This is a genomic window from Finegoldia sp. P1-F-LS, from assembly GCF_052932205.1.
Genome location: NZ_JBRFJH010000002.1, coordinates 57,672 through 173,014 on the forward strand (window position 1 = coordinate 57,672; position 115,343 = coordinate 173,014).

At 34.9% G+C, this 115,343-nt stretch carries 104 protein-coding genes and 2 pseudogenes (1 of these 106 only partly in view); 80 read left to right on the top strand and 26 right to left on the bottom strand.

The window, feature by feature from the left end; genetic code table 11:
- Nucleotides 1-86 precede the first annotated feature (86 nt).
- Nucleotides 87-827, bottom strand: a complete 741-nt coding sequence (locus ACU68Y_RS02395; RefSeq protein WP_002840104.1) for an IclR family transcriptional regulator — start codon at nucleotides 825-827, stop codon at nucleotides 87-89.
- Nucleotides 828-1,008: 181 nt separating this feature from the next.
- Between ACU68Y_RS02395 and ACU68Y_RS02400 the strand changes: the two genes are divergently transcribed.
- The 18 genes and pseudogenes from ACU68Y_RS02400 (at nucleotide 1,009) to ACU68Y_RS02485 (ending at nucleotide 15,097) form a co-directional block, all read left to right on the top strand.
- The gene (locus ACU68Y_RS02400) at nucleotides 1,009-1,908 is read left to right on the top strand and encodes a dihydrodipicolinate synthase family protein (protein WP_002840145.1); all 900 of its coding nucleotides are present in this window, start codon (nucleotides 1,009-1,011) and stop codon (nucleotides 1,906-1,908) included.
- Nucleotides 1,901-2,197, top strand: a complete 297-nt coding sequence (locus ACU68Y_RS02405) for a UxaA family hydrolase (protein WP_002840098.1) — start codon at nucleotides 1,901-1,903, stop codon at nucleotides 2,195-2,197. The genes ACU68Y_RS02400 and ACU68Y_RS02405 overlap by 8 nt, the downstream gene beginning before the upstream one ends.
- 3 nt (nucleotides 2,198-2,200) lie before the next feature.
- A complete protein-coding gene (locus tag ACU68Y_RS02410; RefSeq protein WP_002840123.1) occupies nucleotides 2,201-3,370 on the top strand; it encodes a UxaA family hydrolase in 1,170 nt (389 codons plus the stop codon).
- A 26-nt stretch (nucleotides 3,371-3,396) separates the two neighbouring features.
- Nucleotides 3,397-4,188, top strand: coding sequence for an SDR family oxidoreductase (locus ACU68Y_RS02415; protein ID WP_002840126.1), 792 nt, complete (start codon nucleotides 3,397-3,399; stop codon nucleotides 4,186-4,188).
- A 15-nt stretch (nucleotides 4,189-4,203) separates the two neighbouring features.
- Nucleotides 4,204-5,466: an MFS transporter gene (locus ACU68Y_RS02420; RefSeq protein ID WP_002840130.1), complete on the top strand. Its 1,263-nt coding sequence runs from the start codon at nucleotides 4,204-4,206 to the stop codon at nucleotides 5,464-5,466.
- A gap of 13 nt (nucleotides 5,467-5,479) precedes the next feature.
- The gene (locus ACU68Y_RS02425; protein ID WP_002840149.1) at nucleotides 5,480-6,283 is read left to right on the top strand and encodes an amidohydrolase family protein; all 804 of its coding nucleotides are present in this window, start codon (nucleotides 5,480-5,482) and stop codon (nucleotides 6,281-6,283) included.
- 141 nt (nucleotides 6,284-6,424) lie between these two features.
- Nucleotides 6,425-6,775, top strand: coding sequence for a GrdX family protein (locus ACU68Y_RS02430; protein ID WP_002838759.1), 351 nt, complete (start codon nucleotides 6,425-6,427; stop codon nucleotides 6,773-6,775).
- Nucleotides 6,776-6,791: 16 nt separating this feature from the next.
- Nucleotides 6,792-8,078, top strand: a complete 1,287-nt coding sequence (locus tag ACU68Y_RS02435; protein WP_002840109.1) for a glycine/sarcosine/betaine reductase component B subunit — start codon at nucleotides 6,792-6,794, stop codon at nucleotides 8,076-8,078.
- A 9-nt stretch (nucleotides 8,079-8,087) separates the two neighbouring features.
- Nucleotides 8,088-9,377, top strand: a complete 1,290-nt coding sequence (locus tag ACU68Y_RS02440) for a glycine/betaine/sarcosine/D-proline family reductase selenoprotein B (RefSeq protein WP_446755439.1) — start codon at nucleotides 8,088-8,090, stop codon at nucleotides 9,375-9,377.
- A gap of 13 nt (nucleotides 9,378-9,390) precedes the next feature.
- A complete protein-coding gene (locus ACU68Y_RS02445; RefSeq protein WP_446755440.1) occupies nucleotides 9,391-10,734 on the top strand; it encodes a sodium-dependent transporter in 1,344 nt (447 codons plus the stop codon).
- Nucleotides 10,735-10,878: 144 nt separating this feature from the next.
- A complete protein-coding gene (locus ACU68Y_RS02450; RefSeq protein WP_446755441.1) occupies nucleotides 10,879-11,529 on the top strand; it encodes a Crp/Fnr family transcriptional regulator in 651 nt (216 codons plus the stop codon).
- Nucleotides 11,530-11,602: 73 nt separating this feature from the next.
- Nucleotides 11,603-12,154 carry a hypothetical protein gene (locus ACU68Y_RS02455; RefSeq protein WP_316057989.1) on the top strand — a complete coding sequence of 184 codons (552 nt, stop codon included), beginning with the start codon at nucleotides 11,603-11,605 and terminating at the stop codon, nucleotides 12,152-12,154.
- Nucleotides 12,144-12,632 (top strand): prepilin-type N-terminal cleavage/methylation domain-containing protein, encoded by a 489-nt coding sequence (locus ACU68Y_RS02460; protein WP_316057990.1) that lies wholly within the window; start codon nucleotides 12,144-12,146, stop codon nucleotides 12,630-12,632. Before ACU68Y_RS02455 ends, ACU68Y_RS02460 begins: the two co-directional genes overlap by 11 nt.
- Entirely contained in the window at nucleotides 12,616-12,939 is a 324-nt protein-coding gene (locus tag ACU68Y_RS02465; RefSeq protein ID WP_316057991.1) for a prepilin-type N-terminal cleavage/methylation domain-containing protein, read from the top strand. Before ACU68Y_RS02460 ends, ACU68Y_RS02465 begins: the two co-directional genes overlap by 17 nt.
- Nucleotides 12,914-12,997, top strand: a pseudogene (locus ACU68Y_RS02470) (PulJ/GspJ family protein); the annotation flags it as partial. The gene ACU68Y_RS02465 and the pseudogene ACU68Y_RS02470, both read left to right, overlap by 26 nt.
- 36 nt (nucleotides 12,998-13,033) lie before the next feature.
- On the top strand, nucleotides 13,034-13,429 hold the full coding sequence (locus ACU68Y_RS02475; protein WP_446755563.1) for a prepilin-type cleavage/methylation domain-containing protein: 396 nt from the start codon (nucleotides 13,034-13,036) through the stop codon (nucleotides 13,427-13,429).
- Complete coding sequence (locus tag ACU68Y_RS02480; protein ID WP_446755444.1) at nucleotides 13,426-14,403, top strand: hypothetical protein; 978 nt, start codon at nucleotides 13,426-13,428, stop codon at nucleotides 14,401-14,403. The genes ACU68Y_RS02475 and ACU68Y_RS02480 overlap by 4 nt, the downstream gene beginning before the upstream one ends.
- A 76-nt stretch (nucleotides 14,404-14,479) precedes the next feature.
- A complete protein-coding gene (locus ACU68Y_RS02485; protein WP_316448897.1) occupies nucleotides 14,480-15,097 on the top strand; it encodes a hypothetical protein in 618 nt (205 codons plus the stop codon).
- 112 nt (nucleotides 15,098-15,209) lie between these two features.
- On the opposite strand, the gene ACU68Y_RS02490 is transcribed toward ACU68Y_RS02485, so the two are convergent.
- Nucleotides 15,210-15,935 carry a YdjY domain-containing protein gene (locus ACU68Y_RS02490; RefSeq protein WP_012291221.1) on the bottom strand — a complete coding sequence of 242 codons (726 nt, stop codon included), beginning with the start codon at nucleotides 15,933-15,935 and terminating at the stop codon, nucleotides 15,210-15,212.
- A 165-nt stretch (nucleotides 15,936-16,100) separates the two neighbouring features.
- Here ACU68Y_RS02490 and ACU68Y_RS02495 point away from each other — a divergent pair, with 165 nt between their 5' ends.
- The 3 genes from ACU68Y_RS02495 (at nucleotide 16,101) to ACU68Y_RS02505 (ending at nucleotide 18,141) form a co-directional block, all read left to right on the top strand.
- The gene (locus ACU68Y_RS02495) at nucleotides 16,101-16,361 is read left to right on the top strand and encodes a G5 domain-containing protein (RefSeq protein ID WP_316448899.1); all 261 of its coding nucleotides are present in this window, start codon (nucleotides 16,101-16,103) and stop codon (nucleotides 16,359-16,361) included.
- Between the two features lie 82 nt (nucleotides 16,362-16,443).
- A complete protein-coding gene (gene rbr / locus ACU68Y_RS02500) occupies nucleotides 16,444-17,028 on the top strand; it encodes a rubrerythrin (RefSeq protein ID WP_002838770.1) in 585 nt (194 codons plus the stop codon).
- A gap of 459 nt (nucleotides 17,029-17,487) precedes the next feature.
- Nucleotides 17,488-18,141, top strand: coding sequence for a YitT family protein (locus ACU68Y_RS02505; RefSeq protein WP_446755445.1), 654 nt, complete (start codon nucleotides 17,488-17,490; stop codon nucleotides 18,139-18,141).
- Between the two features lie 27 nt (nucleotides 18,142-18,168).
- On the opposite strand, the gene ACU68Y_RS02510 is transcribed toward ACU68Y_RS02505, so the two are convergent.
- The gene (locus ACU68Y_RS02510) at nucleotides 18,169-18,360 is read right to left on the bottom strand and encodes a DUF4177 domain-containing protein (protein WP_060790737.1); all 192 of its coding nucleotides are present in this window, start codon (nucleotides 18,358-18,360) and stop codon (nucleotides 18,169-18,171) included.
- A gap of 139 nt (nucleotides 18,361-18,499) precedes the next feature.
- Between ACU68Y_RS02510 and ACU68Y_RS02515 the strand changes: the two genes are divergently transcribed.
- The 8 genes from ACU68Y_RS02515 to ACU68Y_RS02550 all read left to right on the top strand — a co-directional run bounded on the left by ACU68Y_RS02515 (nucleotide 18,500) and on the right by ACU68Y_RS02550 (nucleotide 25,470).
- On the top strand, nucleotides 18,500-19,528 hold the full coding sequence (locus ACU68Y_RS02515) for an FtsX-like permease family protein (RefSeq protein WP_446755446.1): 1,029 nt from the start codon (nucleotides 18,500-18,502) through the stop codon (nucleotides 19,526-19,528).
- Nucleotides 19,515-20,558 carry a hypothetical protein gene (locus tag ACU68Y_RS02520; RefSeq protein WP_446755447.1) on the top strand — a complete coding sequence of 348 codons (1,044 nt, stop codon included), beginning with the start codon at nucleotides 19,515-19,517 and terminating at the stop codon, nucleotides 20,556-20,558. Before ACU68Y_RS02515 ends, ACU68Y_RS02520 begins: the two co-directional genes overlap by 14 nt.
- A 2-nt stretch (nucleotides 20,559-20,560) precedes the next feature.
- Nucleotides 20,561-21,247 (top strand): ABC transporter ATP-binding protein, encoded by a 687-nt coding sequence (locus tag ACU68Y_RS02525; RefSeq protein ID WP_446755448.1) that lies wholly within the window; start codon nucleotides 20,561-20,563, stop codon nucleotides 21,245-21,247.
- Nucleotides 21,248-21,328: 81 nt separating this feature from the next.
- Complete coding sequence (locus tag ACU68Y_RS02530; RefSeq protein WP_316531668.1) at nucleotides 21,329-22,207, top strand: CPBP family intramembrane glutamic endopeptidase; 879 nt, start codon at nucleotides 21,329-21,331, stop codon at nucleotides 22,205-22,207.
- A gap of 123 nt (nucleotides 22,208-22,330) precedes the next feature.
- The gene (locus tag ACU68Y_RS02535; RefSeq protein ID WP_316531669.1) at nucleotides 22,331-23,419 is read left to right on the top strand and encodes a cysteine desulfurase family protein; all 1,089 of its coding nucleotides are present in this window, start codon (nucleotides 22,331-22,333) and stop codon (nucleotides 23,417-23,419) included.
- The gene (mnmA, locus tag ACU68Y_RS02540) at nucleotides 23,412-24,512 is read left to right on the top strand and encodes a tRNA 2-thiouridine(34) synthase MnmA (RefSeq protein ID WP_316531670.1); all 1,101 of its coding nucleotides are present in this window, start codon (nucleotides 23,412-23,414) and stop codon (nucleotides 24,510-24,512) included. Before ACU68Y_RS02535 ends, mnmA begins: the two co-directional genes overlap by 8 nt.
- A gap of 118 nt (nucleotides 24,513-24,630) precedes the next feature.
- Complete coding sequence (locus ACU68Y_RS02545) at nucleotides 24,631-25,053, top strand: hypothetical protein (RefSeq protein WP_316531671.1); 423 nt, start codon at nucleotides 24,631-24,633, stop codon at nucleotides 25,051-25,053.
- A 60-nt stretch (nucleotides 25,054-25,113) separates the two neighbouring features.
- On the top strand, nucleotides 25,114-25,470 hold the full coding sequence (locus tag ACU68Y_RS02550; RefSeq protein WP_316531672.1) for a hypothetical protein: 357 nt from the start codon (nucleotides 25,114-25,116) through the stop codon (nucleotides 25,468-25,470).
- Nucleotides 25,471-25,500: 30 nt separating this feature from the next.
- Here ACU68Y_RS02550 and ACU68Y_RS02555 read toward each other — a convergent pair whose 3' ends face one another.
- A complete protein-coding gene (locus tag ACU68Y_RS02555; protein WP_316531673.1) occupies nucleotides 25,501-26,022 on the bottom strand; it encodes a cysteine hydrolase family protein in 522 nt (173 codons plus the stop codon).
- 164 nt (nucleotides 26,023-26,186) lie between these two features.
- On the opposite strand from ACU68Y_RS02555, the gene ACU68Y_RS02560 reads away from it, so the two are divergent.
- The 6 genes from ACU68Y_RS02560 (at nucleotide 26,187) to ACU68Y_RS02585 (ending at nucleotide 30,916) form a co-directional block, all read left to right on the top strand.
- Nucleotides 26,187-27,836, top strand: a complete 1,650-nt coding sequence (locus ACU68Y_RS02560) for a putative manganese-dependent inorganic diphosphatase (protein WP_002838702.1) — start codon at nucleotides 26,187-26,189, stop codon at nucleotides 27,834-27,836.
- 19 nt (nucleotides 27,837-27,855) lie between these two features.
- Nucleotides 27,856-28,803: a ketopantoate reductase family protein gene (locus ACU68Y_RS02565; protein WP_316531674.1), complete on the top strand. Its 948-nt coding sequence runs from the start codon at nucleotides 27,856-27,858 to the stop codon at nucleotides 28,801-28,803.
- Between the two features lie 168 nt (nucleotides 28,804-28,971).
- On the top strand, nucleotides 28,972-29,235 hold the full coding sequence (locus ACU68Y_RS02570; RefSeq protein WP_446755449.1) for a hypothetical protein: 264 nt from the start codon (nucleotides 28,972-28,974) through the stop codon (nucleotides 29,233-29,235).
- A 30-nt stretch (nucleotides 29,236-29,265) separates the two neighbouring features.
- On the top strand, nucleotides 29,266-29,541 hold the full coding sequence (locus ACU68Y_RS02575) for a DUF2599 domain-containing protein (RefSeq protein WP_316531974.1): 276 nt from the start codon (nucleotides 29,266-29,268) through the stop codon (nucleotides 29,539-29,541).
- A 322-nt stretch (nucleotides 29,542-29,863) separates the two neighbouring features.
- Nucleotides 29,864-30,337 (top strand): thiol reductase thioredoxin, encoded by a 474-nt coding sequence (locus tag ACU68Y_RS02580; RefSeq protein WP_316531975.1) that lies wholly within the window; start codon nucleotides 29,864-29,866, stop codon nucleotides 30,335-30,337.
- 72 nt (nucleotides 30,338-30,409) lie between these two features.
- The gene (locus ACU68Y_RS02585; RefSeq protein ID WP_316531976.1) at nucleotides 30,410-30,916 is read left to right on the top strand and encodes a DUF6568 family protein; all 507 of its coding nucleotides are present in this window, start codon (nucleotides 30,410-30,412) and stop codon (nucleotides 30,914-30,916) included.
- A 16-nt stretch (nucleotides 30,917-30,932) separates the two neighbouring features.
- On the opposite strand, the gene ACU68Y_RS02590 is transcribed toward ACU68Y_RS02585, so the two are convergent.
- Nucleotides 30,933-31,340 carry a DUF3139 domain-containing protein gene (locus ACU68Y_RS02590; protein WP_154273483.1) on the bottom strand — a complete coding sequence of 136 codons (408 nt, stop codon included), beginning with the start codon at nucleotides 31,338-31,340 and terminating at the stop codon, nucleotides 30,933-30,935.
- A gap of 103 nt (nucleotides 31,341-31,443) precedes the next feature.
- The gene (locus ACU68Y_RS02595; protein ID WP_446755450.1) at nucleotides 31,444-31,686 is read right to left on the bottom strand and encodes an AbrB/MazE/SpoVT family DNA-binding domain-containing protein; all 243 of its coding nucleotides are present in this window, start codon (nucleotides 31,684-31,686) and stop codon (nucleotides 31,444-31,446) included.
- A gap of 130 nt (nucleotides 31,687-31,816) precedes the next feature.
- Between ACU68Y_RS02595 and ACU68Y_RS02600 the strand changes: the two genes are divergently transcribed.
- Entirely contained in the window at nucleotides 31,817-32,221 is a 405-nt protein-coding gene (locus ACU68Y_RS02600) for a DUF3139 domain-containing protein (RefSeq protein WP_060790751.1), read from the top strand.
- A 36-nt stretch (nucleotides 32,222-32,257) separates the two neighbouring features.
- Here the strand turns inward: ACU68Y_RS02600 and ACU68Y_RS02605 are convergent, their stop codons facing one another.
- A complete protein-coding gene (locus ACU68Y_RS02605) occupies nucleotides 32,258-35,677 on the bottom strand; it encodes a pyruvate carboxylase (protein WP_446755451.1) in 3,420 nt (1,139 codons plus the stop codon).
- Between the two features lie 11 nt (nucleotides 35,678-35,688).
- On the bottom strand, nucleotides 35,689-36,108 hold the full coding sequence (locus ACU68Y_RS02610) for a deoxycytidylate deaminase (RefSeq protein WP_012291196.1): 420 nt from the start codon (nucleotides 36,106-36,108) through the stop codon (nucleotides 35,689-35,691).
- Nucleotides 36,109-36,306: 198 nt separating this feature from the next.
- Between ACU68Y_RS02610 and relB the strand changes: the two genes are divergently transcribed.
- Together relB and ACU68Y_RS02620 are read left to right on the top strand one after the other, a co-directional pair.
- The gene (gene relB, locus ACU68Y_RS02615; RefSeq protein WP_002838701.1) at nucleotides 36,307-36,525 is read left to right on the top strand and encodes a type II toxin-antitoxin system RelB family antitoxin; all 219 of its coding nucleotides are present in this window, start codon (nucleotides 36,307-36,309) and stop codon (nucleotides 36,523-36,525) included.
- The gene (locus tag ACU68Y_RS02620) at nucleotides 36,522-36,782 is read left to right on the top strand and encodes a type II toxin-antitoxin system RelE family toxin (protein ID WP_002838725.1); all 261 of its coding nucleotides are present in this window, start codon (nucleotides 36,522-36,524) and stop codon (nucleotides 36,780-36,782) included. The genes relB and ACU68Y_RS02620 overlap by 4 nt, the downstream gene beginning before the upstream one ends.
- Nucleotides 36,783-36,894: 112 nt before the next feature.
- Here the strand turns inward: ACU68Y_RS02620 and ACU68Y_RS02625 are convergent, their stop codons facing one another.
- From ACU68Y_RS02625 to ybaK, 3 genes are read right to left on the bottom strand one after another with little or no spacing between them, the layout of a single operon-like run.
- Nucleotides 36,895-38,205, bottom strand: a complete 1,311-nt coding sequence (locus tag ACU68Y_RS02625) for a glutathionylspermidine synthase (protein ID WP_446755452.1) — start codon at nucleotides 38,203-38,205, stop codon at nucleotides 36,895-36,897.
- Nucleotides 38,198-39,502 carry a glutamate--cysteine ligase gene (locus ACU68Y_RS02630; protein WP_446755453.1) on the bottom strand — a complete coding sequence of 435 codons (1,305 nt, stop codon included), beginning with the start codon at nucleotides 39,500-39,502 and terminating at the stop codon, nucleotides 38,198-38,200. The genes ACU68Y_RS02625 and ACU68Y_RS02630 overlap by 8 nt, the downstream gene beginning before the upstream one ends.
- A 2-nt stretch (nucleotides 39,503-39,504) precedes the next feature.
- Nucleotides 39,505-39,975 (bottom strand): Cys-tRNA(Pro) deacylase, encoded by a 471-nt coding sequence (ybaK, locus tag ACU68Y_RS02635; protein ID WP_002840798.1) that lies wholly within the window; start codon nucleotides 39,973-39,975, stop codon nucleotides 39,505-39,507.
- A gap of 126 nt (nucleotides 39,976-40,101) precedes the next feature.
- Here ybaK and ACU68Y_RS02640 point away from each other — a divergent pair, with 126 nt between their 5' ends.
- Together ACU68Y_RS02640 and ACU68Y_RS02645 are read left to right on the top strand one after the other, a co-directional pair.
- Nucleotides 40,102-40,860, top strand: a complete 759-nt coding sequence (locus tag ACU68Y_RS02640; RefSeq protein ID WP_446755454.1) for an MBL fold metallo-hydrolase — start codon at nucleotides 40,102-40,104, stop codon at nucleotides 40,858-40,860.
- Between the two features lie 171 nt (nucleotides 40,861-41,031).
- Nucleotides 41,032-43,719: a calcium-translocating P-type ATPase, SERCA-type gene (locus tag ACU68Y_RS02645; RefSeq protein ID WP_446755455.1), complete on the top strand. Its 2,688-nt coding sequence runs from the start codon at nucleotides 41,032-41,034 to the stop codon at nucleotides 43,717-43,719.
- Between the two features lie 693 nt (nucleotides 43,720-44,412).
- Here the strand turns inward: ACU68Y_RS02645 and ACU68Y_RS02650 are convergent.
- Nucleotides 44,413-44,940 (bottom strand): hypothetical protein, encoded by a 528-nt coding sequence (locus ACU68Y_RS02650; RefSeq protein ID WP_446755456.1) that lies wholly within the window; start codon nucleotides 44,938-44,940, stop codon nucleotides 44,413-44,415.
- A gap of 173 nt (nucleotides 44,941-45,113) precedes the next feature.
- Here ACU68Y_RS02650 and ACU68Y_RS02655 point away from each other — a divergent pair, with 173 nt between their 5' ends.
- Entirely contained in the window at nucleotides 45,114-45,941 is an 828-nt protein-coding gene (locus ACU68Y_RS02655) for a hypothetical protein (protein WP_446755457.1), read from the top strand.
- 68 nt (nucleotides 45,942-46,009) lie between these two features.
- Here ACU68Y_RS02655 and ACU68Y_RS02660 read toward each other — a convergent pair whose 3' ends face one another.
- The gene (locus ACU68Y_RS02660; protein ID WP_446755458.1) at nucleotides 46,010-47,440 is read right to left on the bottom strand and encodes a cell wall-binding repeat-containing protein; all 1,431 of its coding nucleotides are present in this window, start codon (nucleotides 47,438-47,440) and stop codon (nucleotides 46,010-46,012) included.
- Nucleotides 47,441-47,484: 44 nt separating this feature from the next.
- Nucleotides 47,485-48,033: a hypothetical protein gene (locus ACU68Y_RS02665; protein ID WP_316530452.1), complete on the bottom strand. Its 549-nt coding sequence runs from the start codon at nucleotides 48,031-48,033 to the stop codon at nucleotides 47,485-47,487.
- A 420-nt stretch (nucleotides 48,034-48,453) separates the two neighbouring features.
- Between ACU68Y_RS02665 and ACU68Y_RS02670 the strand changes: the two genes are divergently transcribed.
- Nucleotides 48,454-54,111 carry a G5 domain-containing protein gene (locus tag ACU68Y_RS02670; protein ID WP_446755459.1) on the top strand — a complete coding sequence of 1,886 codons (5,658 nt, stop codon included), beginning with the start codon at nucleotides 48,454-48,456 and terminating at the stop codon, nucleotides 54,109-54,111.
- Nucleotides 54,112-54,225: 114 nt separating this feature from the next.
- Here the strand turns inward: ACU68Y_RS02670 and ACU68Y_RS02675 are convergent, their stop codons facing one another.
- Nucleotides 54,226-55,068, bottom strand: a complete 843-nt coding sequence (locus tag ACU68Y_RS02675; RefSeq protein ID WP_446755460.1) for a hypothetical protein — start codon at nucleotides 55,066-55,068, stop codon at nucleotides 54,226-54,228.
- Between the two features lie 275 nt (nucleotides 55,069-55,343).
- Here ACU68Y_RS02675 and ACU68Y_RS02680 point away from each other — a divergent pair, with 275 nt between their 5' ends.
- The 5 genes and pseudogenes from ACU68Y_RS02680 (at nucleotide 55,344) to ACU68Y_RS02700 (ending at nucleotide 64,545) form a co-directional block, all read left to right on the top strand.
- Complete coding sequence (locus tag ACU68Y_RS02680) at nucleotides 55,344-59,723, top strand: leucine-rich repeat protein (RefSeq protein ID WP_446755461.1); 4,380 nt, start codon at nucleotides 55,344-55,346, stop codon at nucleotides 59,721-59,723.
- A 146-nt stretch (nucleotides 59,724-59,869) separates the two neighbouring features.
- Entirely contained in the window at nucleotides 59,870-60,748 is an 879-nt protein-coding gene (gene rbsK, locus ACU68Y_RS02685) for a ribokinase (protein WP_446755462.1), read from the top strand.
- Between the two features lie 345 nt (nucleotides 60,749-61,093).
- Entirely contained in the window at nucleotides 61,094-62,749 is a 1,656-nt protein-coding gene (locus ACU68Y_RS02690) for a cell wall-binding repeat-containing protein (RefSeq protein WP_446755463.1), read from the top strand.
- A 557-nt stretch (nucleotides 62,750-63,306) separates the two neighbouring features.
- Nucleotides 63,307-64,074, top strand: a pseudogene (gene ltrA, locus ACU68Y_RS02695) (group II intron reverse transcriptase/maturase); the annotation flags it as partial.
- 48 nt (nucleotides 64,075-64,122) lie between these two features.
- Nucleotides 64,123-64,545, top strand: coding sequence for a group II intron maturase-specific domain-containing protein (locus tag ACU68Y_RS02700; protein ID WP_446755559.1), 423 nt, complete (start codon nucleotides 64,123-64,125; stop codon nucleotides 64,543-64,545).
- A gap of 172 nt (nucleotides 64,546-64,717) precedes the next feature.
- Here ACU68Y_RS02700 and ACU68Y_RS02705 read toward each other — a convergent pair whose 3' ends face one another.
- On the bottom strand, nucleotides 64,718-65,704 hold the full coding sequence (locus ACU68Y_RS02705; RefSeq protein WP_446755464.1) for an LLM class flavin-dependent oxidoreductase: 987 nt from the start codon (nucleotides 65,702-65,704) through the stop codon (nucleotides 64,718-64,720).
- 197 nt (nucleotides 65,705-65,901) lie between these two features.
- Between ACU68Y_RS02705 and ACU68Y_RS02710 the strand changes: the two genes are divergently transcribed.
- Both ACU68Y_RS02710 and ACU68Y_RS02715 read left to right on the top strand, forming a co-directional pair.
- Nucleotides 65,902-66,762: a polyphosphate kinase 2 family protein gene (locus tag ACU68Y_RS02710; protein ID WP_446755465.1), complete on the top strand. Its 861-nt coding sequence runs from the start codon at nucleotides 65,902-65,904 to the stop codon at nucleotides 66,760-66,762.
- A 12-nt stretch (nucleotides 66,763-66,774) separates the two neighbouring features.
- Nucleotides 66,775-67,629, top strand: a complete 855-nt coding sequence (locus tag ACU68Y_RS02715; RefSeq protein WP_446755466.1) for a beta-carotene 15,15'-monooxygenase — start codon at nucleotides 66,775-66,777, stop codon at nucleotides 67,627-67,629.
- Between the two features lie 72 nt (nucleotides 67,630-67,701).
- Here the strand turns inward: ACU68Y_RS02715 and ACU68Y_RS02720 are convergent, their stop codons facing one another.
- A complete protein-coding gene (locus ACU68Y_RS02720) occupies nucleotides 67,702-68,583 on the bottom strand; it encodes an Abi family protein (protein ID WP_316517977.1) in 882 nt (293 codons plus the stop codon).
- 220 nt (nucleotides 68,584-68,803) lie between these two features.
- On the opposite strand from ACU68Y_RS02720, the gene ACU68Y_RS02725 reads away from it, so the two are divergent.
- The 8 genes from ACU68Y_RS02725 to ACU68Y_RS02760 all read left to right on the top strand — a co-directional run bounded on the left by ACU68Y_RS02725 (nucleotide 68,804) and on the right by ACU68Y_RS02760 (nucleotide 77,845).
- Complete coding sequence (locus ACU68Y_RS02725; protein ID WP_446755467.1) at nucleotides 68,804-70,237, top strand: UDP-N-acetylmuramoyl-L-alanyl-D-glutamate--2,6-diaminopimelate ligase; 1,434 nt, start codon at nucleotides 68,804-68,806, stop codon at nucleotides 70,235-70,237.
- 549 nt (nucleotides 70,238-70,786) lie between these two features.
- Complete coding sequence (locus ACU68Y_RS02730) at nucleotides 70,787-71,932, top strand: double-cubane-cluster-containing anaerobic reductase (protein ID WP_316449587.1); 1,146 nt, start codon at nucleotides 70,787-70,789, stop codon at nucleotides 71,930-71,932.
- Between the two features lie 190 nt (nucleotides 71,933-72,122).
- Nucleotides 72,123-73,583, top strand: a complete 1,461-nt coding sequence (locus ACU68Y_RS02735) for a flippase (protein WP_446755468.1) — start codon at nucleotides 72,123-72,125, stop codon at nucleotides 73,581-73,583.
- Nucleotides 73,584-73,959: 376 nt separating this feature from the next.
- Nucleotides 73,960-74,877, top strand: coding sequence for an AEC family transporter (locus ACU68Y_RS02740; RefSeq protein WP_446755469.1), 918 nt, complete (start codon nucleotides 73,960-73,962; stop codon nucleotides 74,875-74,877).
- A gap of 107 nt (nucleotides 74,878-74,984) precedes the next feature.
- Nucleotides 74,985-75,455, top strand: coding sequence for a PTS sugar transporter subunit IIA (locus ACU68Y_RS02745; RefSeq protein WP_002840433.1), 471 nt, complete (start codon nucleotides 74,985-74,987; stop codon nucleotides 75,453-75,455).
- Nucleotides 75,448-75,723 carry a PTS sugar transporter subunit IIB gene (locus ACU68Y_RS02750; protein WP_316517988.1) on the top strand — a complete coding sequence of 92 codons (276 nt, stop codon included), beginning with the start codon at nucleotides 75,448-75,450 and terminating at the stop codon, nucleotides 75,721-75,723. The genes ACU68Y_RS02745 and ACU68Y_RS02750 overlap by 8 nt, the downstream gene beginning before the upstream one ends.
- Nucleotides 75,724-75,748: 25 nt before the next feature.
- Nucleotides 75,749-77,107 carry a PTS ascorbate transporter subunit IIC gene (locus ACU68Y_RS02755; RefSeq protein WP_446755470.1) on the top strand — a complete coding sequence of 453 codons (1,359 nt, stop codon included), beginning with the start codon at nucleotides 75,749-75,751 and terminating at the stop codon, nucleotides 77,105-77,107.
- A gap of 27 nt (nucleotides 77,108-77,134) precedes the next feature.
- The gene (locus tag ACU68Y_RS02760) at nucleotides 77,135-77,845 is read left to right on the top strand and encodes a transaldolase (protein WP_316449590.1); all 711 of its coding nucleotides are present in this window, start codon (nucleotides 77,135-77,137) and stop codon (nucleotides 77,843-77,845) included.
- Nucleotides 77,846-78,091: 246 nt separating this feature from the next.
- On the opposite strand, the gene ACU68Y_RS02765 is transcribed toward ACU68Y_RS02760, so the two are convergent.
- The 6 genes from ACU68Y_RS02765 to ACU68Y_RS02790 all read right to left on the bottom strand — a co-directional run bounded on the left by ACU68Y_RS02765 (nucleotide 78,092) and on the right by ACU68Y_RS02790 (nucleotide 86,198).
- Nucleotides 78,092-78,400, bottom strand: coding sequence for a type II toxin-antitoxin system RelB/DinJ family antitoxin (locus tag ACU68Y_RS02765; protein ID WP_446755471.1), 309 nt, complete (start codon nucleotides 78,398-78,400; stop codon nucleotides 78,092-78,094).
- A 444-nt stretch (nucleotides 78,401-78,844) separates the two neighbouring features.
- The gene (locus tag ACU68Y_RS02770) at nucleotides 78,845-79,870 is read right to left on the bottom strand and encodes an ATP-binding protein (RefSeq protein WP_012291164.1); all 1,026 of its coding nucleotides are present in this window, start codon (nucleotides 79,868-79,870) and stop codon (nucleotides 78,845-78,847) included.
- Nucleotides 79,871-79,883: 13 nt separating this feature from the next.
- Nucleotides 79,884-83,120, bottom strand: a complete 3,237-nt coding sequence (locus ACU68Y_RS02775; RefSeq protein WP_446755472.1) for a type I restriction endonuclease subunit R — start codon at nucleotides 83,118-83,120, stop codon at nucleotides 79,884-79,886.
- Between the two features lie 12 nt (nucleotides 83,121-83,132).
- Entirely contained in the window at nucleotides 83,133-84,215 is a 1,083-nt protein-coding gene (locus tag ACU68Y_RS02780) for a restriction endonuclease subunit S (protein WP_446755473.1), read from the bottom strand.
- Nucleotide 84,216: 1 nt separating this feature from the next.
- The gene (locus ACU68Y_RS02785; RefSeq protein ID WP_446755474.1) at nucleotides 84,217-85,956 is read right to left on the bottom strand and encodes a type I restriction-modification system subunit M; all 1,740 of its coding nucleotides are present in this window, start codon (nucleotides 85,954-85,956) and stop codon (nucleotides 84,217-84,219) included.
- 14 nt (nucleotides 85,957-85,970) lie between these two features.
- Entirely contained in the window at nucleotides 85,971-86,198 is a 228-nt protein-coding gene (locus tag ACU68Y_RS02790; RefSeq protein ID WP_002841002.1) for a helix-turn-helix domain-containing protein, read from the bottom strand.
- 336 nt (nucleotides 86,199-86,534) lie between these two features.
- Here ACU68Y_RS02790 and secA point away from each other — a divergent pair, with 336 nt between their 5' ends.
- The 12 genes from secA to ACU68Y_RS02850 all read left to right on the top strand — a co-directional run bounded on the left by secA (nucleotide 86,535) and on the right by ACU68Y_RS02850 (nucleotide 98,780).
- Nucleotides 86,535-89,264, top strand: a complete 2,730-nt coding sequence (gene secA / locus ACU68Y_RS02795; protein WP_154274081.1) for a preprotein translocase subunit SecA — start codon at nucleotides 86,535-86,537, stop codon at nucleotides 89,262-89,264.
- Nucleotides 89,265-89,602: 338 nt separating this feature from the next.
- A protein-coding gene (gene prfB / locus ACU68Y_RS02800; protein ID WP_396336575.1) for a peptide chain release factor 2 occupies nucleotides 89,603-90,698 on the top strand; the annotation gives its coding sequence in 2 pieces (ribosomal slippage) (nucleotides 89,603-89,674 and nucleotides 89,676-90,698; 1,095 coding nt in all).
- A 62-nt stretch (nucleotides 90,699-90,760) separates the two neighbouring features.
- Entirely contained in the window at nucleotides 90,761-92,152 is a 1,392-nt protein-coding gene (gene pepD / locus ACU68Y_RS02805; protein ID WP_446755475.1) for a beta-Ala-His dipeptidase, read from the top strand.
- A gap of 12 nt (nucleotides 92,153-92,164) precedes the next feature.
- Nucleotides 92,165-92,476, top strand: coding sequence for a DUF1292 domain-containing protein (locus ACU68Y_RS02810; RefSeq protein WP_446755476.1), 312 nt, complete (start codon nucleotides 92,165-92,167; stop codon nucleotides 92,474-92,476).
- Nucleotides 92,466-93,302, top strand: a complete 837-nt coding sequence (locus tag ACU68Y_RS02815) for a Cof-type HAD-IIB family hydrolase (RefSeq protein WP_446755477.1) — start codon at nucleotides 92,466-92,468, stop codon at nucleotides 93,300-93,302. The genes ACU68Y_RS02810 and ACU68Y_RS02815 overlap by 11 nt, the downstream gene beginning before the upstream one ends.
- Complete coding sequence (locus ACU68Y_RS02820; protein WP_002837087.1) at nucleotides 93,295-93,735, top strand: peroxiredoxin; 441 nt, start codon at nucleotides 93,295-93,297, stop codon at nucleotides 93,733-93,735. Before ACU68Y_RS02815 ends, ACU68Y_RS02820 begins: the two co-directional genes overlap by 8 nt.
- The gene (locus ACU68Y_RS02825) at nucleotides 93,728-94,663 is read left to right on the top strand and encodes a TIGR01212 family radical SAM protein (RefSeq protein WP_446755478.1); all 936 of its coding nucleotides are present in this window, start codon (nucleotides 93,728-93,730) and stop codon (nucleotides 94,661-94,663) included. The genes ACU68Y_RS02820 and ACU68Y_RS02825 overlap by 8 nt, the downstream gene beginning before the upstream one ends.
- 44 nt (nucleotides 94,664-94,707) lie before the next feature.
- The gene (locus ACU68Y_RS02830) at nucleotides 94,708-95,130 is read left to right on the top strand and encodes an ATP-binding protein (RefSeq protein ID WP_002837093.1); all 423 of its coding nucleotides are present in this window, start codon (nucleotides 94,708-94,710) and stop codon (nucleotides 95,128-95,130) included.
- A gap of 204 nt (nucleotides 95,131-95,334) precedes the next feature.
- On the top strand, nucleotides 95,335-95,475 hold the full coding sequence (locus ACU68Y_RS02835; protein ID WP_316533587.1) for a hypothetical protein: 141 nt from the start codon (nucleotides 95,335-95,337) through the stop codon (nucleotides 95,473-95,475).
- A gap of 524 nt (nucleotides 95,476-95,999) precedes the next feature.
- Nucleotides 96,000-97,058: a DUF5633 domain-containing protein gene (locus tag ACU68Y_RS02840; RefSeq protein ID WP_446755479.1), complete on the top strand. Its 1,059-nt coding sequence runs from the start codon at nucleotides 96,000-96,002 to the stop codon at nucleotides 97,056-97,058.
- Nucleotides 97,059-97,776: 718 nt separating this feature from the next.
- Entirely contained in the window at nucleotides 97,777-98,250 is a 474-nt protein-coding gene (locus ACU68Y_RS02845; RefSeq protein ID WP_316518189.1) for a site-2 protease family protein, read from the top strand.
- Between the two features lie 32 nt (nucleotides 98,251-98,282).
- On the top strand, nucleotides 98,283-98,780 hold the full coding sequence (locus ACU68Y_RS02850; protein WP_446755480.1) for a M50 family metallopeptidase: 498 nt from the start codon (nucleotides 98,283-98,285) through the stop codon (nucleotides 98,778-98,780).
- Between the two features lie 78 nt (nucleotides 98,781-98,858).
- Here the strand turns inward: ACU68Y_RS02850 and ACU68Y_RS02855 are convergent, their stop codons facing one another.
- The 3 genes from ACU68Y_RS02855 to ACU68Y_RS02865 all read right to left on the bottom strand — a co-directional run bounded on the left by ACU68Y_RS02855 (nucleotide 98,859) and on the right by ACU68Y_RS02865 (nucleotide 100,910).
- Nucleotides 98,859-99,980 carry an MFS transporter gene (locus ACU68Y_RS02855; protein WP_446765321.1) on the bottom strand — a complete coding sequence of 374 codons (1,122 nt, stop codon included), beginning with the start codon at nucleotides 99,978-99,980 and terminating at the stop codon, nucleotides 98,859-98,861.
- Between the two features lie 106 nt (nucleotides 99,981-100,086).
- Complete coding sequence (locus ACU68Y_RS02860) at nucleotides 100,087-100,299, bottom strand: hypothetical protein (RefSeq protein ID WP_002840029.1); 213 nt, start codon at nucleotides 100,297-100,299, stop codon at nucleotides 100,087-100,089.
- A 59-nt stretch (nucleotides 100,300-100,358) separates the two neighbouring features.
- A complete protein-coding gene (locus tag ACU68Y_RS02865) occupies nucleotides 100,359-100,910 on the bottom strand; it encodes a hypothetical protein (RefSeq protein ID WP_446755482.1) in 552 nt (183 codons plus the stop codon).
- Between the two features lie 102 nt (nucleotides 100,911-101,012).
- Here ACU68Y_RS02865 and ACU68Y_RS02870 point away from each other — a divergent pair, with 102 nt between their 5' ends.
- The 11 genes from ACU68Y_RS02870 to ACU68Y_RS02920 form a co-directional block, all read left to right on the top strand.
- Nucleotides 101,013-101,678: a nitroreductase family protein gene (locus ACU68Y_RS02870; RefSeq protein ID WP_446755483.1), complete on the top strand. Its 666-nt coding sequence runs from the start codon at nucleotides 101,013-101,015 to the stop codon at nucleotides 101,676-101,678.
- Between the two features lie 179 nt (nucleotides 101,679-101,857).
- Nucleotides 101,858-102,802 carry a DnaJ domain-containing protein gene (locus tag ACU68Y_RS02875; protein ID WP_002840017.1) on the top strand — a complete coding sequence of 315 codons (945 nt, stop codon included), beginning with the start codon at nucleotides 101,858-101,860 and terminating at the stop codon, nucleotides 102,800-102,802.
- A gap of 18 nt (nucleotides 102,803-102,820) precedes the next feature.
- Entirely contained in the window at nucleotides 102,821-105,406 is a 2,586-nt protein-coding gene (gene clpB, locus ACU68Y_RS02880; protein WP_446755484.1) for an ATP-dependent chaperone ClpB, read from the top strand.
- A 745-nt stretch (nucleotides 105,407-106,151) separates the two neighbouring features.
- A complete protein-coding gene (gene galU, locus ACU68Y_RS02885) occupies nucleotides 106,152-107,015 on the top strand; it encodes a UTP--glucose-1-phosphate uridylyltransferase GalU (RefSeq protein ID WP_304140116.1) in 864 nt (287 codons plus the stop codon).
- A gap of 82 nt (nucleotides 107,016-107,097) precedes the next feature.
- A complete protein-coding gene (locus ACU68Y_RS02890; protein WP_446755485.1) occupies nucleotides 107,098-107,793 on the top strand; it encodes a LytR/AlgR family response regulator transcription factor in 696 nt (231 codons plus the stop codon).
- A gap of 7 nt (nucleotides 107,794-107,800) precedes the next feature.
- The gene (locus ACU68Y_RS02895; RefSeq protein ID WP_094204424.1) at nucleotides 107,801-108,466 is read left to right on the top strand and encodes a sensor histidine kinase; all 666 of its coding nucleotides are present in this window, start codon (nucleotides 107,801-107,803) and stop codon (nucleotides 108,464-108,466) included.
- 79 nt (nucleotides 108,467-108,545) lie between these two features.
- Nucleotides 108,546-110,348 (top strand): ABC transporter ATP-binding protein, encoded by a 1,803-nt coding sequence (locus tag ACU68Y_RS02900; protein WP_094225174.1) that lies wholly within the window; start codon nucleotides 108,546-108,548, stop codon nucleotides 110,346-110,348.
- Entirely contained in the window at nucleotides 110,332-112,167 is a 1,836-nt protein-coding gene (locus ACU68Y_RS02905; RefSeq protein ID WP_446755486.1) for an ABC transporter ATP-binding protein, read from the top strand. Before ACU68Y_RS02900 ends, ACU68Y_RS02905 begins: the two co-directional genes overlap by 17 nt.
- A gap of 52 nt (nucleotides 112,168-112,219) precedes the next feature.
- Complete coding sequence (locus ACU68Y_RS02910) at nucleotides 112,220-112,993, top strand: cell wall-binding repeat-containing protein (protein ID WP_446755487.1); 774 nt, start codon at nucleotides 112,220-112,222, stop codon at nucleotides 112,991-112,993.
- A complete protein-coding gene (locus ACU68Y_RS02915) occupies nucleotides 112,990-114,252 on the top strand; it encodes a cell wall-binding repeat-containing protein (protein WP_446755488.1) in 1,263 nt (420 codons plus the stop codon). Before ACU68Y_RS02910 ends, ACU68Y_RS02915 begins: the two co-directional genes overlap by 4 nt.
- 270 nt (nucleotides 114,253-114,522) lie before the next feature.
- Nucleotides 114,523-115,343: the 5' portion of a cell wall-binding repeat-containing protein gene (locus ACU68Y_RS02920; RefSeq protein ID WP_446755489.1), read on the top strand. Its footprint extends 736 nt past the window's final position; 821 of the gene's 1,557 nt are visible here — the first part of the coding sequence; the start codon lies at nucleotides 114,523-114,525; its stop codon lies off the right edge, out of view.

The following is a 115,343-nucleotide window of genomic DNA, read 5'->3' on the forward strand; positions in this document are numbered from 1 at the left end:
TTGAGTATACTGTATGATACAATAATTTGAACAAATTTGCAATATTTTCGCGTAAAAAAATAGTTCAAAGCAAATACCACTTTGAACTACTCAAATTTATTTATTATTTCATTGATTTCTTCTTTTTTTTGCAACAAACATTTTATTATTTTTTCTTTTTTAGATTTTGTCGCCCTGTATTTTGGAATCGAAACGCTAATAGCGTATTTTACCTTGTCTTTTTGCTTCAAAGGCACAGCAAAGCATATTATATCTCGCATTGATTCTTCTACTTCGTAGGAATATCCGTCTTTTCTAATGTCTTCTATTTGCTTGTACAATACATCAATATCAGTGATTGTATTTTCGGTCAAAGCTGTGAGACCATTCGGATAAATATTTTTCAATTCATCGTAATTTAGGTTAGAAAGCAGAGATTTTCCAAGGGATGTTGCGTATGCTGGAATCATCTTTCCTACAGATGAAATCAACTGAACTGGTTGTTTGGGGTTTACTTTTTCGATGTAGGTTGTGTATTGACCAGTCAGAATACTCAACTGGCAAATCTCATTGACTTCCGTCACAATTTCTTGCATTTTTTCTTTGATTATTTCCAATATAGCTGAACTTTTTGAGAAGTTTTGCCCGATGCACCACATCATTATTCCTATTTTGTAGTAGTTATCTTCACACATCAAAAACCTGTTTTCTTCTAATGTTTTTAAAATTGGAAACAGAGTTGATTTGGGAATAGATGTTTCATTCGAAATCTCCGTTTGAGTGGCACCTTTCGGTTTTGTTTCTAAAAAATTAAGTATATCGATAACTCTTTGTGTTGGTTTATGCATATTAATACTCTTTCTATTGTGTTTTTTTAGTTAAATTAATATAAACAAGTATACCACATTTTTCATAAATTAAAATGTTGACAGACTTTATTGTCGGTGTTAATATGTAATTAAAGAATTGTAAATACAAACCTAGTTCGTATATACGAAGTTCGAAAATTAAAAAAGTAAGGAGATTAATATGAAATACGAGATTATAACTCCTCTATTAACTAGCATCAACGACGATGGAAGTGTCGATATTGACGGTACTTTGAATCTTGTTGAATACGTTATAGATGGCGGAGTTGACGGAATTCTACCACTTGGTAGTGCAGGAGAATTCACAGCATTTACTTTTGAACAAAAAAGAGATTTACTAAAGGCGATTATCAAAAAAGTTGGTAAGAGAATCAAAGTTTTGGCAGGAACAACTTCATTAGTACCACAAGAAACTGTTGAGTTGTCAAATGAAGTTATAAAATGTGGAGCTGATGGTGTGGTTATTCTTCCTCAATTTTATTTTGGATTGAGCGATGATGAAGCTTTTGAATATTTCTCATATATGGCAGAAAATATCGACGGAGATATCTACATTTACAACTATCCTGCAAGAACTGGATACAATATTTCGATTGATGTTGTGTTGAAATTGATCGAAAAATATCCAAACATCGTTGGATTAAAAGATACCATTGCAGAAACAGGCCACACTCAAGAGTTGATTTCAAAATCTAGATTAGTCAGAGATGATTTCAGAGTTTATTCTGGTTTCGACAATCAATTCACAGCAAACATTGCCGCTGGTGGAAGTGGTTGTATATCAGGATTTTCAAATATAAGACCAAGATTGTGGGCAGATTGGGTAAAGGCTGCAAACGATAATAATCTTGATGAAATTCACAAATACCAAAAAATCATCAACAAAATGATGGACATCTATGCTATTCAAACAAACTTCTCAAATGTATGCAAGAATGTTTTGAAAAGAGAAGGTATGAAGATTAATACGAAATGTATGTTACCTTACGATAATATATCAGAAGATCAAATCGATAGGGCTTTTAAAATATTAGAAGATTCGGAGAAGATTAATGGTTAAGGCATTATTAATTCATAAAGATGACAACGTAGCTGTTGTGATTAGTCAAGTCAAGGAAAATGACGAGGTTGTTTATGTTGACAAGGACAACAAATCTCACAAAATCATTGCAAATGGAAGCATTCCACAATATCACAAGATAGCTATCAAAGACATCAAGGAAAATGATTATGTAATTAAATACGGAGAACATATCGGGCTTGCAAGTTGTGATATCAAAGCAGGAGATTATGTTCATACGCACAATGTAAAAGATAACAGAGAAGACAACAAATTAAAGGAGAAATAGTTAATGAAGACATTTATGGGATATAGAAGGCCGGATGGAAGAGTCGGCATTAGAAACAAGGTGTTGATACTACCTTGCTCTATGTGCGCATCTGATACAACTAGAATGGTTTCTCAAAAAGTTGAAGGAACTACAACTTTTAATTTACAAACAGGTTGCTCACAAGTAGGTAGTGATTTGGATATGACTATCGAAACTATTGCAGGACTAGCAGCTAACCCTAACATTTACGGTACGATTGCTATTTCACTTGGTTGCGAAGATGCACAAATCACTAAAGTAATGGCAGAAATCAACAGACGTACCAACAAACCTCTTGAATCACTTGTAATTCAAAACGAAGGTGGCACTATTAAAACAATCAAAAAAGCGACAGAGCTTGCCAAGAAAATGGTCGAAGAAGCAAACAAACAACAACGTGTAGAAGTGCCTGTTTCTGAATTGATTTTCGGAACAAACTGCGGTGGCTCTGATACGACAAGTGGACTTGTTTCCAATCCTCTTGTAGGAGCAGTCAGCGATTATTTGGTAGAACAAAAAGCTACTACAGTAATTTGCGAAACAACAGAATTCATAGGGGCGGAACATATTTTAGCAAAAAGAGCTTCCAACGAAGAAACTCGTGAAAAAATCTACGATATAGTAAAAACTTACGAAGATAATATCAGACAAATGACAGGAAAAGATGTCAGAGAAGGTAACCCTTCACCAGGAAATATCCATGGTGGATTAACAACATTGGAAGAAAAATCACTTGGATGCATCCACAAAGGTGGAACATCACCTATAAATAAGATTTATGATTACGCACAACCAATGGAAACTGGCCAAGGACTTGTAATCATGGACACTCCAAGTAACGATTCGGCATCTGTAACAGGATTGATCGCAGGAGGAGCACAAATCGTGGTATTTACAACAGGAAGAGGAACACCTACGGGAAATCCTATAGCTCCAGTTGTTAAGATAACTGCTAACAGAGAAACTTACCAAAAAATGTCAGACAACATTGACTTTGACGCTAGTGGAGTTTTGTTTGATGAAGTTAGCATGGAAGAATTAAGAGACAAGCTAATCGACAGAGTAATAGATTATTGTAACGGCGAAGAAACAAAAGCAGAAGAACTTGGATTTACAGAATTAGCAATACAACGTACAGCTGTATTTGTATAATAAAATAATTATTAAGGAGAAGAAACATGGATTTAGGTTTAAAAGACAAAGTAATTTTTGTAACAGGCGGATTTAAGGGAATAGGACGTGCAATTGCACTTCAAGTGGCAAGAGAAGGTGCCATTCCAGTTGTATTGAACAGAAAAAACGATCAATACGAACCATTTAAGAAAGAATTGGAAGAAATCACAGACAAATATGAAATTTACTTCATTGATTTGAACAACACTGAAGAAATCGAAGCAATCGTAAAAGATGTTGTGAAGAAATACGGTCGCATCGATGGTGTTGTAAACAACGCTGGACGTAACGACAACAAAGCTATTGAAGAAACTTCTTGGCAAGATTTCGAAAAATCAATTCACTCAAATCTTACTCACTACTACGAATTAGTAAGACAAGCACTACCAGAATTAAAGAAAAACAAAGGATCAATCGTAAACATTACATCAAAGACAGCTCTTACTGGACAAGGAAAAACATCTGCATACGCAGCAGCAAAAGGAGCTATTCTTGGATTAACAAGAGAATGGGCAGCAGCATTTATTAAAGATAGTGTAAGAGTTAATGCAATAGTTGTTGCAGAAGCGTGGACTCCATTGTATCAAGAATGGATTAAAACATTTGGTGATGAAAAAGCACAACAAGAACGTCTAAGCTTAATCACTGACAGAATTCCACTAGAACACAGAATGACAGAACCATCAGAAATAGCTAACACAGCAGCATTCTTGTTATCTAACAAATCATCTCATACAACAGGACAATGGGTATTTGTAGATGGTGGATACGTACATTTGGATCGTGCACTTGACTAATAATAGGTGATAATTATGACAGAAAATAAAAACAATAAACAATTGACTGGAGGAAAGGCAAAGCTTGCGATAATACTTGTTACATCACTATTCTTCGTATGGGGATTAACAATGAACTTGGTAAACGCTTTGAAAACTCCAATGGAAAACTACATGCAATTAAGTGGTACAGAATCTGCACTACTTCAAGTTGCATATTTCGGAGCATATTTCTTCATATCAATTCCAGCAGCAAACTTAGCTAGAAAAAAAGGATACAAAGCGGGAATATTGCTAGGACTTTTCCTATTTATCGTAGGATCATTCTTGACAGTACCAGCCACAATCTCTACAAACTATCCACTATTCTTGTTGGCAATGTTTGTAATAGCAGCAGGTGCAACATCACTAGAAACAAACTGTAACCCTTACATCACAAAACTTGGTGATCCTGAAAATGAATCCACAAGAATAAACCTTGCCCAAAGCTTCAACGGCGTGGGAAACATCGTAGGACCACTTATTCTTGGTGGAATCGTAGGAGCTACAGTAAAACCAGGAGATGTTGGATTTGACCAAGCGAAACTAAGCTTTTTATCAAGCACTAAAAATATATACCTAATCATAGCTGTAGTATTGATAGCTGTATTTGCAACATTTATCTTCGTAAAATTACCAACACCTCCAGGAGATGTTGAAGAAGAAAACAGTGTTCAAGAACCAACAAAAGTTATCATCAAAAGACTTATGAACAAACCACATTTCGTATTGGGACTTGTAGCAGAATTCATATTCATCGGATTACAAGTTGCAGGAATGTCCTTGTTCTCAGCTTACGCTGTTGGACAATGGCAAGGATTAACAGAAGGACAAGCTACACAATATCTAGGAATATTGTCACTATTATTCACAGTTGGCCGTTTCGTAACAACACCACTTATGAATAAATTCAAAGCTGGCAAAATATTGGGAGTATACATGCTATTATCTGCAATTATATTTGCAGCAGTTGGCTTGGGATTGGGCAAAGTTTCCGTAATAGGATTCATAATATCATACCTATTCATCTCAATAGGGTTCCCAACAATTTACTCATTAGCATTACATGATATTCAAGGATCAGAAGCAAAAGTTGCAGCAAGTATGCTAACAATGAGCATCGTCGGAGCAGCACTAATTCCTCTATTAATGAGCGCAATTGGAGATGCATCTAACCTACAAATTGCATTGGCACTAGCAGTACCAGGATTTTTATATTGCTCATGGTACGGATTTAAAGGATCAGTAAAAACTAAATAGAGAGGCAAACAAAATGGCAAACAAACTTAAAGTAATCGACACACATTTTCATATTTGGGATCTTGAAAAACAAGATTTACCTTGGTTAGCGGGAGTTCCTGAAACCATCAAAAAAACATTCACAATTCAACAATACATTGAAAACTACGAAAAAATTAAAGACATTGATTTTTTAGGTGGAATATACGTTGAAGTAGATGGAAAAGATCCTATACAAGAAGATGAAATCATCTATGATATCAAGAAAAATAATAAAAAATTATTAGCTACACTACTTCGAAGCAAAGTATCTCCAACAATGAGAGTACCTGCACAATCAGTAGGAATCAGAGAACCTCTTCACACTGATGACAATCCAAAGGGACGTTGCCTTGAAGAATCATTCATCGAAGGATTAAAAGAGTTAGCTGATAGAGGACTAATCTTTGAATCATGCAACAGAGTAGAAGAATTAGATGATTTGTACCAAGCATTAAAACAAGTTCCAGAATTAAAAGTAGTATTGAATCACTTGGGAAATCCAGTTGAATTATCAGAAAAATACAAAAAAGACATGAAAAACTTAGCAAGCCTACCAAACTTGTATGTAAAAGTTTCTGGATTTGCAACAGAAGATGAAAAATTTGTCCAAGAACTACTTCAATTCACAAAAGAAACATTCGACAAAGACAAGCTAATCTACGCATCCAACTGGCCAGTAGTAGAATTGTACTCTACATTTGACAAGCACTTGCAAATAGTTAGAGATTTCTTCAACGATGATGAAGACATATTCTACAACAATGCAATTAAATGTTACAACTTGAAAATAAAATAATATTTCATAAGAAAAACTGACTTTTATTAGTCGGTTTTTCTATTTTGTGTTAGCATACTAACAATTACTTTAATTAGTGTTAGTGTGCTAACTTTTTTTTATCAAGAAATATGGTTTAATAATAGTACAAGGAGGATGGTTATGGAAAAGGATATAGTAATTGTTACTAATAATAGTTACGTAATTAACGAATACGACAACACTATTAATATCGAAGGAGAATATTTGGATGTGCTTTATAAGGTAAGAGATCTCACACATTTGGGGTATTCTTTGGTGACTCATCCTCTAGCTGCATCGATTAGGATGTTTTATTCGCCGGTTAGAAGTGTAGTGATGAAAAAAGGTTTTTCTGAAAGGTCAATTGAAATTATTGAAAATTCTATCGAAAAATATATCAACACTATGGGAGTTCGAAAGCCAGATTACAGAAATGGTGAAGATTATTGTACTCTCGATGCGGTTCTTCTAAAAGAAGGTATAGAGAATTAATGAAGGAGTTGGGGTTATGAAATTAGAATATCAAAATTGTCTGATTGAAGATGTTAAGTTTTCTGATACTACTAAGGTAGAAAACAAGACTCTTTTTATCAACAAAGATGAAATGATCGATTTTTTAAAGGATGTCGATTTTGTAACAGAAATTAGCATTGACTTGGCGAAACCTGGCGAAAAAACTAGGATTATACCAGTTAAAGACTGTATCGAACCTAGATTTAGAGTTGGTAGAACGAATAAGTTCCCAGGTGTTACAGGTGAAATCGAACAACTTGGAGACGGTATCACTAAGATTATGAAAAATGTAGCTGTTGTTACTGTTGGTGATGTTGTTGGTTTCCAAGAAGGAATTATAGATATGTGGGGAGAAGGAGCAGACTACACTCCATTTTCCAAGACTTTGAATGTAGTTGTAGATATTAAAGTTCAAAAAGATATCGAACCTCACGAACACGAAACTTGTGCTAGACTTGTAGGTTTGAAGTCTGCTGAATATTTGGGATATGCTCTTGAAAATGTAGAGTGCGATAATTCAGAAATCTTCGAAATTCAAGATATTAAAACAGAAGCAGAAAGACTCAAAGATCTTCCAAGAGTCGTATATGCACAAATGATGATTGCACAAGGTTTGCTTCACGATGTGTACATTTACGGTGTAGATGTTAAAAAGATATTACCTACACTTCTTCATCCTAATGAAGAGTTGGACGGCGCTGTTGTAAGTGGTAACTGTGTAGCTGCTTGCGATAAGATCACAACTTATCAACATCAAAACAACTCCGTAATCAAGGAATTGTACAAGGAACATGGCAAGACTATTAATTTTGTCGGTGAAATTATGGTTCCAGAGCTTACTACTTTGGATGGTAAATTTAGAACTTGCGATTACACTGTTAAGCTATGCAAGATGTTAGCTGCAGATGGCGTTGTAATTTCTGAAGAAGGTTACGGTAATCCAGACTCAGACTTGGTAATGATTTCTGCTGGTTTGGAAAAAGCCGGAATAAAATCGGTACTTATTACTGACGAATGTGCTGGATGGGCAGGAGATTCTCAACCTTTGGCAGATGCCAAGAAGGAAGCGTGTGCTGTAGTATCTACAGGAAATGTATCTCATCTTGTACATTTGGATAAGCCGGACAAAATTATTGGTAATGTAGAAGCCATTAAGAACTTAGCTGGTGGTTGGGATGGATGTTTGGATGAAGAAAAAGGAACTATTGTATGCGAACTTAACGCTGTTACTGGTTCTACATCTGAAATAGGATTCCACAATCTTACAGTTAAGCTTTATTAGGAGGTTTTTATGAAAAAAATATTATACTACGTAAATCAGTTTTTTGGACAAATAGGTGGAGAAGACAAAGCTGATTATAAGCCTCATTTTGAAGACAAACCGATCGGTTGTGCACAAGCTTTTGATAAGGCTTTGGTAGATGGTCAAGTTGTTGGAACTGTAGTTTGTGGTGACAACTATTATAACGAACATAAAGAAGAATCAGACAAATTTATATTAGATGTATTTGAAAAAGTAAATCCTGACATTGTCGTAGCAGGACCTGCATTTAACGCTGGTAGATACGGTATGGCTTGTTCTGGAGTTATCAATTTATTAAAAGATAAAAACATTCCACTTGTAACTGGAATGTACATTGAAAACCCAGCTGTTGATATGTGTAGACTTCACAGCTACATTATTGAAACTGCAGACTCTGCAGCAAAAATGAGACAAGCTATAAAAGAAATGGCTACTTTGACAAATAAAATTATCGAAGGAAAGAAACTTTCTCCAAAAGAAGACAATTACCTTGCACAAGGTAGACGTGTGACAGAATTTTCTGACAAAATCGGAGCACGTCGTGCAGTTGAAATGCTTCTTAAGAGATTTAACGATGAAGAATTTGAAACAGAACTTCCAATGCCAGAATTTGACGAAGTTGAACCAGCAGCTCCAATAGCTGACATGAGCAAGGCTACAATAGCACTTATCACAACTGGTGGTGTTGTTCCTGAAGGAAACCCTGACAAGGTTCAATCAGCATCAGCTCAAAAATGGGCAAAATACGATGTAAGTGATTTGGATGAATTAAAAGGCAAATTCATTACAATCCACGGTGGATTTGACCCTGTTTATTGTAATGCAAAAGCAGACAGAGTTGCACCTTTGGATCAACTTACAAGACTTAAAAAGATGCGCGTAATAGGAAATGTGTTCAAATATTTCTACACTACAACAGGAACTGGAACATCTGTAGCCAACTCTAAGAGATTTGGTAAGGAAATTGGTAAAGAATTGAAAGATGCCAAAGTTGACGGCGTTATAATGACTAGTACCTGAGGTACTTGTACACGTTGCGGTGCAACGATAGTAAAAGAAATCGAAAGATATGGTATCCCTATAGTTCATATGGCTACTATAACTACAATTTCACAATCAGTAGGAGCAAACAGAATTGTACCTACAGTCGCAATTCCATACCCAGTTGGTAACCCAGAATTGAAATCTCGTGAAGATGGCTTAAGAGAAGAATTGGTTGAACGTGCAATCAAAGCATTAGAAACAAAAGTCGACAAACCGACTATATTTAAGTCTTAATGGAGGTGTAATTATGAGCGACAATAGAGGTAATTGGAATAGTAGATTTGGATATATAATGGCGGCAGCAGGATTTTCCATTGGATTGGGAAATGTGTGGAGATTTCCATATCTAGTTGGTACAAATGGAGGGGGAGCATTCGTATTAGTTTATCTATTAATATGCGTGTTCATTGGGATACCTCTATTCTACATGGAAGTTACACTTGGTAGAAAAGCGCAAGCAAGTCCAATTTTAGGTATGAGAAAGCTAACTAAAAAAGGCAGTCCTTGGGTAAGTTTCGGTTGGCTTGGCGTATTGAGTGCGTTTTTCATTCTAACTTATTACATTCAAATAATGGGTTGGATATTAAATTATCTTGTAAAGATGCTTACAGGAGAAATGACAGGATTTACAGCAACACAGTACACTGAAAACTTCGCAAAAATGTTGGATTCTCCAATGACACTTTTAATATTTACATTGATTTGTACAATCATAATTGGTGTCATTTCAGCTAAAAACTTAAACGACGGATTGGAAAAAGCTTGTAAATTTATGATGCCAGCATTATTCATAATGCTAATAGCAGTTGTAGTTAGATCAATCACTCTTCCAAATGCAATGGAAGGTGTTAAATGGTATATGAACGTTGATTTCTCGAAAATCAATGCAGAATCTATACTAGCAGCACTAGGACAATGCTTCTTCTCAGTAGGAATCGCAAGTGGTGGTGCATTTGTATATGGATCATATCTTCACAAAGATTCAGACATACCTTCAGACGGATTAATGGTTATAGGATTTGATACACTAGCAGCACTTATCGCTGGATTTGCAATATTCCCAGCAGTATTTGCACTAGGATTACAACCAGATTCTGGATCAAACTTATTATTCGTAACAATGAGTAACGTATTTATGAATTTACCATTCGGAAGATTTTTCGGAGTATTGTTCTTCTTATTGATGTTCTTTGCAGCATTATCATCTGCATTAGGATATTTGGAACCAGTAAGTTCATCATTTACTGAATTACTTAAAATTGACAGAAAAAAAGGCGTAATCTACGCATTAACATCTATATTTGTTGTAGGATTGTTAACAATATTCGGACATAACATACTAAAAACAGTCACAGTAATGGGCAGAAACTTGTTCGATTTTGCAGACTTCCTATCAGGAAATATCATGATGCCACTTGGCGCAATTGCGTTGATACTTTACACATTATTCAAATGGAAATTTGATGTATTCAGAGAAGATGTAAACAACGGTGCAAATTCTATAAAAGTGCCTAAGGTTTTGAAATATGTATCATATTTATTACCTTTTGTTTTAATAATTATATTCCTTAAAGGATTGGGAATATTCTAATAAAACAATTTCATATCTCTTGATAAAAATACCAGAGTTAGATACCAATCTAATTCTGGTATTTTAGGTTATAAAAACATTCGTTAATTGATTTACATTGAAAACTTTTTTTGTTAGAATTTAACTAAGAGAAGAGGGTTTTAAATGAAAATATTAGACTTTAAACTATTCGATAATATATCGGAGAGATCACAGAACGAATTGCTTAAACTGGATTTCTTTTCGAAAAACTATGAATCTGGTGATAAGGTTCTTGGTAAAGATGAAGATTTAAATTATGCAATGTTTATCGACCAAGGTTGTTTGAAGGCGTGCGAATACACAATAAATGGAAAGGAAATAGTGTCCTCATATTATTTTGCGGGGGATGCTTTTCCATTTTACTTGTATTTTGGACACACCAGAAAATTTCCTTACGATGTGTATGCTATCAAGAAAACGAAAGTGTATTTCTTGCCACTAAAAGAGTTCGAGAAAATCATGGACACAGACATTGTCCTAACGAAAAACATATTGAAATTTGTAGCAGAATACACTTGCTTCAACAAGCTTGTGATAAGAGCAACACAATATTCAAAAGTATCGCAAAGACTAGCTTATTGGATACTCCATTTGCAAGAAGTAGATTATTTGAAGCTACCAACATCACAGACGATGCTTGCAGATATTTTACGTGTCAACAGACCAAGCTTGAATCAAGAATTGAAGAAGTTTGCAGATGACAAGGCGATTTACATAGAAGGCATGGAAATTCGTGTCTTGGACAGGGATTATTTACTTAAATTTATTGACTAATCACCCACCGAAATTAACAAAACAAAATGTTTATTAGCTAAAAATATACTATAATATTATTATGGAGGAGAATATGGAAGCTATAATAGTTGTGATGTTGATAGCTAAGTGTTTGATGGATTTGTATTTGAAGAGATTATCCATTAAAAACATTGGTGTGTTTGTGTTAATTTCGGTGTTTTTGTATTGTGTTTTTAGAATTTCGAAGAATAGTACGATTTTTGATTTTGCGCTTTTACTTGGCTGTAGCGACATGATGGTTGACGATTTCATAACCAACGAAGTTTACTGGATAAATATTTTGTTTTTCATAATTTGTAGTGTTATTGTTTCTGTGTTTTCGAGCTTTTTCGTGAAAAGTTTTCTGATTTTATTAATTCCCGTAATTGTCAATTTTTTCACCAAAGAAAGATTTATGGGAATGGTGGATTGTCTGATTATTTTGGGGCTTGGTATGAGCAAAAGTCTCACAGATTTGGTCAATTTCATTTTTTATCTTGGGATCATAAGTGGAATCAGAGCCTTGATATATATTATAAGAAAAGAAGAGGACGATGAGATTGCATTTGTTCCTGTGATTTGGTCATCTTTTTTGTTGTATGTGGTGATGGGAAATGTTTTCTAAATTAAAAACGAGAAAAAAAGCATTCAGTTTAATAGAGGTCATGGTGAGTCTGTTCATAATTTCCGTTGTGGTAATGACTTGCGTTTTAAAATACGACTTCAAAACAAATGTGGCATCCAGAAAAGAGATCAATACTCTTATAAGTGATTTGAAAACTGCGAGAAGTGTGGCGATGAATTCGGGAAGAAGCATCAATTTTAAATTCGACAAAAAATCTTATTCTTTTTATGATACTACAACAACTGATACTACAACAACATATTTTACAGTGACAAGAGATTTGAAATACGGAGAAATTCAGACAACTAATGACAGAAAGGAGAATGCTCTTAGTTTCGATAATTTAAATGCGAGAATTTCCAAATCGGCAGGTTCAACACGTTTTCAAACTATTTACTACATAACAACAAACAAAAAATACAGGATAAATTGTTACATAGCGACTGGGAGAGTGAATGTAGATGAGATTAAAAAATAAGGGATTCACGCTGCTTGAAGTTTTGTTTGCGCTGTTTTTGGTGAGTTTATGTGTTGTCGTGTATTATCCACAATTAAAAAACGTGATTGCAATGCAAGACAAATCCTACACAGAAAACATCGTGCTATTAGATTTGGACAATTGCGTGGAATATTTGAAAGCACACGATGATGTCGATTCTTCAATTGTGAACGAAAATTCCAAGGTTTTTGTCACGAAAGATGATGTGGGAGATTTAGTCAGGGTAAATGTAAAAGTAGTTAATGGAGATATTGCGAAAGATGTATCATTTTACAAAAAAAAGTAGTGGATTCACGTTGCTTGAAGTTATGGTGAGTTTGTTCATATTTTCAGTCGTATTGGGCGTGATTTTCCTGTCTTTTAATACAAATTTTAAAATTATGAACTCCAGCGCAAATATGAAAAACGAAGTTGACGATGTCGACCACTGTGCATACTATATAAAAAAAGAAATCGAAAGATCGAGCCGTGTTATAATAGCACAGCCAAATTGGACTCATTTCAATCAATCGATGGGATTTGTCCTGGTAAAATATATTGACGACAAACAAAATTACGTGTATTTTACCAAAGAAAACGACAAAATCATCAGGTTTGCATTTACGGATTTTCTAAGCTTTGATGAATTAAAAGAGCATGGCCCTAATGGCAGGATTTACAGGAATAAACTCAAAGACAACGCCGAGGATTTTTCATTCAGTCACGATGACAACTACATTTATTTGGAAGAAAATGGGAAGAAATTCGTGGTCTACATTGGAGATAAGGAAAAATGAAACGAAAATCGAGAGCCTACATCACAATTTACGCACTCTACATGATATTCGTGTTGATGATTGTCATTGTGTTTTTGTTGGTTCAAGTGAAAAACATCAGAACACTCAACACCTACAAGTACAACTACATAAAAGCCAAGGCGAATGCGTATTCAATAGTACAAATCATCAATAAAAGAAAACTTTTTGATGAAAAACTGAACGGAAATTTCACAAAAGATACATTTAAAATTCAAATAGAAGAAATTCCAGAGAAAACAAGATCTGACGTCAATTTTTATGAGGAAAAGGGCGGAGACAGGAAAGTTTTTTCGTTTATGAGCTACTATCCGGACAATAATGGATCTTATGTGATAACGAAAATGGTGTATAAAAGGAAAAATCCATTTGAAAAAAGAATTATTCCAGAAGAAAAAATTGAAGAACTGTTGCCGGAAATCATAGAAGGAAGACAAAGTTTGGGAATAAAACATTGTTTTGTATTTTCAGTGAACAACGAAACGTATTTTGTTGACAAGAATATCGTCGATCAGAAATATCAAGAATACGCACAAGAAAAATCGAAGGAAAACAACGAAGAAGTTGTGGAAAATGATGACGAAAATATTTTTGAAAAAAGAGATGAAGATGCAAAAATTGAAATGGATGAACAATTCCTGAGTAAATTAGTAGAATATTCCACAATAAGGACAAATATTGTGGTTGATGCTGACGATATCACGATATTTAACGACGTCACAATAGACGGAGTTTTCATAGATAAGAACAATGTGTATTATGTGGCAAATAAAAAAGGTGGGAAAAACCCTGAAATTACAGTAAATGGAATATTAATACTGAAAAATGCACAAGCTTATGATTACAAAGTAAAAGGAGAATATCTGTCAACAAAAAAAGTAGACATCAATTTTACAGAAGACAAAAAAGTATACAAGAGTAAAAAATACGAGTTTGCAGGTAGTTATTATGAATAATCGATAGAATGATTGAAACTCTACTTCGAAATGATGTATAATATATATATGATAAGCGAAAAGGGAGGGTTTGCTTATGAATAAATTTAAAAAAGTTGACGATATGGAAGGCAAACAATCTGAGTTTTTCGATATCGTATACGAGATTTTTGAGTTTATGGGAGAGACATTGGAGCTACCAATAAATAAGTTCAAAAACACTAAAAACGGCGTATTTAAAATGGGGCTTTTGGCATTTGTAGTCACAGTAATCTTGGACTACTATTCAAGCTTTGACATTAGCTCATTTATCAGAAGAAACTATCTTGTAGGCTACATTTATTTTGCGATAAGAAGTGTGTTCATATTTCTATTTGCGATTTTAAAATTCAAAATAACTTATCGAATAGCCAACATATTTTTCGACAAAGATGATTGGAGACAAGACGAGAAATACAACGTATTGCTTTTGGTGATGTTACAAGCTGCAATTTCGATGGCGATTTATCCATTTGGAGTCTACATTGTAATCGTTGAGGCATTTGTGATATTGATGTTTTTCATAGGACTCAACATCAAAAACTTCAAATTTGAAAAACTACCGTACATCATCATCACATTCATGTCACTTTACATTGGATTGAGATTTGTAAGACTTTTCATCTACAACATAGCAGTCGATTGGATAGAAGCGACAAATATAGTTTTCTTATAAAACCAACGCTCACAAATGTGGGCGTTTTTTTGAATACAAATTCTACACAAAAATTAAAAAGGTAAGCCGTAAAAAGCTTACCTTTTTAAATAGAGAATTTTAAATGAAATGGTTAGTTAGCTAATTTGTATGTGATAACAACAGGTGTTTTATCAGCTGGAACTGAATCAGCCAAAGTGTATTTAACTCCGTCTTTTTCGTCAGCTCCAATTAATTGTGATGCGTTTGAAGTTATTCCCAAAGGACAACTTTGCAAACATGTCATACAACCTGTGTTCATATCTTTTGCTGGTTTTTGGTTACCACCAAATCTGATGTCTATTTCTTTTCCTGAAGAATCTTTGATAACATCGTTAATTCCTAATTCGTTGTCAGAACCTTGGAATTTGAATGTAAGATCAATCTTATCACCCTTAACAGCTTCTTTTCCCATGTTCTCCATAGTAACGTTGTTACCTGGTTTTGCACCGATTTTTTCCAATGCATCATACAAATCATTTTGGTTTGCATATGATACAAACATAGATTGTTCGTTGTTCTTACCAGATTTTGCTACGATAGCATGCATTGTGCTTTCTTTTTTGAACTTATCATTAACTTCAGCATAAACTTTGATTTGCTTTTTAGCTTCGTCAACAATCATAGGATTATCAGCTGTTGGTTCTTGTGCTTCTTCCTTCTTTTCTTCAGTTTTTTGTTCAGTTTTTTCTTCTTTCTTTTCTTCAGTTTTTTGTTCAGTAGAAGAAGCTTGTTTGTTATCTTCCTTAGAACATCCTGCAAAAACTAAACTTGCCATTAATAATAATGCCAAAATCTTAAATTTTTTCAATAAAGTCATCTCTTTTCTCTAATTATTCATTTGTTTTGTTCCTATTAATATTATAGCTATATTTTATCATAGTTTTCAGCGTTCATTTATTGCAATATCTAATAAATAACATACTATTTATAAGCTGAGTAAATAAATGAAATCTACGGTATAATAATAAATGAGGTGATGAGCGTGAAAAAATACGGAGAAGACGTGGCAATTGTAGAAGAAAATCCTAAGATTGAAAAAGTTTACGATAATAATATGCGCCAAGGAGAAGAAATTGTAATAAAAAAAGGAACTCCTACTATTAAAAAATTGTACTACGAAGATATTAACGGACAGCCTACTATTAAAAAGGAAGAAATAATCGAAGAAGGCACTCCAACAGTGATAAAAGTCGGAACAAAAGGAATTATTAACGATTTGAATGTCCAAAAATCAGATATATAATGTGATAAAATTCTTGGTTTGTGGTATAGTTATATTAGAAATGAATTGTTAAATTCATTCAAATTTACAAGGGGGAAATATTATGGCAAGCTTAAAAGGTACAAAAACAGCTACTAATTTAATGGCAGCATTTGCAGGGGAAAGTCAAGCAAATATGCGTTATACATATTTTGCTAAAACAGCAAAAAAAGAAGGATACGTTCAAATTTCTATGATATTTGAAGAAACAGCAAGAAATGAAATGGCTCACGCAAAAAGATTCATGAATTTTTTGAGTGAAGATTTACAAGACGCTGAAATAGAAATCGAAGCAGGATTCCCAGTTCATTTAGGAGACACTAAGAGTAACCTTAAATCTGCAGCAGAAGGAGAACATTTCGAAAACTCTGAAATGTATCCAGAATTCTCCAAGATTGCGAAAGAAGAAGGATTCAAGGAAATCGCACGCGTATTCACTGAAATCGGAGAAGTTGAAGAAGCTCACGAAAAAAGATACAGAAAATTATTAGAAAACATCGAAAAAGAAAAAGTATTTGAAAGAGAAGAAGTTTATTTGTGGAAATGCAACAACTGTGGCTACATTCACGAAGGTAAAACAGCACCTAAGAAATGCCCAGCATGTGATCACCCACAAGGATTCTTCGAAATCTTCAAAGAAACTTATTAAAATTAGACAATTAAGCCTCAAAAGTTTTATAGCTTTTGAGGTTTTTTATTTTTCAGAAAAATCATTCTCGCTTTAAATTTCAAATATTAAAGCGAAAGTGTAAACAATACACAAATCATACCAAAATTTTTCACACAATTTTCCAACATTTCACTAAAAAAGTTGACAATTATTAAAAAGTGGTATACAATATCACTGTAATTATTTATCTATGGGTACCAAATAAATATTTGGTAGTTTTTATCTGATGACTATTGCTCGATAAAGAGCCTGGAAAGGATCTGATGTGATACTCTTATAGGCTAAAAAGAACAATAAGGTTCAGAGTTTTTACAAGAAAAAATCAGCAAACAAAAAAGCATCAAAACCAGAGATTGCAAAGGCAAGTTAAACTTGAACCGCAGTCTTTTTTTCGTGGTCAATTTTAACTTCCTAAATTTCTAAACGGGGGAAGATAAAATGCTTAGTAGAATGCTAAAATTTTTCGGATTAACTAAAAAAGGATTAATAAAAATAATTTTAGGATGCGCAATAATGGCGTTCGCAGTAGTGAACGTACATAAACAATCAGGAGTAACAGAGGGCGGAGTGCTTGGAATGATGTTGTTTTTGAACAAAGTCTTCGGATTTGATCAATCAATAACATCTGTAGTATTAGATTTAAGCTGCTACGTTCTTGGATTTTCAATAATGGGATTTGATTTTGTGAAGAAAGCTTTCGTAGCCACAATGTCATTTGCAGTATTTGCGAAATTCTTCAATATTATTGGGCCGGTGTTACCAAGTATGTACGATGTGCCATTGTTAGCAAGTATTGTCGGAGGAATCTGCATCGGATTGGGATGCGGACTTGTAGTAAGTGAAGGTGGAGCAGCAGGTGGAGACGACGCCTTGGCAATGACGATTTCCACAAAATCGGGACTCAAAATATCATTAGCGTATTTGTTCTCGGATATAACAGTGTTGGCACTGTCACTTTTATACATTCCAGTTGACAGAATTATGTTCTCACTTTTGACAACTGTAATATCATCATTTTTGATAGGACAATTCGAAGTAGAACTACCAAATCCAGAAATCAAAATGGCAAATCAAGCCATATCAAAAGCTTAAAACAATCAAGCCTAGTGCTTGATTTTTTTATTGCTCACATTCTCTTTCAAACACCAATTCGATTTTAGGATTGTTTCCAATACCGATTTTGGTTTTATTGATAGTAGTCACAAACCTAAAACCTTCCTTGGCATGATCATCTATGATTTTTTTATAATCATCTGATGCCAATCCACAAGTTCTCACTTCAACGTATTTGTATTCGTATTTTTGTTTCATAATAATCTCCTCAATTTATTTTGTTGTTAATAGATTATTACCCAAAATTTTAAAATAATATATCAAATGATTTACAAATACTATAATAAGATGTATAATCGGGTTAAGAAAACGATGTGCAAAATCAAAGGAGGGGGATATGAGATTTAAAGACAATAAAATAATAATCCTATTGATATTTCTGACCAGTTCGATACTGATATTTGGATTTAATTATTTATATGGAAACAACAGAAAACCTTCTCCTTATTTTATGAGTGACAAATTTATAGCTTTTGAATCAAACAATAATAATCATAGTCTTGACTTTCTTAATATGAATGAAAATATATCAGTTGTAGCTGAAATAAAAAACTCCAAAGATGTTGCAATATATGATCCAGTGATGAAATACTATATGGGTTCTACAAAAATAATTGATGCAACTACATTTAGGTATTTTTCAAAAGAAGATTACCAAAACAAGAATAACGTGTCTATTTTGATATATCCAGTGAGTTATTTTGTAGAAGGGAAAATATCGGATTATGATAAAAAAGAAATAGAAGAAAAGTATCATACTGAGATAATTAATATGTTTGATGTTCAATCTGACATTGCTAATGATGGAAAAGTCGATGTAGTGAGAAATCTATTCACAATTAAACCAGAAAACATTTCAACGCTTTACATAGACTCCAGTGATAATAAGTCATTGAAATCGATTGCAGATTCTCTTGAAAAAATCGGATACAAGAGAAAAGAAATCAAAATGTACGATAAGCTTACTTTGAGGGATTTAATAAAATCATATCCAGAATACAAGGTGTATGCTCAGTTTATTACTAATAGCACGGTCATGGCTGTGGCAATGTATGCAATTTCATTGTGGATGTTTTTGAACAAATACAAGAAATTCGTAATTGTAAGTGCAAATTTTGGTGCAAAACTAAAAGACATCATGAAGATGTTCATTGAAAAAGCACTTGGATATAGTTTTATAACATGTGCAATATCAACAGCGTTGACGTATGGATATCTTGCAATTATTAATGAAAACAAAATCACGATTTATCTTATATTGCAATTGCAGATTATTCTAATAATATTGACTGTGATTTTGAGTGCTTTAAGAGTTAAACTCAGCTACAATGAGTTTGAAAAAGAGGTCTTGTATGATAAGAGATAATATTAAACTAGGACTAATGGATGTTTTCAGAAATAAAGTTGTGTTTTGTTTGATGTTGCTTTTAATTTTCTCATTGGGAACAATTGTGGAATCTGCAACAGATGCTTATTTGAGAAATACGTTTGTGAAGTTTCAATTAAGTGAACAGCCTTCATATAGCGCTGTTGTGTTACAGACAACTGATGACAAGGGATACGATTATTCGAATACTTATGGAAAAAAACTGGACGATATATTTCCAAAAAACGGGCACACTTATACTACGAATTCATCACTTTGTAGAAATTGCGATACAGGTATATTTGTGTTGTATGGAAAACTCAACAAAAACACTAGTAGCAGAGTTTTTTGGTTAGTTGATAATAAAAATGTGACTGACTTGAAGAATGAGGCGGAATTTGAAGTGGTTTCTCATGATGCGATGGACTATGATATGATGAATCAAGAAATCAAATACTCTATTGATTATGATAAAAGAGTATTATTGGAAATAAAATCCGATAAATATAAAAATGTTAGTGGCTACAAGTTTCGAGATGGGGAAGTAATTGGTTTAATTGAGAATGCAAAGTTTTCAGAAGATGAGATAAATAGAGGCATTGACAGACAATTTGAGAAGATTTTCGACGACAACAAGCTAATGGTCATTAATAATACAAATAAAAAACACGACGACGATGAAAATACATACATCCTCAAATACATTGTTCCGTATTGTCTGATTATGACTGTGATAACAATATTGGGTTTTGTGATTTTCTTCAAATATATGCTAAAAAGCCTACAAAAAGAATATAAAATCCACATTTTATCAGGAGCTAGAACCAAGGATATTATGGCACGAAACTCCGTTTTCGTAGTTTTAGTAAATGTTGCAGCATTCTGTTTGCTTTTCGTATTAAATGGATTTGCAATTAATACTTTTTCGGTAGTGGCGTTTATTTACATGATTTTATGTATATTGATATTAGAAATAGTTATGTATTTGATTTTGAAAAGAAGCGATCTGATTGATTTGATAGGTGATTGATTATGATAGAAATAAAAAATTTGACCAAAAAATTCAACACAAATGGTGAAGAACTTCTTGTATTGGATAATGCTGAAATGAATATAAACGATGGGGACAATATCATTATTTCAGGAGAAAACGGAGCAGGTAAGACTACTTTTTTGAAGATTGTGGGATTATTGGATAGGAAATATTCAGGAGATTATATTCTGGATTCCAAATCAGTTGTAGATTTTAACGAAAAAGATATGTCTAAATATAGGAATGAAGTGTTTGGGTTTATTTTCCAAGAATACAATTTGATAGAATCAGAGACTACCTACGATAATATTCTCATACCATTAATCTATTCATCGAAATACAAGAGAGCTGATAGGAAAAAAAGAATTCAAGAGATTAGCGAAGAATTTGAAATAACGGAGATTTTGAACAAAAAAGTAAAGTATCTATCAGGTGGGGAAAGACAAAAAGTGACCATTGCACGAGCTTTGGTGAATGAGCCGTCTGTTATTTTAATGGATGAGCCATCGAACACGCTTAATCTGAGAATGAAGGACAAGCTGATAGAATATATCGAAGTTTTGAAAAGAAAATCAAAAACTATCGTAGTTGTCAGTCACGACAAGTATTTGACTGATAATTTGAAAAACAAAGATTTTGTGGAATATGAACTGGAAGATGGAAAGTTTCACAAAATTGGAGAATAATTTTAACGATTAAATCAAGCCTTGTGCTTGATTTTTTTATTGCAAGAAAATTTGGGTATATATAATTAACTGGAGGTTTTTATGGAGAATACAAAAAAACTAAAATTTTCTAATCTTTTGATTGCGATTTTACAAGGAGTTATCCTTTTACTTTTGTTCGTAATTCCAGAGCTTGTTGTTGGAGTGATTGGAGGAGTTGTTGCCAAGTTTATAGGATTTGATGGTAATTTCCAAGATTTTTATGTGAAAAACGGGGCGGCTTTTCTTTTATGTGGACAAATTCTGAGGATTATTATTTTCCTTTTAATCATTAAATTTAGAACGAAGATTTTTCAAACGAAATACAATAGGGATTACTTAAAGAAAAGAAAGATTTCTTTTTCAGAAATCGTGAAGCTTTTCGTGGTGGGAATTGGTCTTATTGGTCTTATCAATATTACTGTTGCATTGATGATGTATTTGGGCAAATTTTTCCCACAAATTGTAGCAAGCCTTGAAGTTTACAACAAGGCATCTGAAGAATTGATGAAGGGCAATATGATGTTGTCGGTTCTTGCTATTACGATTTTCGCTCCGATTTCAGAGGAGTTGATGTTGCGTGGGACTTTGTTCACAGAAAACGAACGACTTCTTCCTTATAAATGGGCGATTATTCTGAATGGGATTGTGTTCGGAGTGTTCCATTTTAATTTGTTCCAAGGAGCGTATGCATTAATCGGAGGGATTGTAATTTGTGCAGTGTATTACTACACGGAATCCATCTACGCATCCATTCTTCTTCATATGATTAACAACACTTTCAGCATGGTTATTTCTTCGAATGAGGCCGTGGTGCAAAGTTTTGCTTCGATTTTTGGAATTGTAATGCTTGTGTGCATGGTTTTGATGTTTGTTTTCTTGAGGGATTTCAAGAAGAAACGAGGACTTAGACATTTGAATTACGAAGATTTAAAAGAATAGATTTGAAATTATCGACAAACCTCGATGTGTAAATACGCATTGAGGTTTTTTGTTTATTGTAATCAGATGTTGATTTTTTTGTTGAAAAACTATAGTATAATAGCATGTAAGTGAGGTTAGATTATGATTTATTTCGATTATGCGGCGACATCTTTGAAGAGGGTGGAGCTTATTGAATATATTATGAATAATATGATGGATTTTGATGCGAATGCTGATAGTATTCACAAAATGGGAAGACTCGCGAAGAAGACTTTGGAGAATTCCCGTCATGAGATTGCGAAGTTTTTGAATACTACGGATGATAGGATTGTGTTCACAAGCGGTGCGAGCGAATCCAACAATTATATTATCAATAATTTTTCTGATGAGAATTACGATATTATCACATCGCAAATAGAGCATCCATCTATTTTGAATCCACTAGATCACAACAAATCTAATGTAATTTTGATAGATGCACAACAAAACGGTGTGGTTGATTGCGATGAAATCATTCGAAATATCACACCTAATACAAAGCTAATTATTCTTCAACATGTAAACAATGAAACAGGGGCTATTCAACCTGTGAAAAAACTTGGAGAATATTTGAAGGATACGGAGATTTGGTATCATATCGATGCGACTCAATCGGTGGGTCATGTGGATGTCGACGTTGAGGATTTGCACTGCGATTCGTTGTCGTTTTCGGGACACAAACTAGGAGGACTCAACGGATTTGGGGTGTTGTATATAAGGAAGGATTTGGATAATCTGATTTATGCAGGTGAGCAAGAAAATTACAGAAGAGGTGGCACTTCTTTTGTGATGGGGGCATTTACTTTGGAGAAATCTTTGCAAAAATCTGTCGAAGAACGTGAGTATATTGCAAATTTGAAGAAGACTTTCATTGAAAATATCAAATTTGATTACGAAATTAATGGTAACGTGGATAATTCTGCATCTCATATTTTGAACTTGTACATTCCTTTTGAGAAGAATGATTTCTTGTTGACTTATTTGGATATGCACGGGGTGTGCGTGTCGGCGGGGTCTGCTTGTTCTGCAGGTAGTATCACGAATTCACATGTGATTGAAAATATGTACGACGGACAAAGGGCAGAACATTCGGTGAGGTTTAGCTTTGGATTTAAAAATACAGAAGAAGAAATATTGAAAGCAGTAAATGTGTTAAATGATTTGTACGAAAAAGGAAAATACAATGGATAATTCGAAAATAAAAGTAGTAGTAGGAATAAGTGGAGGCGTGGATTCGTCAGTGGCGGCACTTTTGTTGAAACAACAAGGATATGATGTCGTGGGAATTTTCATGAAAAATTGGGACGAGACAGATGATGATGGCGTCTGCACGGCAGAAGAAGATTACAAGGATGCGGTCGCTGTTGCGAATGAAATCGGCATTGATTATTATTCGATTAATTTTGAGAAGGAATACTACGACAGAGTGTTCACTTATTTCTTGGACGAATACAAAAAAGGCAGAACACCTAATCCCGACATAATGTGCAACAAGGAAATCAAATTCAAAGCGTTCTTGGATTTTGCGATGAAATTAGGCGCGGATTATGTGGCGACAGGTCACTATGCTAGAATCGAACGAGGAGATGACGGAGTGAAGCTACTTCGTGGGCTTGATAATAACAAAGATCAGACGTATTTTTTAAGCCAACTGACACAAGACCAAATCAAAAACGTAATGTTTCCAGTTGGAGAACTTCAAAAAAAAGAAGTGCGTGAGATAGCGAAGAAATACAATTTGGCTACGGCTGACAAGAAAGATTCTACGGGAATTTGTTTCATCGGAGAGAGAAACTTCAATGAATTTTTGTCACATTATTTACCAGCAAAACAAGGAAACATCGTAGATGTCGATGGAAATATAATGGGCAAACACAACGGACTTATGTATCACACAATCGGTCAACGAAGAGGGCTTGGAATTGGCGGAGACGGAGCAGCGTGGTTTGTGTGCGGAAAAAACTTGGAGAAAAATGAATTAATCGTATGCCAAGGAGAAGACAACCCACTATTGTACTCCAACAAATTATACGCAAGTCAATTTGAAACATCGCTAAATCATTTGGATAGAATTGAGTTTGATTGCACAGCGAAATTCAGATACAGACAAAAAGACATCCGAGCGCACGTCAAATTCATCGACGACACTCATGTAGAAGTCAATTATGACGACACAAAAGCCGTAACACCAGGACAAGCAGCGGTGTTCTACGACGGCGAAGTGTGCATAGGATCTGCGATAATAGATGAAGTGTACAATGGAGATAAAAAATTAATGGTATAAAACAGTCCACTAGGTTGTAAAATCTGGTGGATTTTTTGGTTGAATTATTACAATATGTCAAATAGTGAATAAATTGACGATATTTGTGGTAAATATTGTATAAGAAGGAGAGTAGACTATGCAAAAAGAAGAAATAAAAGAAGCAATTGATGTGTGTGACGATTTAATAATAAAACTTGAAGATGTACTTAACGATTTGAAATCGGTGAAAAACTGGGCTATGGCAGATTTTATATTTGGCGATGGTATGATTGGTTTTTTCAAAAGAAGCAAAATGGAAAAAGCTCAAAGCAAACTTCACTTAATCGAAAATCTGTCACTAAGATTGCAAAAAGAATTGTCGGACATTCACGTGGAATTGAAAGACTTCGGTGATTTGTATTCAATGAAAGATTTTATGCTAGACATTGTGTTCGACAACCCATTTACAGATTGGAGAATCAGAAAAGAAATTAATCAAGTGTACGATTCAACGTATGAATATTTGGAAAATATTGAAATGTTGAGAGATAACTTAACAAAAGAATACAATAAATTGTAAAAATATTTTGGGATAGGTGTTTAAGTTTAATAGAAAGGTTTACACAAAAGGAGGAGTATCATGAAAAATGATAAGAGATTTACAATTGTGGCAATACTTTTTGCAATATCACTTGTGTGTAATGCGTATTTTTTAACTAACATGACAAAGGCTGACGATGCTGACACTCATAGAATAATTGAAAGATACGTTAAGGAAAATCCCGAAAAAGAAGACGATACCTTAATTAAAGCTACATTAGAAAAGTTTGCCAAGGACGAAAAACATTTGGTATTGTCTCAAGATGGCAAAGACGTAACCAAACAACACGAAGATAAGCTATTGGAATTCAACAAAAACCAAGACTACAAAGCAGCCAAAGAATACGTCCTCAATGAAAACATATCAATCGGTTATTCAGACGACAATATAAAATAACAAACAAAAATAGCAGCCATGGCTGCTATTTTACTTTACTACGACTTGTACTCCTTTGAGTATGTCGAATGTTTCTTTGTTTAATTTTTCATCGAAGCTATCAGTCAAGTTCTTGTCGACTATGACTGTTGCTTCTGGGTTGAATGTTTTCGCCAATATTGAATTGGAAAGTATGCAGATGTTGGATACAAGTCCACACAATTCTATTTCTGAGAATTGGTGTTCTCTTAAGTAATCACAAAGCTCAATGCTTCCAAATGTTGGTTTTTCAATTAATATGTCTTCTTTTTCTACTAATTCTGCTACTTTTCCGTATAATTTGTGTCCGTTACTTCCTTTGATGCAGTGTTCTACTGGAAGAAATTTGCCTTCTTGTGTGTTCAAATAATTTTCTTCGTGAGTATCAAATGTGAATATGATTTGTTCATTGTCTTTTCTTGCTTTTTTGATTCTGTCACAGATTCTATCTTCAAGTTTATCTGCTCCGTCAAATCCCAAAGCTCCGTCTACGAAATCATTTTGAAAATCTACTACGATTAAAAGTTTATCCATTTAAGTCACTCCTTTAAGTTATTATATCGCAAATACAAAATTTTTTACAATAAGTGTTTAAATTATCAAAAGATTGGTATATAATCATAAAGGTTAGGAAAATAAAATTAAATAATCAATCGGCAGAAAAATAATGTTTGGTTGATTTTTATGAAGGAGAAAATATGGATAAAATATATATAACTGGGCACAAGAACCCTGATACAGATTCTATCTGCGCGGCGTTATCTTATCAAGAGTTGAAGAAGAGAACTGGAGAAGAAAACGTCGAAGCTATAAGACTTGGCGATGTCAACAGGGAAACTCAATTCGTGTTGGATTATTTCGGGGTGGATGCGCCTACGTTCATGGATTCTATGAAGCCACAAGTCAAGGATTTGAACTTCGATGTGGCAACATGCGTGTCCCAAAACGCGAGCCTTTACAAAGCGACTAATATTATGCAAGAAAAAAACGTCGCTAGTTTGCCAGTAATCGACATCGAAGAAAGACTTCTTGGAGTTGTGTCAATTTCTGATATTACAAAATGTTACATGGAAGTGTGGGATGATCAAATCCTTCGCCACTCAGAAACTCCAGTGGAAAACATAATCGATGTTTTGAGAGCGAATGTTTTGAATATTCCAGCAGAAGATAGGGCATTGTCCGGAAAAATGGTAGTAGGAGCGATGGATCCAAAACAAATGGCGAAGTATTTGGAAGAAGATGACATCGTGATTTTAGGTAACAGAGAAGACTCACAAGTAGATGCGATAGATAAGAATGTGTCCATGATTATACTTACTGGTGGCAATAAATTATCAGATGAATTGATAGAAAAAGCAAAACAAAAAGACATAATAGTAATTTCTACGGAATTTCAAACATACATGGCAGCACGTCTTCTTCCACAATCTGTTCCTGTAAATTACGTCATGACAAGAGACGATGTCGTTAATTTCTCATTGACAGACACTGTTGAAGATGTGAAAAACACAATGTCCAAGACAAGATACAGATCATATCCGGTAGTTGACAATCAAAACAAAGTTGTGGGAAATATTTCCAGATATCACGTTATCAATGAAGAAAAGAAAAAACTAATCTTGGTGGATCACAACGAAAGAAACCAATCAGTTGATGATATGGAATGCTGCGACATCACAGAAATCATTGACCACCACAGAGTTGCAAACGTCGCTACACAAAACCCAGTTTATTTCAGAAATGAACCTGTTGGATCAACTTGTACAATTCTTTCCAAAATGTTCTTGGAAAAAGGAATTGTTCCTACAAGACAAACTGCGGGATTGTTGTGTTCAGCGATAATTTCCGACACATTATTGTTCAGATCACCGACTGCAACTGAAACAGATAGAATGATTTTGGAAAGAATGGCAAAAATCGCCAACATCAACCCAGAAGAATTTGCGATGGAAATGTTCAAAGCAGGAACATCATTAGAAGGAAAATCACCAGCAGATTTGTTGAACACTGATGTGAAGACATTCAACATCGAATCATACACTTGCAGAGTAGCACAAATCTTCTCAATGGATTTGGATAATCTTGGCAAAATCAAAGACAGTTTACTTGAAGAAATGAACAAAATTAGAAACGACAAGAAAGAAGCTACATTTGTACTAATTCTTACAGATATCTTCAGAGAAGAAAGCGAAGTTTTGGTTTCTGGAATGTTCCAAGAACAATTAGCAGGAGCCTTCGATACTAAAATCGACAACAATTCATTCTTGGCAAAGGGTCTTCTTTCAAGAAAAAAACAAATGATCCCAAAACTTAACCAAGCTGTGTTAAAATATATCCAAGAGAATTAATTTGAAAGGGAGAGATAAATTGAAAATTACAATTTTAGGGGCAGGAGCAATGGGTTGTATGCTTGCAAAAGCAATCGAATCTCCTGGTAACGAAGTCAATTTAGTGGATCCATATGAAGCTCACATGGACAAAATCAGAAAAGATGGAATCAGAATTATCGACAGAACTGGCGGCGAAAGCACAGTAAAAGTAACATCTGCAAGTACATCTTCAAAAGATTTGGAAGTTCAAGATGTCGTTGTAATCCTTGTAAAAGGATACGACACAGAAAAGATTTTGACTGAAAATATGAACATCGTGGGAGATCACACAGTCGTAATGACACTTCAAAATGGTATCGGCAACGTCGACATTTTGAAAAAATACATCAAAGAAGAAAACATCGCACAAGGAATTATGTTCATATCTGCATCTATCGAAGAACCAGGAGTTATCAGCGCAGGATACGATAGCGACAAAATCAACGTTATATTTGGCGCTATCAATGAAAACCACGACGATAAATTGTTCCACGAAATCGAAAAAGCATTCAGCATGAACGACATCAAAACAGAATTAAATCCAGATGTAGACAGAATTATGTGGAGAAAATTATACATCAACGCAATCTACAACCTACCTTGCGCAGTAATGCATTTGTCCACAAAATACACTAGAACTGACGAAAATTCCGTAGCAATTTTAAAAGCTATCTCAGACGAATTCATAGCCGTTACTGACAAATTGGGCTACAATTTCGACGGCGACAAACTTTTCAGAAAATACGTCACAGATGCGTTCGAAGAATACGGAGACATATTGCCATCTGCAGCACAAGACACACAAAAACACAGAAAAACTGAAGCAGAATTCTTGAATGGAGCAATCGTAAGACAAGCGAAAAAACTTGGACTTGAAGCACCAGTTAATGAAACAATCTACAGATTAGCAATGGTTCAAATGAACAACTACGAAAATATGTTTTAAGTTGTTTGCATAATTATAAATATCAGAGTTTTATTAAAGAAAAACTCTGATATTTTTTTAGTTTTCTTACTATAAGATCGTTATATAATCGATAAATATTAATTAATTGAAATTAATATAAAATTATGATATTATAATAATAACAAATCAGATGCATGGAGGGACATTATGAAAAAACGTTTTTTAATAATATGTTGTTTAATGGTTGCGTTATTTGGAATGTCTAGATTTGCAGCTTCTAACTATGGTGAGTTTGATAATTTTAATGAATTGAAGATAGCCTATGAACAAGCCGTAGAAAAAAATGATACAAAAGAGATGAAAAGATTAGAAAAGATAGCAGATAAACAGCTAGAAGATGAAATACTCTATAACAGTAAACAACCGGAAACTATAAATCCTTATTATTATAGTGATAGTGCTGGTAATTAAGGCGATACAATTGGAGATAAATATAAGGCTATGTTTAACAGATTCTTCTATACTGGTTACTGGAAAAATAGAAGTGATGGAATTTCATTAGCACTAAAAAATAAAAAGAGTTACTGGACAGCAGATGACAAAAATAACGGATGGAATGCAACATATGCAATGTTTCATGGAAGCTCTTATTGGCGCAATACTAGTATGATGAAGAAACAATTTTATTGTCATGCCAGGTTAGGTTATGCGGCAATTGAAGAAGAATGGAACTTAGAACCATGGAAAACTTCAATAAACTCTTTCACATGTAACTAGGAGTAAACTTTTATGAGCGAATTTAAATTCTATGAAATAACTAGAAATTACGTTATTGCAATAGGTTTTTTTTAATAGCTAGCATAATAAATCTGATTTTTATGACAAAAAATACTAAAAAAAAATCAATATTAAATTTAATTGTACTTAGCGTTGCTATGATTTATGCAAGTCTAATGATGGACATTACGATAACTTTACTTTGAGATGGAACATTTAAAGGAAATGAATTTCTAAGTAATATAATGTTAATTGGAACATTTTTATTAATGATTATCACTTTGATTTCTATTATCTTAAGTATATATCTTAAGTATAAGAAATGAAAAAAAGAGATAATTTATTGATAATATCAGTGATTTTTGTTACTCTTATTCTTGTAAGCTTAATTTTTAGTAGAAGAACATATAATAAAAATTACGTTATTGAATATGATGATTCAGTAGCTTATTCGAAGTATGACGAAAACATAAAAGAATTAAAAAAAATAGAATTATCTGATTTGTCGAAAATTAATAGAAATGAAGAAATTATAGTATATATGGGAAGAAAAACATGTCCACATTGTATTTTATTTACAGAAAAGCTAAAATTATTTTCGAAATCCTACACTATATATTATATAGATAGTATTACAAATTTAAATGATTCTCCTAATGATTTAAAGAAATTTAGAGAAAAGAATAATTTGAAAACTGTACCATCTTTATTTAAGTGTAAGGACAATCAAGTAACAAGCAAAATGGACATAAATGATTCTGTATTACCTTCAGATATACTAGAATATTTGAAATAGAATGAAAGCAGAAGATTGATTAATAAATCTTCTGCTTTCATTTTTTATAAAATAAAAAACAGGAGGGAATATATGAAAAACAAAATCAAATTAATCGTTTGCGTGAGCTTTATGTTGGTATTATTTGCAAGTTGCAACCAAAAGCAAGACCAACAAGCAAAAAAAGCCACAGGAGTTGAATCCAAAAACGTAACCACAGAAGAAGACAAACAAAAGAAAATCGAAGAGTACGAACAAAACATCAAAGGCGTCAAGGAAATCAAAGTAAAAGAACTTGATGAAGTGAGTGCCGGAAAAGAAATCACAGTGTATCTTGGAAGAAAAACATGCCCAGATTGTCAGAAGTTTTCAAAAGTATTCAAACCATTCGTATCCAAATATGAAATCTACTACATAGATAGTGTCGCTGGAATCAAAAAATCTCCAGAAGATTTGAAGAAATTCAGAACCGACAACGACCTCAAAACAGTCCCGGCAGTGTTCAGAGTAAAAGACGGAAAAATCACTGACAGAATGAACATCGACGACAAAGTGGGGACTTCACCAGAAGAACTACAAAAGTTTTTTGATAAGAAATAAGGATAAGCCATAACGTTTAGTTATGGCTTATTGTTTTAGTCTCCCAATCATCATCTAGAGGAGGATATTTAAATTTTTGCATTTCTTCAGAGCTCAGACTCTTAAAATCATCTTTCGACTGAAACTCAATAGAACTTAATTCCATTTTACCAGGATTTGGGTAATCGTCATAAATATAAACAAGAGTAAAATCCGCAGGATCTTTTATCTGCACTCTGTATACTTGGTTTCCTTTTATATAATCTTTTATCGCCTTTATCTCTTTTATGTTATCTTTTTTTATCCCTTGAACTTCCATGTATTTGTACAACTTTTTGTATCCATAATGTCTTTGAACGGGAACAGCTATAATCCATTTTATAGCTACAAATACTACAAGACATATTAGTAGTATTTTGACTATAGAAAACATTTTCTTTTTCATTGCTTTATTCTCCTTTCTATGATATTATTATACTATAAAATACAAAGGAGGAAAAGGTATGAAAAGATTTTTTTCTATTATTTTATTTATTAGAATTGTTAGCTTACCATACTTCTTTTCCAATCATTTTTCCCCAATCAATATCTTCTTTTTCATATTGACCATTAAAATCTTCAAATAAATCTTCAATATTCATTTCATCATCAGACGAATTTTCGATTATTAGTTTGTTATCCTTAATTTTTAAATCCAAAATATCATCATCTTTCCAATTTAAAACATCCAAAATCGACCTTGGAATTTGCAACACATGAGAATCTCCACACTTAGATAATTTGGTTTTCATAATTCCCTCCAAACGTTAAATTATTAATATATAGTATATACTTTTTTTTATAATTTTTGAATGTCATTTAATATTCCTCAGTAATTAAAAAATAGTATAATTATAATACAGACACGAAGGAGATATAAAGATGCAAAAAACAACAAAAACAAACTTTAGAAAAATATTGAAACTAGTTTTATGGGCAGGTCTAATTATATTTTGTATCAATTTAATTATAAAATATCCTGTGCACAGGCACATTGGTTTTGACAGGATGTATAAGTACATGGATATGCAGAAAATCCCAAGAAGTGATATCAAAAGTGTGAGGGCTTTCAGATCCACAAAAACGGACGATTATGTTTATTGGGTTGTGTTAAAAGATTTGGAAAATTATAGGTTTGAATATGGATATAACTTGAAAAAAGACAACATGTCGTTGAACATTAGTAAGAAAGAATATGATGATGTGTACAAGTATATTAGTGACGAGGAAGTTGCTACATTAAAATATAAACCATTGAAAGAAAGCATTTACTATTTCAAAAAATAAAAATGGATTGTAGATTTTACTCTACAATCCATTTTTTTATTCCAAAACTATAAGAAGTTGGTCTGTGTCGATGGTGTCATTTTCTTTGATTAGGATTGATTTTACAATTCCTTCTGATTTGGATAGTATGTTGGTTTCCATTTTCATGGCTTCCACTACTACCAATGGGTCGTTGACTGATACTTTGTCGTTTTCTTTGACAAGAACTTTTACGACTCTTCCTGGAATTGATGCTCCGATTTCTTTGTCGTTGTTAGGATCTGCTACTGATAGGTTGTCTTCTTCACGTTCAGTGATTTTCGCAGATTCATCGAACACTCTGACTTCACGTCTGTTTCCATTGACTTCATAAGTGAAGTTTATGTAGCCGTCTTTTTCCAATCTTCCTTTTTCAATAAGTTTGATGATGAGGATTTTGCCTTCTTCTATTGGAACTTCGACTGTTTCTTTTTCGTTTATTCCTTCGAAGAATGTCGGAGTGTCCATGTAAGTGAAGTTGCCTTTTGTTTTTCGGTAGTCGATGTATTCTTCGAATACTTTTGGATAAAGTGCGTGTGATATGATGTCTTTTTCGTCGAATTCCATTTTGTATTTGTCTTGTAAATCTTTCTTGTCTTTTTCAAAATCAAAAGGGTCGATGTAAAGTCCAGCTCTTTTTGTGATTGGCTTTTCATCTTTTAATACGATTTTTTGTAATTTTTCGTTGAATCCACCTTCAGGTTGTCCCATCATTCCTTTGAAGAATGATATTACAGAGTCTGGGTAGTCGAGGTTTTTGCCTTTTTCGTAGATGTTTTCAGGAGTGAGTCCATTTGCCACCATGAATATAGCCATGTCTCCGACCATTTTAGATGATGGTGTAACTTTGATGATGTCACCAAGCATGTCGTTGACTTTTTTGTACATTAATTTTACTTCGTCGAATTTTTCTCCAAGTCCGAACGATTCTACTTGTGGTTTGAGGTTGGAATATTGTCCTCCAGGAATTTCGTAGCGATAAATTTCTGTTGTACCACTTTTCAAATCGCTCTCAAATTGTGAGTAGTATGAGCGAACGTCTTTGTAGTAGTTGCTGATTTTGTCACAGTTTGAAAGGCTGATTCCCGTTTGACGTGGCGTGTTTTCAAGAGCTGCTACGACTGAGTTGAGTGCAGGTTGACTTGTGAGTGAACTCATTGAGTTAAAGCAAGTGTCCACTATATCAACTCCAGATTCACAAGCGTTGATTATTGTAGCGACTCCGTTTCCTGTGGTGTCGTGTGTGTGCAAATGAATTGGAACAGAAATTTCGTTTTTCAATGCTGAGATTAATTTTGTTGCGGCGTATGGTTTTAAGAGTGCGCTCATATCTTTTATGGCGATAATATTTGCACCGATGGATTCTAGTTCCTTTGCTTTTTTGACATAATATTCTAGTGTGTATTTGTCCCTTGTTTCGTCCAAGATGTCACCTGTGTAGCAAAGTGTTGCTTCCAAGATTTTTCCTTGTTCAAGTACGCTGTCACACGCAAGTCTCATTCCATCGATGTAGTTTAGCGAATCGAATACTCTGAACACGTCGATTCCGTTTTCTGCAGCTTTTTGTACAAATTTAACTACGACATTATCTGGATAATTTTTGTATCCTACGGTGTTGTTTCCACGCAGTAACATTTGGAATAAAATGTTCGGAATTCTTTTGCGAAGTTCTTGTAGTCTAATCCAAGGATCTTCCTTCAAAAATCTGTAGCTTACATCAAATGTTGCGCCACCCCACATTTCCAAACTAAACAAGTCCTTCATCAATTCATTGGTAGCTTCTGCGATAGGAAGCATATCTCTTGTTCTCATTCGTGTCGCCATCAATGATTGGTGCGCATCTCTTAGTGTAGTATCAGTGATTAGAAGTTTATCTTGGTTCAAAATCCAATCGCTAAGTCCCTTGGCACCTTTTTCTTCGAAAATATCTTTGGTTCCTGTAGAATTTGTCTTGGTAAATTCTGGAATTTGTGGAATGTTGTAATCTTTTTTGTCGTTATTAATGGAGCGTTCACTGATGAAATTCAACACTTTTAATTCTTTATCAGTTGATGGTTTGATGTCGAAAAGTTCAGGGTTTTTGGAAATAAATCCCGTGTCACAAGTTCCCTTGTGGAATTCTTCTGTGTTTAAAACGTTGATGATGAAGCCGATATTTGTCTTCACACCGCTGATTTTCGTTTCTCTCAAAGCACGGATTGCTTTGTTGATTGTGTCGTTGAATGTTCTGGAGAAGGCAGTGATTTTAACCAAAAGCGAATCGTAATATGGTGTGATTACTGAGCCTGTGAATCCATTTCCACCGTCAAGTCTCACGCCGAATCCGGAACTTGTACGATATAAATCAATCTTGCCAGTATCAGGCATGAAATTATTCGCAGGATCTTCTGTCGTGATACGGCATTGAATTGCGTAACCATTCGTGTGGATATCGTCTTGTGAATAAATTCCTATTTCATCTGAATCAAAACTTTTGCCGTCTGCAATCAGAATTTGAGTTTGAACGATATCTATTCCAGTGATAAGTTCACTAACTGTGTGTTCTACTTGAACTCTTGGGTTTACTTCGATGAAATAGTGATTTTCGTCTTCGTCCACCAAAAATTCTACAGTACCGGCGTTTGTGTAGCCAACTTCTTTGCAGATTTTGATGGCATCGTTGTGAAGTTCGTTTTTTGTCTTTTCAGAAATTGAAAATGCAGGAGCGAATTCCACAACCTTTTGGTGACGTCTTTGAATGGAACAATCTCTCTCGTATAAGTGAAGAATATTTCCGTGATTGTCGGCTATGATTTGCACCTCAATATGTTTTGGATTGCGGATGTATTTTTCGATAAACATATCGTCTGAGCCGAAAGCCTTCTTGGATTCGTTTTGCGCGCTGACGAAAGAGCTCATCAAATCAGATTCTTTTTCGACAATTCTCATTCCACGTCCGCCACCACCAGCACATGCTTTTACCATAACTGGATAGCCGATTTGGTTTGCGATTTCTAATGCTTCATTTTTATTTCTGATAGGAGTTTCCACGCCCTCGATAGTTTGTACGCCGGCTTTCTTGGCAACTAACTTCGATTGGACCTTGTCACCCAAACTATGTAGAACTGATTCGTCAGGACCCACGAAAATTATTCCGTTTTCCTTGCAACGTCTAGCAAATTCTGCATTTTCACTCAAAAATCCATAACCCGGATGAATCGCATCGCAGTGTTTGGATTTTGCAATCGCAATGATTTTTTCGATATCTAAATAACTCGACAAAGGAGATGCCGCATCCTTTATCAAATACGATTCGTCAGCCTTTGTTCTGAAAAGGGAAGTCTTGTCCTCTTCGCTATAAATCGCAACGCTTCTTATTCCAAGCTCACTACAAGCTCTGAAAATTCTTATAGCAATCTCGCCACGGTTTGCCACTAGAAGTTTTTTTATTTTATCCATATTACACCTCTTTAAATTTGGACATATTCAATATTATTTCGGTCTAACAATTCAATCGCATAATCATCTACACGATAAGCCTCGTGATAATAAATCTTGCTAATTCCTGCTTGGATCAAAGATTTCGTGCAGTTCAAACAAGGAAAATGAGTCACATAACAAATACAACCCTTCACAGCAATTCCTTCTTTCGCACAATACAACAAAGCATTCATCTCTGCGTGAATCGTAGCAATACAATGTCCGTCACGCAAAGTGTGACCAACCTCGTCGCAGTGAGGATTGCCACTAATAGCACCATTGTAACCTGTCGATACAATCCTGTTGTCGGAATTCACCAACACACAACCGACAAATGCCCTGTCACAAGTGCTACGTGTCGCAACATTCAATGCCAAATCCATAAAATATTCATTCCAAGATTTTCTCATATTGACCTCTCATCATCATTTAAAAATTTCTTTACCTTTAATATTATCATAAAAGCAAAAAAAGAAAAACTGAAAAGCGACAAAAGCACACAAAAAAACACAACTAAAAATTATGGTGTCGTAAGTTGTATGCTTGACTAAGTAAAGAATTTATAATACAATTATGTTACGATGTAACACAATAAAAGGAGTGATTTTATGGCTACTATAACGATTAGATTGAGCGAATCGGATAAGGAACTTTTCACAAATGTTTCAAAAGAAAAAAACAAAACTTTATCCGACTGGGCAAGAGAATCATTATTGGAAAAAATCGAACAAGAGTATGATGAAAAGATAATTAATGAGTATCTGTTAAACAAAGACCAAATGAAATTTTACAGTAATGATGAGGTAAAAAAAGAGCTGGGTATATGAGGGTTATTTATTCAGAAAAATCACTAAAATCCTTGAAAAAACTCGATAAGCCTATTCAAAAAATGATTATTCATTATATGGAGAAAGTGGGTCAATTAGAAGAGCCACGTGCAAGAGGTAAGGCATTGTCAGCCAATTTGAGAGGATTTTGGCGATACAGAGTGTCGAACTACAGAATTATTTGCGAGATTGATGACGATAAATTAATAATCTGCGTTGTAGAAGTCGACCATAGAAAAAATATATATAAATGTTGAAAAAAGTTATTTGTAGTACGAGCTTTAATTCTACAAATAACTTTTTTATTTGCAAAAATTAAAGAAGCTTTATTTCCACACACCAAAAAAAGCCACACAATGTGGCTTTCAATTATTCATTTATGAACAAGTTTGGTGCTGTGTAGTATTTTCTGGCGCCACTTACGACGTTATCTTTTCCGATTCGTGTGTAAGGGGCTACGAAGTGTTTGTTGTAGATGAAAAGTCCCACGACTTGTGTGAATTTGTTGAGTACGGGAGATTTTTCTTCGAATTCCAAGAATTCACACTTATTCATATCGTAATATTCTTGGAATACGTAGCCTGTGCGGATAAATTCCGGAAGTTTTTCTTTCAAATCATCTTCTCTCATTTCACGGCCAACATATATTCCAAGTGAAGCGTAGCCGTCGATTGGCTTGAAGATGTATTTATCCTTGTTCATTATGATTTCGTAGGCATCACGTTCTTCGATTTTTTTCGTAAATGGAACGTGTTCGTCGATGAATTTCTTTTCTTCAGTGTTAAGTAGCGCTTGTGTTTGTTCGTCTCTGAAGATTTCAAATATTAGCTTGGAGTGCATCAATTGTGACCTGAACGATCCTACCATGAAGAATGCATTGTCCATGTACGCATCCAAGAATGGTTTGATTTCATCTTTTATTTTTAACAATTCTAATGTCACGATTCTTCTGTAAACCAAATCTATCACATAATCGCCGTGGCACAATTTGCCGTTTTTGTATTCCAAATCTCTGATGTCGATGATTTCGCAGTTGAATCCATTTTCTTCGTAGACTCTTTTGAATTCGTCAAATTCATTTGGAGTTCCCACTTCCAAATTATCCACGATTGCTACATTTGGTTTCTTATCGGATACGTATTTCTTGTACATATCAGCTGTTTCCCAAACCCATGGAGTGAACATATCGATGTTTTCGACTGAGTGTTTTTCCATGAATTTTTGCATAGCTTTTGTTTGAAGAAGAAGTTGTCCTAGTGTGTTGTCTTCGTTCATCGCAGATGATCCGTCTGTGTTGAGTTCGCAAAGCATGTAGTTTACTCCGTCGTAGAACACATCGTAGCGACAAATCGGAACTGGCACATCGTAGCCTGGATCGTGAAGTACTAGCTCTTCAATTGTTGGATCCAATTGGAATATTTTGCGATATTCAGGATTTTCTACGAATTCTTTAGTGATTTTATCAGTAATGCTCATCAAAATATTTGAAATGTAGACAAAATCTGAGCGGTTCTTTTTGTTGTAGAAAAGTCCTTGGTAGGTCATAGGGATTGGTTCTCCGTGATAAATCGCCTTTGACACTTTTGTTTTGGCGATAAAATCCACGAAATCCCTGTAATACATGTCCTCGTCTTCTCGCACTATTTTATATAATTCTAATGAATATTCGTCATTAAACATATAAATCCTCCAATTTAATTTCGTTTGCAACTACAGCTTCACGAAGTCCTTTTTCCTTGTAAATTTTCTCGAACTGATCTCTTGGATTCATTCCTTTTTCCAACATTTTTTCTAGTGGAATTAAATATCCGATTTCATTTGCAGGAAGTCCATTTTTTGCCATATCCACAAGCATTTTGCAAAACTCTAACATGTTTACATTCATGAATGTAGCATCCAGTCCTTTTTCACGGGCATCAAGTTTTGCTTTCATGCAATTTTCATACGTCATGTTTTTGAAAAGCTCTGATAATTTGTCCAAATTAGTCTCGTCGTAGAACAATCCTTTGATTAGGGCTACTGCTGAGAAATTAAGTGGATATTTAATTTCGTCCATCATTCTGATTTCAATGTATCGTTTCGCCCTTACATCTGGAAATACTATTGATAGTGCGTGGAAAATCAAGCCAGTGTCCTTCACATCTTCAAATACTTCCTTGAAAGTTGTCTTGCCAACATAATAAGGCTCGTGGTTTTCATCAATGGAGAAAATCAACGGCGTGTTCAAAATATGTTCGGCGTATTTTTTGTAGCTCAAATCATCATCGAAGCTAAACTTATACATACCAGATCTGTCAGTGTCTGTGTTTTCCCAAATGATTTCTCTCATGTTACGACTTTTCGCTGGTTTCCCTTCGAAAATGTATGCATTGTCGAACAATGTGTAGAAAACTGGAGACAAACAGTTACTAATCTTGTATTTTCTAACGAAATCTTTTTCTGATGAATAGTCGATGCTGCATTGCAAAGAACAAGTGCCCTTCATCATATTGTGGGCCATGTCTCCTCTTTCGTTGAAATATTTGTACATAAAATCGTATCTTTTTTTCGGCAAAATCTTGATATCGTCGATTTTAGTCACAGGATGATATCCCAAAGTTACCATGGCTTGGTTTTTCTTATCGAAAATTTCAACAAGATTTCTCATATTTTTGATGTAAATATCTTTTAACTCATCAATGTTCCACTTCGATGACAATGCAACCTCAAACTGACTTCCAGGCTCTGTCGACACTGCCAAATCATCATTTTCAAGTCCAAGAATGTAATCTCCTTCTTTGTAAGCTGCACATCCATGATTGTGAAGTTCTCTGAGAGTTGCACCTACTCCATTATCACCGAAATACGACACAGTCTTCAAAGTATCCTTGTCTACGATGAAATGTTCCATTTCCATCCCTATAGTGAAATCTTCTTTTAGTTTTTCTCCGCTTTTGATGTAGTTAATTACAGCTTCAAGCTGTTTTTCGTAATCCATTTTTACTCCTTTTTAAGGTCAGCCACAGTAATATCACAAATTTTTATCAAATCTTCAGGAGCGATTTTGATTTGCGCTCCGATTTTGCCGCCAGACACATAAATATATTCTTTATTTTCACAACTCTCGTCGATAAAAGTCTTAAATTTTGTTTTCATTCCGATAGGAGAACAACCACCTCTAATGTAGCCGGTAGTTTTTAATAAATCTTTTACATGAATCATTTCGAGTTTTTTCACTCCGGCTATTTTCGCACACTTTTTGAGGTCAAGCTCGTCTTTTACAGCTACAACGAACACGAAATTTTCATTCGTGTTGGAAATTGTGACAAGTGTTTTGAACACGTAAGCTTCATCCTCATTTAATTTGCTTGCGACATTTTCGCCGCTCACATCGTCTCCTACGGAGTATTCTATATATTTATACCCAATTTTTTGTTTGTCGAGTATTCTCATTGCGTTAGTTTTTTTCATAAACTCATCCTTTCATTATTAATATTATACTACAAGTGAAAATATTTGTTGTTTTATAAAATTTATCGAATATTTACTTGCGTAAATTGTCTGTTTATGGGTAAATATATACGAGGAGGAATTTTAATGGAACACAAATTAAACATTAGATATATATACCACAGTTCATTTTCTTTGGAATTTGAAGACAAGATTATTATTTTCGATTATTTTCAAGGAACTTTGCCAAAAAATGTGAACGATAAGAAGGTGATTTTCGTGGTGACTCATTCACATGCGGATCACTACAACGAGAGTATTTTTGATTATGAAAATGCGAGTGACATTACATACATTGTCTCAGAGGATGTTTACGAAGAGGTTTTTGATTATGATACGAAAGACAATGTTGTGTTTTTGGGACAAGATAATATCGAGGAATTGAAAAAGCATTTCGACAAGAAGGTTATTAAGCTTGAAGTTGGTGAATCGACATCTGTCTACGGAGTTGATTTTACAGCGCTTGGTTCGACTGATATGGGAATTAGCGTGTATTTTGAAGCGAACCATTTGAAATTTTTCTTCGCTGGAGATTTGAACAATTGGGTGTGGGAAGAAGACACCGAAGAGGAAAAACAAAAGATGCAACAAGATTTCTCCAAGGAAATCGACAAAATAGGACACGTTGACATTGGATTTTTCCCGGTGGATCCGAGATTAAAGGAAAGATACGATTTGGGTGTGAATGAATTTGTCGAAAAATGCAATCCGAAAGTTTTGTTCCCAATGCATTTTACAAAAGATCCAACGATTGTGGACAAATTTATCGACACTCACGATTACGAGGATTGCAAGATTGTGAATATGAAAAAAGAACACGATACGTTTCAAGTTATAATAAAATAATTGATTTAATATAATATTTTTGGTAAAATTAATATTACAAAAGGGAGTAGCTTAAAAATATTGTGTCGTCATTACGGTTGAAACCCGGCACAAGGCCACTTTGGTTAGCAAGACTTTTGCCAGAAATGGTGAAAGTTTTTTTTATTATGTAAATTAACAGGAGGTAAGAGATTGGATTGGTACAAGGAATCTAATGACAGTGTTATCAAAAGTTTGGATACTGACGAAAACAATGGTCTATCCGACAGTAAGGTAGCTAGTTTATTAGAAAAATACGGCAAGAACGTATTAAAAGAAAAGAAGAAAAAGTCCATGGCAGCCAAATTAAAGGATCAATTTTTGGATCCGATGATAATTATTTTGCTATTGGCATCTATTTTATCCATGGCTATTGGGGAAGTCACAGATAGTATTATTATTATCGCTATTGTTATTGTGAATGCGGTGCTTTCGATTTATCAAGAAGGTAAAGCGGAACAAGCAATTGAAGCTTTGCAAAAAATGGCAAGTCCTAAAGCCAAGGTCATAAGAAATGGCAAGATTATGGAAGTGGATTCACAAAATTTGGTTCCAGGAGATATCGTTGAATTGGAAACGGGAGATATTATTCCTGCGGATTTGAGATTATTGGAATCTACTAACTTGAAAATCGACGAGTCATCGTTGACTGGTGAATCAGTTGCTGTTGAAAAAAATGCAAAGGATGAAATCACAACAGACGCAGGAATTGGCGACAGAACAAACATGGCGTACAGTTCTTCTATCGTAAGCTACGGTAGAGCGAAGGGTGTCGTTGTAGAAACTGCACAAAATACAGAAATCGGTAAAATTGCAACGAGTTTGTCAGAAGTTGAAGACGAAGAAACTCCTCTTCAAAGAAAATTGGCACAATTATCTAAGCAATTGGGTATCATAACTGTTGTTGTGTGTGCAATTGTATTTGCGGTTGGATATTTCTTGTATGATTTTGGCGCATTGAATATGTTGATGACTGCGGTATCACTTGCAGTTGCAGCGATTCCAGAAGGACTTCCAGCTATCGTTACAATCGTGCTTAGCTTGGGAATGGGAAGAATGGCAGAGAAAAACGCCATCGTCAAGAAACTTTTGGCTGTTGAAACATTAGGAACAACTACTGTAATTTGTTCCGACAAGACTGGTACATTGACTCAAAATGAAATGACTGTGAAGAAAATCTACGTCGATGGAACTGATGTCGATGTCACAGGAACAGGATACAAACCTGAAGGCGATTATTTGATTGAAGACAAAAAAATGCAAGAAGATGACATCAAATCTCTTAACACTTTGCTTCACATAATGAGTCTTACAAATGATTCAAAATTAATCGAAGAAGACGGAACGTACAAGATTGTGGGAGATCCTACAGAAGGAGCACTTCACACAGCAGCGGGAAAACAAAACATCACAAAAGAAGAATCCAATCAAAATTATCCTAGAATAGAAGAAATTCCATTCGATTCCGAAAGAAAAATGATGACTACATTCCACGACAAATTCTTATCTGACAAGATTATTTCCTTCACAAAAGGTGCACCAGATATAGTTATCGAAAAATGTAGCAAGATTTTAATCGACAACGAAATTAAACCACTAACAGAAGAATTAAAACAAAAATTGTTGAATAAAAACAGCGAGTACGCAAAACAAGCACTTCGTGTGCTAGCTTATGCACTTCGTGAACACGATGATTTGCCAAATGAAATTACATCTGAAAACATCGAAAAGAACATGGTATTTGTAGGATTATCTGGAATGATAGACCCACCAAGACTAGAAGTAAAAGATGCAATCGAAGAATGTAAAACTGCGGGAATCACACCAGTTATGATTACTGGAGATTATTTGGAAACAGCAGTAGCAATCGCGAAAGATTTGGGGATTTGTACGGACGATTCACAAGCAATCATGGGAGCTGAACTTAACAACATGACAGACGATGAAATCCGTGAAATCGTCAAAGAAAAGAGAGTTTATGCGAGAGTTTCTCCACAAAACAAAGTACAAATCGTAACAGCATTGAAAGAAAACGGACACATCGCAGCAATGACAGGTGACGGAGTCAACGATGCACCAGCAATCAAAAAAGCAGACATCGGAATTGCGATGGGAATCACTGGAACAGACGTTGCGAAGAATACTTCAGAAGTTATCCTTACAGACGACAACTTTGCGACAATTGTTCATGCAGTAGAAGAAGGAAGAATAATTTACTCGAATATCAAAAAATTCGTATCATTCTTACTAAGCTGTAACATTGCAGAAATTCTTATCGTATTCTTGGCGATAATGTTCAAATGGGACACACCATTTATCCCAATTCAATTATTATGGTTAAACCTAGTGACAGACTCATTCCCAGCAATGGCGCTTGGAGTTGAAAAAGGAGAAGCTGACATAATGAACAGAGCTCCTCGTTCACCAAAAGAACCAATCATCGACAAGAACATGAGACTAAGCATCATCGTTCAATCATTGGCAATCACAGTTGCGACATTATTTGCGTACAACTACGGATTGAACCACTTCGATGGCCACATCGAATCTGCAAGAACAGTTGCATTTGCAACATTGATATTATCAGAATTACTAAGAAGTTATTCAGTAAGAAGTGAACACAAATCAGTATTCCAAATCGGATTATTCACAAACAAAGCATTAGTAATGGGAACATCACTATCACTATTCTTAATGCTAGCAGTAATCTACATTCCTGGAGTAAATGATGTATTCGAAACAATACCTCTTCACCTTGAACACTACAAAGTAATTCTTCCATGTGCATTGTTGCCATTCGCAGCAGGGGAAATTTTGAAAGCAGTAAAAAGCAAAAAATAATAGACAACAATAAAGGCGTATCGTGTTGTGATACGTCTTTTTTAGTGGGGTGGTGTGTGAAAGGAAGAAAATCGTGTGGAGCGGACACAGAGATTGGGAGTTGTGTGACAAACGTAGCATTAAAACCAAGCAAACATCTCGCACGAAAACACAGATCAAGCATTTTGCACGAATATCTGGACTACGAAAATTTGTGATTTCTAAATCTCAAAATCCTGAAATCGCAAGCTCGCTTACGCTCAAGCGGTGCGATTTCTGGCGGATTTTTTCGATTTGAAATCAAGAAAATTTTCTCCGTATGATATTCTTAGCAAAAAGGCTTGACTGTTTACATAAATTGACAATATACAGCTCGATTGTTTGCTTAAAGGGTTCGCGGGATTGAGGATTGTAGGATATGCGTAGGTCAGATCTCCCGCAAACATCTCGTACGAATATCTAGACTACAAAAATAAATAAATTCTAAGCTTGTGAACCTAAAATTGTGAACTCGTGCTACGCACTCAGACAGCACAATTTTTTAACGGTTCACTTCGCTTGAATTTATGCTTATTTTTTCCGTATGATATTCTTAGCTTCGATCGTTTGCTTGAACGAACACAAGGATAATCGTCACACACGTTCATCTCCTAACCACCGAAATGGACACAAAAAAACAGGAATCAGTCGATTCCTGTTTTACTATTTTACACACTATCTTGAAACAGCTCCTGTCATTCCTTTGAGCAATTTACCTGTGACGGCATCTCTTTCGTTTTCGTGTCTTTGATGTAGTGCGTTGTATTTTATTGTGTATGTTTGGGATTGTTTATCCAATTTGATTTCCCAATCTTTGATGTCATCTTTATCAAGGTAATTTTCTTTTAATTCCATCTCGAAGATTTTGTCTTCGTCCAAGAATACATTATTCTTTCTTTTTTCTTTTGTTTCAGGGTCTTCTCCTTCAAGGTCGAGTCCGTTTTGCACTTTTACTCCATCTTTGCTGACGTTTGCTTCGGAGTCGCCGTTTTTTGCGACTATTCCATCTTTTCCGATTTTTGCTTCTGAGTCGCCGTTCTTAGCGTTGATTCCATCTTTTCCGATACTTACTTCTGAGTCACCGTTTTTGATATGTATGCCGTCTTCTCCAGAAGTTTTTACGCCAGTGTTTCCCACGTTTTTCACTCCACAAGAACTTAGCATTACACATGCCAACAATACTACCAATAATTTCCTCTTCATGATATTATCCTCCTTAAATTTATTATACCCCGTAAGTTGATTTGCAACATGGAAAATGTTTACAAAAAGTCAAAGATGTGTCAAATTAATTGCAACAAATTTATTTATAAATAATACGCGTGCTTTTTTCAAGATTTCTATTTTGCTATGGTATAATAAAGTTGGAGGATAGTATGAATTATTTTAATTACTGGACAAGCGTTCTAGTGGTGTTTGCAATTATATTTTTGTTTGCCAGAACGATTTCAAATGAAAAGCAAATTGTCGCGGTTTTTTCGAAATTAATCTACGTTGTAATTATTCCAGCTAATATTGCGATTAGTTTGAGTGAACTTACGTACAAGAATTTCAACATCAAACTCGGTGTGTTTTTTGTGTATTTGTGGATATTGTCTAAGATTATGACGATGATTTTCCAAATCAACACGAAGGACAAGGATTCGTTGGAACCTGCGTTTATTTTCTCGAATATTATCGTGATGAGGCCTTTTTTGCAAAATGTTATGGACAAGAATATTCTGAACAATCTGGTTATAATTTCTTGTGTGATTTATCTTGTGTACATGCTTTACAAGAGAATTTTCAATGTGACAGACTTTTTGATGGCGATGGGATTTTCCGTAGCTTTTTGTATTTGTGCGATTTACAAGTTCTCATACATACTAACCCCTCTGAAAATTATTCAACAGACAAGTTCAGTTGTGATTATAATCGCATTTGCACTTGCAATTTCAAGTGTTGATTTGAAAAGCTTATTGGATTTGACATCCCTCATGCTTGCTGTTGTGAATTTGCTGATAATTCCAGTGTTTACATACGTCGTTGTGAGTGCTGTGACGAACAATCAGCAGTTGATTAAATCTATAATTATGTATGCGGCGATTGGGCCAACATTTGTGATTTCGTCCGATTTTTACAAGAAAACGAAAACGAGAATTACGGAGCTCGGATTTTTGTTGTCGGTCGTTACGATATATATTTTGAATTATTTATTCTTTTAATAGGCGATTGATGTCGTCTATTTTTTTGCATCAAAAAAAGAGGATAATGTCCTCTTTTGATTTTTTCGCTATTCCAATGGTCTGTAATCTTCTGCTAATGCGTCTCTCAAGTATACGAACAATTTGTCGTATTCTTTGATTGCACTGTAGTATTTGTTGTTTGGAAGAACGTAGTATTTCTTGTAATCTTTTGTGAAGGCTTTGATTATGCCTTTTCCTTGTTTGTCGACAAGTGGTTTGTCGATGTCAAGTCCCGATATCAATATTACTTGTGTGGAGTAATTGTTCTTGGTAACTGTGTTGTATCCTCCGATTGTAGTCAATTTGTAAATGGAGTTGTTTTTTTTCAAATATTCTCTGACTGAAAGTGGTAGGACGTCTTTTTTCACAAGCAAGATTGGCGCTTTGATTTTTTGCGCAACTGTCGATGACACGAGTGCATCTGCGAACACTTCACCGCTTGTAGTGATAACTTCTGCTGGATTTGCGTTAACCCTCTTAGCGACTTCAACGCTAGATTCGTATCTGTCTACACCTGCAAGTCTTGTGACACGTTTATTCGTCAAGGCTTCGATTTGGCTTTTCACAGATTGATTTACAGATATTTCTCCACCGACGATTGTCACGTTGTGGATATTTCCCAATGATTTGATGAAATTTGCAGTAGATTGGTTAATGCCATCATTACTTACAAGTAGTATCGGTGCATTTTGGTGTGCTGCAAGGCTTGTAGCATACAATGCATCTGCATAATTTGTGCCTGCGGCAAATATCAAGTTAGTGGTTTTTGCTCGTGTTCTCGCAGATTGAGCTGATGTGTCGTAACGATTATTTCCCATAATTCTAGTGATTTTTGCGTGTGGTAAATTTCTTTTCAAATTATTTTCAACCTTCTTGCTGATAGTATTCACGCCACCCATTAGATAAATCTCGTCCAAGAACATCTTGTCAAGCGCTGATTTGGTCTCGATGGATAATGAATTTTTCCCAGTGTACAAAAGTGGGTATTTGCCCATAGACACGTTAGTTGCACTGATTGCATCGGGATATGCGTTGTCATTGACAAGAATTACCTTGTTCGTATTCGCAAAGTAATGACGTTGCACATTCACTGCAGTCTTCGCTCTGTTTTCACCTTGGAATCTTTGGTGAATAACATTTTTGAACACACCATCTTCGTTAGTGGTGATTTGGTCTTGTTTTTTCTCTTGTTTCTTCTTGTCAGTAGAATCTTTTTTATCCGTTGCATCTTTTTTATCAGATGTTTCTTTTTTATTTGACGTATCTTTTGCATCAGATTTTTGATCCTTTGCATCAGCTTGTTTGTCTTTTGCATTTGTCTTCTTTTTATTTGTATCCGCATCAGATTTTGTTGCAGAATCAAATGTATGAGCTTCTATATTTTCAGAAATTCTATCATTTGTGCTATCCTTGTCTGCAACGCTCACCACAGGCAAACTCAACATACAAGCTAGCATCAAAGCCACCAATTTTTTCATAAAACACTCCTTTTAATTCATAACTACATCACAATTAATTAAAACTAATTCAAAATGATGAAAAACAACAAAGTTGTACCCATCAGAAAACCAATCGCACTCACGATAATCTTCACAATTGCAGCCGTAACCGTCGCCTTGTTCAAAAATTCAGGCTTAAATTTGTCGTACATCACAACGCTGTACACAAAACCTGATATGACATTTACAATCACGCTAACAACTGGAATTCTCGTGTTAAACACAGAAGCCAAGACAATTGTAACCAAAGTGTACACACTAGCCTTAGCCAAAAACTCTGAGTTCGATATCTTTTCTGCCATATCTTTTTTCAAAAAACTTGTCGCAACCCAGAAACTCAACACACATGAAAAAGGCGACATGACAGTCTTCGAAAAATACGACAATGGAAGCGACAAATTCAAGAAATCTTTCGATGAATTCGGAGGACTAATCCTCATCCACAACATAAATGAAACGAGACTAATTACTCCCGAAATGATCAACGTGAACATCCACGCTCCCTGTTTCTTTTCAATCGTTTTAATATGTTTTTCTAAACGTGAAAACACTTCACCATAAAATTTTTCCATAAAAACTCCTCTTAATTTATACACTTATTATAACCCAGTACAACAAAGCATTCAATAAATTAGAATTTTCATGTGATTTCATTTATATTTCATAAAACATTGTTAATATAATTTATTGGAACAAATCACCAATCAATTGCACAAAAGCGGCAAATAATCCCAGCTAACCTCAAACAAAACAATTCAACAAAGCGTAATTATAAAACAAATAAATAACGAGCTACATCAAGTTTCAACAAATTTAATAAAGTTTTAAAATATTTTGCAAAATTCTTGAAAAAAATCATGTTTTTTATTGACGTTTGTAATCATTTTAATGTATAATTTTAAGTTGACAGGTAAAGTATTTTTGAAATACTACAACAATCATAGAATATAATTAATTAAATAATAAATGAAATAAACAAGGAGGAGAATAAATTGAAAATAAACAAGAAACTACTAATGGCAGCATTGGCCAGTGCAGTAATAGTATCGGCGCCTCAAGCAAAAACATACGCCGACACTCAAACAGATGACACACAAGCTGTCACAGAAAAAATTATTGATGATCAAATTGCAAAAGCAGCACAACCTGCTAAACAAAAAAATTCAGAAAAAGCGCAAGCAGAAACAGCAGCAAACGCAGATGAAAAACAAAACCAACAAGAAAGCTTGGAATTAAAATCAGAAAAGGAAATTAATTCCAAGAAAGCTGGATTCGGATCACAAGCATTAAATCATCCAGCACAAGCAACAGAGCTAAGAAATGTTGACAATGAATCGAACAATTCCGTACTAACATTGTCTGAAGAAAAACAACCAGAAGCTCAAGGAGCAGGAGAAACTTCCGATCAAAAAGCAGATGACCCAAACTATGGCGAAGATGAAAAGAAAATCAAAGACTACGATGGATCTGAACGTTATAAACAAACAGATCTACAACCGGGAGATACAAATCAGGCGCTCGGTAAAACTGATGAAAAGGTAGAAAAAGACGGTTTTAAATTTGAACTCAAAAACCCATCAAACACATCACCAAGCAAGACTGAATATGGTTACCAAATCACCATAGACAAGAAGACTGGCCAAAGAACCTATACCAAGATTACTGTAACTGATTCTGGTCTTATTTCTGTTGATCCTGGAGACAAACCAATGATGGGTCAGGGAGATAAGTTAACTGCTGAATCTCCTGATGTAACCTATAAGCCAAATGAAAATACAGAGTTAACAGCTAGTGTTCGACAAAGAAACATAAACTACGAAGCAAGTAAAGAAACCTTAGAACATATCAATAATAAGGACAATGAGTCCACTTCCTTTGGTTTTGAGGATAACTACACTAAAGAGAATCCTAGACCTCAGTTTTTTGGAGATAACTTTGGTATAACTTACAAGGTCAACCCATGGCCAAATGAAAATGACAAGCTGGAAGAACTAAAACTTAATAAAAATAAATACGATCCAAATAAAAAACACTTTGTCCAAGGTCAAGACATCGACACAGGTATTAAGGTAGACAATGTGGACGCAAGTGCTAGGGAAAGATTAGTCGGCCAAGTTTATAATCCTATTACAGGAAAAATTGTCCCAGGAGCAAGTGCCTATATAGGAGATGATGGAAATATTCACGTTCAGTTACCAGCAGGTGCCCTAAAGAAGGACGAATCTGGCAAGACTGTCATAAATGAAGACTCAATCTTCAACACACCTGACTACAAGGGAATTCAAAGCCTAGATGTAAAATTCTTTGCCCGTCCAAGAACAGCTGATGAATTTAAAGCTATAGCAGAGGCAGCTGAGTATGAATGGGATAGAGGAACCTATGTAGGAACAGGAGCAGGCTCTGAAAAAATTAACCACAAGGGAAAAGATGTTACAATTGACAAGCAAGGCATAGACCGCTACGACCACTACAACCTAATTGGTAACTTCAAGCTAAACCTAGATGATACAAGATACTATGACCAAAAATTCCAAGATGGCAATGGTGATGATACATCTAAGGTAACTTCATCTGGAGTAAAACCAAATGTTCCTTTTGAAGTTAAAATAGTAGAGCCAGAAAACCCAGGTGAAACTGACAAGTCAGCTGATGATATGAAAGAGGCTGATAAAAAAGGAGAAGCTTCTGGTAGACTTATCTTGGACTTTATCAATCGTGAAAATAAGGGTAAGGCAGAAGCAGACCAATGGAAGGTAGATGTAGACCCTAAGGATATATCTAAATTCACTATCACCGCTCCAGAATCAGCCAAAGCTGGTGACTTTATAGCAATACCTATTGAATACACCTACACAAACGGGTCAAAAGACGTTCACTGGTTCCACTTCGTAGTCCAAGAATCAACTTACATCAAGCCAGAATACGATGCTCAAGTAAACTTCCCGGTAAACGAACAAACATCTCCTGCTACAGTAACAGAAGATGGTAAGAGAATAACACCAGATCATTATACTCTTCCAGACACCCTAGAAACTGATGAATCTGGTAACAAGCTAGCGAAAGATGATAAGGGAAATAAGTGGACTGTAAAAGTTGATGAAAAAACAGGTCAAGTTAGCGCTAAGCCAGTAGACCCACTAGCCTTTAATGGTGGTGAAAAACTTACAGTACCAGTAGTAGCTCACTATGTAGATGAACAAAAACCAGGCGAAGATATAACAGAAGAAGTCAATGCTTACTTCGTAATAGAAGAAAGAGCAAATATGACTGCTCGTTACAATGCTAAGGCAGGTAAGTCAGGCGATAAGCTTTCTTCAGATGTAATCCTAAATGAGGAAGATCACTACAACAGAAGACCTGGCAAGTTTACCATAGATTCACCAACCTACACAGATGATAAGGGCAATGTTTGGAATGTATCAATAGATGAAAAGACAGGTAAGATAACTGCTACAGTACCAAATGCTGAAGAAGGCAAGTCAGTAGATGGAGCATTGCTAAATGTACCAGTAACAGCTCATTATTATGAAGAAGATGGCAAGCTAGAAGTGGGTACAAAGAAGACGGAAGCTCAATTTGTGGCTTATGGTACAAATGGAAAAGTTGAAAAAACAGTAGAAGTTCCTTTTGAAACAAAAGTAGAAAAAGATCCAAATCTTAAAAAAGGTGAAATCAGAGTAATAAAAGAAGGTAAGGTAGGTTCTAAGAAAGTAACCTATACTATCAAAGATTCTAAGATTGATGAATCACAGACTAAAGAAGAAGTTATAGAAAATGCTGAAGACAGAGTAATCCACGTTGGCGAAGGCGTAAATGATGGAACTCATAAGATTGAAGAAAAAGTTGAAGTAGCATTTGAAACAGAAATTCAATTTGACGATAGCCTTGCTCCAGGAGAAATGGAAGAAGTTCAAAAAGGTGAAGCTGGAGAAAAGAAGAGAGATATTACTCTTACAATCCAAGATGGCAATGTAACAAAGACTGAAACAGGTGAATTTACTGAAACTAAAGCTCCTAAAAAGAGAATTATTAAAGTAGGTAGAAATACCGAAGGAAAGGTAGAACACAAGGAAGAATTACCATTCAAATATAAGGTTGAAGAAGTAGATGACCTTAAGAAGGGTGAGTACAGAATTGTAAAACCAGGTAAGGTTGGAACAAAAACAACAACTTGGACAATTAAAAATTCTAAAGTCGAAGGAGAGCCAACTGTCACAGAAGTGGCTGCAGAAGATGCTCTTATCCAAGTAGGTAAGGGAACTAACGATGGTACTCACGAAATAGTTGAAAAGAAAAATATAGATTATAAAACTATAATCGAATACGATGAAAACCTTGATGCTGGCCAACAAGAAGTTGTCAAAGAAGGAAATCCAGGAGAACAAGAAAGAACAAACACACTTGTTATCAAGGATGGCCAAGTAACTGAAACTAAAGAAGGCGAATTCAAGACAACTAAGGAAGCTACGGACAGGGTTGTAAAAATAGGTACAAAACCTGTTACCAAAGTTGTAGAAAAACCATTCAACACTGAATATGTTTATGACGAAAACCTTGAAGCTGGAAAAACTGAAGAAAAAACACCAGGTAAGAATGGTAAGGTTACTATTACAACATCTTATGACAAGGACCAAAAGAAGGTTGTAACTTCTGAAACTGAAGAAAAAGGTCAAAATAGAGTTGTTAAAATCGGTGGAAAGACTAACGGAACTGAAAAAGTTAAGGAAGAAATTCCATTTGAAGTAGAAGTTAGAAAAGACCCAAGCCTAAAGAAGGGCGAATGGAAATACGCCAAAGATGATGAAGGAAATGAACTAAAGGGTGAAAAGGGCGAACAAGAAAAGACTCTAACTATAGAAAACTCTAGGGTAACAAATACTTCTGAGCCAACAGTAACTAAGAAAGCTAAAAACGCAGTGATTTTAGTTGGTGAAGGAACTAATGACGGTACTCACGAAGTAACAGAAAAGAAAGCACTTCCTTTCGAAACTAGATATGAATACGATGATTCATTAGAACCAGGTGAAGAAAAAGTCGTAACTCCAGGAACTCCGGGAGAACAAGAAAGAACAAATACTCTTGTAATCAAAGATGGTAAAGTAACTGAAACTCAAGAAGGCGAATTTAAGACAACTAAAGAACCTCAAGAAAGATTAATTAAAATCGGTAGAAAGCCATCCGAAGGCGAAACTACGAAGACTATAGAAAGAGAAATTCCTTACGAAACTAAGGTAATCTATGACAAAGACCTTGAAGCTGGTTTCCAAAAAATAGAAAATGAAGGTAAACCAGGTAAGGAAGAAGTAACTATCACTCAAAAGATAAAAGATTCAAAACCAGTTGGTGAAGCTACAGAAACTACAAAGACTATCACAGAAAAAGAAGATAGAGTTGTAAGAATTGGTGTTAAACCAGTTGTTAAGGAAACTGAACTTGGAAACAACACTGAATATAGACACAACCCAGAGCTTAAAGCTGGGGAAGAAAAGGTAATCGAAGAAGGTTCTAAGGGATCTGTAAAATATACAACTACTTTCAATAAGGAAACAGGAAAGCTTGAAGTTACTGAAGAAAGAACTGAACCAAAGAACAAAGTTGTTGAATATGGTTCTAAGACTGATGGTGAGTTCAAGTACGAAAGCGAAAAAGCTTACGACATCATCATTAGAGAAAATCCAAATCTTGAAGCTGGAAAGACTAATGTTATCCAAGAAGGTAAGCCAGGTAAAACTGAAACTACTGTTAAGATAGAAAACAGCAAAGAAGTTTCTAGAGATACAAAGACAATTACAGAAAAACAAGATAAGATTATTGAAATTGGTACTAAGAATGTTTGTGAAATCCCACCAGTAAAACCAGAAGATCCAAAGCCAGAAGATCCAAAGCCAGATGACAAGGATCCAGAAAACCCAACAAAACCAGGAGAAAAAGATCCAGAAAACCCAACAAAACCAGGAGAAAAGGATCCAGAAAATCCAACTAAGCCAGGAGAAAAGGATCCAGAAAATCCAACAAAACCAGGAGAAAAGGATCCGGAAAATCCAACTAAGCCAGGAGAAAAAGATCCAGAAAACCCAACTAAGCCAGGAGAAAAGGATCCAGAAAATCCAACAAAACCAGGAGAAAAAGATCCAGAAAATCCAACAAAACCAGGAGAAAAAGATCCAGAAAATCCAACAAAACCAGGAGAAAAAGATCCAGAAAAACCAGGTACACCGGGTGAAAAGCCAAATGAACCAGGTACACCGGGTGAAACTCCAGAAGAAAATGGCAAAAAACCAGAAGAAAACGGAAAGACACCTGAAAACAACGGAAAGACTCCGGAAGAAAATGGTAAAACTCCAGAAAATAACGGAAAGACACCTGAAAACAACGGAAAGACTCCAGAAAATAACGGAAAAACACCTGAAAACAATGGAAAGACTCCTGAAAACAATGGAAAAACTCCAAACAAACCAAATGAAACACCAAAAACTCCTGAAACTACTGAACAAGGAAAACGCAAAGAAAAAGCAGACACTCCTAATAGAAAATCTGCCAATAAATTGCCAAAAGCAGGTAGCGAAAGTGAAATCATGATGTTATCAATGTCAGCATTGACGACAGCAGCTGGATTCATTGGATTGAAGAAAAAACGTAAAGACAGATAATCTTTAATACAAGATTAAAAATCTTTCACAATAATCAAACAAAGCCTAACTCGTGTGAGCTAGGCTTTTTGATTGCACACAAAAACCCGACCTCAATAGAGATCGGGTAAAATTTTATCTAATCATATTTGAAAATGAATTGTAGATTAGTAATCCAACCAAAGTTACCAATAAAATTTCCAAAATGAATACGACAATTCTGATTACGATTTGTGCGATGAATGATTTCAAACCAACCTTGAAACTGTCCTTTTCCAAATATAAATCTAGGAAAGTTGCAGAGTAAGCCAACATTCCTGTGAAGCAACCAATGATGCTACCGATAAATCCTAATGGTGTAAGTATGAACATGAATAGACCGTTGATTATCGAAAACACCCCGCCCTTTATATCTCTTGTGCAAGCAGGTGGAGTTGGTCTCATATAACTTTTCGTAAACATGTAGATTAATCTAGTCATCACGTAGTTTATTAGTGGCACCGTAATCAAAGTAATAATTGAAATTGTAGGTGTGTGGAAAACCTTCGTCAATTCTCCAAGAGAACCTTTTGTTGTAACACTAGCCCACATAGCGCTAGTCAACGCAGCGATCAATCCTGATGTTAAAAATGAATAAATAATTCCGTGCTTTGTCGATGCGTAAAAATCGTAGATTTTCTTGGAATATTGATTGATGAATTTTACACATTTCAAATACCAATCTGGTGAATCGTTTTGCTTGTAGTTCTCATATTCCTCGTTGTCTTCTTTTCTTTCTTTTTGAGTGTATTTTTGGTTGATTTCTTCAAATACATCATCTGTAGATTTTGTAGATTCTTGTGATTCGGTAACATCTGAAACCTTGTTCACATCGTCATCTACAGGCTTTGCTTCGAAGTAATTGTCAGAATGAGCAATATCTTCATCTGATACATAACTTTTGAGATTTTGTTTAAAATCTTGTTTCTTATCGTCCATAGTCTCCTCCTATTAATATTTCTTATTTAATAATATACCCATTTGAAAAATATCCATTCATAAATTTGAAATTAAAGAAAAATTTAGATTTTCACATTAAATATTTAAAAATTTGAACAAAATAATAAATCTTTTATATTTTTAGCATTTTCCAACTATATTTAGTTTACATAATCTATAAAAGGGTATATCTAAAAGGTAGGGTTTTTACTGCTTTAATTGGCTGAAAAATTCTATTGTTGATACAACAATTATCAAAATAAAAGGAGGATAATATGAAAAACAAAAGGATTATTTCGTGGATGCTGATATTTGCGATGGTTATAGGATATGCTCCTGTAAACATTTACGCAAGTGATGTGCCACAAAAACAAGAGGTCACTGCAGAAAGTAGTGATTTTGATTTTGATGAAAGTAGCGGGACTATTAAAAAGTACAAGGGTACAGCTACTGATGTTGTTATTCCAGAAAAAATTAATGGAAAATCAGTAACAACTATTGGTAAGGGAGCTTTCGGAAGAAAGAAACTTACATCAGTTGTTATTCCAGAAGGTGTTGAAAAAATTGACCAAGGTGCTTTCTCAGCTAATTTGTTGACAGCAATCAAGCTTCCTTCAACTGTTAAACAAATCGAAAGATTGGCTTTTGGAGCGAATTCAAAATTAAGCAAAGTTGAATTAAATGAAGGCTTGGAATATATCGGTCAACAAGCTTTTATGGGTGACAGTTCATTAACTGGAGAAGTTATCATACCATCGACAGTAAAGACTGTTATGACATCTGCTTTCAACAAAACAGGAGTAACAGGATTGTTATTGAAAGGCGACAAAGATTCTAATGCTGTTAATTTACATTCTGGATTAAATGGAGAAAAAATAGAATATGTAAAATCAGAAAGTCCTTTCAAAAGGATTAAAATTAATTTTAACTCTTTCGGTACTGCAGAAGCGGACAGATATGTCGATTTGGGCAAAGTGGAAGTTAATGTTAATAGCAAAGAAGAACTTCAAAAATGGCTTGATGATAATATTGATGTAGACTATGTAGCAAATTATGTAAATAAGAATGACAGAACAGGTTCAAACGATAAAGAAGTAGAACTTGCAAAAGTTTGGAATTTGGATAAATTCGACAAAACAAAAGAATTCGAAGTAATTGCAAGTATCGACAAAGAAAAAGCTTCAAAGCTTGAACAAATCGAAGGATATACAGCTCCATGTGTAACTTGTTCAGCTACAAATTTAATGATTAAACTAACTGTTAAACTTGGCGAATCTGAACAACCAGAACAACCTACTACTGATGAATGGTCACAAAAAGACTTCACTTATGGACAATTCAAATACAAGGGAAGAATGGAAGAAGAATCTTATAGATTTGGAATTACTGGTTTTTCTGAAAAGGGAAAGGCTAAATTAGCGAAAAATTCTGATTTGGTTATTCCAAAAGAAGTAACTATTGACGGACAAAAAAAGACTGTTGAAGGAATTAAAGAAAATTCTTTCAAAGATTTAAAAATTAATAGCGTAACTTTCCCTAAGACTGATGTGGAATTTATCATCAAAGATTCTGCGTTTGCAAATTCAGGTATTACTAAGGTTACGTTTGAAGAAGGTTTGAAATCTATTGAATCACGTGCATTCCAAGATAATAAGCTTACTGAAGTTTACATTCCAAGCACTGTGTGGAAAACTGGTAGCGAATCTTTCATGAACAATCAAATTAGTAAGCTAGAAATTTCTGATGATGTAAACAGCATTCAAATCGACAACTATAGTTTTGCTAACAACAAACTTTCTGTTGTGAAGCTTCCTTATTCTATATTTAAGTTTAGGGATTTTGTGTTCAAGGATAATCCTGGATATGAAAATAGCAAGGTTGTACGATTAGAAACTAGAAATCCAGATCATTTGAAATCAGTAACTTATATCGTTCCAGAAAATGATTTTCATAAAGTAGTTTTGGTTTCAAATGTTGACAGAAGTAAACTTTTCAAGGAATTACAAACTGTCAAATCAATTGTAAAATCTGATTACAAACAAGAAAAAATAGACGAATTCGACAAAGTATTACAAGAAGCTAAAAGAGTTTTCAAAGACGAAAAATCAACACAAGAACAAGTAGACAAAGCGTTGAATGATTTGATTGAAGCTGAAGGTAATTTGAGAAAATCAGCTCCTGACAGATCAAAACTTAGAGATTCTATCAAAAAAGCAGAAGAATTTGTACCAGAAATGTTCGAAAAAGAATCATTTGATTCTATGAAGAAAGAACTCGACAAGGCAAAGGAAGTCTTGGCTGATTTGGACAAGACACAAGATGAAGTGAAAAATGCGCAAGAAAGCTTGGACAAGGCTGTTGCTGCGTTGGTTATCGACAAAAATGCGTTGTACAAGAAAGAAGATTTCACTTACAAGGACAATGCTATTACTGGATTTAGCGACAGTGGTAAAGTAAAATTCAAGTTCAACAAGAATTTGGTTCTACCAGACACAACTTTGGAAGGCAAAGATGTCGAAGTAATCGCAGAATCTGCGTTTGATTTGACTAAGGACAAGGGAGTTAAATTCGGTACAGATACGATAAGTTCTGCTGACGGTATGATTTCGTTAGAATTGCCAAAGAAAGTTAAGAGAATTGAAAAAGATGCTTTCAGATCCAACAACTTCAAAAATGTAGATTTCCCAAATACTTTGGAATTTATCGGAGGAACTGCATTTAATGGAAACAGATTAGAAAAAGTATATTTGCCAGATTCTGTAACTGATGTTGAAGGTGGAGCATTCTCGTTGAATCAAATCACTGAAGTTAGAATTTCTCCAAATATGGAAAAAATCGCAGGCGGAACATTCTCCAGAAACATCAAACTTGAAAAACTTGTAATACCAGAAGGTGTTAAAGTTATTGAAGGATCAGCTTTCCAAGGGGCTCCATTAAAACAACTTACTATTTCAAAAACTGTCGAAGAAATCAAGGATAGAGCATTTACAGGACATCAACTTGAAGAATTGACAATTCCTGGAAATGTTAAAAAAATCGAAAGACAAGCTTTCGCTCACAATATTAAATGGAAGAGATTGAAGAAATTAACTCTTGAAGAAGGAATCGAAGAAATCGGAGATTCTGCATTCAGATTTAGTTTGCTTAAAGAAACAAACTTACCAAAGAGTTTGAAGAAGCTTTCAGATGATGCTTTCAAAGATGCAGAATCAACTGATAAAAAACATGTCGTAGTTAATTTGTATACTGAAAATTATGAACATGTGAGATTTAACAATGAAAAATCATTGAAAAATCAAAAAGTTATTTTCAAAGACGAATTTAAACCAGGAACAATTGAAGAAATTCCAGCAGTAAAAGCAGAAGACATCGAAAAAGAAGTTGTAAAACAAGGTGAAAAGATCGATGTAACAGATAACATCAAAAACTTACCTGAAAAAGCAACTGTAAAAGATGTAACGGAACCAAAAATCGATACAAATAAACCTGGTAAATATACAGCAAAAGTTGAAGTGACATTTGCAAATGGATCAAAGAGAATTGTAGAAATTCCGGTAGTTGTTGAAAAGAAAGATACAACGCAACCAGAAAAACCAGTTGAACCAAAAGAACCAGAAGATACAACGCAACCAGAAAAACCGGTTGAACCAAAAGAACCAGAAGATTCAACACAACCAACAACACCAACATATCCATCAAACCCAACAACTACTACTGAAAAACCAACAGCAAAAGACATCAAAGACACGGACACACTAAAAGAAATATTTGACAAAACAAATCCAACAAGAATAGCTGGAAGGAATCGTCAACTAACAGCGGTAGAACTAAGCAAAACACTATTCAAAAAAGCAGACACGGTAATCTTAACATCAAGCAATAAAATGGTAGATTCCCTTGCAGCATCTCCTCGTGGAATAGAAATCAACGCCCCAACATTATTCGTAGAAAAAGATTCAATAATGGACGAAGTTTTACAAGAAATAAAAAGACTCAACCCATCTAAAATAATAATCGCAGGTGGAACAGATTCAATCAGTGACGAAGCGTTGAACAAATTACAACAACTAGGAATCAAACAACAAAGAATAGCAGGAGCTGACAGATTTGAAACAGCAGTAAAACTAGGTGAACAAATCAGAGCAAATTCAACTAACAAAAAAGAAATAATACTTGTAAATGGATTTAATAATATTGACGCATTAACAGCAGGAAGCCTTGCTGGTAAACTAAATATTCCAATATTATTAACACAATCAGACCAATTAAACGAAACAACTAAAAAAGCAATCAAAGAATGGAAAATAGAAAAAGTTACAATAATTGGTGGAAAAACACAAGTATCAGAAATAATAACAGCAAATCTACAAAATAACGGAATAAAAACAAATAGACTAGCAGGAAGAACAAGAGTAGAAACAGCACTTGAAATAGCAAAAACTGTCAATAGCACTCCTGACAAAGTAATATTTGCAAACAAAGACGCATACGCAGATGCGCTACTAGCACCATATCTATCAAAAAAAGAACAAGCACCAATAATGCTAATAGATAAAGACGAAGCATCTGTATCAGTAAAACAATACTTGAGAGATAACGAAATAAAAGAATCCGTTATACTAGGTGGTAAATTAAGTATTGAAGAATACAAATAGTTTGAAAAAAATTAGCAATGTGATTGGATATTTTAGACCAGTCACATTGTTTTTTATTTGAATTACAAAATCAGATTTGTATTGTATAATATAATATAGATTATTATGAAAAAATTTGAGCGTTTTTATGAAATGAGGAGAGATTTATGGCAATTTTAGTTATAGGAAGCGTGAATGTAGACACTACATATAATTTGGAAAATTTCCCAAAACCAGGAGAAACCATTTCGTCACTTTCGAAAAGCAGATCTGTCGGTGGAAAGGGAGCAAACCAAGCGATTGCTTGCCAAAAACTTGGCGGAGATGTGAAGTTTCTTGCGTGCGTGGGAAATGATATGGATGCAGATTTTATTTTCAAAAATATGCGTGAATATGGCGTGGATACATCAAACATCATCAAAAAGGATGTCGATACAGGAACTGCGCTTATAAATGTGGACAAGACTGGTCAAAACCAAATTGTTTTGGATCATGGGGCAAATTATGCAATTTCAATTCAAGATATCGACGACAACATCGAGCTTTTGGATGAATTCGATATTTTGATTTTGCAAATGGAAATCCCACAAGAAGTCAACGAATACGCTATTAAAAAGGCGAAGGAAAAGGGAGTTTTCGTGATATTAAACCCTGCTCCTAGTGAGTTCGAAGTGGAAAACATTTTGGACAAGGTGGACTTGTTCGTGCCTAATGAAAATGAAATTTTGAGATATTCTAGCAAAAAAAACTTGAAAGAAGCAGCGGACGAATTGTTGGAGAAAAACGTGGGAGCTGTGATAATAACCTTAGGAGAAAATGGCTCTGAGTATTTTTCAAAAACAGAACACATAAAACAAGAAGCCATCAAGGCAGATGCGATTGACACAACATCAGCAGGAGATAGCTACATCGGAGCGATGGCAGTCATGCTCGATCAAAAAAAATCCATTAAAGAAGCGATGGAATTTGCCACAAAAGTATCTTCAAAGACAGTAACCAGAAAAGGATCGGGAGAATCCATCCCAACAATAGATGAAATAATGTAGAGCTTTCAGGATTTTTCCTGAAAGTTTTTTATAGAGAAATCAAACCGTTAGTAGGTAAACCATCATACACGAATATCTAGACTCCAAAAATTAACAAATTCTAAGCTCATGAAACTAAAATCGCAAGCACACTTCGTTTACGCGGTGCGATTTCTTAACGTTTCATTTCGCTTGAATTTGGAGTAATTTTTTCCGTATGATATTCTTAGTATGATTGGTTTACTACTGATAATTAGATAAACTATTTTAATATAAATGGTTATCATTTATTGTTTGACTTTAACAAGGTATAATATTAAAATATAAATTATAGTAAAATGTTTTAATTAAAAGGAGTAAACATTTATGAAAAACAAGAAAATTTTAGGATTAATGTTAGCTGGAATGATGCTAGCAAACGTAGTACCACAAGTATCATTAGCATCTAATGATTACAATGTTAAAAGAATACAAGGTGCGCATAGATATGAAACAGCAGCAGGCATTGCAGAATCTGCTTTCACAAAATCTGACAGAGCAGTTTTAGTAAGTGGCAGTAACTTCGCTGACGCACTATCAGCAGGAAATCTTGCAGATCACGCACCTATCTTTTTATTTGAAAAACCAGATATGATGCAAAGAGCAATTAACACAATGCGTTCATTAGATGTAAAAGAAGTAGTAATCATAGGTGGTGAAAAATCTGTACCTAAATCTGTAGAAGAAAAACTTAAAGAGAAAAACTTTAAAGTAATAAGAATCGCAGGAAGAAACAGATACGAAACATCTACTAAACTTGCTAAACAACTAAAAGCTAAAAATAAAGACAATGTTGTTTTGGCTAATGGTGAAAAATTCGCTGACGCATTATCAGCAGCACCTTATGCAGTACAAAAGAAACAAACTTTAGTATTAACTGACGGTAAAACTTTACCTAAAGACGTTAAAGCACAAGACGTAAAAACAATCATTGGTGGAGAAAAATCAGTAAACATCAAAGGTTTAAACAAAGCTCAAAGAATTTCAGGTAAAGATCGTTACGAAACTTCTCTTGAAGTTTTAAAACACATGAACAAAACTCAAAGTGCTGTAATCGCTGACGGTAGAGATTACCCAGACGCACTAGCAGCAGCACCTTATGCAGTTAAGAAAAACACTGGTATCTTATTATCAGATGATACAGCTATCGACAAAATAAAAGAATACGTTGATAGTCAAAATATCTCAGATATAACTCTTATCGGTGGCGAAAAATCAGTAACAAAATATCAAGAACAAAAATTCACAAAAACATCAACTGAACAAAAACCTCAAGAAAAACCTGAAGATAAACCAGAAGACAAACCAGTTGAAAAACCTGAAGAAAAGCCAGTTGAAAAACCAGATGACAAAAAACCTCAAGAAAAACCTCAATATCCAACAAGAGAAGAAAGATTAAAACCACAATCAAGTAAAGACATTGACTTGTCTAACTTCAATATGGATACACCTCTTTCAGAAAAAGAAAAAGAACTTGTAAAACTTATTAATGATTACAGAATCTCTCTAGGAAAGAAACCTCTTAACGTTTCTAAATCATTAACTTACGTTGCAAGAACTCACAACAGAGATCAAGTATTACACTTTGAGAACGACTTAAAAGATGATCAAGGAAGACCAGCAAATATGCACAGTTGGTCAAAATATGGAAACTGGACACCTACAATGTATAATGAACACAGTCGCCATAGAATTATGTGGAACAAACCAGGGGAATTAACGCCATACAAAAGCGAAGGATTTGAAATCTCAGCAGGTCAACAATATTATACTGAAGTTTATCAAATGACGCCAGAAATAGCACTAAATTTATGGAAAAATTCTCCAGATCACAATGAATTTATAATTAAGGACAACGTTCTATATGATGTATATCATGCAGAAAGAGTTATGGGTATCTCAATCCATGACGGATTCGCAAATGTTTGGTTCGGAAATAATCCTACTGACCCAGCAGGATTTCATATAACATATGAAAAATAAAGTTTAAGAGAGGTTCAGAAGAACCTCTCTTTTGTGGTATGACGGGCATGTTCTAATGCTGGGGTGAAAATCCCTACAGAGCGTAGTTACCGACGAATCTAATAGCGACTTGCAAGTTTTAGATGGTGACATCTAGGAGAGAAGAAGCAATAGCGAAATCGTGGCTTGACGAACAGGAACAGAATACAAGGCGTAACAGGTGGGCAAGTTAGCAAGAGATAACAAAGACCCAAAAGACAACCGTAAACCCAAGGCGTAAATTCTGCAAGTAAACGATGAAAGTATTAGAACTTATCCCGCGAGGTCTCACTAGCGAAACAGCAGTAACAACGAATAGTGAGAAGTCAGCAGAAGTCATAGTAGGTGGAAACACCGAAGGACTGAACAATTTAAAAGCACAAGCAAAATGTATGTTGCATAACAAATCTGACAGAGAAAGTAGAAGAAACGTAAATGAAATCAAAATCTCACACCTAAGAAATAAGTTATGCAAGCGGAAAGGAGCAAGTGCACACATGGAAGATAAAATAATAAGTCAAATCCTAAATCCAGAAAACATGCACCAAGCCAAACTAAAAGTCATCTCCAACAAAGGAGCATCAGGAATAGATGGCATAAGTGTAGAAGAAATAGATGAATACATCAAAGACAACTGGACAAGGATAAGACAAGAAATAATCGAAAGACGTTACAAACCACAACCAGTACTTCGAGTAGAAATACCAAAAGCAAATGGAGGAAAAAGAAAACTCGGAATACCAACAGTAATGGACAGAATAATCCAACAAGCAATCGTACAAGTTCTAACACCGATAATAGATAAAAGATTTTCTGAAACAAGCTATGGCTTCAGACCAGGAAGAAACTGTCAAATGGCAATAACAAGAAGCCTAGAATATTTAAATGATGGATTCGAATAGGTAGTAGACATAGACCTAGAGAAATTCTTTGACAAAGTGCCACAAGATAAACTAATGAGCATAGTCCATGAACATATCAAAGCACCAGACACAGAATCACTAATCAGAAAATACCTAAAAGCGGGAATAATGAACAAAGGCATATACGAAAAAAGTGAAATAGGAACCCCTCAAGGGGGCAACCTATCACCACTACTAAGCAACATCATGCTAGACAAACTAGACAAAGAGCTAGAAGCAAGAAAACTTAGATACACAAGATACGCCGACGATTGTTTAATATTTGTAAGAAGTAAAGCAGCAGCAACGAGAGTAATGCACTCCATAACAAGATTCATAGAAAATAAACTTGGATTAAAAGTAAATGCGGAAAAAAGCAAGATAACAAAACCAAGTGGAATAAAATATCTGGGATTTGGATACTGGAAAGACAACAAAGCAAATAAATGGAAAATACGAGTCCACGAAACATCATTTAAAAGATTCAAAGACAAAATAAAGACTCTAACCACAAGAAAACGGTCAGTTTCCTTTGACTACAGAATCAAGAAATTAAATGAAGTAACAAGAGGCTGGATAAATTACTTTAGGATTGCGGATATGAAAAGCAAACTAAAAAGATTTAGCGAGCATCTAAGGACTAGACTCAGAATAATCTGTTGGAAAATGTGGAAAGTACCAAAGAAAAGACAATGGGCGTTAATGAAGATGGGAGTAGGAAAAGACCTGGCAAGACTAACAGCTTATTGTGGAGATAGGTATTATTTTGTAGCAACAAAAACCTGCTTAGTAAGAGCAATTACAAAGGAAAGACTAACCAAAACAGGATTAGTCGACCCATACGATTACTATACAAGCAGGTCATGTGTAAATTAAATTGAACCGCCGTATGCCGAACGGCACGTACGGTGGTGTGAGAGGGCTATTTATTTAGCCCTACTCGATTTATTGAGTGCGTTGTGTCACAATGCCGACTAGGAAATTTTTTAAAATTTTTATTAAACCAAAAAACCATCCAGAATTTTCTGGATGGTTTTTCAATAGCCTTCTAATCGTTCAACGCCAAATCTTGTATGATTTCGTAGTTTTCTTTTAATAATTTGAAATCTGGAATGTAGGATGCGGCGATGATTTCGTCTGGATTGTATTTTTGTTTTATTTCCATGAATTGGTCCTTTACGGAATTCACGTCTCCTTCGATTCGAAGACCTCTTGCTGTTCTTATCATGAATTTTTCGATTGATGTGAGTTCGGGGCTGTTGTTAGGGTCAGCTTTTAGGAATGCATCTCTGTTGTTTCTGTTTTGGATTTGCAAGAAGATTGATATGGCTTGTTGTTTGATGTGTTCTGCGGCGTCTTTCTCGTAAGCTGCGTTGGCAGAAACTCCTAGCATGACGTATGGTTTGTCCAAATATTTTGATGGAGTGAATTCTTCGCGGTAGATTTTGAGTGCGACTTCGACTGTGTTTGGAGAAAAATGTCCTGCGAATGAGTATGGTAGTCCCAATTGTGCTGCAATGTGTGCAGATGTCATGGAACTTCCCAAGATATACACTGGAACGTGTGTGCCAACTCCAGGGTATGGGCGCACTTTGAAATTTTCTGCCTCTTCTTCAAAATAGCTTAAAAGTGTTCTGATGGCTTCTTTGAAGTTATCTTCCTTGTATGTGTCGCGATAAATTAATTTCGCTGTTTCGATGTCTGTTCCAGGAGCTCTTCCAATTCCCAAATCAACTCTTTCGGGATACAATGTTTCGAGCGTTCCATATCTTTCTGCTACTTGAAAAGGTGTGTGGTTTGGAAGCATTACACCGCCTGCTCCGACTTTTATTCTTTGTGTGTTTTCTAAAATATATCCGATAATCAAATCAGTTGCTGAGCATGAGATTGATTTGGAGTTGTGGTGTTCTGCAACCCAATATCTTTCGAATTTTTGTCCGTCAGCCCATTTTGCAAGTTCCAATCCACGATCGATTGATTGTTTTGTTGTTTCATCTACAAATCTTGGTATTAAATTTAATATTGATATTTTCATGAATTATCCCCTTTCTGTTAGTATGAATTTATTATATAAACATGTGATTGTCAAATAAATTTTACACAATACTAACGTGATAGTAAACTATTGTAATAATTCTGAACAAATGGTATAATTAATTCAATAAAAGATTTTGTTTTATTTTTACCCAATTTGGATAAATATATAATAACGATATTAAAAGGAAGTAAGTTATGGATATTAAAAAATACAGGGTAAAGCCTAACAAAAAAGTTGATTTGGAAAAATTTAGCACGAAAAAAGATGATTCTTATTCCAAAAAAAAAGTGAAGGAAGAAATTCTGCCACAAAATTTGGAAAAGATGTTTGAATTTCAAGAAAAATTATACGCAGAAAATAAAAAAGGAATTCTCGTTGTGCTTCAAGCGATGGATGCTGCTGGCAAGGACAGTTTGGTAAAAAAAGTGTTCACGGCGCTTAATCCTGCTGGCTGCAAGGTTACAAGCTTCAAGCAACCTTCAACTGAAGAATTGGATCACGATTATTTGTGGAGAATCACAAAGGCTACTCCAGCGTATGGAGAGGTTGGGATTTTCAACAGATCGCACTATGAGGATGTTCTGGTAACCAGGGTTCACAATTTGGTTAATAAGAAAAACGATGATGATTTTTGGAACAAGAGATTCGAAGATATCAACGCGTTCGAAAAATATTTGGACAATAATGGTATCAAGGTTGTGAAATTTTTCTTGCATGTGTCCAAGGACGAACAAAAAGAGAGACTTTTGGATAGGATTAATTTGGAAGAAAAACATTGGAAGTTCGCAGCAAGTGACATCCTGGAAAGAGAAAACTGGGATGATTATCACAGGGCATACGAGGATATGTTGGAGCATACTTCGACAGATTATGCGCCATGGTATGTGGTTCCTGCGGATAACAAATGGTACACTAGATTGGTTGTGAGTGAGGTTATGTTGGATTTGTTCAAACAATTGGATCCACACACGCCGAAACTTTCCGAGAAGGAAGAATCGCAACTTGAAAAATGGAAGAAAGTTTTGATGGAACAAGACGAGAAAAACGAAAAATAATAGGAGGAGAATATGTCAGACGATAGAGATTACAAAGGCTTTGAAAATGACGACAATGAATACACAAAAGACGGCAATTATTTTAACGAAAAAGAAGAAGTAAAAGGCGGTTACAGCGAAGATAAGGACAGTTATTCTGACAGAAATAGCAATTATTTTGAATCATCAAATGATGACAATTATTCTAGTGCGAAACAAGATCATTACGAAAAAACAGACGACAGTTTTTTCTTTGAGGGGCAAGATGACGAAGAAGAACACATTGAAGACTACACTCAAAGACAAAGTTCGGGCTATGCTGGTTTTTGCCAAAAAGTTTTCTCGTTGCTTCACGGACTTATTGAAAATTTCAATAAAAAGGGTGCATTCGTAATTTTGTTCTTGTTATATGGAGTGTTCACATTTGTGGCATCAATTGTGCAATACAAGCTTCACCCAGAAACTGCACAACAATTGCAACAAATCACAAAATCTGGATTGAGTGTGACAACTTTCACCATAATAATTTCGGCTGTGTCAGTTCTTTTCTATTTTGTAGTGTGCAGAATCATATTCCACTTTACTAAAAAAGACATGTCACCAGTTCCAAATCCTGTTGAAAGGGATACGAGACTTGGAGTGTATGTAGCAGTTGAAGCGTTGATTAATATTTTGATGATGGTGCTTCCAACAACAGTCCTTCCTTCAATTGTAGGTATGATAGTTGGAGTTGTGCTTTATTCATCAGTATTCTACGACAGAATTTCTGACGAAAGAATGCTTGCAGTTGGCGTAAAATCAGCGATCGTAAGCATTGTCGCAGGTCTTGTATTTGGACTTATCATAGCAGTCGGTGCAATAGCAGTCGTAGTATCTGTTATGAAATAATAAAATTTGTAGCTGATCACTTAGCTAGGCTGGGTGGTCAGTTTTTTTTGTTTTTAAATATGTAGCCCGATGTTAAAGAAATTCTTTCCAATTTTTTGGGAATCCCATGAAAGATAGATTGAAGCAATAGTCATACTTTGAAAAAGTATGTTTTATATCTTTTAAAAGCGAGTCCCATTGAGAATTAGAATTAAGCATTCTTTTCATAATAAGAAGTATAGGAAATAACTTGTTTTGTTTATTCTTAAATTTCATGTTTTCTTTGTAAAGTTTTGGATTTTCTTTAAGTGGCATATTATATAATCTTGTAAAATGAGCACAAATATTTCTAACCTCAACTAAACATAGTATCCAGTTTTTTAAGTATTTTGCATCTGTTTTATAATAATTAGCGATGGCTTTTTGATCATCATCTTGTAGTATACTAAACAATGAAGAGAGATTCCCGAAAGACATTAGTTCAACAGATACCCATATTGGAAATTTTCCATTATATTTTTTTATATGATGCTTAACAAAAGGTTTATTTCTTTGTCTTGTTATTTCTTTTTCCAAGCTGTCTTTTATAATTGAGTATATTGTACGACCATTACTATTTGTTTTGTGTATAAAATTTTTCTCATTAAGAAGAGCGTCAGATCCATATTTTAGTGACAAATGGTATGCAATTTGAGTTCTTAGTTCAATTTCAATTTGTTCAATTGTTCGTATTAGATTGTTTTTTAATTGGCTATCAAAACAATATAGCTGAAAAAGATGTTCAATTGTAATATTGTCCCTGTAATGTTCTTTATTATTGGGCTTTTTTAAACCTATACCATATCCAGATAGTCTATAATAATTTACTTTGGCAAGTATTTCTTCAGCAAATTGTTCGTTATCAATTTTTAAGTTATGATCCTTGTTTAATTTATTTATTTGCTCACTATAAGTTAATGCTGGTTTTAACTTCATATCTCTATACTCCTTTGAAATAAAAAAAGCCCTCTCCGTGGTCCGCGTGTAGTTAAACTACATTAAGCGTGGAGAGGTTCTGTTAAGAATATTATATCATTATTCATTAAAAAGTCAACGGATATCAGCGATAGTCTGAGTTTATTAATATGTAAAATTTGCCAAAACAATAGCCCGATGTTATATAATAATATATAAATGAAAACCAAAGGGGAAAATTATGAATTTGACTGATATATTAGATAAAATTGATTATATAGATTACACGAAAAACAACGACGACGAGATTACAAATGTGACAAATGATTCACGAAAAATCGAAAAAGGTGGAGTGTTCGTTGCGATTTCTGGGATGGAATTTGATGGACACCGATTCATTGACAAGGCGATTGCAAACGGCGCAAATACAATTGTGGTTACTGAAGATGTCACAGAAAATGAAGGCATAAACTACATCAAAGTAAAAGATGCAAGGGTTGCTCTCGCACAAATTTCAAATGTGGTGTGCGATTTTCCGTCGAAGAAACTTCGTGTGATTGGAGTCACTGGGACAAATGGCAAGACTACAACATCTTCTATGATTAGTCATATTTTGGAACATTTGAACTCACCATGCACAAACATTGGCACGAATGGAACTTTTATTGCTGGAGAAAAATACGAAACGCCAAACACGACTCCCGAAATTTGCGAAATAAACAAGATATTGAAGCTTTCTGTGGATAAAAAAATCGACAATGCTGTTGTGGAATGTTCCAGTCATGGATTGTATTTGCACAGACTAGACGGGATTGATTTCGATGTGGCAGTGTTTAACAATTTATCGATGGAGCACATGGATTTTCACAAAAATATGGAGAATTATTTCGATGCAAAGATGATTTTGTTTGAAAATGCCAAGAAAAAAATTGCAAATGTCGATGATGAATATGGAAGAAAAGCGAAGGCGAAATTTGAAGACGCATACACATTCTCGCTGGAAAACGAATCAGATTTCAAGGCGGAAAATGTAGAATTAATTGATGGCAAGATGCATTTTGAAATCAAAAACGTGAAATTTGTACTCAACAGATTTGCGCTGTTTGATGTGTACAATGCGGTGGCTGCGATTGCTGCGGTGAATTTATTGGGATATGAACTCAAAGATATCGCCAAATCATTGGAAAGTTTTACAGGAGTTGAGGCGCGATTCGAATTCGTGAAAAATGACATGGGAATAAACATTGTCATCGATTTTGCACACACTCCAAAAGCTTTCGAAAATATCTACAAATCCGTGCCAAACGACAAACGAAAAATCGCAGTTTATGGAATGAGTGGCGACAGAACGAGTGAAATCAGATACGAGGTTGGAAAGATTTCAGCTGAAAACAACGTGTTCTCGGTTGTCACAACAGACGATCCGAAATTCGACACCTACGAAAACATCGCCGATGATATCGTCAGCGGGATTGAGGAAGAAAAAGGTGAATATGTCAGAATCAAAGACAGAAAATCTGCCATCAAACATGCGATAGAAATGGCAAATGAGGGAGATTTTGTGCTACTTTTGGGAAAAGGACAAGAAAACTTCATCAAGCTCAAAGGAAACGAAAAGACACCTTATTCTGAAAAAGAAACAGTCAACGAAGTGTTGGATGAATTGAAGAAATAAATAGGTAGGACATTTACACTTAACAGAGACATATGAAGCAGAAAACCAATTTGCACGAATATCTAGACTACGAAAATAAATAAACTCTAAGCTTGTGAACCTAAAATTGTGAACTCGCTAACGCTCAAACAGCACAATTTTTTAACGGTTCACTTCGCTTGAATTTATTATTATTTTCTCCGTATGATATTCTTAGCAAAACAGGTAATCTGCTTTTTTCATTGCAATTAAAAACCACAAAACTCGTAAACCTTTCATCTGTCTACAAAAATTGAAAAATTCTAATCTCGAAATCCTAAAATTTGAAGCACGCTTCGCTTACGCGGTCAAATTTTGGACGGGTTTCTTCGATTGAATTTAAAACAATTTTTTCCGAATGATTCGCTCTTTTACGATGTTTTTTTGTTTTGAAAAATCTTCCTCATTTTTTCTGCAAAATCATCCATGGGAGAGGGCGAGAGAAGTCATTTATAGAAAAAACCTATAAATAATGATTATCATTTTGTATTATCTAATTTTAAATGATATTATTTGTTACGAGGTGATTAGATGGTTGATTTAAAGAAGGAATTACCAGAGGTTTTTAACGATTTTGCAGATAGTCGTAAAAATGCTTTTTTGAAGGTAAAAGAAATAAAGGATAAGAATATTCCTATTATAGGGATTTTTTGTACGTTTTTTCCACAAGAGTTAGCTGTTGCGGCCGGAGCTACTTGTGTAAGTTTGTGTGCTACAAGTGATGAAACTATTCAAGATGCTGAGAGGGATTTGCCGAAAAACTTGTGCCCACTTATCAAATCTTCTTATGGTTTTGCATTGACTGACAAGTGTCCATTCTTCTATTTTTCTGATTTGGTTGTCGGAGAAACTACTTGCGATGGCAAGAAGAAGATGTACGAATATTTGGGAGAATTCAAGCCGGTTCATGTAATGGAGCTTCCAAATAAGAACACTGAACAAGGTCTTATTTTGTGGAAAGAAGAAATCAGAAAGATGATTAAAACTATCGAAGATTTATTCGGTGTTGAAATCACTGAAGAAAAGTTGAAACATGCAATCGATGTAAAAAACGCTGAGAGATCTGCTGTAAAAGATTTTTATTCTATAATGAAGGCTGATGATTTGCCAATCACAGGTGGAGAATTGTGGCATGTTTTAAATGGTGTGCAATTTGATTTCGACAAGGAACAAATTCCACAAATGCTTGAAGAATTAAAAGCGAAGGTTATGAATGAGCACAAGCACATTAGTGGCAAACCAAGAATTTTGATTACTGGTTGTCCTATCGGAGGTGCGACAGAAAAAGTTATCGAAGCTGTCGAAAACAACGGCGCAGTTGTGGTTAGTTACGAAAACTGTGGTGGTGCAAAGGCTATTGATGAAAATGTCGATGTAGACAATCCGGATATGATTGATGCGATTGCAAGAAAATACATGAACATCGGTTGCGCATGTGTGAGTCCAAACGAAAACAGACTGAAATTGTTGAACAAATTAATCGATGAATATAAGGTTGACGGAGTTATTGACATGCATTTACAAGCTTGCACTCCTTACCAAGTTGAAGGTTTATCAATTAAGAGATTCTGCAACGATAAGAAAAATGTTCCATATATTGCTGTGGAAACTGATTATTCAAAATCGGATATCGGACAATTAAATACAAGAATTGGAGCTTTTATTGAAATGTTATAACATTTTTTTGAAAAATGTGGTATAATAGTTTACAGAAAAGTCCATATAGGTTATACCTAGAAAATAATCGCCATTATTCTGAGCCGGCGGTTATTTTTTTGTTGTAAATTTTGAAATGTTGTAATAATCTGTATGAATATGTATGATACAATATAGTAAGTATTAATTTTGCACATAGGAGAGGAAAAACTTGGCAAAGCAAAAATCACTAAAATTAAACGCAATGCTTAATTTAATCAAAGTTGGGCTGAGCGTTGTCTACCCGTTGATAACTTTTCCTTACGCTACGAGAATTTTGCAAGTAGCAAACATGGGAAAGGTAAGTTACGGAGATTCAATTATTAAAATATTTATGCTGATTGCATCGCTTGGAATTACCAATTACGCAGTCAGAGAGGGTTCCAAATACAGAGAAAACAGAACGAAACTCAACCAATTTTCGAGGGAAGTTTTCTCCATCAACTTGTTATCTACGTTGATTTCTTACATTTGTTTATTGATATTCTGTGTAGTTTCTGTGAAAATGCACGATTATGCAACGCTTGTTTTCATTCAAAGTTTGAGTATAATATTTGCGACACTTGGAGTTGAATGGGTCAATGCAATCCACGAGGATTATTTGTACATTACGATCAGAAGTATCATAATTCAAACTATTGGTGTAATTTTACTATTTTTCGTAGTAAAAACTCAATCAGATTACTTAAAATACGCAGGCCTTACGGTTTTCGTAAATGGTTTGGTGTGCATTTCGAATATGTTACATGTGAGAAGATACGTAAGTTTGAAACCAACACTTAAACTAAATTTGAAAAGGCATTTGAAGCCTATCATGCTATTCTTCTCAAATAGTATCGCAGTTTTGGTGTATGTCAGCGCAGACATGACAATGCTAGGATGGATTTCGGGAGATTTTTACACAGGACTTTATGCAGTAAGCGTTAAGGTGTATTCTGTTGTAAAACAAATGCTCGGTGCAATTTACATGGTTACAATTCCAAGACTATCAAAGGCTGCTACATTGGATGACAAGACAGAATTTAGACATTTGTTGACAGAAATTTCAAGCTTTTTGCTATTATTAATGATACCAATGTGTACAGGACTTGGAGTATTATCCAAAAATATCGTCTATATCTTGTCCGGAGAAAAATTTATTGCAGCTACACTTTCGTTGCAAATTCTAGCAGTGTCAGTGTTTTTCGCAATAACAGGTGGGGTAATCACAACATGCATGAATGTTCCTCTGGGAAAAGAAGCGCTGAACTTGAAAGCGACGACGATATCGGCGTTTGTAAATGTGGGATTAAATCTAATTTTCATACCACTTTGGCAACAAAACGGTGCAGCAGTGACAACGGCGATTTCAGAATTAGTAGTAGTTCTTGTGTGCTTATTTGAATTTAAAGAAGCGAAATTCTACTTTGAAATGGATAAATTATTCTACACAATGAAATACGCAGTAGCAGGTGCTTTGTGGATACTTTTGACAAAATTTGTGGTCACAAAATTTATCACACATTACACAATAAACTTACTTGTAGTATTCTTGATAAGTATTCTAGGCTACACATTGATCTTGTTCTTCGGTAAAAATGAAGTGTTTATCGAAACATTGAAGAAAACACCACTTAAAAAATTAGTAAAATAGATTATAGGAGCATCGAAGGATGCTCTTTTTCTTTGTTTTTGCATAGCAATGAATAAAAGCAGATTACCAGTTTTGCTAAGAATATCATACGGAGAAAATAATTATAAAATCAAGCGAAGTGAACCGTTAAAAAATTGTGCTGTCTGAGCGTTCGCGAGTTCACAATTTTAGGTTCACAAGTGATGATTTTATTTATTTTCGTAGTCTAGATATTCGTGCAAACTGGTTTTCTACTTTAGTAAATCTTGAAACTACCTTCTACAATCAATCACTCATTAGCTCATCAATTCCCTAAAATAATACTAGAAAATTTTCACAATGATGGTATAATTAAATAATTAGATATAGGGAGTGATTTTTTATTTTTTTAGTTACGTTGCAGCAGATTTTGATTATGTTTGTGTTCATGGCGATGGGCTATATTTTTGCAAAAACAGGGTTTTTCAGTAGAGAAACTATCAGAGAAATGACAGGGTTTGTAATGTATGTTGTGGGATCAAGCGTTATTATAAACGCGTTTAATAGACCCGTTACACCTGTGCTTTTGAATAATTTTGCAATGACTGCCTTTGCTGCGGTGGTTTTGATGGGTTCATCTATTTTGATTTCTCATTTTTTGTTCAAATTTGATAGATTTTCGAAGAACGAAAACATAAGTACATACAAATTCGCATCGGTTTACAGCAATTGTGGTTTCATGGGAATTCCTTTGATTGAAGCGTTGCTTGGTGCGGATGGAACTTTTTTCGCAATTCCTTATTTAGCAGTGTTCAATATTTTGTTGTGGAGTCATGGAATTGGTTTGTACGAGATGACTGGAAATGGCAAGATTCAATGGAACAAGGTTGTGAAAAATCCTTGTATTATTTCGTCTGTTTTGGGATTTGTTTTGTTTTTCTTCGGGGTTATTTATAAAATGCCGAATGTTGTGACCAAACCTGTTTATTATTTGGCTAGTATGAATACTCCTCTTAGTATGATAATTATCGGCGCAAATTTCGTGAGTATTACAGAGCCTTTTCACAAAGACAAAATGGCGTGGGAAGTTTCTTTTATCAGAAATATTTTGTTTCCTTTGATTTATATCGCGATTTTGTTCATTATTCCGATGAATACAGATGCAAAGATTGCAACATTGGCGATGGCATCAGCTCCGATTGCAGGAGTGAGTGTGCTTTTCTGTTTGATGTTTAATAAATCTACGGATTTTCCGTCAAGGGCTTTGTGTTTGTCGACGATGTTTTCGGTGGTGACTTTGCCGGTTATAATTTTGATTGGTAGTTTAATCCTTTAAATTGGTATAATTTTTTGAAGTAGATATATATAAGATTGTGAATATATGGTAAAATAAGGTTAACAATACTTTTGTTAACCATTATTTTTTTGTAAAGAGGTGATAATTTGAGCGATTTAATAAAAAAAGAATTGATAAGAATTGAAGATCATGCAAATGATTGGAAGGATGCAATAAGAATTGCAGCAAAAAGTTTGTTGGAGAATGATTACATTAACGAACAATATGTAGAAGACATGATAAAAAGCGTTGAGGCTGCAGGCCCTTACATTGTGCTTGCTCCGAACATTGCAGTTCCTCACGCACGTCCAAACGGTAATGTAAACAAAATGGCGATTGGTTTGACCAAACTCAACGAGCCTGTGAATTTTAGAAATGAAGAAGAAGACGAGGACAACTGGGTAAGAATTTTATTCTGCTTGGCAGCGGTGGATTCTTCATCACACATTGTGGCACTTCAACAATTGGCAGTGCTTTTGGATTCAGATGAAATTACAGATGAGCTTATAAATGCAAAATCTGAAGACGAAATGTTGGATATTATTAACAAAAAATTAGAGGAGGGAAATGATGATTAATATTGTTACTGTATGTGGTAATGGAATTGGAAGTAGTCTTCTTTTGAAAATGAAGGTGGAAGCTATTTGCAAGGAAATGGGAATTGAAGCGAACGTTGAATCTTGTGATTCTAACGCAGCTGTAGGAAAGGGCGCTGACCTTTTCGTAACTGTTAAGGAATTTAAATCGATTTTTGCAGATGATCAAAAAGTAGCCATTGTAAAAAGCTACACTAACAGAAAGAAAATCGAAGAAGATTTGGTTCCAGTATTAGAAGAATTCAAATAAAAATTAAAAAATTTAGGAGGAATTTATGGGATTTTTAAACGTAATAAAGGATATTTTATCTGAACCTGCGTTTTTGATGGGTCTTATCGCGATGGTAGGTCTTATCGCACTTAGAAAACCAGCTCACAAGGTAATGACTGGTACATTAGGTCCGATTTTAGGATATTTAATGTTGGCTGCAGGTGCAAATGTTATCGTAACTAACTTGGATCCATTGAGTCAAATGATTCAACACGGATTCAACATTACTGGTGTTGTTCCTAATAACGAAGCTATCACATCTGTTGCGCAAAAAGTTTTGGGCGTAGAAACAATGTCAATTTTGTTAGTAGGACTTATTTTTAACTTAATAATAGCAAGATTTACAAGATATAAATATATTTTCTTAACTGGTCACCACAGTTTCTTCATGGCATGTCTATTGTCAGCAACTTTAGGTGCAATCGGATTTAAAGGAGTTGCATTGGTAGTAGCTGGTGGATTTATCTTGGGAGCTTGGAGTGCTATCTCTCCAGCAATCGGACAAAAATACACATTGAAAGCTACAGACGGTGACGAAATCGCTATGGGTCATTTTGGTTCATTGGGATATTATTTGTCGGCGTTTATCGGTTCATTAGTTGGAAAAGGTTCCAAATCAACTGAAGACATCGAAATTCCAGAAAAATGGAGTTTCTTGAGAAATACAACAATTTCAACAGCGTTGACAATGATTGTGTTCTATTTGATCGCAAGCATCAAAGCTGGTCCAGATTTCGTTGGCAAACTGGCTAACGGTCAAAACCCATACTTGTTTGCAATTATTTCTGCATTGAACTTCTCAGTTGGTGTAGCAGTAGTATATGCCGGCGTTAGAATGATCTTGGCAGATTTAATTCCTGCATTCGAAGGTATCGCTACGAAATTAATTCCAAACTCTGTTCCTGCAGTTGACTGTGCAGTATTTTTCCCATACGCACCAACAGCAGTTATCTTGGGATTTGCATGTAGTTTTGTCGGTGGATTAATCGGTATGTTTATTTTGGGAGCTGTCGGTGGAGTATTGATTATTCCTGGACTTGTTCCTCACTTCTTCTGTGGTGCAACTGCTGGTATTTACGGTAATGCAACTGGTGGTAGAAGAGGAGCAATGGTTGGTTCATTCATCAACGGATTATTCTTAGCATTCCTACCAGCATTCTTGCTTCCAGTTTTGGGACAATTAGGATTCAACAATACAACATTCGGAGATTTTGACTTCGGAGTTTTGGGAATTTTATTAGGAAAAATCGGAAACGCTATGGGTAGTGTCGGAGTTTATATTATTATCGCTATTTTGGCAGTAGTTTTAATCGCTCCTTCAATTATCACTAAGAAAAACACAGCAATCAACAACGAAGAATAATTTGAACTAGACGAGAAAGAGGTATAAATGAATAAAATTAATACAAAAATTTACTCAGACGGTGCAGTATTAGAAGACATGCTAGAATCATTGGCATCAAAAAAAGTAACAGGATTCACAACTAATCCATCATTAATGAAAAAAGCTGGAATCACTGATTATGTTGAATTTGCCAAGAAAGTTCTAGCTGAAATTACAGAATATCCAGTATCATTTGAAGTATTTTCTGATGATTTGGAAACAATGGAAAAAGAAGCAGACAAAATCTCATCATTGGGAGACAATGTTTATGTTAAAATTCCAGTAACTACAAGCAATGGAACATCAACTGCTCCATTATTGAAAAAACTTAGCTCAAAAGGAATCAAACTTAACGTAACAGCAATCTTCACAGTAGATCAAGTAAAAGAAGTAGTAGACAACTTGACTGACAATGTTCCAAGCATCGTTTCAGTATTTGCTGGAAGAATTGCAGACACAGGCGTTGATCCAATGCCAATCATGAAAGAATCATTGGAAATTTGCAAAACTAAAAAAGGTTGCGAATTGTTGTGGGCATCTCCAAGAGAAGTGTTCAACATTTACCAAGCAAATGAATTGGGAGTAGACATCATTACATGTACTCCTGCAATCATCAAGAAACTTTCATTGATGGGAAAAGATTTGAACGAATATTCACTAGATACAGTGAAGATGTTCTGCAAAGATTCAAAAGAATTAGGATTTTCAATTCTTTAATAAATACAAGAGCTCACAAAAGGCTCGTTGAATTAGAAATTTTAGAAAACTAAATTAGACAGTCTTTAGGTGGCAAGTTAAAAGGCTAAGAGCAGAGATGTTCTTAGCCTTTTTAATTTGATTAATTATATAATCGTTTCATCAACCACCTAAATTCCGATTTGCACTACTTTTCGTATTTCGTGTATTTGTTAAGTTGAATATCAATATCACGACCTGATTGGTCAGTGATTTTAATTTCATAAATCATAGATTATAATCTTTACGGATGTCTTCAAAAACTGCGCTTGCTTCTCTTTTTCTTTTTGCTTTGATATCCGCGTATCCTTTCTCAAGTTCTGCATTCAGTTCTGTTTCTGATAAAGTTGACATGTCTACAGGACGAGAAGATGGAATTTTCACTTCAAAAGGAAGTCCTCTGTGAAGAATTATCTGTTTATAAAACATATTAATAGCACTGGATGCAGGAATACCAAGTGCAGATAAAATACTTTCTGCCTTTTCTTTTACCTCCGGTTCAATACGCGCATAAAGATTTGCTGATTTTGTTGCCATATAAAACACCACCTTTACGATATTTTTATAATCTTATAATATAAAATTGTACGTACAATAGCAATACAAATAATATATATTTCCAGCTTAATCATCTTATTCGCAAGAAATCACAGATCAAGCATTTTGCACGAATATCTAGACTACGCGCAAGATCTCGCATGAATATCTTGGGGAAAATTTAATGATCTCATTCGCTCAGCCTCACTTCGAAAATCTTCTGTGTAGGAAAATGAAGTGAAGATTTTCTTGTTCGAAGCGTCGCTCATAAGAAACATTAAATTTTCTATGGTGATATTCAGCTCGATCGTTTTCTCTTTTTTGGATTAACGAAAACAACGATTAATTCTATGTGAATCCTTCCAACGGAACTAAAAAAATAATGACCACACTAGAGGATAGATTGCTCGGTGTGGTCATTTCCTTTTAACTAGCATTCAAGCTTTATTCGATGTTTAATTCTGACATAAGTCCTTTAGAAGGCATAGATGCGTTTTTAAAGGCATTTCTAATTGTTTTTGCTTCTAATTCGCCTTGTGTAGCAATTTGAGAAATAATTGTCTGGGCATTTGATATCTTTTTAGATGGCACTCTCATTCTTATTGCGGTTCCTTTAAAGTTGGTCTCTCCGTATTTTATTCCATGATTATCAATTAACATATAATTTCCATAACTAATAATACAGAAGCTTCCATTTAGATGCTTACAGATTTCATTGACCATATAAAGGCCGAATCCTGAATTTGCCCATTCATCGCTACTTTTTTGCTTCCTTGACGGTATAAATGCTTCTGAAATACCAGCTTTTAATGCCCATTGAAGAGCTTTCTCATTATCAGTAATATACTCTTCGTGAGCATGATTCTGTGTAATACTATTGTAAATGCCTATACCTTCATCTGCTATTGCAATCTCTGCTAATTCAAAGGATGGCCAATACTGTCCACAAACCCACATATTATTAGTACCGGCATGCTCTGGCGTATTTCGAAGTATCTCCCTGATTAAGTAGGTAAGAAGTTTATGTAGCTCTTTATTACCTCTATCAACAATGTGAGCTAATCTTCCAGCTTCTTTTTCTATCAAATTGCCAACAACCATGTAATTTCCATGTGAGATTTCATCCTGCTGTAATTCGTCAACTTTAATTAGAGTTATAGGAATGTAATTTTTACTACCATTTGCTTCGCCCGGCATTTTTCCTATGTCTACTGACTCAGAAATATATTTAAAAAAGCCCATTGTACCTGCATAACTCTTTTCTTCACAACCATGAATCCTAAATGGTATGTCTGGATATTGCATTCTGTAATTACGTATTGTAGCACCCATAATCAGCATAGGTAGAGGATCAAAATTATGCATTTTAGAAAAATCAAAAACAACTTCATCATTTGGAACTTTTTCGTATATATCGTTAGCAAATTTAAGTGTTCCTACAAGTTCCATATCTGGAACGTATATTCTCATCTATAATACCTCCTTACGCAATCCCAATCCAACCATAACCTTGAACTGCCATGTCCATAAAGTGGTTCATGAGCAGAGAAACCTTCGAATCAAACGCTGCTTTATCATAACTTTCAGGTAGATCATCATTCAATGACAATTCCACCTCATACTTCAGCTTGGCACGTGGCTGTTCGTCTTTATACCAATCCACTACAAGAAGACTGCTACGATTATCTACTAATTTCTTATAAAGATTCTTTGCGGAGAGTTTTACCTTTTTTTCCTCAGCCTGTGTTAATTTTTTTCCGGCAATCAGCAAATCATAAATCTCCAATTCTTCTTCCGTAAGACCCTCAGTGTTTGCACGATTGTCTTCTTGTTTCAGCTCTTCAAGAAGTTTTACAAGTTGATTGTAATAATCCTCGTTTTCAGTACCACCTGCGTTATAGGAATCAATAATGCGTTTGAAACGTTCTGAAAACTTGATTCTTGTACAATTTCTATTTATCATCTGTTCGAGCGCTTGCTCAATATATTCCTTCAAGTCGTTAATCTCAATAGCTTTATACTTAGCAATCTTGATTTCTTTTCTCAATACATCAACATCAACCTTAGAAAGATTAATAGCCTTTGTGCCTTTTATCATGAATTGTGCATTGTTCTCACTGCAAAAATCAAAGAAATCCTGACTTGCAGTAACACTACCATCTAATATCTGATTCATTTTTCGCCTTGCACGAGCTACCTTTTCATCATCTATAGTATGGTAGAAAAGCCCGCGTAGATACACAAGCGGTGCAAACTTATCATTGCTCCAATTCTTCTCAAAGATTTCCGGCTTTGATGCTTCGTGGAGATTTTTCAAAGTGTTAAGAATAACCTTAAATCTCTCTTTGTCATCATCTTTCGCAACGATAGTGTCATATGAACTTCTTAATGCATCTAATTTATCCAGTGTATCAGAGTTAGCAATTATCTTTTCTAAATCAATATCAAGAGACAACAAGAAAGAATCTGCTTCATCGATTGTGCCGTCAATATAACTGATTAATTGATCAATATCTTTTGCAGGGAATTCTGCTCCGTCATCACCAGCGGCATATTCTGTTAATGCCTTCTTCATGTATTTAAAGACATTTACGTAATCCACGATAATTCCCGCAGGTTTTCCAGGATACACTCTGTTGGCACGAGCAATCGCCTGCATCAGCGTGTGGCCTTTCATCGGCTTATCGAGATAAAGTGTCGAAAGATTCTTTACATCAAATCCTGTCAGCCACATCGCACACACGAATACAAGTTGCAGTGAGTCATCAGGATCCTTGAATCTATCCTCAATATCTCTTCCATCTGGCGTGATTTCTTTCATCTTTGTGCGATGCTCAGATATCTTTAATCCTTGCTTAGCAAACTTGGTTTCTTCATCATTTTCCTCTGAAATAATAACAGCCATTTCAACATTATTCATATAAGCAAGAATGCGAGTGAGCTGATCACGTTTTTCCTTTGTAGAAGCGGTGTTACGCTCTTTCAAGATTTTTTGCTTTTCTATTGCCCAGTAATGCTGAACCTTGTCATACATTTTGACAGCAGTATACTTGTCGACAGATACAACCATGCCTTTACCAAGGAATCCTCGTCTTGGGAAGTGGTAGGCAATATCCTGTGCAATCTTTTCTAATCGATCATCTCTCTTGATAACTTCAAGTATACGTGATGATGCATTCTCCAAGAGAAGAGTTTCATCTTCGTTAAGATTTTCTTCCTCGATAATGTCCACGACGTCATCGTCAAGAAAATCATTCTCGAGACCAACTTCCGGAACTCGTCTAGAATAGAACAAAGGCACTGTAGATCCGTCTTCAACAGACTGCGCAAAATTATACTCTGATACATAATCTCCAAACCACTGATTTGTAAGACGCTTTGTACCTAGAAGTGGTGTTCCTGTGAATGCGACAAAGTTAGCATTAGGAAGTGCAGTTCTCATGTTTTCTGCCAAATCCTTATACTGTGTTCTGTGTGCTTCATCAACAAGGACAATAATATCGTCACGAGTAGAAAGCACCGGATATTTCTTTGTCTTATCGTATCTGAATTTCTGAATTAAAGTGAAAATAAAAGCCTTATTAGTAGTCAAGAAATCTCTTAACTGCTTGCTGTCCTTTGGTTGGCATTCTTCTTTAGATCCAATAACTTCTGTACGCACAAAATTCTTATGAAGCTGTGCATCCAAATCATCACGGTCTGTAATAACAAGAAACGAGAAATTACCTTGAATCTTACGCTTCACTTTACGTGTAAACATAACCATAGAATAAGATTTGCCCGAACCCTGTGTATGCCAGAAGACACCGAGTTTACCGTTCAATTCTTTTCTATTTTTCACTGATTCCATCAAATTATTTACACCTAAATACTGGTGATTTTTTGCGATAATCTTTATTCTCTGATTTTCAAATAGAATGAAATTTTCCATGTAGTCAATCAGTCTATCTATGTTTAAAAGACCATCAACAAAATATCTGACAGAACTATCCTTGACATTATCTGCAGAAAGAATTGCTTCTCTATTCAGTTTTTCCTTTTCGCTATCAATCCTGAGCCATTCAAAAAAGAAATCATAGCTTGCATTAAAAGCACCAAGCTTTGTCTCCAAACCATTTGAAAGCACGCAAATCTGATTGAACGCAAAGAGATTAGGAATATCTCGCAAATAATCTTTCAGATTTTTGTTGTAGGCTTCCTCAACCTTAACAATGCTATTTTTCAGTTCGATAAACACAAGGGGCATACCATTGATGAAAATAAGGATATCCGGTCTTCTGTAGTAGACCTTACCTTGTATCCACATCTGAGATACCGCCGTGAAAGTATTGTTCTCAGGATGCTCAAAGTCTATTAATTTTACAAAATCAAAATCTTCTTTTCCGTTTCTGCGAACAGTGATTTTTATATTATTACGGATTTGTCTGTATAATTTGTAATTTGTATCTACGATGTCAGTCCCAGTGTAATCTTGCCTTAACGTCTTTACAATTTCCTCGATTTTATCCTCTTCGATAGCTGGATTGATACGCTTGAGAGAAGACAACATAACATCGGGAAGAACACATTCTTTCTTGGAATTTCTTCCTGTCCCGTCATTCAAATCATCACGCTTATTTGGATCAGAATCGCAAATGAGGATGTCGTATTTAAATGGTTCAGCTTTTAATTTTGAAAGTATAGCCTGTTCAATATCGTCTTCTGATATGAAGTTACGCATATTAACACCTCCTTAAACTTCTAATTTTCCGCTCATTAGACGGGGTAAAAGCAAATCTCGTTGCTTAATGAGCAGTTGATTTTCGTTCCAAAGTTTTTCCTTTTCTTCTATCATCGGTTTAACGATATCTGAAAATGACTTTTGTATATGATACTGTGGAACAAATATTTTCATAGCTATAAATCGCCCCCGGTGCCTTTTGTATTCTTCAGTAGAAATAAGCTTATGAACTGCATAATATAAATAATAATTATCAAATTTATTTTCATTCGATGTTATAAAAGGAACAACATTTTCTCCAAGAGAAAAATCTCTAATCATTAAAACAAATTTACACGAATGGTCACCAAATAAGATAATAGGGTTTTCTATACTTGCATAATGAGATGGCTCATTATTATGAAAGCCAAGAAAATCAGATGAAGACTGATCTATCACAATCACAGATCCCTCATTATCCAAATCCTTCTGTTTATACAATTGATTAAAAGGGAGTCTGTTTACACATTTTTTTACCTTTTCAACATCCCAACCCTTAGGGATACCATTCTCAAACTCCACATCCTCATATCCTGGAAAGCGAAATCTTACAAACCACTCCTTATAGAGATTTTCAGCCATTTGTTCTAAAAGTTTGATTCGCTTGTTGTTGTTTTCTATTGCATGGTCAAAAGTAGAAATGATTTCAGCAATTTTAAATTGGTATTCCGATGAAGGTAACTGAATTTTTTGCTTCTTTAGCATTGTGACAGAAAGTCCTGGCTGAGCAGCCTGCCCGGATAAACGGTTTAAATTTAAACTTGTTAGTGCATAGTTTAAAAAACGTGTATCATGTTCTTTTTTGCAGACACCAACGATAGCATGATCAGTCATATATCCCATACCTGAAAAATAATGAACATTACCACATTTAGCTCCTTGTCGACCTATAATTACACATTCACCGCTAAAATTGCTTTCGAAAGTGTATCCTCTTATTCCATTTCCACCATATACAGGATAAACTCCAGAGTCGAATATGTATTCACTTGTTATATTCTTACCACTACTGAATCTAGTGAATAAATCTCCTAATCTATATGTATATAGGTTCATCTCACTCACCCAACAATTCTTTCAAATTATTTGCTATAAGTTGTTCAAGTGCCTTTGCCTCAGCACTTAATGCAGTGAACTCAGCATTTAGGGAATACATTTCTTCTTTGAATTCTTCCTGTGTTAAGCCATCGTCTTCAATAACCACACCAACATATCGGCCTGCATTAAGAGAGTAGTCTTGGTCAATGATTCCGTCTTCACCATCCATAGGTGCGGCTTTGCAAAGACCGATAACATCAGCGTATTCGCCATTCGGGAATCTTTCTGTTAGCCAATCAATCTGTGACTGCCAATATGATTTTGTAAGAATTTCTTTGTCATCAGAAGATTCCGGTGCATTGGCAAGCTCTGCTTTATACTCATCAATCAAATCTACAAGTGCCTGTGTATCGCCATGATAAAGCTTTGTGATAACACCAAGGTTTTTAATCTGTTCATCTGAGAATTTTCTATGGGCACGGTCGACCTGGGTAAATACATTTCTTGCATCGATAAATAAGATTTCATTTTTCTTGTCAGTATTTGGCTTTTGCTTGTCGAAGAACCAAAGTGTTGCAGGAAGTGTCACTGATGAGAACATATTAGATGGAAGTGTCACCATTTGTGAGATGATGCCTTCTTCAATCATTTTCTTCCTAATATCGTATTCTGACCCCGATGCATCAGATGCGGAATTTGCCATGACAAGTGCTGCTTTACCTTTTTCGTTTAAGGCGGTCGCAAAGTAGCCTATCCACAAATAGTTTGCGTTAGGTACGGTTTCTTTCTTATCAGATTTTTTCTTTTTTGATTTGCTTTTGTTTCTTGGCACTCCATATGTATTGAAACGATTATCATCAGAAACCTTCTCAACTACAACTTCATCTACGTTGAACGGAGGATTTGCCATTACGTAATCAAATTGTCCGTACGCATTATATGGGTCTGAATAAAATGAGTTCGCTTCTGTGATATCGCCACGTACATTATTAAGAAGCAGATTCATTTTTGCTAGTTTTACTGTATCTGGTTCTTTCTCAACACCATAACAGCGAAACTTCATCTGTTCACTTTCGCTTGCGTTGTGGTTGTGCATGTACCTTGCAGCCTGTACAAACATGCCCCCTGAACCGCATGCAGGATCCAAAAACTTCTTTTCACCCGGTTGTGGATTTAAAACTTCTACCATATATCGAACAACAGTTGCAGGCGTATAGAATGTTCCACCATCCTTACCTTCTGCAAGGGCAAAGTTACCTAAGAAATATTCGTAGATTTCACCGAAAATATCGATTGTACTGTTTTCTGGAATATCTTTGAAAATACGTACAATGTTAGATAGAAGCTCTGGTTCTTCTTCCGGAACTAACTGAGCGTATACTTCTTTTGGAAGTACTCCATCCATTTTAGGATTTTCATCTTCAATGGCTTCCATTGCTTTCTTTACGAGGGTAGCCTTGTTTGCATCGTCCGGTGCATCATTGATGAAGTCATAATAAGCACACTCTGGAAGATAGAAGCCACATTTCTCAATGGAAATTTCTTTGATGGATTTTTCCATGCGTCCGCCTTTAAGGCGATTGTATTCTGCTTCGATTTCTTCCTTATGTTGTTTATATAAAATATCTGCATATCTAAGGAATATAAGTCCCAAGATAGGCTGTCCATATTTATTTGCAGCTAAATGAGCACTTGCACGCAAAACATCGGCAGAGTGCCATAAGGTGTCTTTTAATTCTTTCAATTCTTTATCTGTCATAGCGTATTGCTCCTTTATTTTTCTGTTTTGTAATCAAGCCAAGCTTGCTCTATTGTTTCATATGGAAGGTTATGTTCTAAGCAAAACGCATTAATGCTTTTCATTGCTTTCAAGTTTGGCTTTGCACGTCCTGATTCCCAGCGATTTACTGTGGAAAAAGCCACACCGATTTTATCAGCAAAATCCTGCTGCGTGAGGAATGAACGTTGTCTAATTCTTTTTATTTCTTCAGGGAAATTCATATGCATCTCCTTTTCATTTATTATTCATAAATATAGCGTTATTATACTAAATAAATATGAATTTTTCTAGTACCTAGTCATCCAAGACATTTTTCTTGAGGGATTTTTATTTATTACTAAAATTTTATCTCACAAATCCCATTAGTAAGTAAGAAAGGATAAATCAAAAAAATTCAAAATAATTTTACAAATTTCACCTAAAATTATATGTACTGTAATTTATTGAAAAATTTTATAAGTAATTTCCTTTAAATGTTGATGTTTTTGTTGTAAATGATATGTTTTAATGTTAAAATAAAAGGTAGTATTTATATATATTAAAGTAAGGAGATTTATATGGGAGTATTTGAATCTATTTTTGGCTCAGCTAATAAAAAAGAGCTAAAGAAAATAGAACCAATTATTAAAAAAATTGAATCATATGATAAGTCTATGCAACAATTATCAGATGATGAATTAAAGCATAAAACTGTTGAATTCAAGGAAAGATTAAAAAATGGAGAAACTTTGGACGATATTTTACCAGAAGCATTTGCTGTAGTTAGAGAAGCCAGCTACAGAGTTTTGGGTATGAAACAATATCGTGTGCAATTAATCGGTGGTATTGTTTTGCACCAAGGTAGAATTGCAGAAATGAAAACTGGTGAAGGTAAGACTTTGGTTGCAACTTTACCTGCATATTTGAATGCGCTTAGTGGTAAGGGCGTTCACGTGGTTACTGTCAATGATTATCTTGCAAAGAGAGATAAGGAATGGATGGGAAAGGTTCACGAATTTTTGGGATTAACTGTAGGCGTTATCGTTTATGGTTTGGACAATGATGAAAGACGTGAAAACTACGCTTGTGATATTACTTACGGTACTAATAACCAATACGGTTTCGATTATTTGCGTGACAACATGGTTATTTACAAAAAAGACAAGGTTCAAAGAGGCCTTAACTTTGCAATCGTGGACGAAGTTGACTCTATCTTAATAGATGAAGCTAGAACTCCACTTATTATTTCTGGTCAAGGCGACGAATCTACAGATATGTACATGAGAGCAAATATGTTTGCTAATGGTTTGACTGGACGTATTATGGATCCAGAAGAAGACAAGCCAGATATTTTCGATCGTGAATTCAAGGATGAAACTGTTGATTTCTTAGTTGACGAAAAGAGAAAAACTGCCAGTCTTACAGAAGTTGGTACTAGAAAAGCTGAAGAATATTTCGGCGTAGAAAACTTGTCTGATCCTAACAACATGGAATTAGCTCATCACATCAACCAAGCTTTGAAGGCTAACAATACGATGAAACGTGATATTGATTACGTAGTAAAAGACGATGAAATTCTTATCGTTGATGAATTTACTGGTCGTATCATGGAAGGTAGAAGATATTCTGACGGTCTTCACCAAGCTATCGAAGCAAAAGAAGGTGTTGAAGTTAAGAGCGAATCCAAAACTTTGGCAACAGTTACATTCCAAAATTACTTTAGAATGTACAACAAATTAAGCGGTATGACTGGTACTGCCAAGACTGAAGAAGCAGAATTCAACGAAATCTACAAGATGGACGTTGTTGAAATTCCTACTAACAAACCAGTAGCCAGAGTTGACGAACAAGACAGAGTTTACATCAACGAAAATGCAAAATTCAACGCAATCGTTGAAGAAATAAAAGAAATTCACAAGACTGGTCAACCAATTCTAGTTGGTACAATTTCAATTGAAGTTTCAGAAAGATTGTCCAACTTGCTGAAGAAAAATGGAATCAAACACGACGTATTGAACGCTAAGCAACACGAACGTGAAGCAGAAATCGTAGCACAAGCAGGTATGTTTGACAAGGTTACTATCGCGACAAACATGGCCGGCCGTGGTACCGACATTCTTTTAGGCGGTAACCCAGATTTCATGGCAAAACACGACATGAAAAAACAAGGTTACGGAGATTATGTAATCGAAAGTTTGGATTCATTCTTACCAAGTACAGATGAAGAATTAGTTGCAGCAAGAAATGTTTACAACGAATTGCACAAAAAATACAAGAAAATGACTGACGAAAACAAGAAAAAAGTTCTTGAAGTCGGCGGATTATATATTATCGGTACGGAACGTCACGAATCACGTCGTATCGACAACCAATTGCGTGGTCGTTCTGGTCGTCAAGGTGACCCTGGTAGATCAAGATTTTTCGTATCATTAGGAGACAACTTAATGAGATTGTTCGGTGGAGAAACTATCCAAAAATACGCTGAATCTGGCAAGTTCCCAGAAGACGAACCAATGGAATTCAGAACAATTACTAAAGCAATCGAAAGAGCACAAACAAAAGTTGAATCCAATAACTTTGGTATCAGAAAGAACGTATTGAAATACGACGACGTTATGAATGCACAACGTAAAGTAATTTATACTGAAAGAGATAAAGTACTTGACGGTGAAGACATGCACGAATCTATCGTTGCTATGATTAAGGACATCATTTCAAATGCTATCGACACATATTGCCAAGATCCTAAATCAGAAAATTGGGAAATGGAAGCATTGATGACTTACCTTAACACATTCATTCCAGAAGGAACTTTGGATCTTACAAGACTCAACAGCTACAACAAGAAAACTTTCACAGATTATGTAATTCAAAAAGCGTTGGAAGTTTACAATGCAAAAGAAGAAGCCATCGGCAAAGAAAAATTCAGAGAAATCGAACGTGTAATTCTTCTTATGGTTGTAGATAGAAAATGGATGGATCACATTGATGCGATGGATCAATTGCGTCAAGGTATTGGCCTAAGAGCATTCGGTCAACAAGACCCAGTAAGAGCTTACAACAACGAAGGTTTCGAAATGTTTGAAGATATGAACCACTCTATCAAAGAAGACACAGTTAGAGGAATGTTCAACGTTCAACCAGTTGAAGAAATCGAAAGAAAACAAGTAGCTCACGAAACATCAGCAACAGGTGGAGAAGAAGAAATTAACAAACCAGTAGTTAAAGGTAAGAAAATCGGTAGAAACGATCCATGTCCATGCGGAAGTGGTAAGAAATACAAAAACTGCTGTGGTAAAAACAGATAAAAACAAATAGTGGAAAAGCCCTAGGCGAAATGTTTGGTTTTGATTATTGAACATCAAACATTTATAGCTAAGGATATCATACGGAAAAAATTGCGTTAATTTCAAATTGAAGAACACCGTTAAAAAATCGGACTGCCCGAGCGTAAGCGAGGCTTGCGATTTTAGGTGTTCGAAATTACGAAATTACCAATTTTTGTAGTCAGATATCCGTGCTATAAAGTTTGGTGTCATTTATGAAACTTTGCACACAAGCCCACTATTACAAAAACAAATACAAACACAAAGGAGGAGAAATCCTCCTTTTTTGTTCAAAAAATATATGCAATTGGAGGATAAAAATGGACGTATTTTTAATTAACGAAAAAATAGAAAATTTATCTCAAAATCTAAAAGAAATAAAGGAGTCTCTTTGACTTAGACAATTTAAGAAAAAAATTAGATGAATTGCAACAAGAAACATTGAAGGCGGGATTTTGGGACGACAGCGACAAGGCACAAGAAATATTTGACGAATTAAATTCCGTAAAAGACGATGTCGAAAATTACGACGAAATTGAAGAAAAAATCGAAGAAGTCAAAATGATGCTCGAAATCAGCAAGGAAGACAACACCGAAGAATACGAGAAAGAAATCTCCAAGACGCTCAAAAATTTGGAGAAAAATGTCGACGAATTCAAAATTAAAACACTCTTGGTGGGAGAATACGACAGAAATAATGCGATAATGTCCATTCATGCAGGTGCAGGTGGGACCGAAGCGCAAGATTGGGCGGAAATGTTACTGAGAATGTACACGAGGTGGATTGCAGACAAGAAATATTCCTACAAAATCACCGACTACAACCAAGACACAGAAGGTGGCATCAAATCCGTATCGTTAATTGTTCAAGGAATCAACGCGTATGGATTTTTGAAAAGCGAAAAAGGAGTCCACAGACTTGTCAGAATTTCTCCGTTTGACCAACAAAAACGCCGCCACACATCATTTGCATCGGTGGACGTATTCCCAGAAATCAAGGACAATCACGACATTCAAATCGACGACAAAGATTTGAAAATCGACACATACAGAGCATCGGGAGCTGGTGGACAACACGTAAACATGACAGACTCCGCAGTTAGAATCACGCACATTCCAACTGGAGTTACAGTACAATGTCAAACAGAAAGATCGCAAATCGCGAACAGAAAATATGCCATGGATATGCTTATCGCCAAGCTTATCATGATAAAAGAAGAAGAAAAGCGTGAAAAAATCGAAGACATCCAAGGAAAATACAACCAAATAGCGTGGGGCTCACAAATCAGATCCTACGTCTTCCAACCATACACACTGGTAAAAGATCACAGAACAAACTGCGAAAGCTCACAAGTGCAAGATGTGTTGGATGGCGATTTGGATAAATTTATAAATGCGTATTTGAGCCACAATTAAAATCAAAATTTTTTGTGAGTTTTATTAATTTATTGGGTATATAAAACTTGAGGTGTAATTAAATGAAAAATGTAGTATTAGAAAATTTCCGAGAATTGTCAAATGTTCCTCGTTGTTCATTTGACCAAAAAAGAATTAACGAATACTTAGTAAATAAAGCAAAAGAATTGGGGCTTGAATACGATGTTGACGACGAATTAAACATCGTAATCAGAAAGCCTGCAACTGAAGATAAAAAAGGTCATCCTGGAGTTATTTTGCAAGGTCACATGGACATGGTTTGCGAAAAAGAAGATGACAGCGATCACGATTTCACGAAAGATCCGATCGAATTTATTATAGAAAATGGCAAATTAACTGCCAACAAGACAACACTTGGAGCTGACAATGGAATTGCCGTTGCGATGGGAATTGCTATTTTACAAGACGAAAATTTGTCACATCCAGATTTGGAATTGATGATAACGACAAACGAAGAGGTTGGACTTATCGGTGCGAATGCCGTAAGTGAAGATTTCCTAAAAGGCAAATACCTCATCAACGTTGACAGTGAAGAAGAAGGAATCATGACTTGTGGTTGCGCTGGTGGAATTACTTTGAATTCTGAATTTGCAATCAAACGTGAAGAATTTGGGGAATATTTCTACAAAATCGCAATCAATGGTTTCAGAGGTGGCCACAGTGGTCAAGATATTGACAAAAATCACCTTAACGCCATCGAATCCACAGTTCAAATTCTAAAGGAATTGTCAACTCGTCACAATTTGAGAATTGTATCATTAAATGGTGGAACAAAACACAATGCAATTCCAAGAAATTGTGAGCTTATCATTGCAAGTGAAGACGAAATCAAAGACAACGAAATCAACATTGATGGTTTCAAACAAGTCGAAGTAAAAATGGAGTTTATTTTTGAACAAGTAGATTCACAAATTCCAATGGACGAACAATCTACTGAACACATTTTGAATTTCCTTACAACAATTCCAAACGGCGTTGTGGACATGGTAAAAGGAAACGACAATTTGGTAGAAACATCGCTTAACCAATCAATCGCAACAACAACTGATGACAAATTCGTGTTTATGGTATCAATCAGATCCTCAGTTTTGGATAAAATAAAAGAAGTTGAAGATTTGATTACAAATACAACAAAATCAAACAGTGGAATAGTTAAATCTGAAGGATTCTACGAACCTTGGGAATACCGTGAAGATAGCGAACTAAGAGACAAATGTTTGAAAGTTTACAAGGAAGTCACAGGAAAAGATATGCAAGTGAATGTAATTCACGCAGGACTTGAATGTGCAGTATTTTCAAAGAAATATCCGGACATGGACATGATTTCCATCGGCCCTGATATGAGTGGAGTTCACACACCAAAAGAAACTTTGGATTTGGAATCCACAGATAGAGTGTATGAATTCTTGAAGAAATTAGTAGAATCATTATAATGGAGGATAAAAATGAGTGACGAAAGAAATTTAGAAAACGAAGAAATGTATGAAGAAGAAGAGTTAGATACAATCGTACTAACATTAGAAGATGGCGGAGAAATCGAATGCGGAATTCTTGGAGTATTCGAAGTTGAAGGATACGACAGTGATTATATCGCACTTGTATCTGAAGATGACAACGAAATTATGATTTACAATTACGAAGAAATCAACGAAGAAGAAGCTAACTTGGATGTTATCGAAGACGATGCTGAATACGAAAAAGCAAAAGAAACATTCGAATCTCTTTTCGTAGATTTTGACGGAGAAGATGAAGAATAATTTCAAGGCTGTTATGATTGATCTGGACGGAACTCTTCTGACAGATGATAAAAAAATTACTGATTTCAGTAATCAAATTTTAAAAAAACTTTATGACAATGGCATAAAGATTATTATTGCAACAGGAAGAGGTCTATCCAGAGCTAAGCAATTAACCGAAAAATTAGATTTTGACAAAATAATCCTTGCAAATAATGGAGCTATTATTCATAGTAGCTCCAACATTGCAACGGATGAGGATTTGATGTTGGAATCTAGTGTGGTGGATGAGCTTAGCACTTTATCAAAAAAGTATGGGATTAGACCGTATTTTTTTGTGGAAAACAAATGCGCACTTCTCATCCAAGATGAAGAAGACAAGAATCGTTTTGTAGATAGCGTGGGAGATATCGGTGAGATAATGACAGTTTCTGAGAGAAATTTGCCGATAGATGACTGCGTGAGTATGATTATGATTGCTGGAAAAGAGCGTATTTACGATATAGTAGACTGCATCAAGACCAATCCAAATGTGACATACCACATTCACACGAAATATTTTCCGAAAAATATCAGAATGCTAGAAGTGCAAAACGTGAACACTGACAAATACAAAAGGGCAATTCACGTGCTTGAACATTTTGGAATAAAAAGTGACGAGGTGGTTGCAATTGGCGATGCGCACAACGATTTGGAAATGGTTGTGAACAGTGGGCTTGGAGTTGCAATGAAAAACTCCGACGATATTTTAAAACAAAATGCAGACATCATAACACAATACACAAACGAACAAGACGGACTGGCGAAATTTTTAGAAGAACTATTTGAGTTGAGGGATTATGAATAATTTAAAAGAATTTTTGAACGAAGAATATTATGACAAATACAAGGGCAAAAACTTGGTAGTGTACATCTATCCAAAAGACAACACAAGTGGCTGTACAATTGAGGCTGACGGATTTTCCGAAGTTTACGACGAATTTCAAAAGCTTAACACAGAAGTTGTAGGAATTAGCAAGGACTCTGAAAAAACACACGAAAATTTCAGAAAAAAACAAGGACTAAAACAAGAATTGATATCCGATCCAGAAAGAATATTCTTGAACAATTTTGGCTGCGTGTACAAGGGCAAAATGTACGGCAAAGAAGTTACAAAAACAGAAAGAAGCACATTTGTATTTGACAAGGATATGAATTTGGTCAAAGAATTCAGAAAAGTAAAACCAGACGAGAACCCACAAGAAGTGTTGGATTTCGTACGAGAAAATCTAAATGACTGATAGATATAATATTTACAGCAAATATCTAAAAGAACATTACGGAGAAAAAGTCTACAAACTTCCAATAAAACTGGATTTAACTTGTCCCAACAGAGACGGAAGGTTGGGGCGTGGTGGTTGCATATATTGTCATGAAGAAGGTGGCAGCTTCGAAAACAAAGAAAAACACCTTTCGATTCGCGAACAATTGGAAAAAGACAAACAAACCATCGAAAACAAATACAACGCCCACAAATTTATATCGTATTTTCAAAATTATTCCAACACATATATGCCGCTTGAATTGTTTCGAAAATACGTCAACGAAGCGGTGGTGGAAAATGTCGTTGCAATCAGCGTATCCACAAGACCGGATTGCATTGCAATTGAACATTTGGAAATATTGAAACAACTTCAACAAGAAAAACACGTCGACATCATCATAGAGCTTGGACTTCAAACATCCAATAACAAAACTTTGAAGATAATCAACAGACAACACACAGTTGCAGATTTCGTTCGTGCTTGTTTGATGATAAAAAAATACGGATTTAGAATTTGCACGCATGTAATACTCGCACTTCCATGGGATGACATGGACGATGTCAGAGAAACTGCGAAGCTTTTATCGGTATTAAGAGTTGACGAATGCAAAATCCATTCACTATACATTCCCAAACACACTATACTTGCTAAATGGTATAAAGAAGGAAAAGTACAGCTCAAATCATTGGACGAATATGTAAATGAAGTTTGCGAATTCTTGAAATATTTGGATAAGGATATCCTGATTCAGCGATTAGTCGGCAGAATGCCCGAAGAAGATTCTGTGTTTTGCAACTGGAATACAAGTCACTGGAAGATACAAGATATGATAACTGAGAAAATGGAACGTGAAAATATTTTCCAAGGTGATAATTTTGACGAAAAAATGGGTATAATAATATAAAGTAAATTAAACTTTTTAAAATGGTTTAAGAAAGGATGATAATAATGGTTAAATTTGTAGTAGGTCCTAAAGGCAGTGGAAAAACAAAATGGTTGATCGACAAGGCCAACGACGAAAAGAAAAACAATAACGGTAACATAATATTTATAGACTCTGATGACAAGCACATCTTTACACTTGATCACTCAGTAAGACTTATAGATGCATCGACATTCCACATCTCAAGTCCAGAAAGTTTGTATGGATTTTTGGCAGGAATAATGTCAAGAGATTTCGATATCGAAACAATTTACGTAGACGGAATTTATTCAATCGTTGACATGACAGAACAACAATTAGAAGAATTCCTAGAAAACTTGGAAGTTTTATCAAAAGAAGCTAACGTTAAGTTCTTCATTGGAATGAACAAAGAAAAATCAAGCTTACCAGCAAAATACCACGAAGACACAGTGGAATTGCACGCATAATACACACACAGTAGACCCTTTGATAGGGTCTATTTTTTTGAGAAAAATTGAATGCAAAAACAGTTTCAGTTCACAGTAAAATCAGAAAACTGTTTTGCACGAACATCTGGCTTGTGAAAATAAAAAAATCCTCACGCTCATGCCCCTAAAATCTCAAGTGCGTCTGCGACTGGCACGAGTGAGATTTTTGACGGGTCATTTCGCTTGGATTTTTGGTTATTTTCTCCAGACGATATTCTTAGCAAAAGCAGTAATCTGATTTTGTATATCTACAAAACTATCACAGGAATTGCTACACAAACATACGGAATAAAAGTCGTAACACGCATCGTCTGGCTTACGTAAATTGGTGAATTCTAATCTCGAAATTCTAAAATCTCAAACTCGTGCTACGCACTCAAACAATGAGATTTTTTAACGAATTTCTTCGATTGAATTTGACACAATTTACTCCAGATGACTCGCTTAGTTACGATCTTTTATTAGAGTGCTAGTATTGGTTTTTAAAAAAGAACAAAAATCTGATTTTGTTTAACAGTAGAGAAAAAATCGAAAAAATTGTTGAAATATTAAGAATATATTGTATTACCTAAAATCATATAGTATAATAAAAATATCAATATAAATAGTTATACGCAAACTACTTTTGACAAACCAAAATTTGTATACATATTAACAAAAAATTCAAATTTTTTGTGTTTTTAACGAGGAGTATTTCGGTAGGAATATTTCTTGTTGGGCTAATACGAGTAGATTGTGTAAATGGAATGGCAAGAAATTGCTTGGAAACGGATTTGAAATGTATTTGAAAAGTTGAAGGGAGGCGACAAATTCCACCCGATAAGGGAAGTTTCCATTGTCAGATTAATATGAAATTTAACAAAAAATTATTGGTAGCGGTGCTTGCAGGAACTTTAGTTCTTGGTAGTGGAGTTAGCACTTATGCTACAGCGGACAATACAAATCATGCGAAAATGCTACAAGAAAAAGTTTCTGTTGAAGTTTTAAATGAAATATTGAATAATGTTGATAAAATTATAGAAAAATTAGAAAAAGATCCTGAATTATTAAAATTAGAAAAAGATTCTGAGTTAAAAGAACAAGGAAAAATTTCTGAAGTAGAAAAGTTAAAGATAGAAGTAATAAAAGAAAGAGCGGTTTTTGATAAACCAGCAGTTTTAAATACTGAATATGCAATAGGAATGTTGAGACGTTTTGATGAAGCAATTGAAAAAATCAAACAATTAAAGCCTCAATCTGATTTTGATACTAAAGAAAAAGCAGAAGAAGCAGCCAAGAAAGACTTGGAAACAGAATTAGTTAAGAATGCATTTGACGTGGAAGAAAAAGATGGCAAATGGCACTACACATTAAAATTCAAGGAAATCAAACCAGAAAAATCAACTAGTTCAGATAAAAAAGAAAAAACAGAAGAAAAGACTGCCGAAGAAAAGAAACAAGCAGAAAAAGAAAAGAAAGTAGATGGATTGAAAAATTCGGCAGAAAAACAAAAAGAAGAAGAAAAGAAGAAAGCTGAAGAAGAGGCGAAGAAAAAAGCCGAAGAAGAAAAGAAAAAAGCTGAAGAAGAAGCAAAGAAAAAGGCTGAAGAAGAAGAAAAGAAAAAAGCTGAAGAAGAAGCAAAGAAAAAGGCTGAGGAAGAAAAGAAAGCTGAAGAAATGAAAGCTGAAGCTAAGAAGAAAGCCGAAGAATTCAAGAAAAATGCAGAAAAGAAGAAAGTAACTCTTGTTAGAAAATCAGAAAAAGTAGATAAAACTTCTTCAGACAACAAAGTTAGTAGACCAGTAAAAACTACTACAGATAAGAAAAAACTACCAAAAGCTGGTATTGAAACAGAAGTATTAACACTACAGGCAGCATCATTAGCAGGCGTTATTGGTGTGTATACTTCAATTAAAAAACGTAAATAAAATTCTAATTTAAAAATAGAAATGGGGTCTTGCGATCCCATTTTTTATTTGGAAAGCACATTGCAGCGATTGTTTCAAATTCAGACAAATCAGAAAACTGATTTGCACGAATATCTGGCTTACGAAAATAAAAAAATCCTCACGCTCGTGACCCTAAAATCTCAAGTGCGTCTGCGACTGGCACGAGTGAGATTTTTGACGGGTCACTTCGCTTGGATTTTTGGTTATTTTCTCCAGATGATATTCTTAGCAAAAGCAGTAATCTGATTTTGTATATCTACAATGATATCGAGGAAATTGCTACACAAGGGTAATCAAAGTTGCACCACGTATAGTCAGACGTAGGAAAACTTGTCGCAACACAAACATACGGAATAAAAGTCGTAACACGCAGAATCTCACTTACGTAAATTGGCAAATTCTAATCTCGAAATTCTAAAATCTCAAACTCGTGCTACGCACTCAGACAATGAGATTTTATAACGAATTTCTTCGGTTGAATTTGACACAATTTTCTCCAGATGACTAGCTTAGTTGCGAGTTTTTATTAAAATGCTAAGTGTGTTTCTGGGAAAAGCAGTAATCTGATTGTTTCACTGACAAGGGATATACAACTCATCATCTACTACAAAATGAGTATATTTTCACAAAATGCTTGACAAAAAATAGCGGGGCGGGGTAGAATGAAATCGTAATCATAAATATTCAGGAGGAGACGATGATGATTGAGTTAATCATTAAATACTTGATAATAATTGTACTTGTTTTTTGTCATGAAATGGGACATATTTTAATGTGTATTATTTTCTTTAAATGTAAAGATTGGAAAATAGATATGGGACTTGGTAAGGTTTTATTTGAAACTAAAAGACTTATTATAAGACCTATAATTGTTGTTGGTAAAATACTCCCACAGTTAGATGGAGAATATTATAATAGCAAGAGCAAATTACAAAAAATAATGATTCCATTAGGTGGACCATTATTTAATTTAATAGTACTGATTGTTACAATTCCATTATTAATAAGTGAAGGGAAAATGATAGCTGGATATTCACATCTTTTTCAAGAATCAGTAAAGTTTTTGTTGCGATTTAATATGGCACAACTTTTCTGGACTTTGTTGCCAATTTATTATAAAAGAGATGTTCCTAGCGACGGAAGAAGAATAATTGAAATAATTAAAGACTGATTTGTTTTTTATTTTACATAATCGAGGTTAAAATGCTTAACTTATTAATGAAAATCGTAATATTTTATTTTGTTTACCAAGTCTCACAAATTCTGCATGAGATAGGACATGCTGTTGCTTATAGAGTAGTATACAAATCAAAAAAATGGAGAATCGAAACAGGAAGAGGCAAGGAGATATTCAAATCTAAAAGAATTAAAATATGTTTATCACTAGCTGACGGAGTATGTTACTTTGATGATGATTATGAAGATTGGTATTACAAGAAAAATTTGATCGTGTTTTTAGCGGGACCACTTGTTAACATCATTTTGTTTATATGCATGATTCCTTTTATCTACGATATCAATCATTCCGCTGATGTAGGTAGTTTTTACCGAAATATAGTATTTATTACATTTTATGTTAATCTCTGGAAGGCTTTTTTTAGCTTATTACCAAAAGAATACGAAGGTGCTCGAGCAAAACAATCTGACGGACTTCAATGCCTAAATGCAATAAAAGGAATGAAAAAAACAACGAAAATCTAATACTATTAAACACACAAAATCCCTTGCCACATGACAAGGGATTATTATAATTTATATCATACTTACGAGACTCACAAATCACGATACAGACTTTACGGTATTATCATTTCTTAGCATAATTGCGCTCAACAATAGTGATGCGGCTATAAACACGAAAATATATTTGTAATTGAACGATGAAATATACGAGTTTGCCAACAAGAATACGACTTCGAAGACATCAGCGAAGAAGCTAAATGCTGATAGCATGGTTGCTCTGTGATGATTGAAGCCTATCGTGTCTATATAATTGTTTTGGATTTTTTCAATAAATATCCCCAAGACAGACAAGATTGTTGGAAGAATAATCATCAACAACACTACGGGCTTTCCCGATATCACACATAATCCAGCAAAGAATAATGATGCAATAACTGAAAATAATCGAACTTTGTTCCATGCTTTTTGTTCTCCTAGATACTTTATGATAAATGTTTGTGAGAGTTGAAGTCCCGAGTAAGCTAGGATGAGTGGCGACACTATGTTTTCCGAATATCCATTGTCAATTATAACTTTTACATAGAAGAAGTTGATCAACAAAAATGACAAATTAAACAACGACACGATTAACACGATTACTCTGAAAATTTTATCGTGTACCAATAGTTTCAATGTTTTTGACAAATCAAATTGTTCCTCATTATCACTCGAGCTGTCGGTATCTGGAATAAAAATAGAAATCACAGTTGCGATAACATTTGCAATTATGGTAACCCAAATCAAAGCGTTAATGTTCCATCTTGAATTAATAAAAGGAAACATTACGGTTGATACGATAAAGGCGATCGTTCCCCAATTATAGAACTTCGAAATATTATTACTGTAATTATCGTCGCCGAAAAGCTTGTATATGTAGGCGCTTATTGTTCCGGAATTCAATGCAAAAGCAATTCCTTCAAGCAAGGCCTCCACCGCAAAAAGCATAAAATTATTGGATATCAGTAAAATTATCCTTGCAGATAGCATAGTAAACTGTGCGAGAACTATTGACTTTTTTAGCCCGATTTTATCAGTCAACACACCCAAAGGAAATTCACAAACCATGCAAGTAACAGACAGTATCGCTTGTAACACGAAAAATTGCGACAAGCTAATTCCTTTATTCGTCCTCACCAACAACGCAACAGGCGCATAAAATATTAAATTGGAAAATAAATTCATTGCGTATATTTTTCTTGAAGTTTTCATACATACATTATAACCCTTTTTCAATAAAATATACTTTATCACACACAAAAATCCCTTGCCACGTGACAAGGGATTGCGATTATAATGTAGTTCTATCGTTATCTGAGTTCATCAACAATTGATAAACTTGAATTTCTCCGATTAACTTCAATTCTTCAAAGCCACGGCGGCGAAGTTCGTCACGATCGTGTTCGTTTTCGTAATTTGCATTTGTTTTGAAATAATTTTCCAAAATTTCAGAAACTTTTTCCTTATTATTTGCGTTTTTAAGTACTTCTTCTCTAATATACATAACTACCTCCTACAATTGTTGCTATCTTACATATAATTATACCCCAAAAACACATAAATCTACCTTATAATATTAATTCCATCTTCCACGACGTATTTCAAACCACAACCACTCAACAAACCATTCATCCACGCACCTCGGAATTCATCGTAAATTTCAGAAGATTCTCCATACATGTAATACTGTTCGTGCACATCAATTCTCTTAATCCAACGGAACTCTCCATCATTTGATTCCACCGGCAAATTCGCCATATCACAAGGCATACCGTCCAAGAATTTATCGGACATAAATTGAAACGCATCGGAAGCATCGCCCGAGAAATCCTCCTTCGCACCAAAATCATAGGAGATTTTAAGAGCATCTTCAAGCTTTCCCTCACGTTTAAGTTCACTCAAAACCCTCGCCAAATTATCCTCCACAATTGATACTCTCACTTGTAACCATCCGTGAATATTATCCGTGTCAATCAAATCCTCCAACGCTCCACGTTCAATATTTTTCAAATCAACATTTTCATCCAACAACTCACTCATCTTGCGTGTAATCTCATCAACGTAATTTATCTTATCGAACATTATATAATGAATTTTTCCTAAAAATCTCGACATATTATACCTCCATTTGTTTGATTATATTATACTAATTTAAAATGCAGATTTCTGTAACCATTGTTACGTGATATAATATGTATATATTTTAATGAGGGGGACATGGTGAATATTCTAGAGTTGATGAATAAGAGGCATTCTGTTAGAAAATACATTGATGAAGAGATTGATTCTTCTGTGAAGAAGATTATCGAAGAGAAGGTTGATGAGGTTAACCGTGAATCGAATTTGAATATAAAGGCTGTGTTTGATGACAAGGAAGGGTTCAATTCTAAGCTTGCAAAGTATGGTAAGTTTGAGAATGTGAATAATTTCCTGATTATGAAGGGTGTCGGCAATGATTTGAGCGAGGCTTGTGGATATTACGGCGAGAAACTTGTGATGGAGCTTATGAATTTGGGTTTGGGTTCGTGCTGGGTTGCTCTTACATATAATAAGAAGAATATTAAAAAATACATAGAACCAAACGAAAATTTGGTGATTGTGATTGCGTTCGGTATTCCTGCAAATTGGGGTTACAGTCGCAAGAGCAAACTTCCTAAACAAGTGTCAAATGTGAATGGAGACTCGCCACAATGGTTCAAGGACGGTGTGGATAGTGCGCTTAATGCTCCGACTGCGATTAATCAACAAAAATTTATGCTGACTTTGGTTGATGATAAGGTGAAGGCGAAGGCGAGGTTTGCTCCGTCAGCGAAGGTAGATTTGGGAATTGTAAAATATCATTTCGAAATCGGATCGGGCAAGGATCATTCGATTTGGTTGTAAAATTTAATTGAAAAATAAAATTTTTCAATTAAGGTCAGAACAAAATCTAAAAGTCAAAAAATAAATTTGAAAGTCAAAGAAATTTCAAAGATTGAAAATACTATTGATTATGCACTCGTAAGGGTGTATAATATTATTAAGGTCAAAGAAAGTCAAAAACAAATTACGGGAGGTTTTTTATGGAATATAAAGATTATTATAAAGTTTTGGGGGTGGATAAAAAGGCGAGCTCCCAAGAAATTAAAAAAGCATACCGCAAACTCGCCAAGAAATATCACCCTGATTTAAATAAAGGCGATGAGAAATCACAAGAAAAATTTAAGGAAATCAACGAGGCTTACGAGGTTTTGGGTAACGAGGATAAGCGTAAAAAATACGATATGTTTGGCTCGAATTATAATTTCCAAGGCGGACAAAACTTCGATCCGAATGCGTACGATTTTGGAGGCTTCGGTGGATTCGGTGGTTTCGGCAAGAATTCTGGCTCGTACACTTACACGACTGGTGGAAGTGGCGGAGGATTCTCGGACTTTTTCAACGCGTTTTTCTCGGGTGGACAAAATAGCGGCGGAGGTTTCTCCGATATTTTCGGCGGATTCAAAGGTGCTGGAAGAAAATCACAACCAAGGCAAAGATACGACACGGACATTTCTGTTTCCCTATCAGATATCTACAATGGTGTAGAAAAAAGATTGGGACTAATGATTGGAGATAAAAGTGTCAATTTGAATTTGAAAATTCCAAAAGGAATTTTGCCGGGCAAGAAGATTAAGGTCAAGGGCGAAAAGTTCGGCGTTGACGGGGACATTTACGTGAAGATTAACTTGGTTGATGTGTACAACAAGCTTGAAGATCACAATATTATCAAGAAAGTTGAACTTAAACCATGGGAAGCTTATTTTGGAAAATCAATTAATGTTGAAACGATTAGTGGCGAAAGAATCAAGGTTAAGATTCCGAAAAATATCAAGGCTAATCAAAGAATTAGGATTAAAGATAAGGGATTCGTGGATATGAAAGGTGTCAAAGGTGATTTGTATCTTGAAATTTCCATCGTAAATCCTACAAAATTAAATGAAGAACAAGAAAAATTATATAAACAATTATACGAATTATCTGAATAATGTTAGGGGGTAAGGTTTATGGATTTAAATAAATTCACACAAAAATCTGTTCAAGCAATTCAAGATGCGCAAAATACTGCGATAAAATTGGGCAATCCAGAAGTTACGGATGTTCATTTAAGCTTTGCGTTGTTGTCTGATTCAGATTCAATAGTTGCAAAGACTATTCAAAAAATCGGCGCTGATTACAAGAAAATCGTGAGCGCTTTTAATCAAAAAATAGATTCTCTTCCAAAAAACGACAGTCAATCTAGTGTGTACCCAAGCACTGCTTTCCAAAGAATTTTGTTGAAGGCAGAAGACGAAGCAAAGTCAATGGGAGACAGTTTCATTTCAGTGGAACACATTTTTATGAGTATTTTGGGAGAAAAAAACACTGTTAGTGCTGTGTTGTTGAAAGATTTTAATGTCAATAAGCAAAACTTCGCATCTAATTTGAAAGATTTGAGAGGAAATCAAAAGGTAGATTCTGACAATCCAGAAGATACAACTGATGTGTTGACAAAATACGGTCGTAATTTGACTGATTTGGCAAAAGAAGGCAAGCTTGATCCAGTTATCGGTCGTGACGATGAAATCAGACACAGCGTTAGGATTTTGAGTCGTAGGACGAAGAACAATCCTGTGTTGATTGGTCAACCTGGTGTTGGTAAGACTGCGATTGTGGAAGGTTTGGCGCTTAGAATTGTCAACGACGATGTTCCAGAAACTTTGAGAAACAAATCTATTTTTGCATTGGACATGGGAAGTTTGATTGCCGGTGCGAAATTCAGAGGAGAGTTCGAAGAAAGATTGAAGGCTGTGTTGAAAGAAGTTGCAGATTCTGATGGCAAAATCATTATGTTTATCGACGAGATTCACACTTTGGTTGGAGCTGGAAAATCAGAAGGCGCAATGGATGCAGCAAACTTGTTGAAGCCAATGCTTGCACGTGGTGAAATAAGAACAATCGGCGCTACAACTTTGGATGAATATAGAAAATACATCGAAACAGATGGCGCATTGGAAAGAAGATTCCAAAAAGTTTTGGTTGAAGAACCTTCAGTTGAAGACACTATTTCGATATTGCGTGGTATCAAGGACAAATACGAGATTTATCACGGAATCAAAATCACTGACAACGCTGTAATCGCTGCGGCAACTTTGTCGGACAGATATATTACTGACAGATTTTTGCCAGATAAGGCGATTGATTTGATGGATGAAGCGAGTGCGATGGTTAGAACTGAGATAGATTCTATGCCTGAAAGCATCGACGAAACTAAGAGAAAAATATTGCAACTTGAAATCGAACGTGCTGCTTTGAACAAAGAAGACGATGAGATGAGCAAGATTAGACTCGAAAATTTGGAAAAAGAATTGCAAGATACTAAAAACGAGTTTGATGCTATGTATATGGAATGGACTCAACAAAAATCCAAGGTCGACGAAATCAAGGACACAAAATCTGAAATCGAAGCCGTAAAACACGAAATGGAAGAAGCTCAAAGAAAATACGATTTTGAAAAATTATCTGAATTGAAATACGGAAAATTGGTCGAACTTGAAAACAAGCTCGAAGAATTGAACAAGAAAATGGACGAAGATGACAGTTCAATTATAAAAGAAAGCGTAACTGAAGATGAAATCGCAGAAGTTGTCAGCAAGTGGACATCAATTCCTGTGACAAAATTAGTGGAAACAGAACGTGACAAGATTTTGAACATGGACAAGTTGTTGCACAAGAGAGTTGTGGGACAAGATGAAGCTGTAACTGCTGTGACTGATGCAATCATCAGAGCTAGAAGCGGTTTGAAGTCTCTTAACAGACCAATCGGTTCGTTTATATTCCTTGGACCAACTGGTGTTGGTAAGACAGAACTTGCAAAAGCTTTGACTGAAAATATGTTTGATGACGAAAAGAATTTGATTCGTATCGATATGTCAGAATATATGGAAAAACACGCAGTAAGTAGACTTGTCGGAGCTCCTCCAGGATATGTCGGATATGATGAAGGTGGTCAACTAACTGAAGCTGTCAGAAGAAAACCATACTCAGTGATTTTGTTCGACGAAATCGAAAAAGCACATCCAGATGTGTTCAACATATTGTTGCAAGTTTTGGATGACGGACGTTTGACAGACAACAAAGGTAGAACTGTCGATTTCAAAAACACAATCATCATCATGACAAGTAACATTGGCTCGATGGATTTGATTGAAGGAATCGACGACAACGGAAATATTTCTGATGAAAGCAGAAATTCTGTAATGGACGAATTGAAATCACGATTCAAACCAGAATTTTTGAACAGAATTGACGATATCGTAATGTTCAAACCGTTGACAAAAGATGACATCTACAAGATTATTGAAAAACAAGTTTCATTGTTGCAAAAACAATTGGAAGACAGACAAATCACTATCGAAATCGACGAATCTGCAGAAGATTTGATTATCGACAAAGCATACGATGTGTTGTACGGTGCAAGACCAGTTAAGAGATTTATCGAATCCAACGTTGAAACAAAACTTGGACGTGAATTGATAAAAGGAACTGTAACTGACAAAGACACTGTCGTTATCACAAATGTAGATGGTGAATTGGGAATTAAAAAGAAATAGATTTTAGAGAATAGGTAAGATCACAGGTCTTGCCTATTTTTTTATTGTGGTTAGCTGTCCAAGGATACGAATAAAAGTCGTAACACGCATCGTCTGGACTATGGCAAAATCAAGACAGTTTCGGTTCAGAAGTAAATCAGAAAACTGATTTGCACGAATATCTGTCTTCGGAAATTTGTGATTTCTAAATCTCAAAATCCTGAAATTTGAAGCTCGTGCTACGCACTCAAGCGGTCAAATTTCTGACGGATTTTTTCGATTTGAAATCATTTAAATTTCCTACGAATGATATTCTTAGCAAATACAGTAATCTGATTTTGTATATCTACAGGGATAAAAAGAGTAATATAAAAAATATCAAAAAAAATAGGCAAGTTTTATAACGAGGGAGAAGGAGATGAAATAAATTCTGTGTCGCGTAAAAAGTGGATTACCGATTTTGCTAAGAATATCATCTGGAGAAAATAACTAAAAATCCAAGCGAAGTGACCCGTAGAAAATCTCACTCGTGCCAGCCGAAGGCGCACTTGAGATTTTAGGGTCACGAGCGTGAAGATTTTTTTATTTTCGCAAGTCAGATATTCGTGCAAATCGGTTTTCCACTTTTTGTAAGCATTTACGAAATCTCAATCTTGCAACTTTGAACCCACCACACGCCCCCTTATAGCAAAAATCAACATTTCTTGTTACAATATTAATAGAGACAAATGATTTATGGCGTAAAATTTTAACACGAGGAGCGACAATGAAGATTAGAAAAGCGGTTATTCCTGCGGCGGGTTTTGGTACGAGGATGCTTCCTGCATCGAAATCTGTTCCGAAGGAGATGCTTCCAATCTACGACAAACCAACTTTGCATCATATTGTAAAGGAGGTTGTGGATTCTGGCATTACGGATATTTTGATTATTATAAGCAAGGATAAGGGATCTATCGAGGATTATTTTGATGTGAATTTCGAATTGGAATACGAATTGAACAAGAAGTCTTCGGAGATATCAGGAGAAATTCACGAGCTTTCGAAGATGGCGAACATCTACACGATTAGGCAGAAGAAGAAAAACGGGCTTGGCGATGCGATAAAATACGCAGAAAGTTTTGTTGGTGATGAGCCTTTTGCGATTTTGTTGGGAGATGATATTATTTACAATACTTCTGATGAACTTCCTTGCATCAAACAAATGGCTGATATTTACGAGAGGGAAGAATCTCCGGTTTTGGGTGTGCAAGAAGTTTCGTGGGAAGATGTAGACAAGTACGGGATTGTGAATGGTGTGAAAACTTCGGATAGGATTACTGAGGTTGAGTCGTTGGTTGAAAAACCAAGCCGTGAAGAGGCTACAACTAACTTGGCAATTCTTGGAAGATACATTGTAACGCCAGATATTTTTCCAATTCTTCACGAAACGAAACCCGGAAAGAACAATGAAATTCAATTGACTGATGCTTTAAATAAACTTGCAGAAAAACGCAAGATGATTGCGTATGATTTTATTGGAAAGAGATACGATGTCGGTAACAAGCTTGGGTTTGTGAAGGCTACGGTTGATTTTGCACTACATGATGAGAAAATAAAGGACGAATTGTTGGAATTTTTACGAGAAAAATAATTATTAGCTATTGGCACAAGTTGTCAGTAGCTTTTTTTATTGGAAAACAATTTGTTGTGATAAAATAAGACAGAGGTGTGTTATGAATATTGCAATCGTAGATGACGAAGAAAATATAAGAAATTTGTATAAGAAATATTGCGAAGAATGGGCGGATATCAACAAAATCGATTTGAAGACTGAACTTTTTTCATCGGGGGAAAATTTCATATTCAATTACGATGAAAAAGATTTGATAGATATTTTGTTGTTGGATGTTGAGATGAAAAAAATTAATGGCGTGGAATTATCCAAGAGAATTCGTGAGAAAAATTCCGATATTCAGATAATTTTCATCAGCGGTTATCCAGAATATATCGGATACGGATATGATGTCAATGCGTTGAATTTCTTGATTAAGCCTATAAAAAAGGAGAAACTTTTCGAGCTTTTGGACAAGGCGACTAATCAAATGAACAACAAGGAAAAGTTCATTATCGTAAAAGACGACGGGATTAATACGAAGATTTTGTTGAAGGATATCTTCAGTTGTATTTCGGACAAAAATTACGTGGATATTTTCGCACAAAATAAAAGTTACAGAATTAGGATGACGTTGACGCAATTATTGGATATGTTGGATGATAGATTTTTCAAGGTGAGTCGTTCGGAAATTATTAATATTGAAAAAATCGCAGAAACAAAGAAGGATTATGTTTTGTTGGAAGATGATAGCAAATTTTTGTTGTCAAATGCAAAGTTCAACGAGCTTAACAGAAAAATTATTGAGTTTTATTAGGTGAGATATGAGATTTTTGAGTAAAATTAGGATTTTGTTTTCTAAAAAAGATATTTTTGAATATCAACAGCAACTGTTGAACACTCATTATCAAGAAGTGGAGAATATGTACCGTGATATCAGAAAATTTCGCCACAATTACAGAAATCACTTGCAAACTTTGCGTTCTTTTGTGGCTGAAAATGATATGGAATCTATCAAGAACTACTTGGATAATTTGGATGAGAATTTGCATTCTATCGCACCTGTGATTAGGACTGGAAATAGGATGGCGGATGCTATTTTGAATTCCAAGATAACTATGGCGACTAATGAAAACATAAAATGCATCGCAGACTGTAAGATTTCGAATATTTTGGATATAAAAGATATCGATTTGGCGACGATTATCGGGAATTTGTTCGACAATGCGATTGAATCGGTGAGAAATTTGCCAGAAGAGGATAGATTTATCAGGATTTATATGGATATGAAGGGCAATAAATTGTACATTTCATTTACTAACAAGACAAGTAGCAAAAAACAGGAGAAGTTTGGCAGAATTTTCAAGTCGACAAAGGGCGAAAACAGAGGTCTAGGACTTATCAGTATCGACGAAATCGTTGACAAATACGATGGTTACATCAACAGAAATTCAGAGGACAATGCTTTTACGACGGAGATTTTGATATAGTCATCCCTGTTTTTGATATGCTTATCCCTAAAACGTAAATACGATAGTATTTCGGTTAATATATTATTGGGAGGTAGTTATGAAGAAAAAATATTCTACAAATGATAATATTAAATTTATGCTCAATCTTGCTTGGAACAACCAAAAAAGTTTGATTTTCATTCTGATAATTATGGCTATCACGACTGCTGGAATTGATATTTTACAGTTGTACTTTACTCCACAAATTATCAAAATGGTTGAAAACTCACAAGATTTCACAACAATTATGCTTACAGTTGTCGTGTTTGCGGTTTTGATTTTCGTCTGTTCAGCGACAAAAGAGTCGTTGGATTTGAGAATATTGTCCAAGAAAATCTACATAAGAAGTATTTTGATGAATCAATGTATAGAAAAATTCTTGTCGATGGATTATGAGATGACTTTGGACAAAAATGTGTTGGATATATCAGAAAAGGCGAACACAAATCTAAAAGGAAATGATGTAGCGACGGAAAATATCTGGCTTACGATGAAAGACGTTTTGTATTTATTAATCAGCACAAGTGTGTATTTGATTTTACTTGCAAGGCTTCCTATTTTCATAATTTTGGTGTCGATTATCGCTAGTTTGATTAGTTTTCTGTATTCAAAAAAATTTAAACAATGGAAGTACGATAATAGGAAAACTCAGGCTAAATTTGAGAAGGAATTCAACTACATTTATTCAGTGAGCAGTCAAGAATACGCAAAAGATATCAGAATGTTTGGCCTAGGAAATTGGCTGGACGATATATACGACAGCGTTTTTGTGTTGTACGATGATTTCTTGAACAAAATGGGCAACAAAATGTTGATAGCAGATTTCTTGGATTGCGTGTTCAACCTTTTGAGAAATTCCGTTACATATTATTATTTGATAAATTTTGCAGTGAATGGCAAAATCGATGCCAGTATGTTTTTGTTGGCTTTTTCCGCACAAACAAAATTCGGCTATGATGTTCAAAGATTGTTCAATTTTCTCAGTGTGCTTTTTATGGAAGCGAAGGACATCGCAACTGTAAGAGAGTTTGTGGATTTGGAAGAAAAGTTCAAAAAAGACGGAGGAATCGAATTAAATCCTGATGATGATATTACGATAAAATTCGAAAATGTGGGATATAAATATCCAGGTAGTGACGAATATGTATTGAAGAATGTGAACTTCCAAGTCAACCCACAAGAAAAGGTCGCTGTTGTTGGACTCAATGGATCGGGGAAAACTACGTTGATTAAACTTTTGATAGGATTTTTGGATCCAACAGAGGGTCGTGTGCTTGTCAATGGAATTGATTTGAGAGAACTCAACAGAAGAAAATATTACGAGATTTTCTCTGCGGTGTTCCAAGATTATTCGATATTGCCAGAAACTATTTACATGAATGTAACTCAATCAAAATCTACAGATGATGTGGAAGGCGTGGAAGAAGTGTTGAAATTAGCAGGTCTTTACGACAAGGTTAAGGAATTTCCAAATGGTGTATTCAACACGATTGAAAAATATATCTACCAAGATTCACCGGTTTTATCGGGTGGAGAAACTCAAAAACTACTTCTTGCGAGAGCTTTGTACAAGAATTCGAAGTTTTTGATATTAGATGAGCCAACAGCAGCGCTTGACCCATTGGCAGAAAGGGACTTGTACAACAAATACAATGAACTAACGAAAAACCACACATCGATTTTTATTTCTCATAGAATGGCTTCGACGAGATTTTGCGATTACATTTTGTTGATTGGAAATAACGGGATTGAAGAACGTGGAACTCACGAAGAATTGATGGAAAAAGGTGGAACGTACAAGTATTTGTTCGACACTCAAGCGAAATATTACAGGGAGGACTACAATGCAAAAGAATCTTAAACTATTCAAAGATACTTGGAGTGTTTTGTGGAAAAATTACAAAAAACTAATCATCAACTACACTCTTAACTGTTTATTCTCAGCAGTTTTCCCGTTAATTAGTATTTACGCATCTGCTAGAATGATAGATGGAATTGTCAACAAGATGCCTGTGCGATTTGTAGGTAAATGGGCAGTAATTGCTTTGTTGTCAGTGTTTTTCATTCAAATTATTATCGCCTTGACGAATAAAATCCAAAACACATACAATGACAAGAAATACGAGATATTTTTTCATATTTTATCCGAAAAATACAATGAATTGGATTACAAACAATCCCAAGATACAGAAATTATTGGAGAAAAATCGAATATAGAACAAAACATAAACTTCGGTGAATTCGGAATTATAAGAGTTCTTTACGCATACGATATGATATTGGAGTCTTTATTGGCGATGATAGGTAGTTTGGTGTTGTCGTATCAATTTCTCATTACAAGCTGGAACGCACCAGAAAGTTTTTCGTTTCTAAATAGCGTCTGGATAAATGTTTTGTTGATTGTAGTGGTTGTATTTTTATCGTGGATTTCACAGAAAATTAACGCAAAACAATTTGAAATTTGGCATAAAATAAATGAAGAAGGAAAATTTGGAAATCGAGTGTTCTCATTTTATTGTTCTAGGATGAGAGATCAATATAGAATGCTTGATACTAGAATGTATCGTCAATATAATATTGCATCTAATATGCTTAATGAATGTGGGGTTTTCAATCCTGGTGGAGTTTTTGACAGAATTATGTCGACAGAAGGTGTCACATACAAAATACTCAGCGAATTTTTCTCGAAATTACAAGTTTTGTTGATTTATCTTGTTGTAGTATCCAAATCATTACTTGGTGCTATTTCAATAGGAATGCTCAGCCAATATTTGGGAAGTTTGATAAATTTTACGAGCAATTTGTCGAAATTCTTGGAAGGCGTTGCATTGTACAAAGGTAACACTCCGTACGCAGAACTTACGATGGATTATTTGCACAAAAAATCGGAGTTTTACAATGGAAGTTTGACTACGGAAAAAAGATCCGACAAAAAATACGAAGTCGAATTCAAAAATGTCAGCTTCAAATATCCTGGAACTGACAATTGGGTATTGAAAAATATCAATTTGAAATTCGACCTTGGGAAAAAATTGGCGATTGTAGGGCAAAACGGTTGTGGCAAGACTACTTTTGTGAAGTTGTTGATTAGATTTTACGATGTCACTGAAGGGGAAATCTTGTTGAATGGAATTAACATCAAAAAATACAGATACGATGAGTATTTGAAAATATTCTCAGTTGTGTTCCAAGATTTTAATTTGTTCGCATATCCATTGGCACAAAATATCGCTTCAGGAATGGATTACGACGAAGAAAAAGTAGTTCAATCGCTCAAAGATGTTGGAATGTACGACGATGTTCAAAAATGGGACAAGAAAATAGACACTTATCTCTACAAAGATATTGACGAAAATGGAATCAGCGTTTCCAAAGGTCAAGAACAAAAAATCGCCATTGCAAGAGCATTGTATCAAGACAGTCCGTTCTTGATTTTGGATGAACCGACAGCGAGCTTGGATCCTATAAGTGAGGCGGAAATTTACGAGAAATTGGGAGAAATAATCAAAGATAGAACGGCGATTTTTATATCTCACAGGTTATCTAGTTGCAAATTCTCCGATAAAATTATCGTGTTTGACAAGGGAGAAATTGCTGAAACTGGAGATCACGACAGCTTGATTTCCAAGAATGGAATGTACAAGAAATTGTGGGATGCACAAGCGGAATTTTACGTTTAAAAATGCCTTTTCCTTCTTATTATATGGTATAATTTTGGGTAAGGAGGAAGGTATGAATAAAAAGAAATTATTGATAGCTTTATTGTTAGCGTTTTCAATGACAACAGGAATTAGTTACGCCGAAGAAGAAAACATTTCACCAAAAGTCGAAGTAAATGACGGGCAAGTTAATCCTGAAAATAATTCAAAACAAGAAAATTCTACAGAAAAAGCCAATCAAAAAGAAAACCAAAAAGAAAACAAAAAAGAACAATCACAAGAGGAAAAACAACAACAAAAGGAAGTTCTTACAGACGAAAACGTAGCTGAAAGAGTCGAAGGATTAGACAGATTTGAATCTGCAAACAAGATTCACGATGAATTTTTCGAAAAGACACAAGAAGTTGTACTTACATCAAGCGAAGTGTTCGCAGATGCTATAAGCTCTGGCAACATCACTGACGGTAAGATGCCAATCTTGTACACTGAAGGTTCAAAGCTAAACGAAAAGACTAGAGAACAACTTAAGAACAGAAACATCAAAAAAGTTCACATCATTGGTGGCGAAAAGACAATCAGCAAAGATGTTGAAGAATTTTTGAAAAAAATGGGAATCGAAGTTGAAAGAATCGATGGACATGACAGATACGCTGTCAACGCAAAATTAGCAAAGAACAAGAAAGATGCTGACACTTTGGTGTTTGCTAGTGGAGAAAATTACGCAGATAGTTTGAGTTCAGTTGGACTTGCAAACAAAACAAAATCTCCAATCCTTTTAGTTCAAAAAACACACTACCTACATCAATCAAAGAGTATTTATCTTCAATCGATAAGACGAAAATTTTGAAAAGTTATATCATAGGTGGAACTAATAGCATTAGCGATTCTGTAAAAGCAGAAATCGACAGCATTCTTAATTTGAAATCTACAAGAATTGCAGGAGCTGACAGATACAAAACAAGTGTTGAAGTATCCAAAATCGCTTATCCAAAAGCCAAAAAAGCTATATTTACAACAGGAGAAGTCTATGCAGATGCATTAGCAGCAGCTCCAGTTAGCCAAAAAATTGACGCGCCAATTGTCTTGGTTCCAAGAAATAATATTCAATTGGAAAAAGAAGCAAATTCTTCTAACAAAACTCAAACACATGAAAATTATTTGAAGAATTTGAACGTAGCTGAAAAATCATACGTATTTGGCGGCAAAAATTCTATTTCAGATGATTGCTTCACAAATATTAAAAATGTTTTATTAAAAAAAGAATTAATCAAAGTTTACAACACAGATAGAAATTTATTCAGATTAAAAGATTACGTTGTTAATAACAAAGCAGTTTCATTGTTGACAGAAATGAAAGATGCAGCAAAAAAAGTAATCGATGTTGCAGTAAACAAGATTTTGAAAGTTGTAAAAATTGAAGATAAATGGGTTAATTTGTCATTTAATGGAATTAGTGGCTGGGTTAGACCAGAAGGATTCAAATATTACAATCCACAAGATTTTTCTACAGTTCACATAAAAGTTCCAAATATAATGAACCAAATCACACCAAAATCACAACGTGGAATTAAACAAAAAGCTGCTCCAATTGGTTGCGAACCAACTGCGATGTATCACGCATTGCAAGCAAAGGGCTATGCGCTTGATTACACATACAACGAATTTTTGAATCAACTTCCAATGAACACTAACGACAACGACAAAGGTTTCTCAAAGAATCCATACGTTTGGGATGAATATTATCACACAAGAGTTATGGCGACATATATGAATCCAGAACCAATGACTAGATTTGCGAACAGATTTGCAAATGGTAAGGCGGAAAATATTTCTGGTTCAAATATGAGAGATATTTTGGCTGAACTTCAAAATGGTAACACAATAATGTACTACGGAACATTGAGATGGGAAAAACCAAGATGGTCAACAAATGTTTACGGAAAGAGATTTTTCGCAAACAACCACGGAATTTGTATCAATGGCTACGATCCGAAATCAAACAGATTCTACTTGGCAGATCCTTGGTACTCAAACGAAATCACAAAATCATATGCAGAAGTTTCGGAAAATTATTTGTCAAGACAAATGGCAGTAGTAGTAAGATAATAAATGGTCTCTTATAGGGACCATTTTTTTATTTATAAAATAATATTAGCAAACTTCATGCACTATTTATAAAATAATATTAGCAAACTTCATGCACGAATATCTAGACTACTGAAATTTCTGTTTACTAATACATACTATTTTGCTAGGGTATAATATCAAAAAAAAGATTTAACTTTATACTTTTATGGGGTATAATATAAATGTAAATACTAAAACGCTATCCTAATGAAAAAGAGATGGAATATTAGTTGTAGAAGGAGAAAATTTATGAAAAACAAAAAGATTTTAGGATTAATGTTAGCAGGGGTTATGCTAGCAAACATTGTTCCACAAGTATCATTTGCAGATAAAGGTGTGGATGTTGAAAGAATTAAAGGAAACAACAGATATGAAACATCAATAGCAATCAGCAAGCATGCTTTTGAAAAAAGCGACAAAGTTGTCGTAGTTAGCGGAGAAAAATTCGCCGATGCATTGACAGCAGGAAACTTTGCTAATCAAGCGCCAGTTTTATTGACTGAAAAATCAAAGGCTTCTTCTGAGTTGCAAAAAGAAATCGACAGACTTGGGGCAAAAGAAGTTATTATTATCGGTGGTAAGGGATCTGTATCTAAAAGTGTAGAAAAAACACTTAAAACTAAAGGCAAAAAAATCACGAGAATTTCTGGAGATGACAGATACGAAACATCAACAAAAGTAGCAGAAGCATTACAATCAAAAAATATTGTATTGGCCAATGGACAAAACTTTGCCGACGCATTGTCAGCAGCTCCTTTTGCTATTGCAAAAAACAAAACTCTTGTACTAACTAACGGAAAAAAATTACCAAAAGGCGTTGAAGCAAAGAAGGTCAGCACTATAATTGGTGGTAAAAATTCTGTAAATATAAAAGGATTGGAAAATGTAGATAGAATTTCTGGAAAGAACAGAAACGACACTTCAATCGAAGTTTTGAAACAAATCGGAAAAACTGAAAAGGCTGTAATCGCTGATGGAAGAGATTATCCAGATGCATTGTCTGCAGCACCACTTGCAGTTAAAATGAACACAGGAATTTTATTGTCAGATGATTCTGCAATCGACAGCAT

Coding starts and splice junctions, on each gene's coding strand:
- ACU68Y_RS02395 (WP_002840104.1), bottom strand. CDS start 827: ATGCATAAACCAACACAAAGAGTTATCGATATACTTAATTTTTTAGAA.
- ACU68Y_RS02400 (WP_002840145.1), top strand. CDS start 1,009: ATGAAATACGAGATTATAACTCCTCTATTAACTAGCATCAACGACGAT.
- ACU68Y_RS02405 (WP_002840098.1), top strand. CDS start 1,901: ATGGTTAAGGCATTATTAATTCATAAAGATGACAACGTAGCTGTTGTG.
- ACU68Y_RS02410 (WP_002840123.1), top strand. CDS start 2,201: ATGAAGACATTTATGGGATATAGAAGGCCGGATGGAAGAGTCGGCATT.
- ACU68Y_RS02415 (WP_002840126.1), top strand. CDS start 3,397: ATGGATTTAGGTTTAAAAGACAAAGTAATTTTTGTAACAGGCGGATTT.
- ACU68Y_RS02420 (WP_002840130.1), top strand. CDS start 4,204: ATGACAGAAAATAAAAACAATAAACAATTGACTGGAGGAAAGGCAAAG.
- ACU68Y_RS02425 (WP_002840149.1), top strand. CDS start 5,480: ATGGCAAACAAACTTAAAGTAATCGACACACATTTTCATATTTGGGAT.
- ACU68Y_RS02430 (WP_002838759.1), top strand. CDS start 6,425: ATGGAAAAGGATATAGTAATTGTTACTAATAATAGTTACGTAATTAAC.
- ACU68Y_RS02435 (WP_002840109.1), top strand. CDS start 6,792: ATGAAATTAGAATATCAAAATTGTCTGATTGAAGATGTTAAGTTTTCT.
- ACU68Y_RS02445 (WP_446755440.1), top strand. CDS start 9,391: ATGAGCGACAATAGAGGTAATTGGAATAGTAGATTTGGATATATAATG.
- ACU68Y_RS02450 (WP_446755441.1), top strand. CDS start 10,879: ATGAAAATATTAGACTTTAAACTATTCGATAATATATCGGAGAGATCA.
- ACU68Y_RS02455 (WP_316057989.1), top strand. CDS start 11,603: ATGGAAGCTATAATAGTTGTGATGTTGATAGCTAAGTGTTTGATGGAT.
- ACU68Y_RS02460 (WP_316057990.1), top strand. CDS start 12,144: ATGTTTTCTAAATTAAAAACGAGAAAAAAAGCATTCAGTTTAATAGAG.
- ACU68Y_RS02465 (WP_316057991.1), top strand. CDS start 12,616: ATGAGATTAAAAAATAAGGGATTCACGCTGCTTGAAGTTTTGTTTGCG.
- ACU68Y_RS02475 (WP_446755563.1), top strand. CDS start 13,034: ATGAACTCCAGCGCAAATATGAAAAACGAAGTTGACGATGTCGACCAC.
- ACU68Y_RS02480 (WP_446755444.1), top strand. CDS start 13,426: ATGAAACGAAAATCGAGAGCCTACATCACAATTTACGCACTCTACATG.
- ACU68Y_RS02485 (WP_316448897.1), top strand. CDS start 14,480: ATGAATAAATTTAAAAAAGTTGACGATATGGAAGGCAAACAATCTGAG.
- ACU68Y_RS02490 (WP_012291221.1), bottom strand. CDS start 15,935: ATGACTTTATTGAAAAAATTTAAGATTTTGGCATTATTATTAATGGCA.
- rbr (WP_002838770.1), top strand. CDS start 16,444: ATGGCAAGCTTAAAAGGTACAAAAACAGCTACTAATTTAATGGCAGCA.
- ACU68Y_RS02505 (WP_446755445.1), top strand. CDS start 17,488: ATGCTTAGTAGAATGCTAAAATTTTTCGGATTAACTAAAAAAGGATTA.
- ACU68Y_RS02510 (WP_060790737.1), bottom strand. CDS start 18,360: ATGAAACAAAAATACGAATACAAATACGTTGAAGTGAGAACTTGTGGA.
- ACU68Y_RS02515 (WP_446755446.1), top strand. CDS start 18,500: ATGAGATTTAAAGACAATAAAATAATAATCCTATTGATATTTCTGACC.
- ACU68Y_RS02520 (WP_446755447.1), top strand. CDS start 19,515: ATGATAAGAGATAATATTAAACTAGGACTAATGGATGTTTTCAGAAAT.
- ACU68Y_RS02525 (WP_446755448.1), top strand. CDS start 20,561: ATGATAGAAATAAAAAATTTGACCAAAAAATTCAACACAAATGGTGAA.
- ACU68Y_RS02530 (WP_316531668.1), top strand. CDS start 21,329: ATGGAGAATACAAAAAAACTAAAATTTTCTAATCTTTTGATTGCGATT.
- ACU68Y_RS02535 (WP_316531669.1), top strand. CDS start 22,331: ATGATTTATTTCGATTATGCGGCGACATCTTTGAAGAGGGTGGAGCTT.
- mnmA (WP_316531670.1), top strand. CDS start 23,412: ATGGATAATTCGAAAATAAAAGTAGTAGTAGGAATAAGTGGAGGCGTG.
- ACU68Y_RS02545 (WP_316531671.1), top strand. CDS start 24,631: ATGCAAAAAGAAGAAATAAAAGAAGCAATTGATGTGTGTGACGATTTA.
- ACU68Y_RS02550 (WP_316531672.1), top strand. CDS start 25,114: ATGAAAAATGATAAGAGATTTACAATTGTGGCAATACTTTTTGCAATA.
- ACU68Y_RS02555 (WP_316531673.1), bottom strand. CDS start 26,022: ATGGATAAACTTTTAATCGTAGTAGATTTTCAAAATGATTTCGTAGAC.
- ACU68Y_RS02560 (WP_002838702.1), top strand. CDS start 26,187: ATGGATAAAATATATATAACTGGGCACAAGAACCCTGATACAGATTCT.
- ACU68Y_RS02570 (WP_446755449.1), top strand. CDS start 28,972: ATGAAAAAACGTTTTTTAATAATATGTTGTTTAATGGTTGCGTTATTT.
- ACU68Y_RS02575 (WP_316531974.1), top strand. CDS start 29,266: ATGTTTAACAGATTCTTCTATACTGGTTACTGGAAAAATAGAAGTGAT.
- ACU68Y_RS02580 (WP_316531975.1), top strand. CDS start 29,864: ATGAAAAAAAGAGATAATTTATTGATAATATCAGTGATTTTTGTTACT.
- ACU68Y_RS02585 (WP_316531976.1), top strand. CDS start 30,410: ATGAAAAACAAAATCAAATTAATCGTTTGCGTGAGCTTTATGTTGGTA.
- ACU68Y_RS02590 (WP_154273483.1), bottom strand. CDS start 31,340: ATGAAAAAGAAAATGTTTTCTATAGTCAAAATACTACTAATATGTCTT.
- ACU68Y_RS02595 (WP_446755450.1), bottom strand. CDS start 31,686: ATGAAAACCAAATTATCTAAGTGTGGAGATTCTCATGTGTTGCAAATT.
- ACU68Y_RS02600 (WP_060790751.1), top strand. CDS start 31,817: ATGCAAAAAACAACAAAAACAAACTTTAGAAAAATATTGAAACTAGTT.
- ACU68Y_RS02605 (WP_446755451.1), bottom strand. CDS start 35,677: ATGGATAAAATAAAAAAACTTCTAGTGGCAAACCGTGGCGAGATTGCT.
- ACU68Y_RS02610 (WP_012291196.1), bottom strand. CDS start 36,108: ATGAGAAAATCTTGGAATGAATATTTTATGGATTTGGCATTGAATGTT.
- relB (WP_002838701.1), top strand. CDS start 36,307: ATGGCTACTATAACGATTAGATTGAGCGAATCGGATAAGGAACTTTTC.
- ACU68Y_RS02620 (WP_002838725.1), top strand. CDS start 36,522: ATGAGGGTTATTTATTCAGAAAAATCACTAAAATCCTTGAAAAAACTC.
- ACU68Y_RS02625 (WP_446755452.1), bottom strand. CDS start 38,205: ATGTTTAATGACGAATATTCATTAGAATTATATAAAATAGTGCGAGAA.
- ACU68Y_RS02630 (WP_446755453.1), bottom strand. CDS start 39,502: ATGGATTACGAAAAACAGCTTGAAGCTGTAATTAACTACATCAAAAGC.
- ybaK (WP_002840798.1), bottom strand. CDS start 39,975: ATGAAAAAAACTAACGCAATGAGAATACTCGACAAACAAAAAATTGGG.
- ACU68Y_RS02640 (WP_446755454.1), top strand. CDS start 40,102: ATGGAACACAAATTAAACATTAGATATATATACCACAGTTCATTTTCT.
- ACU68Y_RS02650 (WP_446755456.1), bottom strand. CDS start 44,940: ATGAAGAGGAAATTATTGGTAGTATTGTTGGCATGTGTAATGCTAAGT.
- ACU68Y_RS02655 (WP_446755457.1), top strand. CDS start 45,114: ATGAATTATTTTAATTACTGGACAAGCGTTCTAGTGGTGTTTGCAATT.
- ACU68Y_RS02660 (WP_446755458.1), bottom strand. CDS start 47,440: ATGAAAAAATTGGTGGCTTTGATGCTAGCTTGTATGTTGAGTTTGCCT.
- ACU68Y_RS02665 (WP_316530452.1), bottom strand. CDS start 48,033: ATGGAAAAATTTTATGGTGAAGTGTTTTCACGTTTAGAAAAACATATT.
- ACU68Y_RS02675 (WP_446755460.1), bottom strand. CDS start 55,068: ATGGACGATAAGAAACAAGATTTTAAACAAAATCTCAAAAGTTATGTA.
- ACU68Y_RS02680 (WP_446755461.1), top strand. CDS start 55,344: ATGAAAAACAAAAGGATTATTTCGTGGATGCTGATATTTGCGATGGTT.
- rbsK (WP_446755462.1), top strand. CDS start 59,870: ATGGCAATTTTAGTTATAGGAAGCGTGAATGTAGACACTACATATAAT.
- ACU68Y_RS02690 (WP_446755463.1), top strand. CDS start 61,094: ATGAAAAACAAGAAAATTTTAGGATTAATGTTAGCTGGAATGATGCTA.
- ACU68Y_RS02705 (WP_446755464.1), bottom strand. CDS start 65,704: ATGAAAATATCAATATTAAATTTAATACCAAGATTTGTAGATGAAACA.
- ACU68Y_RS02710 (WP_446755465.1), top strand. CDS start 65,902: ATGGATATTAAAAAATACAGGGTAAAGCCTAACAAAAAAGTTGATTTG.
- ACU68Y_RS02715 (WP_446755466.1), top strand. CDS start 66,775: ATGTCAGACGATAGAGATTACAAAGGCTTTGAAAATGACGACAATGAA.
- ACU68Y_RS02720 (WP_316517977.1), bottom strand. CDS start 68,583: ATGAAGTTAAAACCAGCATTAACTTATAGTGAGCAAATAAATAAATTA.
- ACU68Y_RS02725 (WP_446755467.1), top strand. CDS start 68,804: ATGAATTTGACTGATATATTAGATAAAATTGATTATATAGATTACACG.
- ACU68Y_RS02730 (WP_316449587.1), top strand. CDS start 70,787: ATGGTTGATTTAAAGAAGGAATTACCAGAGGTTTTTAACGATTTTGCA.
- ACU68Y_RS02750 (WP_316517988.1), top strand. CDS start 75,448: ATGATTAATATTGTTACTGTATGTGGTAATGGAATTGGAAGTAGTCTT.
- ACU68Y_RS02755 (WP_446755470.1), top strand. CDS start 75,749: ATGGGATTTTTAAACGTAATAAAGGATATTTTATCTGAACCTGCGTTT.
- ACU68Y_RS02760 (WP_316449590.1), top strand. CDS start 77,135: ATGAATAAAATTAATACAAAAATTTACTCAGACGGTGCAGTATTAGAA.
- ACU68Y_RS02765 (WP_446755471.1), bottom strand. CDS start 78,400: ATGGCAACAAAATCAGCAAATCTTTATGCGCGTATTGAACCGGAGGTA.
- ACU68Y_RS02770 (WP_012291164.1), bottom strand. CDS start 79,870: ATGAGAATATACGTTCCAGATATGGAACTTGTAGGAACACTTAAATTT.
- ACU68Y_RS02775 (WP_446755472.1), bottom strand. CDS start 83,120: ATGCGTAACTTCATATCAGAAGACGATATTGAACAGGCTATACTTTCA.
- ACU68Y_RS02780 (WP_446755473.1), bottom strand. CDS start 84,215: ATGAACCTATATACATATAGATTAGGAGATTTATTCACTAGATTCAGT.
- ACU68Y_RS02785 (WP_446755474.1), bottom strand. CDS start 85,956: ATGACAGATAAAGAATTGAAAGAATTAAAAGACACCTTATGGCACTCT.
- ACU68Y_RS02790 (WP_002841002.1), bottom strand. CDS start 86,198: ATGAATTTCCCTGAAGAAATAAAAAGAATTAGACAACGTTCATTCCTC.
- secA (WP_154274081.1), top strand. CDS start 86,535: ATGGGAGTATTTGAATCTATTTTTGGCTCAGCTAATAAAAAAGAGCTA.
- pepD (WP_446755475.1), top strand. CDS start 90,761: ATGAAAAATGTAGTATTAGAAAATTTCCGAGAATTGTCAAATGTTCCT.
- ACU68Y_RS02810 (WP_446755476.1), top strand. CDS start 92,165: ATGAGTGACGAAAGAAATTTAGAAAACGAAGAAATGTATGAAGAAGAA.
- ACU68Y_RS02815 (WP_446755477.1), top strand. CDS start 92,466: ATGAAGAATAATTTCAAGGCTGTTATGATTGATCTGGACGGAACTCTT.
- ACU68Y_RS02820 (WP_002837087.1), top strand. CDS start 93,295: ATGAATAATTTAAAAGAATTTTTGAACGAAGAATATTATGACAAATAC.
- ACU68Y_RS02825 (WP_446755478.1), top strand. CDS start 93,728: ATGACTGATAGATATAATATTTACAGCAAATATCTAAAAGAACATTAC.
- ACU68Y_RS02830 (WP_002837093.1), top strand. CDS start 94,708: ATGGTTAAATTTGTAGTAGGTCCTAAAGGCAGTGGAAAAACAAAATGG.
- ACU68Y_RS02840 (WP_446755479.1), top strand. CDS start 96,000: ATGAAATTTAACAAAAAATTATTGGTAGCGGTGCTTGCAGGAACTTTA.
- ACU68Y_RS02845 (WP_316518189.1), top strand. CDS start 97,777: ATGATGATTGAGTTAATCATTAAATACTTGATAATAATTGTACTTGTT.
- ACU68Y_RS02850 (WP_446755480.1), top strand. CDS start 98,283: ATGCTTAACTTATTAATGAAAATCGTAATATTTTATTTTGTTTACCAA.
- ACU68Y_RS02855 (WP_446765321.1), bottom strand. CDS start 99,980: ATGAATTTATTTTCCAATTTAATATTTTATGCGCCTGTTGCGTTGTTG.
- ACU68Y_RS02860 (WP_002840029.1), bottom strand. CDS start 100,299: ATGTATATTAGAGAAGAAGTACTTAAAAACGCAAATAATAAGGAAAAA.
- ACU68Y_RS02865 (WP_446755482.1), bottom strand. CDS start 100,910: ATGTCGAGATTTTTAGGAAAAATTCATTATATAATGTTCGATAAGATA.
- ACU68Y_RS02870 (WP_446755483.1), top strand. CDS start 101,013: ATGGTGAATATTCTAGAGTTGATGAATAAGAGGCATTCTGTTAGAAAA.
- ACU68Y_RS02875 (WP_002840017.1), top strand. CDS start 101,858: ATGGAATATAAAGATTATTATAAAGTTTTGGGGGTGGATAAAAAGGCG.
- clpB (WP_446755484.1), top strand. CDS start 102,821: ATGGATTTAAATAAATTCACACAAAAATCTGTTCAAGCAATTCAAGAT.
- galU (WP_304140116.1), top strand. CDS start 106,152: ATGAAGATTAGAAAAGCGGTTATTCCTGCGGCGGGTTTTGGTACGAGG.
- ACU68Y_RS02890 (WP_446755485.1), top strand. CDS start 107,098: ATGAATATTGCAATCGTAGATGACGAAGAAAATATAAGAAATTTGTAT.
- ACU68Y_RS02895 (WP_094204424.1), top strand. CDS start 107,801: ATGAGATTTTTGAGTAAAATTAGGATTTTGTTTTCTAAAAAAGATATT.
- ACU68Y_RS02900 (WP_094225174.1), top strand. CDS start 108,546: ATGAAGAAAAAATATTCTACAAATGATAATATTAAATTTATGCTCAAT.
- ACU68Y_RS02905 (WP_446755486.1), top strand. CDS start 110,332: ATGCAAAAGAATCTTAAACTATTCAAAGATACTTGGAGTGTTTTGTGG.
- ACU68Y_RS02910 (WP_446755487.1), top strand. CDS start 112,220: ATGAATAAAAAGAAATTATTGATAGCTTTATTGTTAGCGTTTTCAATG.